This is a genomic window from Variovorax sp. GW822-FHT04E09, from assembly GCF_058800845.1.
Map to the genome: position 1 here is coordinate 55877 of NZ_JBXAMR010000004.1, position 110899 is coordinate 166775.

The 110899-nt window shown below is 69.0% G+C and carries 107 protein-coding genes and 2 tRNA genes (2 of these 109 cut by a window edge); 40 read left to right on the top strand and 69 right to left on the bottom strand.

The window, feature by feature from the left end:
• On the top strand, positions 1–1225 hold the 3' portion of the coding sequence (locus AC1RL8_RS17265) for an amidase (protein WP_492686078.1). 161 nt of this gene lie to the left of the window's left edge; the window shows 1225 of its 1386 coding nt (coding positions 162–1386); the start codon falls outside the window, past its left edge; the stop codon is at positions 1223–1225.
• A 19-nt stretch (positions 1226–1244) separates the two neighbouring features.
• Here the strand turns inward: AC1RL8_RS17265 and AC1RL8_RS17270 are convergent, their stop codons facing one another.
• From AC1RL8_RS17270 to AC1RL8_RS17290, 5 genes are all read right to left on the bottom strand, one after another.
• On the bottom strand, positions 1245–1463 hold the full coding sequence (locus tag AC1RL8_RS17270) for a hypothetical protein (protein WP_062468907.1): 219 nt from the start codon (positions 1461–1463) through the stop codon (positions 1245–1247).
• A gap of 131 nt (positions 1464–1594) precedes the next feature.
• The gene (locus tag AC1RL8_RS17275) at positions 1595–2500 is read right to left on the bottom strand and encodes a ZIP family metal transporter (protein ID WP_139701903.1); all 906 of its coding nucleotides are present in this window, start codon (positions 2498–2500) and stop codon (positions 1595–1597) included.
• Positions 2501–2612: 112 nt separating this feature from the next.
• The gene (locus AC1RL8_RS17280) at positions 2613–3512 is read right to left on the bottom strand and encodes a dienelactone hydrolase family protein (protein ID WP_492686076.1); all 900 of its coding nucleotides are present in this window, start codon (positions 3510–3512) and stop codon (positions 2613–2615) included.
• 127 nt (positions 3513–3639) lie between these two features.
• Positions 3640–4380: an aspartate/glutamate racemase family protein gene (locus AC1RL8_RS17285; protein WP_492686075.1), complete on the bottom strand. Its 741-nt coding sequence runs from the start codon at positions 4378–4380 to the stop codon at positions 3640–3642.
• A gap of 29 nt (positions 4381–4409) precedes the next feature.
• Positions 4410–5300: a transporter substrate-binding domain-containing protein gene (locus AC1RL8_RS17290; RefSeq protein WP_062468917.1), complete on the bottom strand. Its 891-nt coding sequence runs from the start codon at positions 5298–5300 to the stop codon at positions 4410–4412.
• A gap of 201 nt (positions 5301–5501) precedes the next feature.
• Between AC1RL8_RS17290 and AC1RL8_RS17295 the strand changes: the two genes are divergently transcribed.
• Positions 5502–6728: a D-amino acid dehydrogenase gene (locus tag AC1RL8_RS17295; RefSeq protein ID WP_492686073.1), complete on the top strand. Its 1227-nt coding sequence runs from the start codon at positions 5502–5504 to the stop codon at positions 6726–6728.
• Here the strand turns inward: AC1RL8_RS17295 and AC1RL8_RS17300 are convergent.
• The 6 genes from AC1RL8_RS17300 to polA form a co-directional block, all read right to left on the bottom strand.
• Positions 6661–8235 (bottom strand): PepSY domain-containing protein, encoded by a 1575-nt coding sequence (locus AC1RL8_RS17300; RefSeq protein WP_492686071.1) that lies wholly within the window; start codon positions 8233–8235, stop codon positions 6661–6663. The two genes, AC1RL8_RS17295 and AC1RL8_RS17300, sit on opposite strands and share 68 nt — an antisense overlap.
• A 17-nt stretch (positions 8236–8252) precedes the next feature.
• Positions 8253–10418 carry a TonB-dependent receptor gene (locus AC1RL8_RS17305; RefSeq protein WP_492686070.1) on the bottom strand — a complete coding sequence of 722 codons (2166 nt, stop codon included), beginning with the start codon at positions 10416–10418 and terminating at the stop codon, positions 8253–8255.
• A 118-nt stretch (positions 10419–10536) separates the two neighbouring features.
• Positions 10537–10896, bottom strand: coding sequence for a hypothetical protein (locus AC1RL8_RS17310; protein WP_492686068.1), 360 nt, complete (start codon positions 10894–10896; stop codon positions 10537–10539).
• A 41-nt stretch (positions 10897–10937) separates the two neighbouring features.
• Positions 10938–11840, bottom strand: a complete 903-nt coding sequence (locus AC1RL8_RS17315; RefSeq protein ID WP_062468929.1) for a LysR family transcriptional regulator — start codon at positions 11838–11840, stop codon at positions 10938–10940.
• Between the two features lie 22 nt (positions 11841–11862).
• A complete protein-coding gene (locus tag AC1RL8_RS17320; protein WP_492686066.1) occupies positions 11863–13149 on the bottom strand; it encodes a M20/M25/M40 family metallo-hydrolase in 1287 nt (428 codons plus the stop codon).
• A 53-nt stretch (positions 13150–13202) separates the two neighbouring features.
• On the bottom strand, positions 13203–16019 hold the full coding sequence (gene polA, locus AC1RL8_RS17325; RefSeq protein WP_492686064.1) for a DNA polymerase I: 2817 nt from the start codon (positions 16017–16019) through the stop codon (positions 13203–13205).
• A gap of 97 nt (positions 16020–16116) precedes the next feature.
• Here polA and AC1RL8_RS17330 point away from each other — a divergent pair, with 97 nt between their 5' ends.
• The 3 genes from AC1RL8_RS17330 to AC1RL8_RS17340 all read left to right on the top strand — a co-directional run bounded on the left by AC1RL8_RS17330 (position 16117) and on the right by AC1RL8_RS17340 (position 18463).
• A complete protein-coding gene (locus AC1RL8_RS17330; protein ID WP_492686062.1) occupies positions 16117–16491 on the top strand; it encodes a hypothetical protein in 375 nt (124 codons plus the stop codon).
• A 73-nt stretch (positions 16492–16564) separates the two neighbouring features.
• Positions 16565–17614, top strand: coding sequence for a homoserine kinase (locus AC1RL8_RS17335; protein ID WP_492686060.1), 1050 nt, complete (start codon positions 16565–16567; stop codon positions 17612–17614).
• Between the two features lie 18 nt (positions 17615–17632).
• The gene (locus AC1RL8_RS17340; RefSeq protein ID WP_095744262.1) at positions 17633–18463 is read left to right on the top strand and encodes a BPSS1780 family membrane protein; all 831 of its coding nucleotides are present in this window, start codon (positions 17633–17635) and stop codon (positions 18461–18463) included.
• Positions 18464–18509: 46 nt separating this feature from the next.
• Here the strand turns inward: AC1RL8_RS17340 and AC1RL8_RS17345 are convergent, their stop codons facing one another.
• The gene (locus AC1RL8_RS17345) at positions 18510–20960 is read right to left on the bottom strand and encodes a UvrD-helicase domain-containing protein (protein ID WP_492686058.1); all 2451 of its coding nucleotides are present in this window, start codon (positions 20958–20960) and stop codon (positions 18510–18512) included.
• 199 nt (positions 20961–21159) lie between these two features.
• On the opposite strand from AC1RL8_RS17345, the gene AC1RL8_RS17350 reads away from it, so the two are divergent.
• Together AC1RL8_RS17350 and AC1RL8_RS17355 are read left to right on the top strand one after the other, a co-directional pair.
• Complete coding sequence (locus AC1RL8_RS17350; RefSeq protein WP_492686055.1) at positions 21160–21813, top strand: OmpW/AlkL family protein; 654 nt, start codon at positions 21160–21162, stop codon at positions 21811–21813.
• Positions 21814–22033: 220 nt separating this feature from the next.
• Positions 22034–23011 (top strand): GMP reductase, encoded by a 978-nt coding sequence (locus AC1RL8_RS17355; RefSeq protein WP_095744259.1) that lies wholly within the window; start codon positions 22034–22036, stop codon positions 23009–23011.
• Between the two features lie 37 nt (positions 23012–23048).
• Here AC1RL8_RS17355 and AC1RL8_RS17360 read toward each other — a convergent pair whose 3' ends face one another.
• Complete coding sequence (locus AC1RL8_RS17360) at positions 23049–23915, bottom strand: alpha/beta hydrolase (protein ID WP_492686053.1); 867 nt, start codon at positions 23913–23915, stop codon at positions 23049–23051.
• An 88-nt stretch (positions 23916–24003) separates the two neighbouring features.
• Here AC1RL8_RS17360 and AC1RL8_RS17365 point away from each other — a divergent pair.
• Positions 24004–24079, top strand: a tRNA-Ala gene (locus AC1RL8_RS17365).
• A gap of 75 nt (positions 24080–24154) precedes the next feature.
• Here AC1RL8_RS17365 and AC1RL8_RS17370 read toward each other — a convergent pair.
• Positions 24155–24862 (bottom strand): SDR family NAD(P)-dependent oxidoreductase, encoded by a 708-nt coding sequence (locus tag AC1RL8_RS17370; protein ID WP_095946812.1) that lies wholly within the window; start codon positions 24860–24862, stop codon positions 24155–24157.
• Between the two features lie 150 nt (positions 24863–25012).
• Between AC1RL8_RS17370 and AC1RL8_RS17375 the strand changes: the two genes are divergently transcribed.
• Both AC1RL8_RS17375 and AC1RL8_RS17380 read left to right on the top strand, forming a co-directional pair.
• Positions 25013–25088, top strand: a tRNA-Lys gene (locus AC1RL8_RS17375).
• 124 nt (positions 25089–25212) lie between these two features.
• Entirely contained in the window at positions 25213–25497 is a 285-nt protein-coding gene (locus AC1RL8_RS17380; protein ID WP_062468955.1) for a hypothetical protein, read from the top strand.
• A 5-nt stretch (positions 25498–25502) separates the two neighbouring features.
• On the opposite strand, the gene AC1RL8_RS17385 is transcribed toward AC1RL8_RS17380, so the two are convergent.
• A complete protein-coding gene (locus AC1RL8_RS17385; protein ID WP_354347540.1) occupies positions 25503–26504 on the bottom strand; it encodes an alpha/beta hydrolase in 1002 nt (333 codons plus the stop codon).
• A gap of 90 nt (positions 26505–26594) precedes the next feature.
• On the opposite strand from AC1RL8_RS17385, the gene AC1RL8_RS17390 reads away from it, so the two are divergent.
• The gene (locus AC1RL8_RS17390) at positions 26595–27647 is read left to right on the top strand and encodes a DUF2272 domain-containing protein (protein WP_492686050.1); all 1053 of its coding nucleotides are present in this window, start codon (positions 26595–26597) and stop codon (positions 27645–27647) included.
• A gap of 40 nt (positions 27648–27687) precedes the next feature.
• Here AC1RL8_RS17390 and AC1RL8_RS17395 read toward each other — a convergent pair whose 3' ends face one another.
• From AC1RL8_RS17395 to AC1RL8_RS17410, 4 genes are all read right to left on the bottom strand, one after another.
• Positions 27688–27942, bottom strand: coding sequence for a DUF3297 family protein (locus AC1RL8_RS17395; RefSeq protein WP_062468964.1), 255 nt, complete (start codon positions 27940–27942; stop codon positions 27688–27690).
• A 65-nt stretch (positions 27943–28007) separates the two neighbouring features.
• Positions 28008–28472 (bottom strand): ribonuclease HI family protein, encoded by a 465-nt coding sequence (locus AC1RL8_RS17400; protein ID WP_492686049.1) that lies wholly within the window; start codon positions 28470–28472, stop codon positions 28008–28010.
• A gap of 37 nt (positions 28473–28509) precedes the next feature.
• Positions 28510–28980, bottom strand: coding sequence for a DUF4124 domain-containing protein (locus AC1RL8_RS17405; protein WP_492686048.1), 471 nt, complete (start codon positions 28978–28980; stop codon positions 28510–28512).
• A gap of 106 nt (positions 28981–29086) precedes the next feature.
• On the bottom strand, positions 29087–30055 hold the full coding sequence (locus tag AC1RL8_RS17410) for a LysR family transcriptional regulator (RefSeq protein ID WP_159274548.1): 969 nt from the start codon (positions 30053–30055) through the stop codon (positions 29087–29089).
• Positions 30056–30163: 108 nt separating this feature from the next.
• Between AC1RL8_RS17410 and AC1RL8_RS17415 the strand changes: the two genes are divergently transcribed.
• From AC1RL8_RS17415 to AC1RL8_RS17435, 5 genes are all read left to right on the top strand, one after another.
• Positions 30164–31240 carry an aromatic ring-hydroxylating dioxygenase subunit alpha gene (locus AC1RL8_RS17415; protein ID WP_492686047.1) on the top strand — a complete coding sequence of 359 codons (1077 nt, stop codon included), beginning with the start codon at positions 30164–30166 and terminating at the stop codon, positions 31238–31240.
• Positions 31241–31243: 3 nt separating this feature from the next.
• The gene (locus AC1RL8_RS17420) at positions 31244–32194 is read left to right on the top strand and encodes a PDR/VanB family oxidoreductase (protein ID WP_492686046.1); all 951 of its coding nucleotides are present in this window, start codon (positions 31244–31246) and stop codon (positions 32192–32194) included.
• Between the two features lie 47 nt (positions 32195–32241).
• Positions 32242–33213 carry a Bug family tripartite tricarboxylate transporter substrate binding protein gene (locus tag AC1RL8_RS17425; protein ID WP_492686045.1) on the top strand — a complete coding sequence of 324 codons (972 nt, stop codon included), beginning with the start codon at positions 32242–32244 and terminating at the stop codon, positions 33211–33213.
• 180 nt (positions 33214–33393) lie between these two features.
• On the top strand, positions 33394–34344 hold the full coding sequence (locus tag AC1RL8_RS17430; RefSeq protein WP_492686044.1) for a hypothetical protein: 951 nt from the start codon (positions 33394–33396) through the stop codon (positions 34342–34344).
• A 74-nt stretch (positions 34345–34418) separates the two neighbouring features.
• The gene (locus tag AC1RL8_RS17435) at positions 34419–34907 is read left to right on the top strand and encodes a GFA family protein (RefSeq protein ID WP_492686043.1); all 489 of its coding nucleotides are present in this window, start codon (positions 34419–34421) and stop codon (positions 34905–34907) included.
• Positions 34908–35286: 379 nt separating this feature from the next.
• Here the strand turns inward: AC1RL8_RS17435 and AC1RL8_RS17440 are convergent, their stop codons facing one another.
• From AC1RL8_RS17440 to AC1RL8_RS17475, 8 genes are all read right to left on the bottom strand, one after another.
• The gene (locus AC1RL8_RS17440; protein WP_492686042.1) at positions 35287–35706 is read right to left on the bottom strand and encodes a hypothetical protein; all 420 of its coding nucleotides are present in this window, start codon (positions 35704–35706) and stop codon (positions 35287–35289) included.
• 44 nt (positions 35707–35750) lie between these two features.
• Positions 35751–36644 carry a DMT family transporter gene (locus AC1RL8_RS17445; RefSeq protein WP_492686041.1) on the bottom strand — a complete coding sequence of 298 codons (894 nt, stop codon included), beginning with the start codon at positions 36642–36644 and terminating at the stop codon, positions 35751–35753.
• Positions 36645–36755: 111 nt separating this feature from the next.
• Positions 36756–37916: an ABC transporter substrate-binding protein gene (locus AC1RL8_RS17450; RefSeq protein WP_492686040.1), complete on the bottom strand. Its 1161-nt coding sequence runs from the start codon at positions 37914–37916 to the stop codon at positions 36756–36758.
• A 57-nt stretch (positions 37917–37973) separates the two neighbouring features.
• The gene (locus AC1RL8_RS17455) at positions 37974–38510 is read right to left on the bottom strand and encodes an HD domain-containing protein (RefSeq protein ID WP_492686039.1); all 537 of its coding nucleotides are present in this window, start codon (positions 38508–38510) and stop codon (positions 37974–37976) included.
• Positions 38511–38579: 69 nt separating this feature from the next.
• Positions 38580–39158: a dihydrofolate reductase family protein gene (locus AC1RL8_RS17460; protein WP_492686038.1), complete on the bottom strand. Its 579-nt coding sequence runs from the start codon at positions 39156–39158 to the stop codon at positions 38580–38582.
• A gap of 31 nt (positions 39159–39189) precedes the next feature.
• The gene (locus AC1RL8_RS17465; RefSeq protein WP_492686037.1) at positions 39190–39564 is read right to left on the bottom strand and encodes a tetratricopeptide repeat protein; all 375 of its coding nucleotides are present in this window, start codon (positions 39562–39564) and stop codon (positions 39190–39192) included.
• Positions 39565–39627: 63 nt separating this feature from the next.
• Positions 39628–40422, bottom strand: coding sequence for an ornithine carbamoyltransferase (locus AC1RL8_RS17470; protein ID WP_492686036.1), 795 nt, complete (start codon positions 40420–40422; stop codon positions 39628–39630).
• 173 nt (positions 40423–40595) lie between these two features.
• Complete coding sequence (locus AC1RL8_RS17475) at positions 40596–41111, bottom strand: hypothetical protein (protein ID WP_492686035.1); 516 nt, start codon at positions 41109–41111, stop codon at positions 40596–40598.
• A gap of 149 nt (positions 41112–41260) precedes the next feature.
• Here AC1RL8_RS17475 and AC1RL8_RS17480 point away from each other — a divergent pair, with 149 nt between their 5' ends.
• Positions 41261–41548, top strand: a complete 288-nt coding sequence (locus AC1RL8_RS17480; protein WP_369644255.1) for a helix-turn-helix domain-containing protein — start codon at positions 41261–41263, stop codon at positions 41546–41548.
• 4 nt (positions 41549–41552) lie between these two features.
• Here AC1RL8_RS17480 and AC1RL8_RS17485 read toward each other — a convergent pair whose 3' ends face one another.
• Positions 41553–41846 (bottom strand): hypothetical protein, encoded by a 294-nt coding sequence (locus AC1RL8_RS17485; RefSeq protein WP_492686034.1) that lies wholly within the window; start codon positions 41844–41846, stop codon positions 41553–41555.
• A gap of 176 nt (positions 41847–42022) precedes the next feature.
• On the opposite strand from AC1RL8_RS17485, the gene AC1RL8_RS17490 reads away from it, so the two are divergent.
• Together AC1RL8_RS17490 and AC1RL8_RS17495 are read left to right on the top strand one after the other, a co-directional pair.
• Positions 42023–43024, top strand: coding sequence for a LysR family transcriptional regulator (locus tag AC1RL8_RS17490; protein ID WP_492686033.1), 1002 nt, complete (start codon positions 42023–42025; stop codon positions 43022–43024).
• 4 nt (positions 43025–43028) lie between these two features.
• On the top strand, positions 43029–43493 hold the full coding sequence (locus AC1RL8_RS17495; RefSeq protein WP_492686032.1) for a GNAT family N-acetyltransferase: 465 nt from the start codon (positions 43029–43031) through the stop codon (positions 43491–43493).
• 14 nt (positions 43494–43507) lie between these two features.
• Here the strand turns inward: AC1RL8_RS17495 and AC1RL8_RS17500 are convergent, their stop codons facing one another.
• Both AC1RL8_RS17500 and AC1RL8_RS17505 read right to left on the bottom strand, forming a co-directional pair.
• On the bottom strand, positions 43508–43852 hold the full coding sequence (locus tag AC1RL8_RS17500; RefSeq protein WP_070061747.1) for a hypothetical protein: 345 nt from the start codon (positions 43850–43852) through the stop codon (positions 43508–43510).
• A 76-nt stretch (positions 43853–43928) separates the two neighbouring features.
• Complete coding sequence (locus AC1RL8_RS17505; RefSeq protein WP_492686031.1) at positions 43929–44414, bottom strand: DUF2165 family protein; 486 nt, start codon at positions 44412–44414, stop codon at positions 43929–43931.
• Between the two features lie 99 nt (positions 44415–44513).
• Here AC1RL8_RS17505 and AC1RL8_RS17510 point away from each other — a divergent pair, with 99 nt between their 5' ends.
• On the top strand, positions 44514–44867 hold the full coding sequence (locus AC1RL8_RS17510; RefSeq protein WP_492686030.1) for a hypothetical protein: 354 nt from the start codon (positions 44514–44516) through the stop codon (positions 44865–44867).
• A gap of 6 nt (positions 44868–44873) precedes the next feature.
• Here the strand turns inward: AC1RL8_RS17510 and AC1RL8_RS17515 are convergent, their stop codons facing one another.
• The 6 genes from AC1RL8_RS17515 to AC1RL8_RS17540 form a co-directional block, all read right to left on the bottom strand.
• On the bottom strand, positions 44874–45503 hold the full coding sequence (locus tag AC1RL8_RS17515; RefSeq protein WP_492686029.1) for an FABP family protein: 630 nt from the start codon (positions 45501–45503) through the stop codon (positions 44874–44876).
• A gap of 79 nt (positions 45504–45582) precedes the next feature.
• Entirely contained in the window at positions 45583–46008 is a 426-nt protein-coding gene (locus AC1RL8_RS17520) for a hypothetical protein (RefSeq protein WP_095946794.1), read from the bottom strand.
• Between the two features lie 18 nt (positions 46009–46026).
• A complete protein-coding gene (locus AC1RL8_RS17525; protein WP_492686028.1) occupies positions 46027–47355 on the bottom strand; it encodes an adenylosuccinate synthetase in 1329 nt (442 codons plus the stop codon).
• Between the two features lie 10 nt (positions 47356–47365).
• Positions 47366–48337 (bottom strand): VWA domain-containing protein, encoded by a 972-nt coding sequence (locus tag AC1RL8_RS17530; protein WP_492686027.1) that lies wholly within the window; start codon positions 48335–48337, stop codon positions 47366–47368.
• Between the two features lie 40 nt (positions 48338–48377).
• Positions 48378–49319 (bottom strand): protein kinase family protein, encoded by a 942-nt coding sequence (locus AC1RL8_RS17535; protein WP_492686026.1) that lies wholly within the window; start codon positions 49317–49319, stop codon positions 48378–48380.
• A gap of 16 nt (positions 49320–49335) precedes the next feature.
• Positions 49336–50646, bottom strand: a complete 1311-nt coding sequence (locus tag AC1RL8_RS17540) for a hemolysin family protein (RefSeq protein ID WP_492686025.1) — start codon at positions 50644–50646, stop codon at positions 49336–49338.
• 23 nt (positions 50647–50669) lie between these two features.
• Between AC1RL8_RS17540 and AC1RL8_RS17545 the strand changes: the two genes are divergently transcribed.
• The gene (locus tag AC1RL8_RS17545) at positions 50670–51521 is read left to right on the top strand and encodes a symmetrical bis(5'-nucleosyl)-tetraphosphatase (RefSeq protein ID WP_492686024.1); all 852 of its coding nucleotides are present in this window, start codon (positions 50670–50672) and stop codon (positions 51519–51521) included.
• Positions 51522–51545: 24 nt separating this feature from the next.
• On the opposite strand, the gene AC1RL8_RS17550 is transcribed toward AC1RL8_RS17545, so the two are convergent.
• Positions 51546–53099 carry a M20/M25/M40 family metallo-hydrolase gene (locus tag AC1RL8_RS17550; protein WP_492686023.1) on the bottom strand — a complete coding sequence of 518 codons (1554 nt, stop codon included), beginning with the start codon at positions 53097–53099 and terminating at the stop codon, positions 51546–51548.
• Between the two features lie 128 nt (positions 53100–53227).
• On the opposite strand from AC1RL8_RS17550, the gene AC1RL8_RS17555 reads away from it, so the two are divergent.
• Complete coding sequence (locus tag AC1RL8_RS17555) at positions 53228–54172, top strand: LysR family transcriptional regulator (protein ID WP_492686022.1); 945 nt, start codon at positions 53228–53230, stop codon at positions 54170–54172.
• Between the two features lie 2 nt (positions 54173–54174).
• Here the strand turns inward: AC1RL8_RS17555 and AC1RL8_RS17560 are convergent, their stop codons facing one another.
• Entirely contained in the window at positions 54175–54690 is a 516-nt protein-coding gene (locus AC1RL8_RS17560) for a response regulator transcription factor (RefSeq protein WP_492686021.1), read from the bottom strand.
• Between the two features lie 234 nt (positions 54691–54924).
• Here AC1RL8_RS17560 and AC1RL8_RS17565 point away from each other — a divergent pair, with 234 nt between their 5' ends.
• Entirely contained in the window at positions 54925–55962 is a 1038-nt protein-coding gene (locus AC1RL8_RS17565) for an AraC family transcriptional regulator (RefSeq protein ID WP_492686020.1), read from the top strand.
• On the opposite strand, the gene AC1RL8_RS17570 is transcribed toward AC1RL8_RS17565, so the two are convergent.
• The 8 genes from AC1RL8_RS17570 to AC1RL8_RS17605 are packed head-to-tail and all read right to left on the bottom strand — an operon-like array spanning position 55959 to position 63946.
• The gene (locus tag AC1RL8_RS17570; RefSeq protein ID WP_492686019.1) at positions 55959–56921 is read right to left on the bottom strand and encodes an ABC transporter substrate-binding protein; all 963 of its coding nucleotides are present in this window, start codon (positions 56919–56921) and stop codon (positions 55959–55961) included. The two genes, AC1RL8_RS17565 and AC1RL8_RS17570, sit on opposite strands and share 4 nt — an antisense overlap.
• A gap of 34 nt (positions 56922–56955) precedes the next feature.
• Complete coding sequence (locus tag AC1RL8_RS17575; protein ID WP_492686018.1) at positions 56956–58098, bottom strand: c-type cytochrome; 1143 nt, start codon at positions 58096–58098, stop codon at positions 56956–56958.
• Between the two features lies 1 nt (position 58099).
• The gene (locus AC1RL8_RS17580) at positions 58100–58888 is read right to left on the bottom strand and encodes an ABC transporter ATP-binding protein (protein WP_492686017.1); all 789 of its coding nucleotides are present in this window, start codon (positions 58886–58888) and stop codon (positions 58100–58102) included.
• Positions 58882–59946: an ABC transporter permease gene (locus AC1RL8_RS17585; RefSeq protein ID WP_492686016.1), complete on the bottom strand. Its 1065-nt coding sequence runs from the start codon at positions 59944–59946 to the stop codon at positions 58882–58884. Before AC1RL8_RS17585 ends, AC1RL8_RS17580 begins: the two co-directional genes overlap by 7 nt.
• Positions 59943–60944 carry an ABC transporter substrate-binding protein gene (locus AC1RL8_RS17590; protein WP_062482528.1) on the bottom strand — a complete coding sequence of 334 codons (1002 nt, stop codon included), beginning with the start codon at positions 60942–60944 and terminating at the stop codon, positions 59943–59945. Before AC1RL8_RS17590 ends, AC1RL8_RS17585 begins: the two co-directional genes overlap by 4 nt.
• Positions 60945–60976: 32 nt before the next feature.
• Positions 60977–61801, bottom strand: coding sequence for a class II aldolase/adducin family protein (locus AC1RL8_RS17595; RefSeq protein WP_062482531.1), 825 nt, complete (start codon positions 61799–61801; stop codon positions 60977–60979).
• Between the two features lie 3 nt (positions 61802–61804).
• On the bottom strand, positions 61805–62914 hold the full coding sequence (locus tag AC1RL8_RS17600) for an LLM class flavin-dependent oxidoreductase (protein WP_492686015.1): 1110 nt from the start codon (positions 62912–62914) through the stop codon (positions 61805–61807).
• 33 nt (positions 62915–62947) lie between these two features.
• Positions 62948–63946, bottom strand: a complete 999-nt coding sequence (locus AC1RL8_RS17605; RefSeq protein WP_062482537.1) for an ABC transporter substrate-binding protein — start codon at positions 63944–63946, stop codon at positions 62948–62950.
• 147 nt (positions 63947–64093) lie between these two features.
• Here AC1RL8_RS17605 and AC1RL8_RS17610 point away from each other — a divergent pair, with 147 nt between their 5' ends.
• The 4 genes from AC1RL8_RS17610 to AC1RL8_RS17625 are packed head-to-tail and all read left to right on the top strand — an operon-like array spanning position 64094 to position 68524.
• Positions 64094–65326, top strand: coding sequence for an acyl-CoA dehydrogenase family protein (locus tag AC1RL8_RS17610; RefSeq protein ID WP_492686014.1), 1233 nt, complete (start codon positions 64094–64096; stop codon positions 65324–65326).
• Complete coding sequence (locus AC1RL8_RS17615; protein WP_492686013.1) at positions 65323–66294, top strand: ABC transporter substrate-binding protein; 972 nt, start codon at positions 65323–65325, stop codon at positions 66292–66294. The genes AC1RL8_RS17610 and AC1RL8_RS17615 overlap by 4 nt, the downstream gene beginning before the upstream one ends.
• Positions 66291–66890 (top strand): cysteine dioxygenase family protein, encoded by a 600-nt coding sequence (locus AC1RL8_RS17620; RefSeq protein WP_062477560.1) that lies wholly within the window; start codon positions 66291–66293, stop codon positions 66888–66890. Before AC1RL8_RS17615 ends, AC1RL8_RS17620 begins: the two co-directional genes overlap by 4 nt.
• On the top strand, positions 66887–68524 hold the full coding sequence (locus tag AC1RL8_RS17625) for a rhodanese-related sulfurtransferase (RefSeq protein ID WP_492686012.1): 1638 nt from the start codon (positions 66887–66889) through the stop codon (positions 68522–68524). Before AC1RL8_RS17620 ends, AC1RL8_RS17625 begins: the two co-directional genes overlap by 4 nt.
• A 72-nt stretch (positions 68525–68596) precedes the next feature.
• Here the strand turns inward: AC1RL8_RS17625 and AC1RL8_RS17630 are convergent, their stop codons facing one another.
• The 7 genes from AC1RL8_RS17630 to AC1RL8_RS17660 all read right to left on the bottom strand — a co-directional run bounded on the left by AC1RL8_RS17630 (position 68597) and on the right by AC1RL8_RS17660 (position 76370).
• A complete protein-coding gene (locus AC1RL8_RS17630) occupies positions 68597–70066 on the bottom strand; it encodes a DEAD/DEAH box helicase (protein WP_492686011.1) in 1470 nt (489 codons plus the stop codon).
• A gap of 130 nt (positions 70067–70196) precedes the next feature.
• Positions 70197–71084 (bottom strand): KPN_02809 family neutral zinc metallopeptidase, encoded by an 888-nt coding sequence (gene ypfJ / locus AC1RL8_RS17635; protein ID WP_062477550.1) that lies wholly within the window; start codon positions 71082–71084, stop codon positions 70197–70199.
• 112 nt (positions 71085–71196) lie between these two features.
• Complete coding sequence (gene dcd / locus AC1RL8_RS17640; RefSeq protein ID WP_062477547.1) at positions 71197–71763, bottom strand: dCTP deaminase; 567 nt, start codon at positions 71761–71763, stop codon at positions 71197–71199.
• 85 nt (positions 71764–71848) lie between these two features.
• Complete coding sequence (gene guaD, locus AC1RL8_RS17645; RefSeq protein WP_095744216.1) at positions 71849–73135, bottom strand: guanine deaminase; 1287 nt, start codon at positions 73133–73135, stop codon at positions 71849–71851.
• A gap of 102 nt (positions 73136–73237) precedes the next feature.
• Positions 73238–74353, bottom strand: coding sequence for a BMP family ABC transporter substrate-binding protein (locus tag AC1RL8_RS17650; RefSeq protein WP_492686010.1), 1116 nt, complete (start codon positions 74351–74353; stop codon positions 73238–73240).
• A gap of 132 nt (positions 74354–74485) precedes the next feature.
• The gene (locus AC1RL8_RS17655) at positions 74486–75319 is read right to left on the bottom strand and encodes an SDR family NAD(P)-dependent oxidoreductase (protein ID WP_492686009.1); all 834 of its coding nucleotides are present in this window, start codon (positions 75317–75319) and stop codon (positions 74486–74488) included.
• Between the two features lie 103 nt (positions 75320–75422).
• On the bottom strand, positions 75423–76370 hold the full coding sequence (locus AC1RL8_RS17660) for a GlxA family transcriptional regulator (protein WP_492686008.1): 948 nt from the start codon (positions 76368–76370) through the stop codon (positions 75423–75425).
• Positions 76371–76545: 175 nt separating this feature from the next.
• Between AC1RL8_RS17660 and AC1RL8_RS17665 the strand changes: the two genes are divergently transcribed.
• Positions 76546–77805, top strand: coding sequence for an MFS transporter (locus tag AC1RL8_RS17665; protein WP_492686007.1), 1260 nt, complete (start codon positions 76546–76548; stop codon positions 77803–77805).
• Here the strand turns inward: AC1RL8_RS17665 and AC1RL8_RS17670 are convergent.
• The 3 genes from AC1RL8_RS17670 to AC1RL8_RS17680 form a co-directional block, all read right to left on the bottom strand.
• Positions 77795–80326 (bottom strand): penicillin acylase family protein, encoded by a 2532-nt coding sequence (locus tag AC1RL8_RS17670; protein WP_492686006.1) that lies wholly within the window; start codon positions 80324–80326, stop codon positions 77795–77797. The genes AC1RL8_RS17665 and AC1RL8_RS17670 overlap by 11 nt on opposite strands.
• Positions 80327–80442: 116 nt before the next feature.
• The gene (locus tag AC1RL8_RS17675; protein WP_492686005.1) at positions 80443–81252 is read right to left on the bottom strand and encodes a helix-turn-helix domain-containing protein; all 810 of its coding nucleotides are present in this window, start codon (positions 81250–81252) and stop codon (positions 80443–80445) included.
• A gap of 102 nt (positions 81253–81354) precedes the next feature.
• Complete coding sequence (locus AC1RL8_RS17680) at positions 81355–82308, bottom strand: LysR substrate-binding domain-containing protein (protein WP_492686004.1); 954 nt, start codon at positions 82306–82308, stop codon at positions 81355–81357.
• Positions 82309–82415: 107 nt separating this feature from the next.
• Between AC1RL8_RS17680 and AC1RL8_RS17685 the strand changes: the two genes are divergently transcribed.
• Complete coding sequence (locus AC1RL8_RS17685) at positions 82416–83729, top strand: MFS transporter (protein WP_492686003.1); 1314 nt, start codon at positions 82416–82418, stop codon at positions 83727–83729.
• On the opposite strand, the gene AC1RL8_RS17690 is transcribed toward AC1RL8_RS17685, so the two are convergent.
• Positions 83690–84757: an adenosine deaminase gene (locus AC1RL8_RS17690; protein ID WP_139701969.1), complete on the bottom strand. Its 1068-nt coding sequence runs from the start codon at positions 84755–84757 to the stop codon at positions 83690–83692. The two genes, AC1RL8_RS17685 and AC1RL8_RS17690, sit on opposite strands and share 40 nt — an antisense overlap.
• Before the next feature lie 234 nt (positions 84758–84991).
• Here AC1RL8_RS17690 and fabA point away from each other — a divergent pair, with 234 nt between their 5' ends.
• The 3 genes from fabA (at position 84992) to AC1RL8_RS17705 (ending at position 87226) form a co-directional block, all read left to right on the top strand.
• Positions 84992–85507: a 3-hydroxyacyl-[acyl-carrier-protein] dehydratase FabA gene (fabA, locus tag AC1RL8_RS17695; RefSeq protein WP_056574156.1), complete on the top strand. Its 516-nt coding sequence runs from the start codon at positions 84992–84994 to the stop codon at positions 85505–85507.
• Between the two features lie 10 nt (positions 85508–85517).
• Positions 85518–86738: a beta-ketoacyl-ACP synthase I gene (gene fabB, locus AC1RL8_RS17700; protein ID WP_492686002.1), complete on the top strand. Its 1221-nt coding sequence runs from the start codon at positions 85518–85520 to the stop codon at positions 86736–86738.
• A gap of 95 nt (positions 86739–86833) precedes the next feature.
• A complete protein-coding gene (locus AC1RL8_RS17705; protein ID WP_492686001.1) occupies positions 86834–87226 on the top strand; it encodes a nuclear transport factor 2 family protein in 393 nt (130 codons plus the stop codon).
• A 6-nt stretch (positions 87227–87232) separates the two neighbouring features.
• Here the strand turns inward: AC1RL8_RS17705 and AC1RL8_RS17710 are convergent, their stop codons facing one another.
• From AC1RL8_RS17710 to AC1RL8_RS17760, 11 genes are all read right to left on the bottom strand, one after another.
• A complete protein-coding gene (locus AC1RL8_RS17710; protein ID WP_492686000.1) occupies positions 87233–87610 on the bottom strand; it encodes a hypothetical protein in 378 nt (125 codons plus the stop codon).
• Positions 87611–87694: 84 nt separating this feature from the next.
• On the bottom strand, positions 87695–88864 hold the full coding sequence (locus AC1RL8_RS17715; RefSeq protein WP_062477516.1) for a BMP family ABC transporter substrate-binding protein: 1170 nt from the start codon (positions 88862–88864) through the stop codon (positions 87695–87697).
• 52 nt (positions 88865–88916) lie between these two features.
• On the bottom strand, positions 88917–89837 hold the full coding sequence (locus AC1RL8_RS17720) for an ABC transporter permease (protein WP_070061710.1): 921 nt from the start codon (positions 89835–89837) through the stop codon (positions 88917–88919).
• Between the two features lie 3 nt (positions 89838–89840).
• Positions 89841–91004 carry an ABC transporter permease gene (locus tag AC1RL8_RS17725; protein WP_070061709.1) on the bottom strand — a complete coding sequence of 388 codons (1164 nt, stop codon included), beginning with the start codon at positions 91002–91004 and terminating at the stop codon, positions 89841–89843.
• On the bottom strand, positions 90991–92541 hold the full coding sequence (locus AC1RL8_RS17730; protein WP_095946760.1) for an ABC transporter ATP-binding protein: 1551 nt from the start codon (positions 92539–92541) through the stop codon (positions 90991–90993). Before AC1RL8_RS17730 ends, AC1RL8_RS17725 begins: the two co-directional genes overlap by 14 nt.
• A 99-nt stretch (positions 92542–92640) precedes the next feature.
• The gene (locus tag AC1RL8_RS17735; RefSeq protein WP_062477503.1) at positions 92641–94038 is read right to left on the bottom strand and encodes an NCS2 family permease; all 1398 of its coding nucleotides are present in this window, start codon (positions 94036–94038) and stop codon (positions 92641–92643) included.
• 76 nt (positions 94039–94114) lie between these two features.
• Positions 94115–95110: a LysR family transcriptional regulator gene (locus AC1RL8_RS17740; RefSeq protein WP_062477499.1), complete on the bottom strand. Its 996-nt coding sequence runs from the start codon at positions 95108–95110 to the stop codon at positions 94115–94117.
• Positions 95111–95204: 94 nt separating this feature from the next.
• Complete coding sequence (gene xdhB / locus AC1RL8_RS17745; RefSeq protein ID WP_492685999.1) at positions 95205–97664, bottom strand: xanthine dehydrogenase molybdopterin binding subunit; 2460 nt, start codon at positions 97662–97664, stop codon at positions 95205–95207.
• Positions 97665–97666: 2 nt separating this feature from the next.
• Positions 97667–99280 carry a xanthine dehydrogenase small subunit gene (xdhA, locus tag AC1RL8_RS17750; protein WP_492685998.1) on the bottom strand — a complete coding sequence of 538 codons (1614 nt, stop codon included), beginning with the start codon at positions 99278–99280 and terminating at the stop codon, positions 97667–97669.
• A gap of 187 nt (positions 99281–99467) precedes the next feature.
• Positions 99468–100247 carry a TSUP family transporter gene (locus AC1RL8_RS17755; RefSeq protein ID WP_492685997.1) on the bottom strand — a complete coding sequence of 260 codons (780 nt, stop codon included), beginning with the start codon at positions 100245–100247 and terminating at the stop codon, positions 99468–99470.
• A gap of 272 nt (positions 100248–100519) precedes the next feature.
• Positions 100520–101434 (bottom strand): LysR family transcriptional regulator, encoded by a 915-nt coding sequence (locus AC1RL8_RS17760; RefSeq protein WP_492685996.1) that lies wholly within the window; start codon positions 101432–101434, stop codon positions 100520–100522.
• A gap of 87 nt (positions 101435–101521) precedes the next feature.
• Here AC1RL8_RS17760 and AC1RL8_RS17765 point away from each other — a divergent pair, with 87 nt between their 5' ends.
• The 4 genes from AC1RL8_RS17765 to AC1RL8_RS17780 are packed head-to-tail and all read left to right on the top strand — an operon-like array spanning position 101522 to position 106792.
• Complete coding sequence (locus AC1RL8_RS17765; protein ID WP_492685995.1) at positions 101522–103681, top strand: thiamine pyrophosphate-dependent enzyme; 2160 nt, start codon at positions 101522–101524, stop codon at positions 103679–103681.
• 17 nt (positions 103682–103698) lie between these two features.
• Positions 103699–105321, top strand: coding sequence for an indolepyruvate oxidoreductase subunit beta family protein (locus AC1RL8_RS17770; protein WP_492685994.1), 1623 nt, complete (start codon positions 103699–103701; stop codon positions 105319–105321).
• Between the two features lie 14 nt (positions 105322–105335).
• Complete coding sequence (locus AC1RL8_RS17775) at positions 105336–106325, top strand: Bug family tripartite tricarboxylate transporter substrate binding protein (protein WP_492685993.1); 990 nt, start codon at positions 105336–105338, stop codon at positions 106323–106325.
• A 20-nt stretch (positions 106326–106345) separates the two neighbouring features.
• Complete coding sequence (locus AC1RL8_RS17780) at positions 106346–106792, top strand: acyl-CoA thioesterase (protein WP_492685992.1); 447 nt, start codon at positions 106346–106348, stop codon at positions 106790–106792.
• A gap of 18 nt (positions 106793–106810) precedes the next feature.
• Here AC1RL8_RS17780 and AC1RL8_RS17785 read toward each other — a convergent pair whose 3' ends face one another.
• Positions 106811–107287 (bottom strand): low molecular weight protein-tyrosine-phosphatase, encoded by a 477-nt coding sequence (locus AC1RL8_RS17785; protein ID WP_492685991.1) that lies wholly within the window; start codon positions 107285–107287, stop codon positions 106811–106813.
• Between the two features lie 200 nt (positions 107288–107487).
• Here AC1RL8_RS17785 and AC1RL8_RS17790 point away from each other — a divergent pair, with 200 nt between their 5' ends.
• From AC1RL8_RS17790 to mgtA, 4 genes are all read left to right on the top strand, one after another.
• The gene (locus AC1RL8_RS17790) at positions 107488–107766 is read left to right on the top strand and encodes a hypothetical protein (protein ID WP_492685990.1); all 279 of its coding nucleotides are present in this window, start codon (positions 107488–107490) and stop codon (positions 107764–107766) included.
• A 288-nt stretch (positions 107767–108054) separates the two neighbouring features.
• Positions 108055–108270, top strand: coding sequence for a hypothetical protein (locus AC1RL8_RS17795; RefSeq protein ID WP_492685989.1), 216 nt, complete (start codon positions 108055–108057; stop codon positions 108268–108270).
• 219 nt (positions 108271–108489) lie between these two features.
• On the top strand, positions 108490–109233 hold the full coding sequence (locus AC1RL8_RS17800) for a PA4824 family protein (protein ID WP_492685988.1): 744 nt from the start codon (positions 108490–108492) through the stop codon (positions 109231–109233).
• A gap of 24 nt (positions 109234–109257) precedes the next feature.
• Positions 109258–110899, top strand: partial view of a magnesium-translocating P-type ATPase gene (mgtA, locus tag AC1RL8_RS17805; protein ID WP_492685987.1) — the 5' portion only. The gene runs 1124 nt beyond the window's last position; 1642 of the gene's 2766 nt are visible here — the first part of the coding sequence; its start codon is at positions 109258–109260; its stop codon lies off the right edge, out of view.

Below are 110899 nucleotides of genomic sequence, written 5' to 3' on the forward strand. Positions count from 1 at the left end.
GGCCTCGGCGCGCGCCTCCGAGGCGCGCTGGGCCCAGGGCAAGCCGCAGGGCGATCTCGACGGCGTGCCGGTCACGCTGAAAGAGAACATCGCCACGCGCGGCACGCCCACGCCGATCGGCAGCGCGGCCACCGTGCTGGCGCCCGCCGCAGCCGACGCACCCGCCGCCGCGCGCCTGCGCGAAGCCGGCGCGGTGATCGTGACCAAGACGACGATGCCCGACTTCGGCTTCCTCGGCGCGGCGCCCTCGAGCTTCCACGCGCTCACGCGCAACCCGTGGGACCTGGGCCGCAACACCGGCGGCTCGAGCTCGGGCGCCGGCGCCGCCGCTGCCGCGGGCTACGGCCCGCTGCACCTGGGCACCGACATCGGTGGCTCGGTGCGCATTCCGGCCAGCTTCTGCGGCGTGTTCGGCCTCAAGCCCAGCCACGGCCGCATCCCGGTCGACCCACCCGCCGCGGCGCGCGTGATCGGCCCGATGACGCGCACCGTGGCCGACGCCGCGTTGCTCATGCAGGTGGTGACGCGCCCCGACGCGCGCGACTACATGAGCCTGCCGCCGAACGACTTCGCGTGGCAGCGGCTCGAGCGCAACGTGAAGGGCCTGCGCATCGGCCTGTGGACCGAGACCATGGGCGGCTGGCCGATCGATGCGGAAGTCAAAGAGGCGGTGCTGGCCGCGGCGCGCCTGTTCGAGCAGGCCGGCGCCATCGTCGAGCCGCTGGCCGACTGGACCACGCTCGACATGCGCATGGGCATGGCCCACTTCTTCACCATGCGCTGCCGCGTCGACCTGGCCGCGATGCCGCCCGAACGCGCGAAGCTTGCGGCCAGCTACATCCACCAGGCGGCGGAGTTCGCCGCCTCGCTCACGCCCGAAGACACCTTCCGCGCCTTCACGCGCATGCAGGCGCTGCGCGCGGCCACCGTGGCGGCCACGCAGCCCTTCGACTACGTGCTGTCGCCGGTGTCGCCGGTGCTGCCCTTCGCGGCGGACGCCATCAACAGCGGCTCGGAAAACCTGCTGAAAGACTCGCACTTCACGTCGGTGTTCAACCAGTCGGAACAACCGGCCGCGTCGATCAACTGCGGCCATGCGAGAAATGGCCTGCCGATCGGCCTGCAGATCGCGGGACGCCGCTTCGACGACCTGGGCGTGCTGCAGATGGCGCGCTTCTACGAGTCGGTGCGCCCGGCACAGGCGCGCTGGCCTGAACCGGCCTGACCGGGCTGGGTCAGGCGAATCAGTCCGGCGCGTTCATCACGCGGTCGAACTCTTCGTCGGCCGGCACGTTGTCGGCATCGAGCTCGCTGGCATCGGTGAGGTCGATGCCCGTTTCGTCCGACAGGTCGTCGGACGCATCGGCTTCGAGTTCGTCGAAGTCGTCGGCAGGCGTGCTGTCGTCATCGTCGTCTTCGGACGACGAGGCGGAGCGCGCGGTGGCATCGGCTTGGGGCGTCATGATCGAATTCCTCGGCAGATGAGTAAACGGCCCTCTATGGTGCGCCTGTTTTGCCCCTTGCGGTGGATCGACGGGCTGACGTCGGTGTCGGAAAGTTTCCCGTCACCGCAGGCTGCAGGCGCGTGCCGTCGTCAGTCCTTGTGGACGTGGCCGTGCTCGCCGTGTCCTTCGTCGTGGCCGTGCTCATGGCCATGCTCGCCGTGCGCGAGCCGGCTCACGAGCGTGACCAGCAGGATGCCCGCCGCGAGCCACGCGATCTGCGCCGCGGTCTGGCGCGCGGGCAGGCGCTTTTGCAGCTGCGGAATCAGGTCGGCCAGCGCCACGTAGACGAAGCTGCTGCCCGCCAGCACCAGGAAGTACGGCAGCCAGCCATGCAGCTGGTCGACCAGCCACCAGCCCGCGATGCCGCCGAGCATGGTCATCGTGCCCGCAAGCGACACCTTCACCAGCGCCGCGCGCGAATTGGCCGAGCTCTGGCGCAGCACGACGAGGTCGCCGATGTGGTGCGGCACTTCGTGCGCGAGCACGGCCAGCGCGGCCACGAGGCCCAGGCGGATGTCGGCGACGAAGGCCGAGGCGATCAGGATGCCGTCGCCGAAGCAATGCACGCTGTCGCCGGTGAGCACGGCCCAGCCGCCGCCGCCCGTCGGGGGTGCGTGGTGATGATGAGCGTGCGAATGGTCGTGATGATCATGGCCGTGGTGGTCGTGCGCGCCCTCTTTCGCCGGTGCGGCATCGCCATGGTGGTGCTCGTGCCCGTGGTGCCACAGCTCGGCCTTGTCGAGCAAAAAGAAGAACACCAGCCCGAACAGCAGCACCGCGAACAGCAGCGCGGGTTCGATGCGGCTTTCGAAGGCCTCGGGCAGCAGGTGCATGAAGGCCGTGGCCAGCAGCGCGCCGGCCGCCAGGCTCAGCAGGTGCTGCGGGTTCACGCCGCCACCACCGCTGCGCACGCCCACGCGCAGCAGCAGGGCCGCGAGCCAGACGCTTCCGATGCCGGCGACCAGGGTCGCCACGAGAATTACTATCAAATTCATAGCTGCTTGCGCAAGAGGGACGGCCGGTACGGCCTTGTTCCGTTCATAAAAAGAGAAAGGCCGTCACTTCGGACGGCCTTCGGCGGCGGGTGGCTACGGGCGCCGTCTTCGGTCAGGCGACACCATTGGCTTTGAACCAGGCCGTGGCACGCTGCCAGCCGTCTTCCGCGGCGCTCTTGAGGTAGCTGGGGCGGTAGTCGGCGTGGAACGCGTGGCCTGCTTCGGGGTACACGACGAAGCTCGATGCCTTGGCCGCTGCAGTTCCAGTGGCCAGAGCAGCTTTCATCTTATCAACCGTGTCAAGGGGGATGCCCTGGTCTTTTCCGCCGTACAGGCCGAGCACCGGCGCCTGCAGGCTGGCGGCGATGTCGACGGGGTGTTTCGGCTGCAGTTCGCTGGCCTGCCCGACCAGCCGGCCGTACCAGGCCACGCCGGCCTTGACCTTGCCGGTGGCCGCATACAGCCACACGATGCGCCCGCCCCAGCAGAAGCCGGTGATGCCGGCCTTGCTCGTGTCGCCGCCGTTGGCCTTGGCCCAGGCCAGCGCGCCGTCGAGGTCGGCCATGACCTGCGCGTCGGGCACCTTGGTGACGATGTCGGCCTGCAGCTTGGGAATGTCGGTGTAGCCGCGCGGATCGCCCTGGCGCGCATACAGCTCGGGCGCGATGGCCAGGTAGCCCAGCTCGGCGAAGCGGCGGCAGGTGTCGGCGATGTACTCGTGCACGCCGAAGATCTCCTGGATCACCAGCACCACGGGCAGCCCCGTCTTGCCGGCCGGCGCCGCGGCATAGGCAGGCACCCCGAAGCCGTTGACGGTGTACTTGATGGGGCCGGCCTTCAGGCCGTCGGCCGGTGTGGTGATGGCCGTCTGCGCGGCCACCGGCAGCACGGCGGCGGCGTAGCCGACACCGAGGGCGGCCTTGAGCGCGGTGCGGCGCGTGGCCCCCTGCTCGGTGCTGTCGCCGGGGCGCAGCGAATCGAATTCGGAACGGTTGTCGTCGAAGGAGGTCATGCAAGGGCTCCGGTTGAATCGTCTGACAAGGGGGTGTGGCGTAGAAAAACGCACGCCGCAATGTAGGCGAAATCGGGCCGGGCCGTGTGACCGGACCGTAAAGCAGCCGGGTCGCTTCGGGCTGCGACTAGGTGCCGTAGGCCCGCCGTGCCAGCGCCTCGGCCAGCACCTGCGCCGGATCGACGAGGCGCAGCCCCGCCACCGCGGCCGAGCCCTGCAGGCCCAGCGGCACCTCGGTGCAACCCATGATGATCGTGACCGGGCCGGGCCGCTCGGCCAGCCGCAGCGCGACCTCGGAAAAGCAGCGTTCGGCCAGCGGCAGGTTGCCGGCCTTCACGCCGTCGAAGATGCCGCGCATGATCGTCTGGCGCTCGTCGGCCGACGGCACATGGCAGCCCAGGCCGGCCTCGGCCAGCGCCTGCTCGTACAGCCGCACGCGGTAGGTGCCTTCGGTGGCCATCAGCGCCACCTCGCTCGCGCCCTGCGCGGCCAGGTGCTGCGCGGTCTCGCGCGCCATGTGCAGCAGTTCGACCTGCGGAAAGCGCTCCTGCAGGTTGGCGTGCCACGCATGCGCCGTGTTGCAGGCGATGGCCACGGCGCGGCTGCCCAGCGCGGCCAGCCGGCCCAGCGCCTGCAGCATCGGTTCGAGCGGCTGGTGCGCGCCCTGCGCGTCGGAGGCCAGCGCGCCGGTGCGGTCGGGCACCGGCACCTGCGCCAGCCAGTGTTCGGGAAAGGACTGGTCGCGCACCGGCTCGCCGCGCGCACGCATCTGCTGCGCGCAGGCCTGCACGAAGAGCCGGACGAAGTCGGCGCCCGCCGCGGGGCCCATGCCCCCGAGGATGCCGACGACCTGTGTGGCTGCGACCATGTCTTTTCTCTTTCGCTCTCTCTGTGCGATCAGGTCGCTGGTTTGTCGCTGAAAGCTTTCAGGTTTTCCTTCAGCTGGTCGCTCATCGGCAGGTTCAGCGGCACGTTCTTCGGCGGGATCGGCTGCATGAACCACTTGGTGTAGAGCTTCTCGAACTCGCCGCTCTTCATCATGGCGGTGAAGGTGTCGTCCACCAGCTTCTTGAAGGCCGGGTCGTCCTTGGGCAGCATGCAGGCGTAGGGCTCGACCTGCAACGACTCGCCCACCACTTCGTAGTCGGCCGGGTTCTTCGAGTTGGCGATGAGGCCGAACAGCAGGATGTCGTCCATGGCGAAGGCCACGGCGCGGTCGCTCTCGACCAGCAGGAACGCGTCGGCGTGGTCCTTGCCGAGCACGATGTTCATGTCGAGGTTCTTCTCGGTGTTGTACTTGCGCATGACCAGCGCGTTGGTGGTGCCGGTGGTGCTGGCCACGGTCTTCTTGGCCAGGTCGGCGTAGTCCTTGATCTTGGAAGACTTCTTCGTCAGCAGGCGCGTGCCCGTGTAGAAGTGGTTCACCGCAAAGGCCACGTCCTTGCCGCGCGCGGTGTTGTTGGTGGTGGAGCCGCACTCCAGGTCGATGGTGCCGTTGGTGATCAGCGGGATGCGGTTCTGCGAAGTGACCGCCATCAGCGAGACCTGCAGGTTGGGCTTGTTCAACTTCTTCTTCACCGCCTCGACCACGGCGTTGGAGAGTTCCACCGAGAACCCGATCGGCTTGTTGGGGCCGTCCAGGTAGCTGAAGGGCACCGACGACTCGCGGTAGGCGAGCGAGATCTTGCCGGACTCGGCGATCTTGGCGAGCGTGTCGGCAGCCTGCGCGGCCGGTGCAGTGAAGAGGACCGCGGCAGCCAGGGACGCCATCAAAACGGAGAGTTTCATTCGAGCCTTCATCGGTTGGATTGAACAGACAGCCAGTGTAAGAAGGAGTGACACATCGGGACAATTCCAATTAACCCCGGGGTCATGCCCAAAGGTTATGGGCTGGGTTCTTTTGGCATTTCCGGGCCAAGCGAGGGGCCTCTACAGTCGCACGCTGTCTCTTCTGTTCCCTTTCTTCTTCACTTCCGGAAAGTTGCCTCCATGCATGTGTGCGTGCTCGGCGCCGGCATCGTGGGCCTGGCGACCGCCTGGCAACTCGAGCGCCAGGGCCACCAGGTCACGGTGATCGACCGCGCGGCGCCCGGCGCGGGCGCCAGCGGCGGCAACGGCGCGCAGCTGAGCTACTCGTACGTGCAGCCGCTGGCCGATCCGTCGATCTGGACGCAGCTGCCCAAGCTGCTGTTCTCCCCCACCTCGCCGCTGAAGCTGCGCCCGCAGCTCGACCCGCTGCAATGGCGCTGGGGCCTGGCCTTCCTGGCCGCGTGCAACGCCGCGACCTCGCGCGACACCACCGCGCAGTTGCTCGCGCTGGCGGCCGCAAGCCGCACGGGCTTCGAGGCCATGCAGGCCGACATCGCGCCCGACTGCGACTTCTCCGCCACCGGCAAGCTGGTGCTCTATGCGAGCGCGGCGTCACTCGAAGGGGCGAGCGCACAGGTCGAACTGCAGCGCACCCTGGGCAGCGAGCAGCGCATCGTGACGCCCGACGAGTGCGTGGCCATCGAGCCCGCGCTCGCGGACTACCGCGGCCAGATGGCGGGTGCGGTCCACACGCCGAGCGAGTGCGCGGCCGACTGCCTCAAGGTGTGCGCCGAGCTGATGCGCGCACTGAGCGCGCGCGGCGTGCGCTTCATGCTCGGTGCCGACGTGCACGGCTTTGCGCGCAGCGAAGGTCGCTTGGCGGCAGTGCAGACCAGCGAGGGCGACATCGAAGCCGATGCCTTCGTGATGGCGCTGGGCTCGGCCTCGCACAAGCTCGGTCGCGCGCTCGGCGCCTACCTGCCGGTGTATCCGCTCAAGGGATACAGCATCACGGTCGACGTCGACCCCGCGCCCGGCGCGGCACCCCGCGTGAACGTGACCGACAGCGCGCGCAAGGTCGTCTTCGCGCGCATCGGCTCGCGCCTGCGCGTGGCGGGCATGGCCGAGCTCGTGGGGCACGACGCGAGCATTCCGGCCACGCGCATCGAGACGCTGGCCGACGCCACGCGCGCCGTGTTCCCGCGCGCCAGCCGGCTGGCCGAACTGCACCCCTGGACCGGCATGCGCCCCGCCACGCCGAAGGGCCTGCCGATCATCGGGCGGCTGCCGCACGCGCCGTCGAACATGCTGTTCAACACCGGCCACGGCGCGCTGGGCTTCACGCTGGCCTTCGGCTCGGCGCAGCGGATCGCGCAGGCGCTGGACGCGACCCCGTCACACTCTTGAGCTTGCGGCCCAGGCGCCGCCAGCCGATCACCACGCCGGTCAGGCTCAGCAGCGCACCGCCCGCGCTGAGCGCGACCAGCAGCACGTCCCACAGCGGGCGGTGCGCGAGCAGCGGCAGCCAGTCCCAGCTGTGCAGCATCGCGAACAGCCAGCGGCTCCACCGGCGCGCGCTGTCGCTGCGACCGAGCACGGCGCCGGTCTGCGGATCGACGTGGACCCAGGTGGCGTGCGCGTCGGCGAACACCACGCGCCAGACGGGCAACGGCTTCTCGCTGCCGCCGGTCATGGTGTGCGGCTCGCGCGTGTAGTAATGGCTGTCGTAGGCGGTGAGCACATCGATGCGCGCGACCGGGTCGGGCAGCAGCTGCGCGACGGCGGTTCGCAGCGCCGCAGGGTCGATCTGATGCGGCTGCGCGCTGGCCGCGTCGCGCACCAGCGGCCGGCCGCCGGCGGTGTTGGCCAGCACCAGCGTCTGCCCCGCCGCGCGCACCCAGCGCAGTTCGCGGACATCGCCGCGCGTGGAAGCCAGCAATGCAGCGGGCGCCGCATCGCCAGCGCCCACCACGAGCGGCCCGCCCTGCATCGCCGCCATGCGCAATGCCGGCGCGCCGCTGTCGAACACGCGCCAGGGATTCATCGACATCAGCCCGCTGAAGATCCACGTCAGCGTGACGAGCGCGAACAGCAGCCCGCTGATGTGATGCCAGCGCATCATGAAGCCCTGGTACGGCGAGTGCGAGCCGCTCTTGTAGGTGCGCCGGAAGCGCCAGCGCATCACGCCCACCACCGTGCCCGTGAGCGTGACGGCGATGCCGACGATCGACAGCCAGTTGACGATGTCGGCCCAGTAGCGGTCCAGGCCCGTGCCGCGCAGCGGGTACAGCCAGTGAATCCACGCGCCGGCGTAGTTCCACAGCCGCTCGGCGCGCGGCGCGTCGCGCACCACCTCGCCGGTGCGGCCCGAGATGTACAGCCGCGTGGCCTGCGCATCGGCCAGGTCGACCACATGCAGCGGGCGGTGCGCGTCGAGCCCGCGCGAATGGGTGAAGGCGTCTTCGTCGATCGTGCCCCGGTACTGGAGCACCACGGCCTCGCCCCCATAGGCCTGCGCGCTCACGAGTGCGCGGGCGCGGTCGACCTGGCGCAGCACGGCGCCGGTGTGCGCATCGACGACGACCACGCCGCGCCCGGGCGGCGATCGGCGCGCACCGGGTTCGGCCGCGCTCGCCGGCACCGCGAGGTACACCGCCTGCCCGCCGCTGGCCACGGCCAGCCGCAGGTCCTGCAGCGGCCCCGCGATACCGGCCGCATCGAGCGCCTGCCGCGGCCCCAGCAAGGGAGCCGACGCATCGAGCGGCGGCAGGTGCTGCAGGCGCTCGGCCTCGGTGAGCTTGGGGTAGCCCACGTACATCATCACCACGCCCGAAACGAACCACATCGCGAAGAAGGCGCAGACGACCACGCCGAGCCAGCGGTGGACCAGGAACAACCAGCGTTTGGCATGCATGGCAGCGCTCCTTCGGTTCAGAAGCTCACGCGCACCGACACATCGGCCGTGCGCGGCGCGCCGAGGTAGGCGAAGCCGGCGCCGACGTTCGCGGCATACACGCGGTCGGTCGCGTTGCGCACGCGCCCCACCAGCGTGACGTTGCGGTTCACCTGCCAGCTCAGCCCGAGGTCGAGCAGCGTGTAGCCGGGCCAGTGCATCGTGTTGGCCGCATCGGCGTACACCTTGCCCACATGCCGCACGCCCGCCGTGGCCTGCAGGCGCGGCGTGATGGCGTACGACACCCAGAGGTTCGCGACCACCGCCGGCGTGTTGGTCGGCGTGCGGCCCGCGAGCGACACGCCGCCCTGGCGGAACTGCTCGTAGCGCGCATCGACATACGTGAGGTTGCCCTGCAGCGACCACTGCGGCGAGGGCTGCAGCCCGAGCGCCAGCTCCACGCCCTTGGACGACTGCTCGCCAACCAGCACCGTGAGCGCGCTGTTGGCCGGGTCCTGCGTCGCGATGTTGGTGCGGCGGATGCTGTAGGCCGCAAGCGTGGCCGTGCCCTTGCCCTGCCAGAAGTCGAGCTTGGTGCCGACCTCGACCTGCCGGCCGGTGGTGAGCTCGCTGTTGTTGCGCACGTCGGCGAACGAGGCGGTCGAGAGCACGCCCGACGGCGGATCGGCCGCCGTGGCGTACTGCGCGTACAGGTTGGCGCCGGGCGCAAAGTCCCACACCAGGCCGATGCGGCCGGTGGTGGGCCGGTAGCCACGATGGAAGGTGGCCGGGTTCGCCGCGTCCACGGTGCGGCGGTTGACCAGGTCGAGGTCGATGCGCTCGTGGCGCAGCGCCGTCACGAGGTGCAGCGACGGCTGCAGCGCGGTGCGGTTCTCCAGATACAGCGCGGTGGTCCGCACCTTGTTGTCGCGGTCGGGCCGAAAGCCCGGCGTCATGCCCGGCACGTCGAAGAAGCGCTCGGTGGCAAAGACGTACGGGTTCACCGTGCTCACGGTGCCGGGCAGGCTGTTGGGAAAGCGCGTCTGCCGGTTCACGCTGAAGTCCAGCCCGAAGGACCAGTCGCTCTTGAGCCCGCCGAGCTGCCCCTTGTAGAGGCCCTCGACGCGGTTGCCCCACACGTCCTGGTCGTGCCGCTGCAGCAAGGCGCCCGAGCGGATGACGGCCGTGTTGCGCGCGTTGTAGCGGTAGTTCTCGACGTTGCGGTAGTCGCGCAGCGCGTTGTAGGCATAGAAGGTGTTCTTGAACTGCAGCGCGTCGCTGGCCTGCCATTCGGTGACCGAGCGCAGCCACTGCACGCGCTGCGCGTAGAGGCCGTCGGCGCTGTTGTAGTTCTTGAAGCGCGTGCCGCGGTCGATGCGCATCTCGCCGCCCGCGGGGTTCAGCACCGGCGTGCCCCAGTAGGGCCGCGTGACGTCTTCGTCCTGGTATTCGTAGGCCAGCGTGTGCTTCAGGCCGCCGCCGAAGTCCGACAGCAGCGAGGCCGCGAGCTGCGTCGATTGGCTCTTGGTGCCGTCGGTCCAGCCGTGGGCGTCGCGGTGGTTCACGTCGATGCGCGCGTAGTGGCTGCCCGCGCCGCCGTCGCCGGCGATGCGGCGGTTCAGGCCAAAGGAGGCCTCTTTCAGGTTCTGCGTGCCCAGGCGCAGCTGTGCTTCGGCGAAGTCGCTGCGCTCGGGCGCCTTGGTGATGTAGTTGATCGAGCCGCCCAGCGCACCCGAGCCGAACAGGAAGCTCGACGGGCCGCCGATGGCTTCGACGCGGTCGTAGATCCAACTGTCGACCGGGCGTGCCGCGATCGAGTACTGCAGGTTGATGCCGTTGAACAGCTGCGCGATCGAGCCGCTGCCGAAGCCCCGGTAGCTCACGCCGACGTTGCCGGGCGCGTCGTGCGCGGTCACGCCGGGCACGGCGCGCAGCGCCTCCTGCGTGTTCTGCGCGCCGCGCGCATCGAGCACCGCGCGGTTCACCACCGTGACGGAGGCGGGCGTCTCGCGCGGGGTGAGGCCCAGGCGGCTCGCGGTGTCGGCGGGCGTGTCGAGGTCGAGCCGGCCGTTGGGGCGCGGGGCGTCGTCGGCCACTTCGATCAAAGGCAGCGAAGACACGGTGGTCTGGGCTTGGACAGGCGCGCTGACGGCGCCGAACAAGGCGAGCAGCCCCAAAGCGGGGGCACGGGAAAGGGTGGGCATGGCATCTCTCTTGCGACGACGCTGGCGAAAACAAATGGAGCGCAGCGCCGGCCGCACAACGACCGGGAACGCACCGCGCGGCCCGTTCAGGCGGCGTCAGGTGCAGGAACGACGAAGCTCAGGAGAGATGCGTGGGCGGCCCGCGCGCCGGCAGCGGCGAGGCCGTGGCTGCCGCGAGGCGGGCAGCGGGAATCGATTGCAGCGCGCGGCCCAGCGGCAGCGGCGTGGGCAGCGTCACCTGCACGGTGGCGGGCGGCGGCCCGGAGACCATGCACAGCGGGCAGTCCATGGCTGCCATGCCGACTTCGGTGGCGCCGTCGTCGCCCTGCACGATGAGCTTGACGGTGCCCGCGGCGGAACACACGAGTTCCATCGCCTGCGGGCTCACGAGCGGCGATGCGCCCGCGACCAGCAGTGACGCCATGAACCACGCCAGCACCAGGCGGTGCATTGCGCAGAAGGTTCGAAGGGCGTGCATGGGCGCGGATTATGGCGCGAGGCGAATGCCCCGCATCTTTCTCAGGCGGTCTGCTCGATCGCTTCGCGCATGCAGCGCGTGATGCCGCGCACCGCCACCGAATCGGGCCGGCCCGCGAAACGCAGCGCGCGCACCGGCACCGGAATGTGCGGCTCCAGCGTCAGCACGTCGACCTTGGCGCGGTCGGCCGAGCGCGCCGTGCAGCCGTCGACCAGCGCCACGCCCAGCCCGTGGTGCGCCATGGCCAGCGCGGCGTGGTAGGTCTGCACCGTGACCACGGCCTGCTGGAAGCCCACGCCCGCCTGCCGGCAGGCCTGGCTCAGGCTGGTGCCGACCGGGTCGCGGCCGTCGAGGCCGATCACCGGGCGGTCGATGAGGTCGTGCAGCGCCACCGAGCCGTTGCGCACCAGCGCGCGCGGCAGCATGCCCTTGGGCGCGACGCACACCATGCGGCTGTCGGCCAGCGTCTCCTGCGTGAGCGAGGGATGCACCGCGGGGCTGAAGGCGAAGCCCACATCGGCCTCCTGCAGCAGCAGCGCCGACATGATCTGCGGCGAGTGCAGCGACTCGACCGTGATCGCGTAGCCCGGGTGCATCTCGCGGAAGGCCTTGAGCGCGCGCGGCAGGATTTCGTAGCTCAGCGCGAGCACGCTGAGGATGCGCAGCTCGCCCGTGTCGTTGCCCGCGCGCAGGTTCGCCGCCAGCCGCTGCACCTCGTCGAGCTGCGCGAACAGCCGCTCGATGTGCGGGTACAGCGTGAGCGCCTCGGTGGTCGGCGTGAGCCGCCCCTTGGCGCGCTGGAACAGCGGAAAACCCAGCTGCAGCTCGGCATGCTGCAGCGTGCGGCTCACGGCCGGCTGCGTGATGTTGATCAGCCGCGCGGCCGCGCTCACACTGCCCGCGAGCATGATCGCGTTGAAGACCTCGATGTGGCGCAGCCGCATGGCCGACAGCGGTCGGTGGCGGTCAGCGAACGGTGGTCTTGCCGGTGGCGATGTCCATCACCATGCGCACGCCCAGATAGAGACGCGGCTCGATGGAGTCGATCAGCACGTACTCCGCGTCGGCCGTGTGCGCGCCGAAGCCTTGCAAACCGAAGCGCTCGATGACCGGCGCCTTGGTCTTGAGCGAAGCAAACGCCGCGTCGGTGCCACCACCGGCGGCCTTGTCGTCGGCGCCCAGCGGGCGGCCCAGCTCGTCCTTGTAGATGGCCTGCGCGTGCTTGGCCAGCGCGCGCGACGCGTCGGTGGCCTCGAGCGGCGGACGGCGGCGTTCGAACTTCAGCTCGACCTTGGCGTCAGGCACCAGCTGCTTCTTCACGCGCTCGTTCACCTGCTGCTCGATGCGGTCGTAGTCGGCCACCTTGAGCACGCGCACGTCGGCGCCCGCGGTGGCGCTGGCCGGAATCACGTTGCGGTTGGTGCCCGACTTGGAGATGGTCCAGTTCATCTTCAGGCCCGTGGACGGGTCGGACAGGTCGCGCATCTGCAGGATCTGGTGCGACAGCTCGTACAGCGCGTTCACGCCGAGCTCGGGCGCAGAGCCCGCGTGCGAGGCCTTGCCCGCCACGTTCAGCGTGACCGAGGCGATGCCCGCGGTGGCCAGCGAGAGCTTGTCGTCCTTGATGGAGGCGCCCTCGAACGACAGCACGGCGTCGTGCTCGCCGCCCAGCTTGGTGAGCAAGGCGCGCGAACCCGGCGAGCTGATTTCCTCGTCGCCGTTGATCAGCACGGTGAGCGTGCCGTAGTCCTTGAACTTCAGCGCCTGCAGCATCGACACCAGGTGCGTGATGACGGCCACGCCCTGCTTGTCGTCGGCAATGCCCAGGCCGTAGGCCTTGTCGCCGTCGACGCGGAACGGCTGCTTGTTGAGCATGCCCACGGTGTAGACCGTGTCCATGTGCGCGATGAGCATGATCTTCTTCGTGCCCGTGCCCTTGAAGGTGGCGCGCACCACGCGGCCGATTTTTTCGGGCGTGTCTTCCATGCGGTAGGCGTCGGCGCTCGGGTCGATCAGCTCGACCTCGCCGCCCAGCGCCTTGAACTTCGCGGCGATGAGGTCGGAGATTTTCTCGAGGCCTTCGATGTCGCGGCTGCCCGACTCGATGGAGACCAGCTCCTTCAGCGTCTCGAGCAGGGCGGGCTTTTCCTTGGCGGCCAGTGCGGCGATGCGGGCATCAGGGGCAGCGGAAGCGCTGCCGAGGAAGGCCGCGCAGACGGCGGCGAGCAGGAAGGTGCGGGGCTGGAGTTTCATGGGCGTGTTTCTTCTTTCTGTCGTTTGTCTCTTGGGGGTCGTGCGAAGGAGGATCAGTGGGCCTTGTCCCAATTGGGACCGACGCCGATCTCGGCGAGCAGCGGCACCTTGAGCGCCGCCACGCCGGCCATCAGGCGCGGGATTTCGGTGCGCACCCATTCGACCTCGGCCTCGGGCACTTCGAACACCAGTTCGTCGTGCACCTGCATGATCATCTTGGTGGCGCGCTTCTCTTCGTCAAGCACGTTCTGTACCTTGACCATGCTGAGCTTGATGAGGTCGGCCGCCGTGCCCTGCATCGGCGCGTTGATGGCCTGGCGTTCGGCCGCCTTCTTGCGGGGGCCGTTGCCGCCGTTGATCTCGCTCAGGTAGAGGCGCCGGCCGAACACGGTCTCGACATAGCCCTTGTCGCGCGCGAACTCCACGATCTGGTCCATGTAGGTCTTCACGCCCGGGTAGCGCGCAAAGTAGCGATCGATGTACGAGGCCGCGGCCTTGGTCTCGATGCCCAGGTTCTTCGCCAGGCCGAAGCTGCTCATGCCGTAGATGAGCCCGAAGTTGATGACCTTGGCATAGCGGCGCTGCTCGCTCGACACCTGGTCGGGCGTGGTGCCGAACACCTCGGCAGCCGTGGCGCGGTGCACGTCGACACCGTCGGTGAAGGCACGCAGCAGCGATTCGTCGCCGCTGATGTGGGCCATGATGCGCAGCTCGATCTGCGAGTAGTCGGCGCTGGCGATCACGCTGCCCGCCGGTGCCACGAAGGCCTCGCGCACGCGGCGGCCTTCGGGCGTGCGGATCGGGATGTTCTGCAGGTTGGGGTCGTTGCTGCTCAGGCGACCCGTGACGGCCACCGCCTGCGCGTAGTGCGTGTGCACGCGGCCGGTGCGCGGGTTGGCCAGCTGGCCGAGCTTGTCGGTGTAGGTGCCCTTGAGCTTCGAGAGGCCGCGGTGCTCGAGGATCTTGGCGGGCAGCGGATAGTCTTCCGCCAGCTTCTCGAGCACTTCTTCGTCGGTGCTGGGCGCGCCGCTCGGCGTCTTCTTGACCACGGGCAGGCCCAGCTTGGTGAAGAAGATTTCGCCGATCTGCTTGGGCGAACCGAGGTTGAAGGGCTGGCCCGCGATGTCGTAGGCCTCCTGCTCCAGCGCCATGATGCGCGTGCCCAGGTCGTGGCTCTGCGCGGCCAGCGTGGGCGCGTCGATCAGCACGCCGTTGCGCTCGATGCGGTACAGCGCCTCGCTCGAATCCATTTCGAGCTGGTAGATGTAGGCCAGCTTTTCTTCCTTCTGCAGCAGGGGCCACAGCGCGTGGTGCACGTCGAGCGTCTGGTCGCTGTCCTCGCACGAGTACTCGGCGGCCTTGGCGATGTCGACCTGGCTGAACGGGATCTGGTGCGCGCCCTTGCCGCACAGGTCCTCGTAGGAGATGCCGCTGCGTCCCAGGTGGCGCTCGGCCAGGGACGACAGGCCGTGCGGCTTGTTCACTTCGAGCACGTAGCTTTGCAGCATGGTGTCGTGCGCGTAGCCCTGCACCTCGATGCCGTGGTTGGCGAACACGTGGCGGTCGTACTTGATGTGCTGGCCCAGCTTTTTCTTGTCGGCGTTCTCGAGCCAGGGCTTGAGCCTGGCGAGCACCTCGTCGATCGGCAGCTGCGCGGGCGCGTCGGGGTAGTTGTGCGTGAGCGGAATGTAGGCCGCTTCGCCCGGCGTGACGCTGAAGCTGATGCCCACGATCTGCGCGACCATTTCGTCCAGCGAGGTGGTCTCGGTGTCGATGGCCGTGAGTTCGGCGGCCTCGAGCTTGGCGAGCCAGGCGTCGAACTGCGCCCATTCCATGATGGTGTCGTACTTGAGGTTGCTCGCGGGCGCGGCGGCCTCTTGCGCGTCCAGCTCGGAGGGCTCGTCGAACAGGCCGCCCTGGTCGCGGTCGGCCTTGACGGCGGCCTTCTTCTTGGCGCTCTCTTCGATCAGCTCGGGCGGCACTTCCTGCGCTTCGAGCGACTTGACCAGGCTCTTGAAACCGAACTTCTCGTAGAAGGGCTTCAGCTCGGCCGTCTGCGGCGCGCCGACAGGCAGGCCTTCGAGCGAGGGCAGGCCTTCGACAAAGCCGTTCAGGTCGCAGTCGGTGCGGATGGTGACGAGGCGTTTGCTCAGCGGCAGCTTGTCGAGCGCCTGGCGCAGGTTTTCGCCGGCGGCGCCCTTCACTTCGGCAGCGCGTTCAACCAGCGCATCGAGCGAGCCGTATTCGAGCAGCCATTTCGCGGCGGTCTTCGGGCCGACCTTGGGCACGCCGGGCACGTTGTCGACCGTGTCGCCGATGAGCGTCTGGTAGTCGACCATGAGGCTGGGCGGCACGCCGAACTCGGCCGTCACGCCGGCGATGTCGCGCTTCTTGCCGTTCATCGTGTCGATGATGGTGATGTGCTCGTCGACCAGCTGGCTCAGGTCCTTGTCGCCGCTGGACACGATCACCTCGATGCCCTGCGCGGCCGCCACCTTGGCGAGCGTGCCGATCACGTCGTCGGCCTCGACCTCGGGCACGGTGATCACCGGCCAGCCCAGCAGCTTGACCACTTCGTGGATGGGGTCGATCTGGCTGCGCAGGTCGTCGGGCATCGGCGAGCGGTTGGCCTTGTACTCGGGGTACCAGTCGTCGCGGAAGGTCTTGCCGGGGGCGTCGAAGATGCAGGCCGCGTAGTCGGCGCGCACCTCGCGGCGCAGCGCGGTCATCATGTTGATCATGCCCCGGATCGCCCCGGTGGCCGGGCTCTTCGGGTCGCCGGGCACGGCGCGCAGATCGGGCATCGCGTGGAAGGCCCGGTACAGGTAGCTCGAGCCATCGACGAGCAGCAGCGTTTTCTTGTCGGTCATCGGGGCATTTTGCCGTGCCCGGACCGGCGTCCGGAACGACACCAGGGTCGGCTGGCGGCCGACACGCCGCCAGCGGGTGCACGCCTACAATCCGTGCATGCCTAGCTCCCCACTCCTGGTCGCCCGCCGCATCCTGCTGGCGCTGGCTTTCGCCACCCCCGTTGCCGCCCTCGCGCAGGCGCCGGCCGCGCCTGCTGCCAAGCCGACACCGGCGGAACCGCTACAAAATCAGGAGCAAGCTGACGGCCGGCGCAACCAGAAGGTCGAGCACATCCACACGGAAGACAGCGGCGCCTCGGTCGACGAGGTGCGCTACGGCGGCCGCACGCAGAGCATCAACGTCAAGCCCAAGTCGAACATGCCCGGTTACGAAGTACTGCCCAACGACGGCGGCAGCGCCCGCCCCGGCACGACCGGCGACGCGAACAGCGGCGGCAACGGCCCGCGTGTCTGGAACGTGCTGAAGTTCTGACCGTGACGCTGTCGTTCTCCTTCCCGCCCTCCCTCTTTTCTCCCGCAGCCGCCGTCCGGCGCTGAGCATCGCCATGGCAGTTTTTACCGAAGTCCAGTTCGGCGAGGCAGACGCGCTCGTCCAGCGCCTTGGCATGGGCGCCCTGCGCGAGTTGCGCGGCATCGAGGGCGGCATCGAGAACACCAACTACTTCGCCACCACCGAGTCGGGCGAATTCGTGCTGACGCTGTTCGAGCGCCTGAGCGCCGAGCAGCTGCCGTACTACCTTTGCCTCATGAAGCACCTGGCCGGTGCCGGCCTGCCGGTGCCCGCGCCCGTGGCCGACCCAGCCGTGGCGCCGCCGACCGGCCATGCGCTGTCGATCCCCGCGCAGGCGCCCTGCGAGCTGCTGCACCGCGTGGCCGGCAAGCCGGCGGCGCTGGTGCAGAAGCTCTCGGGCCGCAGCGAGCTGGCCCCCACCGCCGCCCACTGCGGCGAACTGGGCGCCATGCTGGCCCGCATGCACCTGGCCGGGCGCGACTACCCGCGCATCCAGCCCAACCTGCGCGGCCTGCCCTGGTGGAACGAAACCGCCCCGGTGGTTCTGCCCTACATGGACGAGGCGCAGGCTGCGCTGCTGCGCGCCGAGCTGGCCTACCAGAACCATGTCGCCGAATCGTCGGCCTACGCGGCACTGCCGCGCGGCCCGGTGCATGCCGACATGTTCCGCGACAACGTGATGTTCGCGACCGACGGCGAGCCCGACGCGCCGCCGCGCCTCACGGGCGTGTTCGACTTCTACTTCGCCGGCACCGACACCTGGCTGTTCGACCTGGCCGTGTGCCTGAACGACTGGGCCATCGACCTGGCCAGCGGCCGGCACGACGCCGCCCGCGCCGACGCCCTGCTCGCCGCGTATGAGAGCGTGCGCAGGCTGAACGCCTCCGAGCGCGCCCTGCTGCCCGCGATGCTGCGGGCCGCCGCGCTGCGCTTCTGGATCTCGCGCCTGTGGGACTTCCACCTGCCGCGCGAGGCCAGCATGCTCAAGCCCCACGACCCGACGCACTTCGAGCGCGTGCTGCGCGAGCGTGCCACCCACCCGCACGCCATCGCCCACGTCTTAGAGCCGGCGCTGGCAGCCTAAAGAAGGTGTGCCCCCCACATGAAACTCCACCTCGTGCCGGCGCGCACCGGCTTCGACTGGGTCCGCCTCGGACTCAAGACCTTCTGGCGCCAGCCGCTGGCCTTCATCTCGCTGTTCTTCCTGCTGATGGCGATGATCTCGACGGTGTCGATGCTGCCGCTGCTCGGCAGCGTGCTCGCCCCGATCCTGCTGCCCTTCATGACGCTCGGCCTGATGGTCGCGACCTCGGTGGCCGCGACCGACAACGCCGACGGCCTGGGCAACGCGGGCGACCTGGGCCGCCCCACGGGCTCGGCCATGTTCATCGCGGTGTTCGACGCCATGCGCACCGAATGGCGCTCGCTGGTGGTGCTGGGCGTGATCTCGGCCGTGTACTTCGTGCTGGCCGTCACGCTGACGGCACTGGTCGACGGCGGCCAGCTCATGCGCGCCTACCTGTTCGACGAGGTGGTGACGCCCGAGGTCATGAAGAGCAGCGAGTTCCTCACGGCGCGCACGCTGCTGATGTGCCTGAACCTGCCGCTGTCGCTGGCCATGTGGCATGCGCCGGCGCTGGTGCACTGGCACCGCGTGGAGCCGGTGAAGAGCGTCTTCTTCAGCATCGTCGCGCTGTTCCGCAACTTCGGCGCCTACGCGCTGTTCGGCCTGGCGTGGTTCGGCGTGTTCATGCTCGCGGGCATCGCCATCGGCCTGCTCGCCACCGTGCTGATCGGCGTCGGCGCCATGGGCTCCGACGGCGCAGCCCTGGCGATCGGCAACATCCTGATGATCGGCACCGCGCTGGTGCTGGCGGCCATGTCGCTGGCCTCGACCTGGTTCACCTTCCGGGACAGCTTCGACGCGAACTGAAGTCGGCATCGCCCGCTGCCCTTTCGGGCAAGCGGGACCGCCGTCCTCAGACCGGCGTGAGCTTCGCCACCGACAGCGCCAGCCACTTCACGCCGTGGCGCGCGAACTTCACCTGCGCCCGCGCATCGTCGCCGGTGCCTTCCAGCGCGGTCACCGTGCCCTCGCCGAACTTGTTGTGGAACACCTGCATGCCTGAACGCAAACCGTGCGACGGCGCGGTCTTCTGCGGCGGCACGGGTGGGCTGGCGAAGGTGTCCTTGCTGGCGCTGCCACCGCCTCCGCCGTAGCGGTTGCCGCCGCCCCCACCACCGTAGCCACCGGCACCGCCGCGCGTGCTGCCGTAGCCGCCGCCATAGCCGAAGGCCGAGGGCGCAAAGCCCTGGTTCTTCGGCGTGAGCCACTTGAGCGCGCCTTCCGGCAGCTCGTCGAAGAAGCGGCTCTTGACGTTGTAGCGCGTCTGGCCGTGCAGCATGCGCGTCTGCGAGTGGCTCAGGTACAGGCGCTTGCGTGCGCGCGTGATGGCCACATACATCAGGCGACGCTCTTCCTCGAGGCTCTCGAAATCGCTCATCGAGTTCTCGTGCGGGAACAGGCCCTCTTCCATGCCGGTGATGAACACGCAGTCGAACTCCAGGCCCTTGGCGGCGTGCACGGTCATGAGCTGCACCGCGTCCTGGCCGGCCTGCGCTTGGTTGTCGCCCGACTCGAGGGCCGCATGCGTCAGGAAGGCCGCGAGCGGGCTCAGCGTTTCGCCGGTTTCGGCATCGGGCGCCAGCGGCTCGTCGAGCACCGGCCGGCTGGGGTCGAGCCCCTGGCTGGCGGGCGACTGGCGCAGCTCGTCGACCGGCAGCGCCACGGCGTCACGGCCGAAGCCTTCCTGCGTGACGAAGCTTTCGGCCGCGTTCACGAGTTCGTCCAAGTTCTCGATGCGGTCGGCGCCTTCGCGGTCGGCCTTGTAGTGTTCGACGAGGCCGCTGTGGTCGAGCACCAGCTCGATGATCTCGCGCAGGCTCACGCCCTGGGTCTGCTCGCGCAGCACGTCGATCTTGGCAACGAAGGCCGTGAGGTTCGAGCCGGCCTTGCCGCCGACCGCGCTCACCGCGTCGTGCAGCGAGCGCCCGGCGGCACGCGCCGCGTCCTGCAGGCTTTCGAGCGTGCGTGCGCCGATGCCGCGCGGCGGGAAGTTGACGACGCGCAGGAAGCTGGTGTCGTCGTCCTTGTTCTCGAGCAGGCGCAGGTAGGCCAGCGCATGCTTGATTTCGGCGCGCTCGAAGAAGCGCAGGCCGCCGTACACGCGGTACGGCACCGAGGCATTGAACAGCGCCGTTTCGATCACCCGGCTCTGCGCATTGCTGCGGTAGAGCACGGCCATTTCCTTGCGGTCGAAGCCGTCGCGCGCCAGCTGGCGCATTTCTTCGACCATCCACTGCGCCTCGGCGAGGTCGGTGGGCGACTCGTACACGCGCACGGGCTCGCCTGGCCCCTGGTCGGTGCGCAGGTTCTTGCCCAGGCGCTTCTTGTTGTGGCTGATGAGCTCGTTGGCCGAATCGAGGATGTTGCTGTAGCTGCGGTAGTTCTGCTCCAGGACGATCTGGCGGCGCACGTCGAACTCGCGCACGAAGTCGGTCATGTTGCCCACGCGCGCGCCGCGGAAGGCGTAGATGCTCTGGTCGTCGTCGCCCACGGCGATCACGCTGTTGTACTCGCCCGGCGTGAAGTGGCCGCCGGCCGCCGTGTGGCCCGAGAGCATCTTTAGCCACGCGTACTGCAGGCGGTTGGTGTCCTGGAACTCGTCGACCATGATGTGACGGAAGCGCCGCTGGTAGTGCTCGCGTACCGGATCGTTGTCGCGCAGCAGCTCGTAGCTGCGCAGCATCAGCTCGCCGAAGTCGACCACGCCTTCGCGCTGGCACTGCTCTTCGTACAGCTGGTAGAGCTCGACCTTCTTGCGGTCGTCGTCGCTGCGGGCCTCGATGTCGCCGGGGCGCAGGCCGTCTTCCTTGGCGCCGGCGATGAACCACTGGGTCTGCTTGGCCGGAAAGCGCTCGTCGTCGACGTTGAACTGCTTCATCAGGCGCTTGATGGCCGAGAGCTGGTCTTGTGTGTCGAGGATCTGGAAGGTCGAGGGCAGGTTGGCCAGCTTCCAGTGCGCGCGCAGCAGGCGGTTGCACAGGCCGTGGAAGGTGCCGATCCACATGCCGCGCACGTTCACCGGCAGCATCGCGGTCAGCCGCGTCATCATTTCCTTGGCGGCCTTGTTGGTGAAGGTGACGGCCAGGATGCCGCCGGCGGACACCTGCCCCGTCTGCAGCAGCCAGGCGATGCGGGTGGTGAGCACCCGCGTCTTGCCGGAGCCGGCACCGGCAAGGATGAGGGCATTGCCCGCGGGCAGCGTGACGGCAGCAAGCTGCTCGGCGTTGAGGTTGTTCAGCAACGGCGAGGCAGGGCCGCCCGTATCGGCTGCGGACGCGCCGGAAAACAGGTCGTGAGGGAGCATGGGTGCCATTGTAGAAAGCTGCCCCGCCCCGGGCCCCGGCGGACGCGCTTGCCCCTGCGGGCATGACCTGGATCAAGGCCGGGCCCGCGGGCATGCGCCAGCCCGCCGCGCTTGCGGCAGATCAAGCGGCACGGCGCTGTCGGACGGGAGACTGCCTTCCAGTTGCCGGCCCTGCGCGCCGGCCGTCACTGGAGAACCCATGCCCAAGAAACTCGCCCCCGCCTGCCTCGCCGCCCTGCTCGGCGCCATGGCCGCCCTGCCGGCCGCCGCGCAGGAAGCACAAGGCAACTGGCTGGTGCGCGCCCGCGCCGTGTACCTGAAGCCGGCGAACCACTCGGCGCCGGTGGCCGACCTGTCGATTCCGGCCGATGCCATCACGGTCAACAGCAAGACCATTCCCGAGCTGGACGTCACCTACTTCTTCACGCCGAACATCGCCGCCGAGCTGGTGCTGACGGTGCCGCAGAAACAGACGGTCACCGTGCAACAGAGCGCGCTGGGCGGCCCGGTGGACATCGGCACCTTCAAACACCTGCCGCCCTCGCTGATGCTGCAGTACCACTTCATGCCCACCGCGAAGATCCGCCCCTACATCGGCGCGGGCCTGAACTACACGCGCCTGAGCAGCGTCAACCTGCAGGTGCCGACGGTCGGCCGCCTGCAGCTGCAGAACGAGAGCTTCGGCTTCGCGCTGGGAGCCGGCGTCGACATCGAAGTGGCGAAGAACACCTACCTCAACATCGACGTGAAGAAGCTGCGCATTCGCAGCGCCGTGAACATGGACGGCGTGCAGCTGTCGACCGTGAAGGTCGACCCGTGGCTGTTCGGCGTGGGCATCGGCTACCGGTTCTGAGGAAGAGGCGCACTGCGGTCGTCGGGTATATGCAGCAACCCATAGGGTCAATACGCCCCGGCGACTTGCGCATCATCGCCATGGCCGTAAAATCAATCACCGGGCCCAAGTTTCTTGCGTCCGGTTTTTTTTGGTCGTCATTTTCATGACGCGACCACGAGAACCGGCCGGACCAAGCGCTCATTCGTTCCACTCAACGATTCCTTTTTGGAGCCTGGTCATGCAAATCTTCGATTACGACAACATCCTTCTGCTGCCGCGCAAATGCCGCGTGGAAAGCCGCTCGGAATGCGACGCCAGCGTCACGCTGGGCGAACGCACCTTCCGCCTGCCGGTGGTGCCTGCCAACATGAAAACGGTGGTCGACGAGTCGATCTGCCTGTGGCTCGCGCAGAACGGCTACTTCTACGTGATGCACCGCTTCGACCTGGACAACATCCAGTTCGTGAAGGACATGCAGGGCAAAGGCGTGTTCGCCTCGATCTCGCTGGGCGTGAAGAAGCCCGACTACGACACCGTCGACCAGATGGTGGCCCAAGGCCTCGTGCCCGAATACATCACCATCGACATCGCGCACGGCCATGCCGACAGCGTGAAGAACATGATCGGCTACCTCAAGGCCAAGCTGCCGAAGTCGTTCGTGATCGCCGGCAACGTCGGCACGCCCGAAGCCGTGATCGACCTGGAGAACTGGGGCGCCGACGCCACCAAGGTCGGCATCGGCCCGGGCAAGGTCTGCATCACCAAGCTCAAGACCGGTTTCGGCACGGGCGGCTGGCAGCTGTCGGCGCTCAAGTGGTGCGCGCGCGTGGCCACCAAGCCGATCATTGCCGACGGCGGCATCCGCGACCACGGCGACATCGCCAAGAGCATCCGCTTCGGCGCGTCGATGGTCATGATCGGCTCGCTGTTCGCGGGCCACGAAGAGTCGCCGGGCAAGACGGTCGACGTCGACGGCACGCTCTTCAAGGAGTACTACGGCTCGGCCAGCGACTTCAACAAGGGCGAATACAAGCACGTCGAAGGCAAGCGCATCCTCGAGCCCATCAAGGGCAAGCTGGCCGACACGCTGGTCGAGATGGAGCAGGACGTGCAAAGCTCGATCAGCTACGCGGGCGGCCGCACGCTGATGGACATCCGCAAGGTCAACTACGTCACGCTGGGCGGCGACAACGCCGGCGAACACCTGCTGATGTGAGCGCGACGGGCGGCCCTCTGCCCGCCCGTCTTTTCTTTCAGGCCTCGAGCAGTTGCACTGCGTAGCGGTGCAGCGCGTGCGCCGGATCGGCCAGCGCATCGACCACGCCGAAGTGGTCGAGCCCCGGCAGCACCTCGCACACCGGCACGGTGTGTCGGCCCCAGGCCTCGCGGATCATCGCGTTGTGGCGCAGGAACTCGGCGCTCTCGTTGCCCCCCACCGCCGCATAGAGCTGGCCGCGCGCCGGCGCAGGCCACAGCGCCGGGCTCGCGCGCCGCGCGTCGGCATCGGTGAGTTTCAGCGTGTGCTCGAGGAAGGGCGTGCGCTGCAGCGGCCGCAGGTCGAACAGGCCCGAGACCGACAGCGCATTGCGCACGAGCTGCGCAGGCAGATCGGGCGCCACCGCCTTCCAGTCGCAGGCCAGCAGCGCCGCCGCCATGTGGCCGCCCGCGGAATGCCCGGCGACGGTGATGCGCGACGGGTCGCCGCCATGCGCCGCCACGTGGCGCCAGGTCCATTCGAGCGCCCGCACCATCTGCAGCAGGATGTCCGGCACCGTCACCGGCTGGTCGACCGGGCCCGGGCACAGCGCGTAGTTGGGTTGCACCACGCAGATGCCACGGTCGTGGAAGGCGGGGCTGATGAACGAATGGTCCTTCTTGTCCATGGCGCGCCAGTAGCCGCCGTGGATGAAGACCAGCACCGGCGCATCGGGCACGGGCGCCGGAAAGACGTCGAGCGTTTCGTTCGGTCCGGTGCCGTAGGGCACGTCGATGCGGCACGGCAGCGTGTCGCGCGCCGCGGCGGAATCGCGGCCCCAGCGCGCGAAGTACGCGGGGTGGTCCTTCACCCGCGCCAGGTTGTTGTACATGCCTTCCAGCCAGGCGGGGTCGTGCGCTTCCATGCGGTGTTTGCTCCTTGTTTTTCCGGGGCGCATCTTGGCACGGCCGCGTGCATGGAAATGCGCGGCTGGATAAAATGTGGCCTGTGTTGGGGGGGTAGCTCAGCTGGGAGAGCGCCGCGTTCGCAATGCGGAGGTCGGGAGTTCGATCCTCCTCCTCTCCACCAACCGACCCAGCAAAAAGGCCTTGGCAATCGCCAAGGCCTTTTTCATTTGCAGCTGTGCGCTGCGGCCGGGAAATATCAGGCGTCGAGCGTCAGGTGCTGGCCGTGCAATGCTGCGGCGCCCGGCGATGCCAGGAAGCCGATGGTCTGCGCCGCAACCGAGGTCGACACCCACTCGGCCGGGTTCGCGTCGGGCATCGCCTGGCGGTTGGCCGGCGTGTCGAGCACGCTGGGCGCCACGCTGTTGATGTTCACGCCGTGCGGCGCGGCCTCGGCCGCCATCGACTCCACGAGGCGCTGCAGCGCGCTCTTCGACGCGATGTACGCCGCCATCGCCGGCAAGCCGCGCGCCGCCACCTTGGCCGTCACCGCGACGATGCGGCCCGCGCGGCGCTCGATCATCGAGGGCAGCACGGCCTGCGTCACGGCGACGAACGACCAGGCGTTGAGGTTCATCATCCGGTCCCAGCTCGCACGCGTGAGTGCGTGCGTCGCCTCGCCCATCTCGAAGCCGCCGGCAATGTGCACCAGCGCATCGACGCGGCCGAAGGCCTGCAGCACCTGGCCGGTGAGCGCCGCCATGTCGGGCGCCGAGGTCACGTCCCCGGCCAGCAGCAGGTGCTGCGAGTTGTCCAGGCCCGGAAAGACTTCGGCCAGGCGACCGGCGTGGTGGTCGACCAGCGCGAGCCGCGCGCCCTGGTCAAGAAAGTGCTGGGCCACGGCCCGGCCCAGCGCGCCCGCGGCGCCGGTGATCAGTACATGGGGCGTGTTGCTTGCATCGCTCATCGAAAACTCCTCGGATAGGGGGTGGGGCGGGGCCCCGACGGTCGCGCATCCTAACGCTCTCGTACAAATGTGCAGAAAATTTTTGAAGTCCCAAAAAGATTGGTATATACTCGTGGTCTTGCCAGAAAACACTAACGGTTTTCAAAGCAAGGGCTCTTAGCTCAGTTGGTAGAGCAGCGGACTCTTAATCCGTAGGTCGAGTGTTCGAGTCACTCAGGGCCCACCAACCAACATCGCGGAAACGCTGGAAAGCCTGCTACCCACAAGGTAGCAGGCTTTTTTCATGGTGCGTTCGCTTGTACGTTTGCCTGCGCCAACGCGACCCTTCGCAAGCCCCTCCCCGACATCCCGTGAAGAAATCCAAACCCGCGCCATCGCCGAAATCCTTCGACCTCAAGCAGCACTGGCATTGGGGCCGCGGCATGCGCCAGTTGCGCATCGCCGACTTCCTGAAAGACGGCCGCCTGCTGGTCCCCGGCGACCTGACGGGCGAAGGCCCGGCCACCGACGACGGCACCGGCGCGCTGCGCACCGTGGGCGGCGTGCAGGTCGGCAGCGCCGACTACGAAACCGGCCTGATGTGGGTCGGCCGCAAGCTGCGCGAAGGCGACCTGCCGAGCAAGCCCCAGGGCTGATGCGGCTACGGCGCCGTGACGCGCCGGAGAAACTGCAGCGAGCGCTCCAGCGCCAGCCGCCCCGGCGCATCGTCGAGGTTGAACTGGTACTCGTGCGGCAACGCCGGCGCCTGGTCGGCGGGGAAGAACAGGCTGTCGACCTGCACGCCTTTGGCGACCAAGGTCTGCGCCATCGACCGCGACTGCCCTTCGAGCGGATCGCCGTTGCCCGCAGTGATGAACGACGGCGGAAAAGCCCCGGTCACATAACGACGCACCGACGCGGTCTCGAAGGCCGGCGCGTTCTGGAAATCCTTGCTGCCGCTGTATGACCAGAACACGGTCCGCAGGAAGCCACCGAACGCACCGTCGAGTTTGGCCTGCGCCGCGTCGTAGGCACCGCAGTGCAGCAGCATGCCGCGCAGCTGCTCGCGCGCGATGACGGGCGTGAGGCCCACGGCTTTCGCATAGCCGGGCACGGCCACCGCGTTCGCGACCTGCGCGACGATGTGCGCGCCCGCCGAGTCGCCGGCCAGCACGAGCCGCGCGGGGTCCACGCCCAGCCGCGCCGCCTCGCGCACCAGATAACCCAGCGCCGTGTTCACCTGCCGCACCGGTACCGGATAGCCCTGGCCCGGCGCGATCGAATAGCCAACTGCCACGACAGTGAAGCCCTGCCCCGCCAGCACGCGCGCGTAGTTCGCCACGTCGCGCCGGTGGCCCGAGACCCAGGCGCCGCCGTGCACCCACACGATGGTGGGCAAGGGCTGCGCGCCCGCCGAGGCCGGGCGGAACACGTCGAGGTAGGCATCCGGGTCGGCCTCGTCGTAGTGCTGATCGAGCACCGCCGAGATGCCAGTCGGCACGTGCTTCTGCAGCGACTGCGACGCGGCGTCCGAGCCCTTGCCGAAGGCGTAGCGGATCATCAGCACCGAAGGCCACGGGCTCCACTGGAACGCGGCATAGCCCGCGATCACGAGGCCGGCGATGACGCCGAGGATCCGCAGCAGGATGGTCTTGAGCTTCACGGTGGAGCGCCTGCACCGGACGGCCCGGCGCTTCAGGGAGCGCCCTGCATTCTGCTTGTCGCGGGCAGTGCCCCGCTATGCTCGCCTCACATGCCGCCACCGCCCGTCATCGCGCCCTCCTCCGCGCTCACACAACCGCTGCGCCACGCAGCGCGCACGCTGTGCACAGCCCTGGCGTTCGCGGCGGCGCCCACCTTCGCATCGGCCGCGTCCGGCTGCCTTGCCACGGCCTCCTACATTCCGCCGCCACCACGCGCCCTCGCGATGGCCGCGCTGGCCCGACAAGAGCACGTTGCCTTCGGCAGCCAGACCATGGACGCCGAAGGCCGACTCACCGAGTCTGGCTATTCGGAAGCAGAAGACACGCGCCATCCGATCGACGCGCTGCCCGCATGGCAACGCGTGCTGCGCTACTGGCGCGCGGTCGATCCGTCGAGCGAGCGGCTGCCCTCGCTCGTTCGCTTCGGCGCCCCGCACGCGGCCGACCGCACGCGATTGACCGACGCGCTGAACCAGGCGAGCGCCGCGCGCCTGCAAGGCCTGGGTGTCGGCCCCGACCAGGGGCTGGGCGCGTCGGACCAGCGCGCCATCGAAGTGGCCCTGCAGCGTGTCGCGGTGATCGACACGCCGTGGTCCGCCGCGTTCATCAGCTGGGTCGCGCGCGAGGCCGGGCTCGGTGCCGACGAGTTCGTCTTCTCCGAGGCCCACGTCGACTACGCCGGCGCCGCCTGGCAGGCCGGCATCGACGAGGCAGCGGGCCGCGCAACACCGCAAGCCCTGCGCGCCTGCGACCTGATGCGCACGCCGCCGCGTCCGGGCGACCTGGTCTGCCATGCACGCGGCGCGCGCGGTGCCGCGCTCGACGGCTTCGGCAAGATCGGCGAGTGGCTCGCCGGGCGCCCCACGGGCGGCGCACCGTTGCCGATGCACTGCGATGTGGTGGTGGGTGTGGACGGTGCGGGCTTCGATGCCGTGGGTGGCAACGTGCTGCAGTCGGTCACCTTGCGGCGCCTGGCCTTTGCGCCCGGCACGCGGCTGCTGGACCCGAGCTACCTGCCCGAAGGCTGCACGGCGGGCGGCAGCGCATGCATCGATCGCCACATGAGCCGCCAGCCGTGGTCGCTGCTGCTGCAGTGGCGCTGAAAGAGAAAACAGGAACGGCGGGGTGTGTGCCCCCGGGCCGTCAGTCGCGGTAGTACACCTCGACAGCGCCCTTGAGCTTGATCAGCAGCGGATAACCCTTGCGGTCCAGCGTGCGGCCGGCGGGCACCTTGATCCAGCCTTCGCTGATGCAGTATTCCTCGACGTCCAGGCGGTCCTTGCCGTTGAAGCGGATGCCGATCGGGTGCTCGAACACGGCGGGAATGTGGTGCGGGCTGCGCGGATCGGTCGAGAGATGGTCGGGCAGCGTGGGCTTGGAGGTGGCTTCTTCGGTCATGGGGAAACGGGTGTCTGAATCGACCCGAATGATAGAACCTGCCGCATGCCCCTTCGCGAGCGCCGCTAGCGCCGCTTCTTCCAGGCCTTGGGCGGCGGTTTCGGCCCGAAGCCCAGCGCGGCCCGCGCGAGCGCGTCGGCCTCGCCGTTGCGGTGGCGCGGAATCCATTGCACGCGCGCCTCGTCGAAGCCCTGCAGCAGCGTGCGCGCCTCGTCGAACAGCGGCGCCATGCGCATGATCGGCCGCACGTCGGCGCCGCCGCTCAACTGTTCGACCAGCGTGCTGTTGTCGCTGAAGGCCTGCACGGTGGTGGCGCCACGCGCCTGCAGCTCGCGCAGCGCGAGCGTCAGCGCCCGCAGCTCGGCCTCATTGTTGCAGCCCGTGGTGTGCGTGGCCTGCGAGAAGGTGTGGCGGGTGCCGTCGGGCTGCGTGATGACGACGCCGACGCCCATGCGCCCGGGGTTCGGCATGGCGCTGCCGTCGCAATGGACGACCCAAGGGGAAAGGCGCTCGGGCGCGGCAACGGTCATGAAGAAGCAGGAAGCAGAGGAAAGAGGACGAACGCGCTCAGCAGTTGCTGCGCTTGATGCCCGCAAGATTGCACGGCCGCTGGCCGGGCGGCGGCCCCGGATCGCGCGGCGGACGCGGCGGCCGGGGGTGATACCCCGGTCGCGGTGGGCCGTAGTACGGATCGCCGCCCCAGATGTAGGTCGGCCCCGGGTCGGCCGCGGGCGCCTCGCCCACCGGGTAACGCGGAATGATGGCCGGCCCCGAGGGTGCGGGCTGCGGTGGCGGGGCGGACGGTGCCGCGTAGTCCGGCCGGCGCGGAGAGTCTTCCTCGTTGGAGGCGCGCGGCGGTGCAGGCGGCGGCTCGTCGATGCGCAGCTGCCGCGACTGCCTGGTCCCCGGCGGGCAGGCGCCGTCGGTGTAAACGATGTGCCCGTCGGCATCGGTGCAGCGCACCACCTCCGCCTGCGCGGCCGGAGCGGCCACGACAAGCCAGAGCAGCGAAACGAAGAAAAAGGTGGGCGAGCGCATGGAGACGCCCTTTGTAACAGTGCGCGGCCGCTCGAACAAGCGTGCACGGAGAAACGGGTGGGGGATGAGGTTCGCAGCAGAGGCAAAGTCGATGCCTACCGGCACGTCAACGCGACTTGGCTCGCGCACTTTTCCTGGCCGGGGGACCGGCCTGCGTGGTGATGCGCGGGTAGTGCTCGAAGGTGTGTTTCATCACATCGCGCAGCCAGACCACGGCAGGGTCGTGATGAAAGCGCGGATGCCAGTGCTGGTTGAGTTGAAACTGGGGCACGGGCACCGGCGGCTCGAACATGCGCACCGTGCCCATGCGGGCGAAGACCTCCGCCAGTTCGCGCGGCACCGTCGCGAGCAGATCGGCGTGCCGGTCCATCAGGAGCGGAACCATCAGGAAGTGGGGCGTCATCACGGCCACGGTGCGGCGGATGCCCTGGTCTTCCAGCACCTTGTCGTAGCTCTCCGCCGAGTGGCCGGTGAGCGAGACCACGATGTGCCGCATCGCCTCGAAGCGCTCGCGCGTGAGGGTGGCGCCGATGTCCTTGTTCCGCGCGCTGGCGATGGTCACGAAGGAGTGCAGGAACAGGCGCTGATGAAACAGCCCCTCGGGCGCCGCACGGATGGACCCCACCGCCAGGTCGGCCTCGCCTGACGCAAGCAGCCCTTCGACCTGCTCGAGCGGCACCTGCAGCGTGCGCAGCGAACAACCGGGCGCCTCCTTCTTGAAGCGCTCGAGCAGCGGCGGCAGGAACACCAGTTCGCCCATGTCGGTCATGCACAGGGTGAAGGTGCGTCGCGCCAGTGCGGGCTCGAACCGTGCGCCCGCCAGGATCTGCTGGCGCACGGTGGTCATCACCTCCACCACCGCAGCGCGCATGCCCTCGGCCTTGCGCGTGGGCTCCATGCGGCTGCCGACCTTGACGAACAAGGGGTCGTCGAAGAAAGCACGCAGCCGGTTGAGCGCATGGCTCATCGCGCTCTGCGTCAGCCCGAGGCCCTGCGCGGCCTTCGTGACACTGGCCTCGCGAAACATCGCGTCGAAGACCGCCAGCAAATTCAGGTCGAGGTTTTCCGCATGCATGCCACGCATTCTAGGAATGACTGAAATGACATTGATACATGGGAACCCTCGTCCTACGCTCTGCCCATGCCGTGACCCGAACGCGGCGAACAACAAAGGAGACGCCCCATGTTCATCAAAAACACCTGGTACGTGGCTGCCTGGGACAACGAGCTCACGCCGCAGGGCCTGTTCGCCCGCACCATCATCGGCGTGCCCGTTCTCATGTACCGCAAGGACGACGGCGAGATCGTCGCCATGGAAGACCGCTGCTGCCACCGCGGCGCGCCCCTGTCGGTGGGACGGCGAGAAGGCGACTGCGTGCGCTGCATGTACCACGGCCTGAAGTTCGACGCCTCGGGCCAGTGCATCGAGGCGCCGGCCCAGAAGCGCATTCCCATCCAGGCCAGGGTGCGCAGCTTCCCGGTGGTGCAACGCCATCGCTGGGTCTGGATCTGGATGGGCGCCCCCGACAAGGCCGACCCGGCGCTGATCCCCGACACGCCATGGCTGGACGACCCGCACTGGCGCAGCCTGGACGGCTACATCCACTACGACGTCAACTACCTGCTGATCTGCGACAACCTGCTGGACTTCTCCCACCTGCCCTTCGTACACCCGACCACGCTGGGAGGCAGTGCGGACTACGCCGCCGCCCAGCCCAAGGTCGAACGCATCGACAACGGCGTGCGCATCACCCGGTGGGCCCTCGACACCGAGCCGCCGCCTTTCGCCCAGGCGGTCAAGGACTGGGGCAGCAGGGTCGATCGATGGAACATCTACAACTTCACCATCCCGGCCGTCCTGCTGATGGACTCCGGCATGGCGCCCACCGGCCAGGGTGCTGCCGAAGGCAACCGCGAGGGTGCGATCGAATTTCGCGGCTGCCAGGCCATCACGCCCGAGACGGAAAACTCCACCCACTACTTCTTCGCGCATCCCCACAACTTCGCCATCGACCAACCCGAAGTCACGCACTCGATCCACCAGGCCGTGGTGGATGCCTTCGACGAAGACCGCGACATCATCACCGCGCAGCAAAAGAGCCTGGCGCTGGCGCCCGACTTCAAGATGATGGCCTTCGGCATCGACGCCGCGCTGAACCAGTTCCGCTGGATGGTCTCGCGTCGGCTGGAAGAAGAAGCGCTCGAAGAAACTGCGGTCCGCCCCGCCGCCACAGCAGCGCCCGAACCCGTCAAGGCCTGAGCCATGAAGCTCCTCGTCACCCGCCTCACGCACGAGGCGCAGGATGTGCTCGGCCTGGAGTTGCGTGCGCAGGACGGCGCCGCGCTGCCGCCCTTCACCGCGGGCGCCCATGTGGACCTGCTGCTGCCCGGCGACATCCGCCGACAGTATTCGCTGGCCAACTCGCCGCTGGAGCGCCATCGCTACCTGCTCGGCGTGGGCCTGGCGCCAGCCTCGCGCGGCGGCTCGGCCTTCGTTCACCAGCGCCTTGCCGTGGGCGATGTGCTCGAGGTGGGCGCGCCGCGCGCCCTGTTCGGCATCGACCCGGCCGCCACCGAGCATGTGTTCGTGGCCGGGGGCATCGGCATCACGCCCATCCTGAGCATGATCCTCTGGTGCGAGGCCCACGCCAGGCCCTGGAAGCTGCTGTACTGCGTGCGCACGCGGGCCCGTGCCGCCTATGCGTGGACGCTGGCGCGCCACCACGACCGCGTGCAACTGCACGTGGACCAGGAAGCGGCGGGCACGCCACCCGACCTGGCGGGCTGGCTGGCGGGTGCGGCCCCAGGCGCCCACCTCTACTGCTGCGGCCCCGAAGGGCTGATGAACGCGGTCGGCGCGGCCGCAGGCGTTGTCGACATCGACAAGGCGGCCACCCATTTCGAACGCTTCGCATCGCCGGAACAAGCCACGCCCGCAGCATCGGCCGGCGCCTTCACCGTGGTGCTGCATCGCAGCGGCCAGAGGATCGAGGTCGCACCGCGGCAGAGCCTGCTCGACGCACTGGAAGGCGCCAACGTCAGCGTTCCCTTCTCGTGCCGCGAAGGCATGTGCCGCAGCTGCGAGGTGCCGCTGCTCGAGGGCGAGGCGGATCACCGCGACTTCGTGCTCAGCGACGAGGAGCGCGACAGCCACGCCTGCATCCTGCCCTGCGTGTCTCGCGCGCGCAGCGCCGTCCTCGTCCTCGATCTCTGACGCCCCCAACAACAAGCAGACAACCCAACCCACCACTGGAGACAACCATGTTCAAGCAAATGACTGCCGCATGCGCAGCGATCACGCTGGCGCTGCCCATCGCCGCGCAGGAGAGCTACCCCTCGCGGCCGATCCGCCTCGTCGTGCCCTACGCCGCCGGCGGCGCGACCGACTTCGTGGCACGCACCCTGGGCGATCGCCTGTCGAAATCGATGGGGCAGCCGGTGGTGGTCGACAACAAGGCGGGTGCGGCGGGTGCCATCGGCGCCGGCGAAGTCGGCCGCTCCAAGCCCGACGGCTACACGCTGCTGATGACCATCACCGATTCGCAGATCAACAACACGGCGCTGTTCAAGACCCTGGCGTACGACCCGCAGAAGGACTTCGTCGGCGTCACGCAGGTGGTGCGCAGCCCGGCGCTGATTTCCACGCACCCCGGCACCGGCATCAAGAGCATCGAAGACCTGAAGGCCAAGGTGGCCAAGGGCGGCGCGAAGCTGAGTTACGGGTCCTGGGGCGTCGGCGGACTGGGCCACCTGGCCGGCGAGAGCCTCAACCGCGGACTGAGTGCCGGCATGGTGCATGTGCCGCAGCGCGGGGAAGGGCCGGTGGTGACCGACCTGCTGTCGGGCACCATCGACGTCGGACTGTCGTCGGTGCCCAGCGCGATGCAGCATGCGCCAACGGGCAAGGTCGTGCCGCTGGCCGTGCTGGGACGACAGCGCTCCACCACGCTCCCGCAGGTTCCGACCATGAACGAACTGGGCTTCAAGGACCCGCTCTACGACACCAACGTCTGGATCGGGCTGCTGGCACCGGCGAAGACGCCACAGCCCATCGTCGACAAGCTGGCCCGTGAAGTGCGCGCCATCGTCGGCTCGCCCGACGTCAGCCAGCTGTTCGTGGGCCGGGGCTTCGAGGTGATGAACAGCACGCCCGAGCAGTTCGCGGCGTCGTACAAGGAGGAGTTCAACGTGATCACCAGGCGGATGCGCGAGCTGGGCGTCGAGGCGCAATGAGGCGGGTGGCCACTCGGACCGTCATGCAAGGACGACCGATGCATCTTCCGTGCGCCGACCGCCAGTGACTGTGTGGCCGGCCGCATCAGGCGTTCCCTAGGCGACAGGCGCGGCGCGGAGACTTTGCCATCATCGCGAACTCGACTGGCGCCCGCCGCCGGCTACACGGAGCCCTCCCCCATGACCTCGCCTTTCACCACCACCGCCCTGGGCCTGTGCGGCCCGCTGCGCCAGCCGCGCCAGATGCTGGCCGACCAGACCTACGACGACCACAAATCGATCCACGACGACGCGACGGCGGAAACCCTGGGCTTGCGCGCCGGGCCGATCGAAGGGCCGACGCACTTCAGCCAGTTCGACCCGCTGCTGTTCCATGTGTTCGGACAGGCCTGGTTCGAGACCGGCTGCATCAGCGCCCACTACCAGAACATGGTGGTCGAGGGCGAGTCGGTGCGCGCCTTTGTCGACCTGCCCGCGCCCGGCGCCACCTTCGTGCGCCTGCGCGCCGAGAAGGCCGACGGCACGCCGGTGCTGACCGGCACCACATCGGTGGGCGATGCCTCGCAGCACCCGCACGAGCTGCCCCAGCGCATCGCGAAGCTGCGCCCGGCCCAAGGCCTGGTCATCAACCGCGACCTGCGCGTGGGCCAGCGCGGCGCGGTCGTCGAGAAGATCCGCATGGGCTTCGACCAGCACATGGGCGACCACTACCCCTTCACGCTCGCCGACAAGCTCAAGGTCATCACCGAGCCCTGCGACTGGTACTCGGCCGAAGGCGGCAAGCGCTCGCCGTGGGGCCGGGCCATCATCCCGACCGAGATGATCAGCGTGCTGCTCGGCTCCACCAGCGCCGAGGCGCAACTGAATGGCCGCAAGCCGGCCGTGGGCCTGTTCGCCGGACAGGAGATTCGCCTCATCAAGGGCCCGCTCTTCGTCGACCAGGACTACGAACTGGAGCGCGAGATCATCGCGCTGAGCGAGAGCGCGCGCACCGAATCCGTGTGGGTGCGCACCCAGGTCTACGAGATGCCGTCGCGCACGCTCGTGGCTGAGATGATCCTCAACGGCGCGACGATGAAGGCGTCGTACCCGAACTACGAAGCCGAGGCCAAGGAGCTGGGGCTGGCCTGAGCGCGCGGTTCGGGCAGCTGCATCGAACGCCGTCGATCGAGGGGGCAGAATCCTCCTCTTTTTCCGGGTGCCGTATGCCAGCTGTACTTGAAGGGGGTTGCCTCTGCGGCAAGGTCCGATTCAGCACGACCCAGCCGCCGCTGCGCACGTTCGCGTGCCATTGCACGTTCTGCCAGCGCATGACCGGCACGTCCTTCTACGCCGAGTCGCTTTTTCCGATCGACGCCGTGCAGTTCAACGAAGGCGAACTGCGGCAGTACGCGCACCGATCGGACGGCAGCCACAAGCAGGTCTTCGTTCATTTCTGCCCCTCGTGCGGCACGACGATGGGCCTGACCTTCGAGCGTTGGCCCGATGTGCGCGCCATCTCACGCGGGTGCTATGACGATCCCAACGCGGTCGAACTCACGAGCCACATCTGGACCCGCTCCGCCCAAAGCGGCGTGGCCTTGCCGGCCGACGTGGCTTGCTTTGCCAAGGCGCGGGCCACGCTCGATGGCCAGCCGGAAGTGGCCTCGCGGCATGAGGCGCCCGTATTGGCTCGACAAGACGGCGGGGCCTGAACTCTCGCTTCAGCCGGCCATCAGCGGCCATTCGCCCGACGACGGCGAAGCACGACCCCCAGGTAGTAGACCGAGGCGCACGTGAAGAGGCCAGCGACCACCGACCAAACGGCGCTCCCGTCGATCAGATTGGCGCCGTCGGGCGTGATGCAGCTGGATGCGGATACTTCAATGCAGTCCCTGTGCCTGTAGTACCGCTCATGGAACGCCCACCAGAAGAACCCCGCCGCCGCGGCGCATGCGACGAAGAGGATGGCGGGCCGGGTGATTGGAAGAGGGTCTGTGGTCATGGGCTTGGGTCGCTAAGCCGCGCAGCCTGGGAGCATCGCGGCGCACGATGCGAATAAGCGGCTATCCAATGCACCTCACGACGGGACGTTCAGCGCGGCCGCGACGCCACACGGAGCGCTTCTTCCCTGATGTACGAAGAGGCCGCCGTGTTCGCCAGATCGTGCAGCGTCTGCAGCAATGAAACGCCGCCGATCTCCGTCGTGCCGGCGTTCAGGATGCGCCCGACCATGGCGATGCCGAGTTCGCTGGGCTTCCGCGCGAGGGAGCGAAGAAGCTCAGGCTGGTAGTTGGGCAAGCTCTCCAATCCGTGAACGATGGTCCACATGACCCCGTAGCCGTCTTCCTCGGGGTAGCGCTCGAAAACGCTCAGCATTTCGGGCATGGCTTGCTCCGGACTGCCCGCCCGCCAGAGTTCATCCAGAAGCGAGTCCAGGTGGCGCCAGCTGCCGTCCTCCGGAGGTTCGAAGTTGGCGATGTCGTGAGCGATCTCGGAAGTGGTTCGAGGCATTGAAAGTCTTGTGCGCGTGGCTGCTTCTGGCCGACTCTAGCGGCTCAGGCGGCCTTCTGCTTTTTCTGCACAGACCTCGGCGCCTCGCTGCGCGCCAGCCACAGTCCGCTCGCGACGATCAACGCCCCGCCGCCCAGCGTCCATGCATCGGGTGCGGCCTGCCAGAACACCCAGTCCATCACGAGCGCCCACGCGAGCGCGCTGTATTCGAAGGGCGCGATGGCCGCGGCCTGGCCGTGGCGGAAGGCCTCGGCGATGGCCAGCTGGCCCAGGAAGCCGCTGAGGGCCAGGCCCGCCAGCGCCCACGCGTGCTCGGCCTGCAGCGGCACCCATTGCGGCGCCGCGAGCAGGCTGCCGCCGACGGCCATGCCCGCAGTGGTCCAGAAGACCAGCGCGGCGCTCGGCTCGGTGCGGCTGATGAGCCGGCCCAGCATGTTCGACAGCGCATAGCAGACGGCGGCCACCAGGATCGCCAGCGCGCCCGTCGAAAGGAAGGCCCCCTGCTCGGGCCGCAGCGCCACCACCACGCCGACAAAGCCCAGCCCGATGGCGATCCAGTGCCGCGGCAGAATCGACTCGCCCAGCAGCGGCACGGCGATGAGCACCATCAGCAGCGGCGCGATGAACGTGAGCGTGTAGGCCTCGGCCAGGCCCAGGGTCTTCAGGCCGTGCACGAAGAGCACCAGCATCGTCATGTTCAGCGCCGTGCGCAGCAGGTGCAGGCGCCAGCGCAGCCGGCGGTTGAAAACGCCGGCCGCCTCGCGCCGCCAGACGATGTACACGCACACCAGCGGCAGCGCCGTGAGACCGCGCAGCGCCATCACCTGCACCGGCGGGTAGTGCCCGGCCAGGGTCTTGAGCAGCGCGTCCATGCAGGCGAAGAAGGCGCAGGCCAACAGCATCGCGACGATGCCGCGCAGGGTTCCGGTCGGGTGCATGGTCAGGCTGTGGTCTCGCGGCAGTGGCCGGGAGGGACGGGGTTTGTTCTTGAACGCCGAGCATAGGCGCTGCGAACGTCGGGGCCTTGGCCAGATGCCGCCGGCCCCTGCCTACCGACACTCGTTCCAGTACCCATCCGGATTCGCCTCCAGCGGCGTGGCGACCCGCTTGAGCGACACACGGCCCTGCGCGTCCTTCGCGACAACGAAGACGTGCCCGTCCTGCACCGGGAAACCGTTGCGCAGAAACTTGAAGCCGCTGCGCACCGACGAAAAGTCGGCCTCGTTGAGCGCGTTGCGCAAGGCACCGCGATCGGCGACGGAGCCCTTGGTCTCCTTCAGCGCGCGGTCGATCAGGAGCGCCGCATCGAAACCTTGCGCCGCGTACTGCGAGGGGATGCGCCCGTGCTTCTTTTCGAAGGCGGCAACGAAAGCCTTGCTCGTCGGGCTCGGCAGATCGGGGCCCCAGACCGCGCCGGCCACCACACCAAGCGCGGCCTCCTTGAGCAGCGGCAGCGTCGTGCCGTCGACCGTGCCCACCGTCAGCAAGGGCACCTTGTTCAGCAGGCCCGATCGGTTCATCTGCTGGATGAAGTTCACGCCCATGTCGCCCGGCAGAAACGCCACCACCGCATCGGGCGCCACGCGCTGGATCTGCGCCAGCGCTGCCGCGTAGTCGGTCTGGTTGGGCTTGACGTTGATTTCGCTCACCACCTCGCCCGAGTAGTAGCGCTTGAAGCCGCGCAGCTGGTCTTTGCCCGCTGCGTTGTCGGGCGCGATGAACAGCGTCTTCCAGTAGCCCTTGTCGACCGCGTAGCGTCCCACGATCCCGGCCTGGTACTCGTCCTGGTACGAGGCGAAGACGAACCGGGTGTTGCACTGCTTGCCGGCAATCGGCGCGGGGCCGGCATTCGAGCCGACGAACAACATGCCCGCTCGGGCCATCGGCTTGGCCATGGCCATCATCACGTCGGAGAAGGTCACGCCGGTGATGAAGCTCACCTTGTCCTTCTCGATCAGGCTCTGCACCAGCTGCGCCCCGCGCTCGGGGTTGTGCTGGTCGTCTTCCTTGAGGACCGCCACGGGAACACCGCCGAGCACGCCTTGGCGCTGCTCGACCGCCAGCATGAAGCCGTCGTACTGCTCCTGCCCGACCGCGGCCCCAGGTCCGGAGAGCGTGCCGATGAAGCCGATTTTGACCTGCGCGGAAACGGTCAGTGCCGCGGCGCCCAAGGTGCAGGCCACGAGGGCCGTGCGGATGCGGTGGATCAATGTGTTCTCTGTGAATGAGTGGGGTAAGTGGTCAGAAGCAACAGGGTTCGACCCTGGTCAGCTTTCGGCCTTGTTCGCGTTCCGTGGCTGCTTCTCATCGCTCATCAGCTCGTCGAGTTCAGACCAGAGCGCATCGCAGAGGCCTGCCCGAAATGCAGCGGCCTTGAACACTTCATGCTCACCACGATAGACGTTCCACAGGTCGCGATGGGCATCGGCCACACAGGCTCGAACGTTCGAGAGGCGGTCAGCCACTTTCACGACCAGCGCCAGTTCCTCCGCCCCTGTCACTCTGGCCAGCTTCGCGTAGGTCTTCGACTTGCGCTCCTTCCTGTTCGCGCCAGGTTCATCCGTGAGGAGTGCGACGCACGCAGCAACCTGATCGCCGAAGCGCAGGCGCACTTCAGCAAGTGTCGCGTCGGTGTCTTCAACCACATCGTGCAGATACCCGATGACCTGAGCCTCCTGACCGTACGGCAGAAGGGTCAGCGCAACGGCATCCAGATGGTGCGAGTACGGGTGCGCTCCGTACATTTGCGCGCCGTGCATGCTGAGTGCATAGGCGCGGGCGGCGGAAAGGCTGGAGGTGTTCATGAGGCGTTTGGACGGGGCAGATGGGTCTGGCGTGACGCCGAATTTCGTTTGTGATGTCGGACTGTTCGACTACCCGGCTTTCAAAGGACCGGCGACTTTGTAGGCACCGAGGAGGATGCCTGATGGCATTGCTTTCGTGGTGACGAGTTCGAAGGCGCGGGGTGGCGTTCCCTGCGCGAAGAAGCGCTTTCCCGCGCCCAGCAGCACCGGATAGACGAGCAGCACGACGTCATCCACCAGGCCGTGCTCGAGCAGCGTCGATGTCAGCGAGGAACTGCCCCAGAGAATCAGGTTCGGGCCCGCCTGCGACTTGATGCGGCGAACGCCCTCGACGACGTCCGGCCCCACGCTTTCGAACGGGCCCCACGAAAGGCTTTCGGGGCGGTGGGTCACGACATGCTTGGTCGCCGCATTCAGGCCGTCCGCCATCGCGCTGCTCGGTGCCTTGGGCCAGTAGTCCGACCACAGGTCGTAGGTGCGACGCCCGAGCAGCAGATCGAAGCGCCCGCCATGCGCGGCGAGCACTTCATCGCGGCCGGCGGGGCTGCGGTACGGCGCGGTCCAGTCCGCGTAGGGAAAACCGTCTTCGCCCGAGGTCTGGATCACGCCATCCAGCGAGATGTGCTCCATGATTTTCAGCGTTCTCATGCGGGTCTCCTTGCTTGGGGTGGGAGGGCGCTCAATGGGCCTGCGCATCAAAGTATGCCGGCCACGACAGCGGCGAAGCCTGGAGCCCTTCGGCCCCACGGAATGCAGACATGGCTTTCGCGCGTGAGCCGAAGTTCATCGTTGCCACGCCGAGGTTGAAGAACGTGTTCCGATCGGTGGAGCCGAGTTCGACTGCACGCTTCAGGACGGATGCAGCCTCTTTGTGCTTGCCTTGATCGGAAAGCACGGCGCCCAAGCACGTCAGGGCAAGGACATTGCCGGGGGATTCAACGAGCACCTTCGAGAGCAACGCTTGCGCAGAGGCAAGGTTCGCTTCCCACATGTCGGGGTTGTTCCATGCGTCCTCGACAAGCGATCGGCTGATGGAGATGAAGTCCTCGCTCATAGGCTGTTCAAGCTTTTCTCGACTCTATTCCGTCCAGCACTCGACTGACTGGCCCCGGTCAATTCAGGTTGCAAGCAGATATTGAAGCACCGCTCTTTGCACCGGCAAGAGGAGCTTCTTCTGCTCGTAGCCGACGAAGTGCGGATAGCGACGAGGGTCCACCGAAAGTTCACCACCGACAGTGAACGGTGGCGTCGGCAACAGCACGGGGTTGCCCATCCGAGTCAGATCTTCGACGGACAGCGGACGGCTCAACTGCTCCGTGCCCCGAGGCCAGCCATCGGTGATGACCACGTCCGCTGCTTCTGGGGAAGCCGATGAAAAGGCGACGTTGGGGATGGTCTCGTGGAAGCTCTCATGGCAGACATGAACCAGCGTAAAGCCCATCACGCTGGCCAGCTCGTGCCACGAACGAAACACGTTGGTCGGCGGTCCCCAAAGGCAGATGCGCGCCCTCTGGATCGGACCCATGGTCGTTTCGATGAAGTAGGCGTCCGTAAGCACTTCGCATGGATGGCCGGCGTTCGACATCGCGTTGACTACGGGTCTGCGAGACGAGGCCGCAAACTCCGCGAGGCGCTCGTGGTTCGACTCCCGGATGACGTAGATGTCATAGAAAGGGTCGAGATAGCCCGCGAGATCGCACACGCGTTCGTTTGTCTTCAGGAGATTCGGCAGCTCGATGACGGACAGGTTCAGTTCGTGGAACACCTTCAGGAACGTCGTGCGCGTGCGAATGCCATTTCCTTCGAACGACCAGGCGGCGGTGCCTTGAACATCCACAGCGGGCGATGCGGACAGGCGCCAGATCGCGTGAACATCCTCGGGGGCAAGTACTGACAGGCTGACTAGGTGCATGGCTGGGGATACGTCAGAGACTTGAGATTGGAGGCTGCGATTGCACGTCCGGTTCTGGTCGACTTTCTGTCGGACGCGCTCACAACGATCGGGCCATAAGCGGTTCCACATTGCGGCCCTGAACGTACTACCTGCTCGAGCTGCACTGCACCTCGACCAGCCAAGTTCCGTCGCTATGAACCGGCTCGCGCGAAACGTGTAATCACAATGATGTCGGTCTGCTGACTGGTACCCGCCGACGGCGGCATGATCTTCGCTAGCTCAGCGGCTGTCTGCTCAACAATCAACTGCAATTTCCCTTGATCAAATTCCACGCGCTTCCTGGAAACCATTCCAAGCTGAATTGCCAGATTCGACTCAATGATGGTCGTTTCGATGGTTTGATCGTCGATCCACCTGTAGGTCCCGGCAGATCGAAAGTTTGGGCCGGTTGAAGACCATGTAGTTGGTCCGAACTCCGCAAAATTTTCTCCGTTGCTGGGCTGCGGTACAAGCCGCGTCCCGTTCACGATCTTCACCAGATCAATGTGACGCCATTTGCCCAAGAGCAATTGCTTCGAGGCGAACGCAGCTTCCCCCTCTCGCAAGTCGGCCGCAACGTTCGCAGACGCGGAAGCCGTCGACGGTTGTTTTGGGACGGAGCACGCAGCACAAAGCGCAAAAACAAGTGGCACAAGAAGATGTCGCATGTCTGACTGTAAAACACAGAGTAGGAACAATCGTGCAGCTCACCGAGAGAACGTCGCCAACAGCCTTTGTGCCGAAGCGCGCCGCGCAGTGCGCCCTCTGCGCGGAAGCCTCTCTACCGACCTTCGCCAGGAGCGGACACAATCACCCCATGGCCCAAGGAAAACGAATTTCTTCCGACATCGGAGACGACGCGATCGAAGCGATCAAGGCGTTCGGTGCTGCTGCCAAGCTGGCGCGCACAACGGCTGGCGAGGGCCAGGCCGCTGCTGCCGCGCGCCTGGGCGTTCACGTCCAGACGATCGCGCGGATCGAATCGGGGGAGCCGGGCGTTGCCATCGGGCACGTGCTCGGCATGCTGGCGCTCTACGGCATCTCGACGACGCTGCAACAGCGACAGCAGCAGCCACCGGCGGAGAACGGCGAGCGCCCCGCCTGAGCAGTCAGCACCGCTGGGCATCGCCCACGGCAGCACGCAGCGACTGCAGCGTGGTCTCCGCCCTTTCGATGCGCCGCTGCAGTTCTTCGTTGACCAGCCGCACTAGCGCGCCGAGTTCGGTGCGCGTCGGGTACACATCGTCGGTGTCGTTCACATGTTGCGGCACGATGAGTTTCTCGATGCACGCATACGCGCGGCGCACCATGTGAAAGCTGTCGAGGTCGTCGCAGGCCTGAAGGGCGAGCGATTCGGCGCAGAGAGTCGCCGAGGATTCGGGTAACGAGGGAGCGAGCGCCATGCGTGGCCTCCGGGAGGTGGGCGCAGAGGTGTTTCGGGAGACCAAGCCCGGCCGCGCCTCCTCAGGCGCAACGGGCGGCAGTATAGCCAGGCACCCCCACCCCTTTCACGGCGCAAAACCGGGATGCCCCTACGACCCGTGCCCCCTCCCCCGATGCTGGAACAATGCGCCGATCTATGGATGGTCTCGATCTCATCAAAACGTTCCGCGAAGTCGCGTTCCGGCGCAGCTTCTCTCGCGCGGCCCTCTCGCTGGGCATGTCCAAGGCCACGGTCAGCCGCTATGTGGCCGAGCTGGAAGCGCGCAGCGGCGTGCGCCTGCTCAACCGCTCGACCCGCTCGCTGAGCCTCACCGACGCAGGCGAGGTGCTGCTGGAGCGCAGCACCGAGCTGGTGACGATGGCCGAGAACACGCTCAACGACCTGCAGGCGCACGGCTCGCACCCGCGCGGGCGCCTGCGCATGAGCGCGCCGCACGGGCTCATCGCGGGCTGGCTTTCGGACGTGATCGCGGAGTTCATCAAGCTCTACCCCGACGTGTACGTGAGCCTGAATTTCACCAACCACGACATCGACCTGATCGAGGAAGGCATCGACATCCACCTCACGGGCGGGCGCATCGACGACATGAACCTGATCGTGCGCCGGCTGGTGCGCTTCGACATGGTGGTGTGCGCGTCGCCCGCCTACTGGGCGCAGCGCGGCATTCCGCAGGTGCCCGAGGACATGGCGCGCCACGACGTGCTGAGCTATTCGCCGATGCCCACCACGCACCTGCCATTCGAAACCGACGGCCAGCCGCACGACGTGGCGGTGCACAGCCGCATGGAGGCCAACGACGCGGTGGCGCTGATCGAGCTGGCGCTGCGCGGCGTGGGCGTGGCCTACGTGCCCGAGCCGCTGGCGCAGTCGCACCTGGAGCGCGGCGCGCTGGTGCCGGTGCTGCGCGACCACATGCCGCACGAGCACTGGCTGTATGCCGCGTACTCGCAACGCCGCCACAACAGCGCGGCGATGCGCGCGATGCTCGACTTTCTCGAGAAGTCGATGGGGCCGGTGCCCGAACCCATGCCCGCGGCGGTGCCGGTGGCGCTGCCGGCCTGTCCTGTCAACGCCGCGACCACCGCCGCTGCCATCGCGGCGCGCAGCACATCCGTGCCCAATGGAAAGGCCCCCTGACCTCATGACCACGCCCACGCTCCTGATCCGCCCGCCCACGCCCGACGACTTCGCCGCATGGAAGCCGCTCTGGGACGGCTACAACGCCTTCTACGGCCGCGAGGGCCCCACGGCCCTGCCCGAGGCGATCACGCAGGTCACCTGGCAGCGCTTCTTCGATCCGTACGAGCCGGTGCATGCGCTGGTGGCCGAGCGCGAGGGACAACTGGTGGGGCTGGTGCACTACCTGTTCCACCGCAGCACGACGCGCATCGAGCCGACCTGCTACCTGCAGGACCTGTTCACGCAGTCGTCCGAACGCGGCCGGGGCGTAGGCCGGCAACTGATCCAGGGCGTGTACGACGCGGTGCGCGGCGCGGGCGGGCAGCGCGTGTACTGGCAGACGCACACGACCAACGCGGCCGGGCGCACGCTCTACGACAAGGTCGCGAAGCACGAGGGCTTCATCGTCTACGCGACGATGGTCTGACCCCGTGCTGAAGATCAGTACTTGATGGTGATGCCGGCCTTCACGCCGGTGTTGGCCTTGCCGTCCGAATGCGCGCCGCCCGAGAAGGAGACGTCGCCGCCGGTCTTGGCACCGACCGAATAGGTGGGCCGCTTGCCCGACGTGTCGGTGCCGGCTTCGAGGGCGCTGCCATCCGGGCGCTGCACGCCGACCGTGGCACCGTTCGTGCGGGCCGAGGTTTCGGTGGAGTTGACGTTGGGCGCGATGTAGGCCGTGCCTTTGTCGTCGCTGTCGACGGGCACTCTCACGGGCTCCGCGATGGCCGCCACGGCGGCGGCGCAGGCAACCCCACCCAGGAACGCAAGAATCACTCTGTTCATGAGGACCGATGGTGGATGCAGCGCGTCGCGCGGGCTGTGGGCGTGGCCTCACCGCGCGCGTAGGACGAAGGCGGCATCAATGCCATGACAGGTTGAACAGGAAGAACGCCGCCAGCACCCACAGGAGCAGCACGAGGTGCGTGAGCTGCAGGCCCTCTTGCCGTATCCAGTAGCCGAACCACAGGCCGCCCAGGTGCATCGAGAACAGGAATGCAGCAAAGCCGGCCAACCCCAGGTTGAGCCATGGCCGGGCGGCGGCCAGGTCGCCGCCGACCACCAGCATCACGCTGCCGGCCCAGAACGCCAGCGCTGCCGCCAACTGCAACGCCAGCACCACGCACAGCGCCGCGCGGTGCAGCGCCACCGAGCGGATGGCGCGCGTGAGCAAGGGCGTGTCGATGGCCGGATCGACGCGCAACGGCGCCATCGACATCGTGCCGCCGACCGCGAACGCGGAGCCCGCGAAGCCGCGCCAGTTGTTGCGCACGGCGATCGACAGCCACAGCGCCATGCCCAGCGCGTGGAGAGACTGGAACAGCCAGACGGAGGTAGGGAGATTCATCGGGGCGCCTGCGTTTTTAAATATCAAAGATTATTCTTTGATATTGACATACCCGCCGGCCGGCACTCAAAGTCCCTCAAGGAAGGTCGAACGAATGCCATGAACACCGCCACCACCCCACCCGGCCCCTCACCGGAAGCACTCGAACGCCTGCTGGCCGCCGGCCGCGACGGCGCCCTGCTGCACATGAGCCTGGCGCTGGCGCACCACCGGCGCGACGACGCGCCCACGGCGCTGATGCATGTCGAGAAGGCGCTCGCCTTCGACCCCGAGTTCACCGCCGCGTGGCGGCTGCAGGGTCTGCTCGCACTGGCGCTCGGCGACGCGGCGAAGGCCGAGGCCTCGTTCGCGCGGGCGCTGGAGGTGGCGCAGCGGCGCGGGGAGCTTCAGCTGGTGAAGGAGCTCACCGTGCGGCTGCGGCGCCTGCGCACGCCGAAGCCGCCCGCAGACTGAACGGCCTCAGCCCATCATCGCGAGCGGATTGAGCCCCGGCTCGCCGACGCGCGTGAGCGTGTTGCGGTCGGTGTGGTGGAAGGGCTCGGCTTGGCCCAGGATCTGCATCACGGTGTCCTGGTCGTACGACCAGGTGCCGTCGGCGTTGATCTTCACCGTGATGTTCCACGCCACCGTGGTGAAGGCGCGCTCCAGGAACGGGTTCGACACGATGCCGTTCACCAGGCTGCCGTGCTCGGCGCTCAGCGTGAACTCGGTGTTGCCGGGCTTCACGTGGCCGCTGGCCATGGCGACCTGCCCGCGCGGAATGGCCAGCGTGAGAAACACGGTGCTGGTGGCCGGCTCCCACAGCCAGTAGCCGACCTGGTCGTGGTACATCTTGGTGAGGCCGGGCTTGTGGATGTAGGTGTGATAGCGCAGGCCGTACAGCAGCTGCGGGCCGTTGGTCTGCGCGTCGATGGGCTCCAGCTCGTAGTGCTCCACGTAGACCTGCGTCTTCGGGCCGTCTTTCTTCGGCTTGACGTCGACGCCCTTCGTACCCTCCCAGATGCCCGCCATCGGCCGCAGCGGACCGAGGTTGGCGAGCGTGTCGGGGTCGGCCGGGGGTTCGGTGTAGATGTCTTCGGGTGTGGTCATGGTGTGTGTCGTGGGGGAAGGAAAACGAAGAGAAGCTTGTCGGTTCTGATTCTGCTTGAGTGCCGCGGCGGCCAGGTCGTCAGAGCGTGTCCCAGACCTGCACGAGCCCGACGAGGTGCACCACGCCGTACACGAAGCACACGAGCGAGCTCCACACCCAGAAAGCGCTGAGACGGCGCCGGTCGAACAGCCACATCGCGACAGCGACAAGGCCGCGCAGCAGGTACACGGCGGTGATGGCAGGCAGCACCAGCGCCTGCAGCGGCAGTGGCTGCAGCACGCCGGCGCCCGCCAGCGCGTAGGCGGCCCACACGCCCAGCATGCCGGCGATGACCAGCGTGACGGCCACGGGGTACAGGTGGCCGGCCTCGGCGCTCGCGGCCATCCGCTCGCCCGCGCCGAAGAAGCGGTACCAGGCCGGGCCGCCAAAGATGACGCAGATGTGCAAGAGCGCGGCAATGGCGCTCAGCACGGCACCGGCGATCAGGAAGAGGTTGGGGGTCACGCGGGCTTTCTCATCAGGTCAGCGCAGCAGGTCGCGCGCGCGGACGGCCTCGCGCACCGGGCCGAACGCGCCGAAGCGCACGGGCAGGCCGCTGAGGGCTTCCACGCGCCGCACCCACTCGGGGGCGTGGGCGACGGATTGCGATTCGTACAAAGGTTGGGCGCCTTCCAGCAGGCGGGTGAGCGCGTGCTGGTGGTCCAGGTCGGTCGCATCGCTCAGGGGCAGCGACGACAGCGTGTGCCCGTCGGCGCTGCGGTAACCGGTGCACCAGCGCAGGTCCGTGTGCGCGAGCGCATCGAGGTGGCTGGCGAGCAGCCCGTCGAGTGGCCCGGCGGCAGCGAGCGCGTAGCGCAGCAGCACCGCGTCGGGGTGGCCACGGCGAAATGCGCCCTGCCAGCCGTCGTCGGCGTTATGCGGCTCGGCCAGCTGCGCATCGAGCGCGCGGTCGTGCGTGGGCAGCGGGCCGGTGCCGTGCCGCGTGAGGTGGCTGCGCAGCACGCCCAGGTGCTGAACGGGCGACGCGATGCCCACGTCGCGCAGCACCGCCTCGACAGCGGCGGTGGAAACAGTGCTCCAGGTGGTGTGCGGATGAAAGCCGCGCCATTCGTCGAGCAGCACGCCCTGCGCGCCCTCGAACAGCACGGTGCCGGCGCGCGCCAGCCGTTCGCCGATGGCGTCGGCGCTCGCGGGCGGCGACTGGCGCAGGCAGGGCTGCACGGCAGCGAGCCAGCGTTGTGCGAGCGAGGCATCGGCGAGCACGGCCAGCTCTTGCGCAGCGTCGGCCGACGAAGGCGGCATGCTCGCGAACTCGCGGTGCAGCGCGAGGCGCAAGGCTTCGAGTTTGTCGAGCGTGCGCGCGGGGTGCGCAAGGTCGCCGTAGTGCAGCGTCGTTTCGGGTGCAGCGAGCGCCTGCCGCACGGTCTCGCCCACGCCGACGCCGCAACTGCCGTGCGCGGCCGTGCTCCGCGCCCATTCGCGCAATCGGCCGGCGGCCTGGTGGAACGGCGTGGTCACGCGGCAGCGCGCATCGACGAACAGGCGCGCGAAGGCGTCGGGCACACCCGCGCGCTGCAGCACCTCGGCCTCGACGCGCAACGCCGTCGGATGCACCACCACCGGGCTCGCAAGCACGGTCGCGACGCCGGCATGGAAGCTGCCCGCGCCGAACTGCGAGAAGGTGTGGTGGCGGCCGTCGGCCAGCACCACGTTGTGGCCGGCCTGTGCGCCGCCGTTGAAGCGCACCACGGTGTGGGCGCCCCAGGCGCCGCACAGGAAGTCGGTGAAGCGGCCCTTGCCGCAGTCGCCGAAACCGAGGCCGAGCAGCGAAACGTAGCGCGTGGAAGTCAACGGCAGGCCGTCAGCCGAAGAGTCGCTTCCACCACGAGCTGCGCGCCCCATTGCCTGCGGCGGGCGTGGCACGGCGCGGTGCGGTCGGATCGAGCAGCGCGGCGTAGCCGTCCAGCGCGTGCAGCACGCCGCCCACGCGTTCCTTGGCCATGCCGGTGGAGCTCATCACGCCGGCCAGCGCGTCGAGGCTGGGCACGGCCTTCTCGGTGAGCGCGACGATGCCGGCGGCCACGGCGCAGGCGTCGTCGGGCGAGTCCATGCAGATCACGTGGTCGCCCAGCAGCTCGCGCCAGCGCGGCTCGCAGCGGCGGCGGCGCTGCGCGTCGGGGATCAGGAAGAACAGGTGCGTGGTCTCGGCCGCGGCGGCGATGACCTCCTCGATCGGAATGTCCTCGTCGAGCTTCTCGCCGATGAGCCCTTCGACCTGGTGGCGCGACACGGCCGGGTACGGCAGCTCGTCGCCGGTGACGAACAGGTAGCCGCGCTTCTTGCGCTTCACCCAGCAGTCCATGTCGGTGTGCTGCGCCATGACGTAGAAGGCCAGCTCGTAGCTTTCTTCGCCGCTGCCCCCACCGCCGCCTTCGAGGTAGCTCCAGGTGAGCCACTGGTCCATGAGGTTGGCGGTCGATTCGAACTGGCCCACCTGCAGCGGCGCCTGGTCGGAGGTGGCGTCGCCGATGGCCATGAACAGCAGCTGGGGGTCGGCCACGCCGCAGTCCGTCAGCAGCTTCATGAAGGTGGGCAGCTCGCGTCGCGCGAGGGTCTGCGGGATGTCGCCCATCGAGCCGGTGACATCGAGCGCGAAGGCGATGCCCAGCGAGTTCGGGTGGTCGGCGTTGTCGCGCGACTCGCGCACCTTGAGCCCCTGCGGGTTCATGAGCGCGTGCGTGGCGGTCTGCGTGAAGACCTCGCTGCCGGACTTGGCGGCGCGGTCGGCCACGATGGCCGCGTGGGCGGCGTGCGAGTAGTTTCCGTAACCCATGGACGTGCTCCTTCGTGAGGAAAAAGTGAAAGGCTGGGGGCTAGCCGGCCGGCGCGGGGTCGAAGTGAACGAAGCGCGGCGGCCCGAAGGCCTCGCGCGAGGCCACCGACAGCGCCTGCTCGATGCCCTGCGCACCCAGGCGCTCGCAGGCCACGGCGTCGTCGCTGCACTCGCGCAGCAAGGCGGCCAGCGGCGCAGAGGTGGCGCTGTCGGACAGCAGCGCGCGCACGCTGCGCGCGGACGCCATCAGGTCGCGCCCGATGGCGCCGCCCGACACGTCCTGCCTGGCCTGCGACCAGCCGATGAGCAGCACGCCGTGGTCGCGCGGATGCACGAGCGCATGCGCGGGCGCGAGCGCGCGGTGCGTCCAGCCGGCGCCGTGCACGAAGGCCAGCACCTCGAGCATGCGCCGCCACAGCCAGACGGCATGGCGCGCATCGATGCCTTGCGGATTGGCCTGCTGCACCTCCTGCAGGCTGCCCCAGAAACCGGTCGGGTGGCGCAGCACCAGCGCCTGCCGTTCGCCGTCGCCCAGGCCTTGCGCCACGCCCAGGCCCAGCGGCTGCGGCAGCCGCCGCGTGAAGTAGGCCGCGCCGGGCACCGACAGGGCTTGCAGCGCCTGCAGCACGGCGGCCTCGCGCGCCAGCACGGCGTTGCCGGCCTCTTCACGCGCGAGCTTGATCGTCACGCGCTCGGGCACGGCGCCGAGCCGTTCGGCCAGCAGCACCTCGCTGTGTTCGCCCTGGCCCAGCGGCGCGAGCACGCGGTAGTGCGCGCCGCGCCATTGCAGCAGCCGGCCGGTGTCCGACAGCTGCGCCGCGTTGGCGCGTCGCCAGGCGGCGCGAAAGCTCTCGCGCTCGACGGTCTCGGTGCCGCGCGTGATGGTGGCGCCGCAGTAGCCGCAATTGACGGTGCGCCAGCGCGCCGCGCGCGGCAGCGGGGCCGAGCATTGGGGGCAACTCAGTGCAAGCAGCGACAGCATGGCCGCGCCCTCCTCTTCAGTCTTCTTGCGGCGCGGCCGGGTCCGGCGAGGCCAGCACGCGGTCGATGCGGCGCCCTTCGAGCGCCACGATCTCGAAGCACCAGCCCGCGCAGTCGATGTGCTCGCCCACGGCGGGCAGGTGGCCCGACACGGACATCAGCAGGCCGGCCACGGTGTTGTAGCGCCCGCGCTCTTCGTCGGGCAGCTCGCGGATGCCCAGGCGCGCGCGCAGCTCCGACACGGGCATGAGGCCGTCGAGCTCCCACATGCCGTCGGCGCGCTGGTGGGCCCAGGCGTCGGCCTGCATGCCGGGCTGCAGCTCGCCGGTGATGGCCTCGAGCAGGTCGCGCGGGGTCATGAGGCCCTGCACCACGCCGTACTCGTCGACCACGAACACCAGCCGGCCGGCGCGCGTGCGGAACTGCTCGAGCAGCTCCATGCCGGTGAGCGTCTCGGGCACAAACACGGCGGGCGTGGCCTCCTGGCCGAGCACGCCCTTGTGGGCGGAACCCAGGCGCAGCAGGTGCGCCACGCTGATCACGCCGACCACGTCGTCCAGCGAGTTGCGGCACACGGGGTACCACGAGTGCACGAGGTTGAGCGCCGCGGCGTCCGCCACCTTCTGCAGCGCCTGCGCCACGGTGTTGGAGGCGTCGAGCCATTCGATGTCGGCGCGCGGGATCATGAGCGACGACAGGCGGCGGTCGTCCAGGTGGAACACATTGCGCACCATCTGGTGCTCGTGCTGCTCGATCACGCCGGCGTCCACGCCTTCTTCAAGGCTGGCCGAGATTTCTTCTTCAGTGACCGAGCGCGCGGCGTTGGCGTCGATGCGCAGCAGCTTCAGCGTGGTGGCGGTGGCGCCGGCCAGCAGCCACACGAAGGGCTTGGCGCCCTTGGCCAGCCCGCGCATGGGACGCGACACGAAGCGCGCCACCGGTTCGGGGTACAGCTGGCCGATGCGCTTGGGCACCAGCTCGCCGAAGATGATGGTGAAGAAGGTGATGCAGGTCACCACCACCGCGGTCGACACGATGCTGGAGGTGCCGGCGCCCATGCCCAGGCCTTCCATCCACACGGCGAGCGGCGCCGCGAAGGCGGCCTCGCCCACGATGCCGCTGAGCATGCCGATGGAGGTGATGCCGATCTGCACGGTCGAGAGGAATTGCGTGGGCGATTCCATCAGCTTCAGCGCGGCCTCCGCCCCGGTGTCCCCCGTTTCGGCCAAGGCCGCGAGGCGTGCGCGGCGGCTGGTGGAAAGGGCCATTTCGGACATTGCGAACACCGCATTGAGGGTGGTCAGCAAGGCCAGCAGGAAGACATCCATGAACGGGGGGAGAGAATGAGGGAATGTCACTTTACTGTATCGGCGACGTCCAGGGCTGCGATGTCCCCCTGGGCCGGCTGCTCGACAAGATCGATTTCTCTCCCAGCCGCGACACGCTCGTGGTGCTCGGCGACCTGGTCAACCGGGGCCCCGATTCGGCCGCGGTGCTGCGCCGCCTGCAGGGCTACGGCACCTCGGCGCGCAGCCTGCTGGGCAACCACGACCTGCACCTGCTGGGCGTGGCGCACGGCGTGCGCAAGGGCGGCCGCAAGGACACCGTGGCCGACCTGCTGGCCGCGCCCGACAGCGAGGCGATGCTCGACTGGCTGCGCCAGCAGCACATGGCGCTGCACATGCAGGTCGGCGGCGGCGACCTGCTCATGGTGCATGCCGGCGTGCTGCCGCAGTGGACGGTGGGCGACACGCTGGCGCTGGCGTCGGAGGTCGAGTCGGTGCTGCGCGGGCCCGCGCTGGGCGACTTCCTGCACGAGATGTACGGCAACACGCCCGACCACTGGGACGACGCGCTCACGGGCCACGCGCGGCTGCGCGTGATCGTCAACGCGCTCACGCGCCTGCGTTACTGCACGCCCGAGGGCGTGATGGAGTTCGAGAGCAAGGACGGCGCCATTCCAGGCCCCGAGGGCTACCTGCCGTGGTTCGACGTGCCGGGCCGCAAGACGGCCGCGGCCACGGTCGCCTTCGGCCACTGGTCGACGCTGGGCTGGCTCTCGCGGCCCGACCTGCTCTCGACCGACACCGGCTGCGTGTGGGGCGGCTGCCTCAGTGCGGTGCGCTTCGGCGCGACGCTGGACCAGCGCGAACTGATCCAGGTGGAATGCGAGCAGGCGCAGAAGCCCGGCAAGGGGGCCTGACGAGCACCCGCCCCGTTCGGGGGCTCAGAACCCGTGCGTCATCAGCGCGTAGACCGTCTGCACGCCGGTCACGTAGTTGCCCATGCGCAGGTTCTCGTTCGCCGCGTGCTGGTTGTTGTCGGCGTTCACCAGCGGAATGATCGCAAAGGGCACCTGCAGCACGCGCACGATTTCCGCCGTCGGCACGGTGCCGCCCATCATGCGGATGCGCACCGGCTCGGGCGTGGTGCCGAAGGTGTCGGTCAGGGCCTTGTAGGCCCACTGGCCGATGGGTGAGTTGATCGGCGAGCCCGCCGCGTCGGCGCCCTCGCTGCGGTAGCTGAAGCTGGCGAGCTTGTCGTAGCGGGCGCGCTCCTCGTCGGTCGGCGCGCCCTTCACAAGGTGGTAGCCCTGCTTGACGATGTGCGCCTCGATCAACTTGCCCAGGTAGGGCGCGTCGGAGTCGGGCGTGGTGCGCAGGTCCATCTCGGCCTCGGCCTTGTCGGGGACGATGTTCGCCACCTTGTCGCCCACGGCCGCCGAGGCCATGCCGCGCACGTTCAGCGAGGGGTACTGCATCGCCTCCTGGTAGTTGGCGCCGACCCGGTCGGTGCGCGCGATGCCCAGGCGGCGCTTGAGCGCGGCCTCGTCGTCGGGCACGGCGGCCATGATCTTGCGCTCGGCCTCGCCGATCTTCACGCGGTCGTAGTAGCCGGGCACGGTCACACGGCCGGTGTCGTCCTTCATCGTGGCCAGCAGGCTGGCCAGGCGCTGCGCCGGGTTGGGCGCGTAGTTGCCGTAGTGCCCACTGTGCAGCGGCACCTTGGCGCCGTACACGGTGAGCCGCGCATCGGCCGCGCCGCGGTTGCCGAACACCAGCGTGGGCCGGTTGGTGGCGTGCATGGGGCCGTCGTGGATCACGATGGCGTCGCTGCGCAGCAGCTCGCGGTGCGCCTGCATGACCTGGCTGATGGACGGCGAACCCTTTTCTTCCTCGCTGTCGAGGATCACCTTCACGTTGACCGCCGGCTGGCCGCCGCCGGCCTTCAGCGCGTCGATGGCCGCCAGCAGCATCATGATCGGGCCCTTGTCGTCGGCCGAGGCCCGGCCGAACACGCGCCACTCGGGGTCCAGCGGGCCGCTGAAGAGCGGGGCCGCATCGATCTCTTCCCACTCGCCCTTGTCGGTCCTGCGCTTGAGCACGGGCGTCCACGGGCTCTTTTGCGCCCACTGTGCGGGAATGACCGGCTGGCCATCGAGGTGCATGTAGAAGAGCACCGTCTTGCGCGCGGGGTCGCTGCCCGGGAACTCGGCGTAGAGCATCGGCTTGCCGCTGTTGGGCAGCTGCTTCGTCGTGAAGCCGCGCTTGCGGAAGGCCTGCTCCAGCCAGTCGACGTTCTTTCGGATGTCTTCCGGCACGGTGGCGTCGTTGGGCAGGGCCAGCAGTTCGAAGTACTCGCGGTAGGTGCCCTGCGCATGGCGCTCGGCCAGGGCCGGCGAGAGTTCGGCCGACTGCGCGAGGCCGTGGCCCAGCAGCAGGACGGCCGTGGGGAGCAGCGCCAACAGGCGGCGGGAAGAACGAGGGGAAAGGTTGGGCATGGATGGCAGCGCAGAAGGGAGCAGGACGGAGAACCGGGGATCTGCGCAGCATAGAAAGCGGGCACCTTTTCAACAATTGCTATTTTCTTGAGCTACCTTTGCATTCCTTGCAAACCTCACGTCACCCCATGCCCAGCCGCCGCCTCCAGGAAACCTCGCTGCGCTACTTCCTCGAAGTGGCCCGCACAGGCTCGCTCACCGAGGCGGCCGCGCGGCTGAACGTCAGCATCTCGGCCATCAGCCGCCAGGTGGCCGCGCTCGAAACGCTGGTGGGCGCGCCGCTGTTCGAGCGCCGCCCACGCGGCATGGTGCCCAGCGCCGCGGGCGAACTGCTGGCGGCGCACGCCCTGCGCGGCGCGCTGGAGGCCGAGCGCGTGCTGTCGGACATCCAGGCGCTGCAGGGGCCGCTGAGCGGGCGGGTGCGCATCGCCTGTTCCTCGGGCTTCGCCAACGAGTTCCTGCCGCGCACCATCGCGGCATTCCGCGAACAGTACCCGGGCGTGCGCTTCCGGCTCGATGCCACCGGCCCGACGCAGGTGAGCGATGCCGTGCTGCTCGGCGAAGCGGACATCGGCCTGACCTACAGCCGCGCGGCGGTGCGCGGCATCCGGGTCGAGCATCGCCAGCCGGCGTCGGTGTTCGCGATCATGCGGCCCGATCATGCGCTGGCGAAGTCGCGCAGCGTGACGTTGGCGCAGATGCACCCCTTCCCCATCGCGCTGGGCAGCCCCGAGAACACGGTGCGCCAGCTGTTCGACGTCGGCTGCAGCAACCGCGGCCTCGTGTTCGAGCCCGTGCTGGTGAGCAACCGTTTCGAGGCGCTCGCCAACTTCGTGCTGCAGGGCGGCGGACTGGCCATCACGGGCGAGATCACGGTGCGCGACCGCGTGCAGCGCGGCGAGCTGGTGGCGGCCGAGATCCGCGAGCCCGGCATGCGCGGGCGCTCGGTCGAGCTGCAGACGCTGGCCGACCGCACGCTGCCCGAGGTGGTGCGCACCTTCCTGGCCTACCTGCGCGAACAGCTGCCGGCGGCCGGCGGCACGCCCAGGCCACGCACGCGCAAGGTCGCCTGAACTCAGCCGCGCGCGGGCCCGGACCCCGGGAAGCTGATCACCCGGCGCTGCGTCGCGCCCGAGGGGCGCAGCAGCCCGCGCCGCGTGGCCTCGTGCACGGCCTGCGTGCGCGAATGGACCGACAGCTTGCGGTAGATGCTCTTGATCTGGCTGGCGACCGTGCTGTCGGAGCGGTGCAGCGCCTCGGCCACGCGCCGGTTGCTCCAGCCCTGGGCCACAAGCTCCAGCACCTTGAGTTCGCGCGGCGAGAGCAAGCCCTCGTCGCCGGCCTCTTCCTGCGCCCTGTCGAGCCCGTGCGCCGCCAGGGCCGCCTCCTCGATGTCGCACAGAATCTGCCGCGCCGTGCGCGCAGCCGCCCACACGTCGCCGCGCTCGACCGCCGCCATCAGGTTGGCCAGCTCCAGCTGGTTGGCCTGGGCAAAGAGCCGCGCCGCGGCATTCGCGGCCACGGCCGGGCTCAGGGGCGGTGCGTCGTCCAGTTCCGAAATGGCACGCAGCTCGGCGCTTCCTTTGGACATGTCAATGCTCGCTCGGTCGATCAACGCTGGGAGAAAAGTAAACCCGGTGTCCCTGTGCAATGAAATTGCCATGCAGGACGCCTGCTGCGAGCCTGAGGGCGCTTTGTAAACAGCCTTGACCATCCGTCTCAGTTCTTGGGAGAATTCCGCGAAATCTGTGATTTTTTAACGCTTAGTTAGTACTATTTGGCGGAAACGGCCCGCCCTGCCACCGGCGCCGCCCCGACCCCGCCCATGACACACAGCGCCGCCACGGCTCCCGAACGCCCCCTCTCTCCCTCGGGCGTGGCGCACAGCCATTTCGACGTGCACGCAGAGCCGCCCGACCGGCAGTTCCTGGCCTGGCGTGCGCGCGTCGGCCATGTGATGGACGCGCTGCCCACGCGCGACGCACTCGAGCGCCCCTTCAGTGCCGCGATCGACCGCTACGACGTGGGCGGCCTGGTCTTCACCGAATGCCGCTCCGACACGCTGGTGCTGGAGCGTTCGTTGGCCCGCGTGTCGACCGACAGCGTGCGCGACTTCGTGTTCCATGTGTTCGAGGAAGGCGGCGTCGACGACCTGCGGGTGCGCGCCACACCCGGTGCACGCCGCAAGGGCGAACCGCCGCCCGCCCCCGCCGGGACGCCCACGATCCTCGCGCTCGACATGAACCAGCCGGTGCGCATGCGGCGCCACGACTGCCGGGTCCACACCTTCTTCGTGCCCGGCACGCTGGTGCAGGAAAGCTTCCCCGACCCCGAGGCCATCCATGGGCGCATGCTCACCTGCACCACGCCGCTGGCGCGGCTGGCGGCGGGGCACGCGATCTCGCTGGCGCGCGACATCGGCGGCATGACGCCAGCGGCCGCCCAGAGCGCGGTGCGCACGGGCGCGCAGCTCGTGGTGTCGGCCTTCGGCAAGCAGGCCGGCTTCGACGGCAACGCGCGCGCGGCGGCACGCGCCGCCATGTTCGACCAGGTGCGCCGCCATGTGCAGACGCACCTGCACCGCGCCGACCTCACGCCCGAGAGCGTGCTGGCCGCGCTGCAGCTGCCGCGCCCCACGCTGTACCGCATGTTCCAGCACGAGGGCGGGCTGGGCAGCTACATCCGCAGCCTGCGGCTGCGCCAGGCGGCAAGCGACCTGGCCCGCTACCCGCATGTGATGGTGACCGACATCGCCTACAGCGCGGGCTTTCGCAGCGCCTCGGATTTCAGCCGCGCCTTTCGCCGTGCCTACGGCATCGCGCCGCAGGACTTCCGCGTGCAGGCGCTCGAGCGACGACCCTAGGCCGTGGCACCGAAGCCCGTGTCGAACGTGCCCTTCACATCAAGCGGCTGCTTGATGAGCCCCACCTGCCGGTAGAAATCGGCCGTGCCCTGCTGGTCGGCGATGACCTGTGCATCGATGGCCACCCACTGCTGCTGGCGGCGTTCGAACTGCAGCTTCGCCGCCTCGGGCGGAATGCCGATGATGCGTGCCAGCGTGGCCGAAAACGCATCGACATTGCGGTACGACCAGCGCTGCGCCTTCACCACGCGCTGCAGAAAGTCCTGCAGCACCGGCCGCTTGGCGGCAATGGCGGCGTCGGTCGCGGCGAGGTAGCTCAGCCCCGGCAGCAGGCCGCGTCCGCTGACCAGCACGCGCGCATGGCGGCTGATCTCGGCCAGCGCGGTGTAGGGCTCCCAGGTGGCCCAGGCATCGACCGAGCCTTGCGTGAGTGCGAGCTTGGCATCGGCCGGTGCAAGAAAACGGATGTTCACGTCCTCGGGCTTCAGGCCCGCCGCCGTGATCGCCTTGAGCGTGACGTAGTGGCCGATGGAGCCGCGGTTGGTGGCGACGCTCTTGCCCTTGAGTTCGGCCGCGCTCTTGAGCGGCGAATCGGGCCGCACCAGCACCGCCGTGCCGTAGGCGTCGGAGCGGTTCGCGCCGATGGCCTTGACGCGCGTGCCGGCCGCAAGCGCGAAGATCAGCGGCGCATCGCCGATCGGGCCCGAATCGACCGCGCCCGCGTTGAGCGCCTCGGCCAGCGGCGCGGCGGCCGGGAACTCCGACCACTGGATGTCGTAGCCCAGGCCTTCGAGCCCGCCCGCCGCTTCGAGCAACGCGCGCAGCCCGCCCTTCTGGTCGCCGGCCTTGAGCACCGGGCGGCCTTGCGCGCGGACGAAGGTGGGCAAGGTGGCGGTCGTGGCAGCGGCAAGGCCGCCGGCAAGCAGCTGGCGGCGCGATCGGTCGAGGTGCGAGGTCATGGGTTCGTTCTCCGTAGAAGCAGTGAAAAAGAAATCAGTGGATGAAGCCGCCCTTGACGAAGCGCACCGGCTCGGCGTCCATGCGGGCGATGAGCGCGCCCAGGCCATCGGGTGGCAGCACGGCGCCTTTCGCCGAGATGGCCGGCGGGCTGTCGCTGCGGCACAGCAGGTCGTCGTCGGACCAGCCGGCCTGCCCCGGCAGGCCGCGCACGCGCAGCCAGCCATCGCGGTCGCCGATGAGCTGCATGCCCGCGAGTTGCTCGGTGCCCGCGATGAGCGCCAGCGCCTCCCACGCGGCCGGTGAATCGGCCACGCAATCGGCAGTGACGCCTGCGGCCCTCGCCCCGGGCGGCAGCAGCTGCACCGTCACCAGGCGCGGGTCTTCGCTGGGCGCGACCGCGCCCGCCACGACGCGCACGCGCTGCCCGCGCCAGTGCGCGAGCGACTGGGGCGCCTGCGCGCCGCAGCGCACCGCCATGTCGGGCAGGCCGACCGGCTGCGGCCAGTGGCCCAGCGCGCGCAGGCTCTGGCCCGCGCCCTGCGCCTTCATGTAGTCGATGAGCGCCCAGGCATCGGCCGCGTCGAGCGCGCCGCCGAAGCCGGGCATGGCGGCGGTGCCATGAAGCACACGCCAGAGCAGGTCGCCATCGGCGCGGCGCCACAGCAGCGGGCCCGTGAGGTTCGGCGGCCACACGGCGAGCGAGGCGGCCAGCGGCCCTTCGCCTTTGCCGTCGGTGCCGTGGCAGCTCACGCAGTGCTGCGCGTAGAGCACGCGGCCTTGCGCGATCGATGTGGCCGTGAAGCCGGTCGGTGACGCGTGGAAGCTCGCCGGCGTCGCAGGCACGAGCACGACGTTCGCGTGGGGCCAGGGCGCAGCGATCAGCAGCATCGGCACCAGCGCGAGCAGGTACCAGCGCGGGCGCCGCCAGAGCAACGCGACCGACAGCAGCAGCAAGGCAACGCCGACACACGCCAGCGTCCACGCGAGGCTGCGCGCCTGCCCCAGGTCGATCAGCAGGTTCTCGCCCGACAGCCGGTGCGCCCACGGCCACGCCGGTTGGCCGTGCACATGGCGCACGAGGCCGAGCGCGTCGAGCATGCGCAGCAGCTGGAGTTGAGCGCCCTGCAGCAGGCCGATCAGCAGGTTGAGCCAATCGGCCTCGGGCTTGCTGCTCATGTCACCAGGTGGCGTCGAGCCCCAAGTGGCGCAGCGCTTCGTGGCGCAGCTCAGCAAGACGCGCGTGCCCGCGATGGCGCGGGTACGGCAAATCGACCACGAGCTCCGCCGCGATGCGCGCCGGCCGGTCGCTCAGCACGATCACGCGGTTGGCGAGGAACAGCGCTTCTTCCACGTCGTGCGTCACCAGCAGCGCCGAGAAGCCCGCGCGCTGCCACAGATTGACCAGCTCGCTCTGCATCGCGATGCGCGTGAGCGAGTCGAGCTTGCCCAGCGGCTCGTCGAGCACCAGCAGCTGCGGGTCGTTGACCAGCGCGCGCGCCAGGGCCACGCGCTGCGCCATGCCGCCCGAGAGCTGGTGCGGAAAGGCCTTGGCGAAGTCGGTGAGGCCGACGAGCTTCAGCGCTTCGTCGACGCGCCCGCGCTGCGCCTTGAGCACGCCGCGCGCCTGCAGGCCGAGCGCCACGTTGTCCCACACGCTGCGCCAAGGGTAGAGCGTCGGGTCCTGGAAGACGACGATGCGCGACGGGTCGGGCCGCGTGATGGGTGCGCCGTCCTGCGTGATGCGACCGGCCGTGGCGGGCTCCAGCCCGGCCACGAGGCGCAGCAGCGTCGACTTGCCGCAGCCGCTCGGCCCGAGCAGCGCGACGAACTCGCCGGGCTTCACCGTGAGGTCGATGTCGTCGAGCACCTGCAGCGGGCCCGCTGGCACGTCGAACCAGTGGCTGACGCCCTGGATGTCGATCTGGGCGCCGGCCTGGCGCACATGGGGTTCAACGGTGGCTACCATTTCACGGTCCCCTTCTGCCACGACAGCACGCGGTCGCGCACCTTGAACAGCAGCGTGATCAGCCCCGAGCACAGCAGCGCCATGACGATCAGCGCCGCGTACATGTTCGAGTACGAGGCCCAGCCCTGCGCCCACGACAGGTAGAAGCCCAGCCCGGCCTTCACGCCCATCATCTCGGCCGTCACCAGCACCGAGAACGCGGCGCCCAGCCCCATGAACAGGCCCACGAACACCTGCGGCAGCGCGGCGGGAATCGCCACGCGCAGCACCAAAAATCGCTCGCTCGCGCCCATGGTGCGCGCCACGTCGTAGTAGTTGCGGTTGACGCCCGCCACGCCCGACCAGGTGAGCACCGCCACCGGAAAGCCCGTGGCCAGCGCGATGAGGAACACGGCCGCCGCGTAGCTCGACGGAAAGAAGAAGAACGCGAGCGGCAGCAGCGCCGAGGCCGGCACCGGCCCCACGAAGCGCAGCACCGGATGCACCCAGTAGCCCGCGATGCGCGACCAGCCGATGGTCACGCCCGTGAGAAAGCCCGCGAGCGCGCCCAGCACGAAGCCGTGGGCGAGCAGCCGCGCCGAATGCGCCAGGCTTTCGCCGAGGCGGCGCCAGTCGTCGATGTAGGTCTCGATGAGGCTCTGCGGCGGCGCGAAGAACGGCGTGGGCAGCAGCGCGAGCTTGGCGGTCGCGATCTCCCAGAGGGCGAACAGCACGGGCAGCGCCACCAGCCACGGCCCGGCCGGGCGCAGCGTGCGCGCCACGCGGCCCGCGCGCGTGCCGAGCAGCGCCACGAGCAGCAGCACCGCACCGATGGCAATCGCCGCAATGCCGAACTCGTCGGTGTAGGCCCAGTCGCTGAAGCCCACGGCCTTGTTGGGCCAGTAGACGGTGAGCAGGCCCAGCGCGACCCAGCCCGCGCTCGCAAGCGCGCCGGTGCGCCAGAAGCCTTCGGCGGGGCGCGCGAACACGGAAGCCGGCGCGGCCTTCTCGATGCCGGGGCGACGCCAACTGCCCGGTGCCGGCGGTGCTTCCAGCACCCGGTCGATGACGGCGCTCATGCCAGCGGATCGAAAGACACGTGCTCCGCGAAGCGCACCGGGTCGGTGGTCTTCTTGAGCACGCCGACGCCGCGGAAGTCGCGCGCGTAGAACTCCACCTCGTCGCGCAGCTTGCGACCCAGCGGGTGGTGGTTGTGCGTGAGCGTGCCCAGCAGCGCGCGCAGGTCTTCGACCGGCACCTTGGGCGAGTACTTGGCGAAGAGCTTGGCCGACTCGTTCGGGTTCTCGGCCACGTAGTCGGAGGCCTGCGCGATGGCGCGCACCAGCGAGGCGACGGTCGCCTTGTCCTTGCGCACCAGCTCGCCGCGCGCGCCGACGATGCAGCAGACCTTGTCCTTGTACTCGCCCGAGAGGTTGCTCGCGAGCTCGACGAAGGTGCCCTGGTTGCGCTTCTCGATCAGGTACACGTTCGGGTCGCCGTCGGCAATGGCGTGGATCTCGCCCTTCTTCACCGCGATGTCGAGCAGGTCGGCCGGGTACTGGCGCCAGGTGACGTCACGGTCGGCATCGATGCCGTTCTTGGCCAGCAGGATCGAGAAGAAGTTCTTGCCCGGGCTCGCGATGTCCGACACGCCGATGATCTTGCCCTTGAGGCTGGCCAAGCTGGTGGCGCCCGCGTCCTTGGCGCCCACGAGGCGCACGCAGCCGCCGTGCGAGCTGCCGACGATTTTCACGTCGAAGCCCGATTCGAGCGGCTTGAGCCAACGGTGGATCATGCCCACGGCCGCGTCGGCCTTCGCCGTAGCGAGCGACTCCAGCAGTTGGTCGGTCGAGCCCGTGTAGTTGATGAGGTCCACCTGCAGGCCGTTGCGCTCGAAGTAGCCGCGCTCCTGCGCCACCACCACGGGCGAGAGGCAGAACGCGGCGGCGTTCCAGGCAAAGGTGAGCTTGCGCGCCTGCTGCGAGAAGGCCTGCGAGGCGATGAGGCCGCCCGAGGCGACCACGGCGGCGGCGGCGCCGGTGCGCAGCACGCTGCGGCGGGAAAGGGATGCGTTCATCGGGGAAAGGCTCCGGGGGTTCGTCGTCATCGTCAAAGCAGAAGTTCGGGCTCGGCCTCGACCAGGCCTTCGTACAGGCTGTCGAAGGAATGGATCGCGCCTTCGGGCCCGCCGATCTGGCCGTGCGTGTGGCGCGCGGTGGCCTCGTCGATCGGCTGCGGCGTGCCTGCCGCCTCGGCCAGCAGTTGCGTGTGGCAGGCGTTGTCCAGCGCGATGTACCACCATGCGGCGGCCTCCACCGTGGGGCCGGCCGTCAGGATGCCGTGGTTCTTGAGGATGGCGCCCTTTTTGTCGCCCAGCGCGCGGGCGATGCGATCGCCCTCGCTGGTGTCGACCACCATGCCGGTGAAGTCGTCGAACAGCGCCACGTCGTCGTGGAACACGCAGGCGTCCTGCGTGAGCGTGTCGAGCTTGCGGCCCAGCGTGGACCAGGCCTTGCCGTAGGTCGAGTGCGTGTGGGCGGCGGCCACAATGTTCGGGTTGTGCTCGTGGATCGCGGCGTGGATGGCGAAGGCCGCCTTGTTGAGCGGCCGGTCGCCGACGACCGTCTCGCCCTTCGAATTGACGAGCAGCAGGTCGGACACCTTGATGCGCGAGAAGTGCACGCCCAGCGGGTTGACCCAGAAATGGTCGGTCAGCTCGGGGTCGCGGGCCGTGATGTGGCCGGCCAGGCCCTGCGCGAAGCCGAAGCGCGCGAACAGGCGGAAGGCGCCCGCCAGGCGCTCCTGCCGGTGGCGGCGCTCGGCCTGCACGGTGGGGCGCGGTGGGATGGGGTCGAACCAGTGCTTCTGCTGCGGGTTCGCGTGCAGCTTCAGCGGTTGGGCCGCGTGGCGGTCGATGGACAGGACGGCGCTCATGGCTCAGGCCGCCTTGCGCTGCGACTGCAGGCGCTGCGCGACGAGTTCGCGCGTGCGCGGAATCAGCGCGCGGCCGTAGTCGGTCGCGTCTTCGAGCGGATCGAAGCCGCGGATCAGGAAGGTGGTCACACCGAGGTCGTAGTAGTCGAGCAGCGCATCGGCCACCTGCTCGGGCGTGCCGACCAGCGCGGTGCTGTTGGAGCGCCCGCCGATCTCCTGCGCGACCGCGGTCCACAGGCGCTTGTCCAGGCGCGAGCCCTTCTCGGCCGCGGCCAGCAGGCGCTTGGCGCCTTCGCTTTGCTGCGGGCCGCCGCGGTTGTAGCCCTGCACCACGCGCAGGCGTTTCGTCTCCGCCAGGATGTTCTCGGCGCGCGCCCAGGCGGCCTCTTCGGTGTCCGCCAGGATCGGGCGGAACGACACCGAGAAGCGCACGCTGCGCCCGTGCTTCGCCGCCTCGGCGCGCACGCGCGTCGTGAGTTCGCGCGCCTGGTCGAGCGACTCGCCCCACAGCGCGTACACGTCGGCGTACTTGCCCGCGACCGGGATCGCCGCCTCCGACGCACCGCCGAAGTACACGGGCACGTGCGGCTTGCCGTGGCGCGTCTGCACCGGCTTCACTTCGGAGAACGCGTTCTGAAAGCGGTAGTGCGCGCCTTCGTGGTCGAAGGGCTTCTCGGCCGTCCACACCTTGTGCAGCACCTCGAGGTATTCGTCGGTGCGGGCATAGCGCTGGTCGTGGTCGAGCCAGTCGCCGTCGCGCTTCTGCTCTTCGTCGGAGCCGCCCGAGATGTAGTGCACGCCGAGCCGGCCGCCGCTGAACTGGTCGAGCGAGGCGAACTGGCGCGCCGCGAGCGTGGGCGCCACGAAGCCCGGGCGGTGCGCGAGCATGAAGTGGATGCGCTCGGTCACCGAGGCCGCGTAGGCCACGGTGAGCGTGGCGTCGGGGCTGGTGGAATGGTGCGGCACCAGCACGCGGTCGAAGCCGGCGTTCTCGTGCGCCTGCGCGAAGGCGCGCACGTAGTCGCGGTCGAGGGCCGGGCCCTTGGCGGCGTGGATCTCCGAGACCTTCTGGCCCTGGATCATGCCGATGAATTCAACGTCGTTCTGGCTCATGGTGTCCTCGTGGATGCGGATGGAATGAAGGGGTCAGGCGGCGGGCAGCCGCAGCAGGTTTTCGAAGCGGCGGTCCCACAGGGGCTTCACGTCGGCCGGCCCATCGAGCACGCCGATCTTCTGGAAGGTGTCGGCCACGTCCTGGTGGCTGCGCACCACGGCGTCGGTGACGGGGCCCAGGCTGTAGTCGCCGCTGCGGCCGTTGAACAGCTCGACCAGGTCGCCCACGGGCACGCGCGTCTCGGCCGACTGCGCGCGGGCGTAGGCCAGGAAGTTGCCGTTGATCCAGGCGAACGCGCGCTGCAGGCGCTGCAGCAGGTCGCCCAGCGCCGCGCGGCGCAGCGTGTCGTCGAGCGCGCGCGGGTTGGCGTAGATGGGGAAGTTGCCCGACAGGTAGCCCACGCCGGTCTTGAGCGTGCGCGCGCCGTACTGGGTGCGCGCGAGCTGGCCGTTGTAGCCGTAGATGGCCCAGGCATCGAGGTCGCCGCGCGCAAAGGCCGAGAGGCCGTCGGCCGGCGTGAGGCTCACGGGCTGGATGTCGGCGAACGACAGACCGGCCTCGGCCAGCTGCTTGGCCAGGTAGTAGTGCGAGGTGGTGGCGCGCACGTAGCCCACGCGCTTGCCCTTGAGGTCGGCGATGCTGCGGATGGCCGAGTCCTTGCGCGCCAGCGTGGCCTGGTTGTTGAGGTCTTCGTGCGTCACGGCCACGAGCCGCACGCTCGACTTCTGCCGCGCCGCGAACACCGGCGGGATCTCGCTGCCCGAGCCCAGGTCGAGCGCGTCGCCGTTGATGGCCTCGATGTGCAGCACGCCGTTGTTGAGTTCGCGCCAGTCGATCTTGTAAGGCGTGTCGGCCTGGCCCGAGGCCGTGAGCAGCGGGCGCCACAGGCCCTTGTAGGTGCCCACGCGCAGCGTCACGCCCGACAGGTCACGCGACGGTGCGGCGGCCTGCGCCACACCTGAAGCAGCCACGCCCCATGCGGCGGCCGCCTGCAGCAGGCGGCGTCGATCCAGCGGGAAATCGGGTGTCATGCCTTGTGTTCTTTCTTCTTCACTCACTCACGAGGAGAAGCGAGACCGTACCGAGACGGGCCCCGAAAACGAACGCAGAAAAACGAATTTGGATATGCGCGATGCATCCTTCGCGCGCTGGCAGCGGGCCTTTACCGTGCGGGCACCATGAGTGCACTCCCCTTGCGCCGCGCGCCGGCCGTTCCCGAAACAGACACCCCGCCCTCCGTCGACCTCAGCGTGCTGGCCCGCCTGTCGGACCAGTTCGCGTCCACGGCCGAAGACCACGACCGCAGCGGCGCCTTTCCGCGCCAGAACTTCGAGGCGCTGCAGGCGCACGGCCTAGTCGGCCTCGTCGCGCCCGTCGCATACGGCGGCGGCGGTGCCACGCTGGCCACGGCGCGCCGCGTGATCGCGGCGGTGGCGCGCGGCGAGCCCGCCACCGCGCTGATCCTCACCATGACCTACCTGCAGCACCAGGCGCTCGCGCGCCGAGAGAGCCGCTGGCCCGCGCACCTGCGCGAGCGCGTGGCACGCGACGCGGTGGCGCACGGCGCGCTCATCAACGCGCTGCGCGTCGAGCCCGCGCTGGGCTCGCCGGCGCGCGGCGGCCTGCCCGGCACCGTGGCGCGGCGCACGCCCGAGGGCTGGCGCATCGACGGCCACAAGCTCTACACGACCGGCATCGAGGGCCTGTCGTGGCTCGCGGTCTGGGCGCGCACCGACGAGCCAGCGCCGCGCACCGGCGTGTTCCTGGTGCCGCGCGACGCGCCAGGCCTGCGCGTGATCGCGAGCTGGGACCACCTGGGCCTGCGCGCCTCGGGCAGCCACGAGGTGGTGTTCGAGGACGTCGCCATTGCCGCCGACCACGCCGTCGACCTGCGCGCGCCCGCCGACTGGGCGCCCGGCGCCGGCAGCCAGACCGACATCGACGCCCATGCGGCGCAGCAGGCCTGGATGGTCGTGCTGCTGGGCAGCCTCTACGACGCCGTGGCGCGCGCCGCGCGCGACTGGCTGGTCGACTTCCTGAACCGGCGCGCGCCCGGCAGCCTGGGCGCGCCGCTGGCCAGCCTGCCGCGCGTGCAGGAGCAAGTCGGCGAGATCGAGGCGCTGCTGCGCACCAACCGCGTGCTGCTCGACGACGCGGCTTCCGCGGTCGACAGCGGCCACACCCCGCACGCGACCGACAGCGGCCTGCTCAAGCACACCGTGACCACGCACGCCATCCGCGTGGTCGAACTGGCGTTGCAACTGAGCGGCAACCACGGCCTCACGCGCCAGAACCCGCTTGAACGCCATTACCGCGACGTGCTGTGCAGCCGCATCCACACGCCGCAGAACGACGCGATCCTGGTCGCGGCGGGGCAGCGTGCGCTGCAGGCATCGGGAGGTGCGGCATGAGCGCGCTGCCAATTTCTCGCCGCGCCTGGCTCGCGCAAGGCGCCGCGCTGTCGCTGGCCGTGGCCGGCCCGTTGCGCGCCCTGGCGCAACCCCAGGCCACGCTGGTGCTCGGCGACCAGGCCGGCGGCCTGCGCTCGCTGTTCGAGGCCTCCAGGGCCCTCGACGACGCGCCCTTCGCCTATCGCTGGGCCAACTTCCAGGGCGCCGCGCCGCTGTTCGAGGCGCAGCGCAGCGCCGCCGTCGACACCGCGATGGCCGGCGACCTGCCCGTGCTCGCGGCGGCCGTCGGCAAGACGCCGCTGAAGATCGTCGCCACGCGCGTGGGCAAGGCCGAGTCGCTGGGCATCGTGGTGCAGCCCGACTCGCCGCTGCGCCGCGTGGCCGACCTGCGCGGCCAGACGGTGGTCGTCTCGTCGGCGCGCGGCAGCATCTCGCAGTACCAGCTCTACGGCGCGCTCGAAGAGGCCGGCGTGCGGCGCGACGAGGTCACGGTGAAGTTCGTGCTGCCCACCGACGCGGCGGCCGCGTTCGCGTCGAAGCAGATCGACGCCTGGGCCATCTTCGACCCCTACTACGCCATCGCGCTGCAGCAGGGCGGGCGCATCCTGCGCGACGGGCGCGGCATCAACACGGCGCTGGGCTTCATCACCGCGAGCGAGCATTCGCTGGCCGACCCGGCCCGGCGCGCGGCCATCGTGCAGTTTCTCGAGCGGCTCGCCCGCGCGGGCGACTGGGCGCTGGCCAACCCCGAGGCCTATGCACAGGCCTACAGCCAGCTCACGCGGCTGCCGATCGCGTCGGCGCGCCTCATCACGGCGCGCGCCTCGGTGGCGGGGCGGCCCGTGAGCGAGGCCGACATCGCCGCGCTACAAACTGTGGCCGACCGCTCGGCGCGTGACGGTATCCTTCCCACACGCGTGGATGTGCGCGCGATCACCGACACCCAACTCTGGAAACGCCCCGCATGATTGCTCCGCTGCGCGATTTCGTCGGCGCCTTCGGCCGGCTGCTCGACAGCCGGCCCGACGAGCCGCGCATCCTGTCCGAAGGCGGCGCGCTGCTGCGCACGCTGGTGGCGCGCGACGACTGGCTGCCCGACGCCTTCGCCGTGGCCGACCCGACCTACTACCAGCAGTTCTTGCTGCATGCCGACAGCACCGAGCGCTTCTCGGTCGTGAGCTTCGTCTGGGGACCGGGCCAGGCCACGCCGATCCACGACCACACGGTGTGGGGCCTCATCGGCATGCTGCGCGGCGCCGAGTACAGCCAGCCCTACGCGCTCGACGCCGACGGCACCGCGCGGCCCCAAGGCGAGCCGGTGCGGCTCGATGCGGGCCATGTCGAGGCCGTGTCGCCCACCGTGGGCGACCTGCACCGCGTGCACAACGCGCACGCCGACCGCGTGTCGATCAGCATCCATGTGTACGGCGCCAACATCGGCGCCGTGCGCCGCCACACCTACCCGGCCGAAGGCGGGCGCAAGCCCTTCGTCTCCGGCTACTCCAACACGCTGCTGCCCAACCTGTGGGACCGCTCCGCCGAACTCCGAAACACTGCCGCATGACGACGACAACGACCGCCTCCTTTCCCCTGCTGCCCTTCGCCGCGCTGCGCGAACGGCTGATCGCGCGCGAGGAGACCGCGCTGCTCGACCTGCGCGAGGAAGACCCGTTCGCGCAGGAGCACCCGCTGTGGGCCGCCAACCTGCCGCTGTCGCGCATCGAGATCGAAGCGTGGCGACGCATTCCGCGGCGCGACACTTTCATCGTGCTGTACGGCGCGCACGACGGTGTCGATCTCGCCCCTCTCGCGGCACGCACCTTCGCCGCGCTCGGCTACACCAACGTGCACCTGCTCGACGGTGGCCTCGAAGGCTGGCGCGCGGCGGGCGGCGAGCTGTTCCGCGACGTGAACGTGCCGAGCAAGTCCTTCGGCGAGCTGGTCGAGCACGAGCGCCACACGCCGTCGCTGTCGGCGCCCGAGGTGAAGGCGCTCATCGACAGCCGCGCCGACGTGGTCGTGCTCGACGCGCGCCGCTTCGACGAATACCAGACCATGAGCATCCCCTCGGCCACCAGCGTGCCCGGCGCGGAGCTGGTGCTGCGCGTGCGCGAACTCGCACCCGACCCGGCCACGCGCGTGATCGTGAACTGCGCGGGCCGCACGCGCAGCATCATCGGCACGCAGTCGCTCGTGAACGCGGGCATCCCGAACCCGGTGGCCGCACTGCGCAACGGCACCATCGGCTGGAAGCTCGCGGGCCAGGTGCTCGACCACGGCGCGGGCCGGCAGGCGCCGGCAGCAGTGTCTGAGGCGAACCGCGCACAGGCGCAGGCCGACGCGCGCCGCGTGGCCGACGCCGCGGGCGTGCGCCGCATCGCCCTCGACGCGCTCGGCACGCTAGAGGCACCGGGCCGCACCGTGTACCGCTTCGACGTGCGCACGCCCGAGGAATACGCCGCCGGCCACCTGCCCGGCTTCGCGAGCGCGCCCGGCGGGCAGCTCGTGCAGGAAACCGACCACCAGGTGCCGGTGCGCGGCGCACGCGTCGTGCTGGCCGACGACGACGGCGTGCGCGCATCGATGAGCGCCTCATGGCTCGCGCAGATGGGCTGGGAGGTGTACGTGCTCGACGCGGTTCCACCGGCCGCTGCGCACAGCGAGACCGGCACGCCGACGTCGGCCTACCCGCCCGTCGCGGCCACGGTCACTGAGATCGCGCCGCAGGCCTTGGCCGAGTTGCTGAAGCAGCAACCCACCACCGCCGTGATCGACGTGACCACGAGCGCCAACTACGTGAAGCGCCACATTCCCGGCGCCTGGTACGTGATCCGCGCGCAGCTCGCCCAGGCGCTCGACCGCCAGGCCCTTCCGTCCGCCCCGCGCTACGTGCTCACATGCGGCAGCAGCCTGCTCGCGCGCTACGCCGCGGCCGACCTGCGCGCCCTGCTCGACGCACGCGGCCAGCGCGACGTGGAGGTGCAGGTGCTCACGGGCGGCAACACCGCCTGGTTCGCCGCCGGGCTGCCGGCCGAAACCGGCGAGACCCGCCTGGCCACCGCCCGCACCGACCGCTACCGCCGGCCCTACGAAGGCACCGACGCACCCGCCGAGGCCATGCAGGCCTATCTAGACTGGGAGTTCGGGCTGGTGGAGCAACTGGGGCGCGACGGCACGCATCACTTCCGCGTGGCCTGAGCGCGCGCAGCGCAGACGTAAAAAAGCCGGGCATGCCCGGCTTTTTTACTTTCGCTGTCGCGCAGCCCCGGCTCAACCCGGCTCGGCCGCCTTGAACAGTGCCGCGACCTTGCGCTTGCTCTTGATGTTGCTCGAGATGCCGCGTGCGGGCGCCGCCTTGGCCGACGCTTCCCAGGCCGGCGCGGCTTCGCGCTCGCCGGACTCGTAGGGCTTGTCGAAGAACGGGTCGCGCGGCGCCGACGGCGCACGGTGCGGGCGGCCGCCACCGCTCATGCTGCGGCGGGTGTCGGCTTCGCGGCGTTCGCGCGGCTGGTCGAGCACGTCGCGTGCGTCGCCGGCTTCGCCTTCTTCACGCCAGTGGCGGCGTCCATCGTTGATGCGGCCGCGCGGGCGGTCTTCTTCGAACTCAACGGGTTCGAGTTCGATCTTCTTCTTGATCAGCTTCTCGATGTCGGCCACCAGGCGGGCATCGTTGCCGCCGCTGGCGAAGCTCACGGCCAGGCCCGATGCACCGGCGCGGCCCGTGCGGCCGATGCGGTGCACGTAGTCTTCGGCGTTGAACGGAATGTCGAAGTTGAAGACAGCGGGCACGTCCTTGATGTCCAGGCCGCGGGCCGCGACGTCGGTGCACACCAAGAGGTCGACTTCGCCGGCCTTGAACGAGGCGAGCGCCTTCAGGCGTTCGTCCTGGCTCTTGTCGCCGTGCAGTGCGGTGGTACGCAGACCGTCGCGCTCCAGCGAGCGTGCGAGGCGCGCGCAGCCGAGCTTGCTGTTGACGAACACGAAGGCCTGCGTAATGCCGCGCTGCTTGACGATCTGCTTGAGCGCACGGCGCTTGTCGTCGTCAGAGACGCTGTAGAAATGCTGTTCGACGGTGGAGGCCGTTTCGTTCGGCCGCGCCACTTCGATGGTGACCGGGTTCTGCAGGTAGCTGCTGGCCAGCCGCTTGATCTCGGACGAGAAGGTGGCCGAGAACAGCAGCGTGGTGCGCTGCTTGGGCAGGTAGCTCAGGATGCGCTGCAGGTCGGGCAGGAAACCGATGTCGAGCATGCGGTCGGCCTCGTCGAGCACGACGTATTCGACCTGGTTGAGCACCGCGTTCTTGGCCTCGATGTGATCGAGCAGCCGGCCCGGCGTGGCCACGAGCACTTCGACGCCCTTCTTCAGCTCCAGCGTCTGGGGCTTCATGTCGATGCCGCCGAACACGACCGTGCTGCGCAGGTTGGTGTACTTGGCGTACAGCTTGACCTGTTGCGCGACCTGGTCGGCCAGCTCGCGCGTGGGCAGCAGCACCAGCGCACGCACCGGATGCCGCGCGGGCGAGGTGGAGGCGTTTTCGTGCTTGAGCATGCGCTGCAGCAAAGGCAGCGAAAACGCTGCCGTCTTGCCGGTGCCGGTCTGCGCGGCGCCCATCACGTCCTGGCCTGAAAGCACGACCGGAATGGCCTGGGCCTGGATGGGCGTCATGGTCTCGTAGCCCATTTCGGCCACGGCGCGGGCCAGCGGTTCTGCCAGCGAAAGATTGGAGAAGGACATTGTCATTGAGCCCTCTATTGTCGCATTGCCGCAAAAAACGGCAGTGACAACGAAACGACAACGTCCGCAAAGCTCGAATTGCTATTTATTCAATAGCAAGGCCCCCAATGAATCCGGGGCTCTCGGGAGACAATCTTTACAGATTGCGCGCGTTGAAGGTGTCGCAGGACTTCATTTCACCCGTCTGGTAGCCCGTGCCGAACCAGCGTTGGCGCTGCGCACTGGAGCCGTGGGTGAAGCTGTCGGGCACCACGGCGCGGCCCGCAGAGCGCTGCAGGGCGTCGTCGCCGATCTTCTGCGCGGCGTTCATGGCGGCCTCGATGTCGCCCGGGTCGAGCCACTTCTTCGACTCCTGCGAATGGTGTGCCCACACGCCCGCGAAGCAGTCGGCCTGCAGCTCGACGCGCACGCTGACGGCGTTGTTCTGCGACTGGCTCAGGCGCCCGCGCATGCCGTCGACCTTGGCGGTGATGCCCAGTTCGTCCTGCACGTGGTGGCCGACCTCGTGCGCGATGACGTATGCCTGCGCGAACTCGCCGGGCGCGCCGAGCTGGTTCTTGAGGGTGTCGTAGAACGCCAGGTCGATGTAGACCTTCTTGTCGCCCGGGCAGTAGAACGGCCCCATGGCCGATTGACCGGTGCCGCAGGCCGTGGGCGTGGCGCCGCGGAACAGCACGAGCCGGGGCGCCTGGTAATTGCCGCCGCTCTTGCGGAAGAGATCGGTCCAGACCACTTCGGTGTTCTTCAGCACGGTGGAGACGAAGGCCGCCTCGCGGTCGCCGGTGGGCGGCTTGGGCGCGGGGCCTTGCTGCTGTTGCTGCACCTGGACCGGGTCGCCGCCGCCGCTGAGCAGGCTCAGCACGGTGAGCGGGTTGATGCCGAAGATCCAGCCGGCGATGAGCGCGACCGCGATGGTGCCGATGCCGATGCCTCGCCCGCCGATGAAGCCGCCGCCTCCGCCGCCACCCCCGCCGTCACGGCGGTCTTCGACGTTGTCGGATTGTTCGTTGCCTTCCCATCTCATCGCAGTCTCCTTGCCGGCTTGCTGAACGGCGTATTTGCCGGAACGTCGCAGGATGGTACTTGGCCCGGCCGCCCGGAACGTAACCGGCGGTCAGGATGCCTGTATCAGGCTGTCAGGTCTTGGGCAGCGTGACGCCGCGCTGGCCCTGGTACTTGCCGCCGCGGTCCTTGTAGCTGGTTTCGCAGACCTCGTCGCTCTCGAAGAACAGCACCTGCGCGCAGCCTTCGCCCGCGTAGATCTTGGCGGGCAGCGGCGTGGTGTTGCTGAACTCCAGCGTCACGTAGCCTTCCCACTCGGGCTCGAACGGGGTCACGTTGACGATGATGCCGCAGCGCGCGTACGTGCTCTTGCCCAGGCAGATGGTCAGCACGTTGCGCGGGATGCGGAAGTACTCCACGGTGCGCGCCAGCGCGAAGCTGTTGGGCGGGATGATGCAGTAGTCGCCGTGCATGTCGACGAAGCTCTTCTCGTCGAAGTTCTTCGGGTCGACCACGGTGCTGTGGATGTTGGTGAAGACCTTGAACTCGGGCGCGCACCGGATGTCGTAGCCGTAGCTCGAGGTGCCGTAGCTGATGATCTTGTGGCCGTCGTTCTCGCGCACCTGGCCCGGTTCGAAGGGATCGATCATTCCTTCGTTCTCGGCCATGCGCCGGATCCATTTGTCGCTCTTGATGCTCATATGCGCTCGCTGATGCTGCTGCGGGGGAAATCGGGGCCGAATTGTGGCATGGGCGCCCTGCGCGCCCTCCCCCCGCAGGCGCCGCTCAGCCCGCCTGCGAAATCACCGTGCGCTCGACCAGCCGGTCGTCGCCCAGCACGATCATCGCGAACAGCAGCTCTTCGAGGTTGTTGGCCAGCGAGGTCTTGCGCGCCAGCAGCGGCGTGGCGGACGGGTTCAGCACCAGGAAGTCGGCCTCGCAGCCCGGCTGCAGGTTGCCGACCACGCCGTCCAGCCCCAGCGAACGCGCCGCGCCGCCGGTGTGGTGCCACCACAGCCGCGAGGGCGCGATGCTCAGGCCGGTCTTGGTCTGGCCCTCGCGGCCCACGTAGTACGCGGCCAGCATGGTGTGGAAGGGGCTGAAGCTGGTGCCGCCGCCCACGTCGCTGGCCAGGCCGTAGGGTTGCTCGAGGCGGTCGGCCGCGCCGAAGTCGAAGAAGCCGCTGCCCAGGAACAGGTTGCTCGTGGGGCTCACGGCGGCGGCCGTCTTCGTCTCGTGCATGAGCGCACGGTCGGTGTCGTCCAGGTAGATGCAGTGGGCGTACACGGCGCGCTCGCGCAGCAGGCCGAAGTCGGCGTACACGTCGAGGTAGGAGCGCGACTTGGGGTACAGCTCGCGCGCCCACTTCACCTCGTCGCGGTTCTCGGCCACGTGCGACTGGATCCAGGTGTCGCCGTATTTGGCGGCCAGCTCGCCGGCGCCGCGCATCTGCGCGTCGGTGCTGGTGGGCGCAAAGCGCGGCGTGATGGCGTAGCCCAGGCGGTCGACGTTGTGCCACTTGCGGATCAGCGCCTCGGTGTCGACCAGGCTCTGCTCGGTGTCGTCGCGCACGCCGTCGGGCGAGTTGCGGTCCTGCAGCACCTTGCCAGTGATCATGCGCAGCTGGCGGCGCTGCGCGCTCTCGAAGAAGGCGTCGACCGAGGCGACGTGCGAGGTCGCGAAGGTCAGCGAGGTGGTCACGCCGTTGCGCAGCAGCTCGTCGAAGAACACGTCGGCCACCACGCGCGAATGAGCGGGGTCGGCGAACTTGCTTTCGGCCGGGAAGGTGTAGTTCTCGAGCCAGGGCAGCAGGCCGGCGGCGGGCGCGCCGATGATGTCGGTCTGCGGGTAATGCACGTGCATGTCCACGAAGCCCGGCGCCAGGATGCGGCCCGGCAGGTGGGTGGTGTGGGCGCCGGCATGGCGCTGCGACACGTCGGCATGGCTGCCGGCGTCGAGCACGCGCTGGCGGCCGGTGCTGTCGGGGGCGACGACCAGCAGGCCGTCCTCGTCGAAGACAGGCAGGCCGGCGGCGTCGAATCGCAGGAGGGAGGCGCGGTAGGCTTTTTTCATCGTGGATTCGGAGGGTAATCCAGCCCCGGACGGCGGGAATTGCCCTGCGCGTATGAGTGCTATACGCGCAACGCTCTCTTCAGGCGGGGCAAAAGGCCGCGCTCAGCGTGTCACCCGCCCCTGCACGCCCTCGGCCAGCCAGTTCATCTGCAGGATCTGCTCGTCGCTCAGCTGCGCGCCCTTGGCGATCGCGACGCGGCCTTCGTTGTCGCGCACATCGGCCGCCACCGCGCGGAACGGCTGCAGCTTGCCCGCCGCGATGTCCTTCTGCCGCGCCTGCACCTCGTCCTGCACGGCCTTGGGCACCTTCGTGCCGAAGTCGCCGACGCGGATCATTCCTTCCTTCACGCCGCCCCAGAGGTTGCCGCTCTTCCAGGTGCCGTCGAGCACGGCCTTCGCGCGTTGCGTGTAGTAACCGCCCCACTGGTGCGTGACCGCGACGATCTGCGCGTCGGGCGCGATCTTGCGCATGTCGGAGTGGTAGGCCACGGCCATCTTGCCGCGCTCCTGCGCGGCGGCCATCACGGCGGTGGAGCCGGTGTGGAAGGTCAGCACGTCGGCGTTCTGGTTGAACAGCGCCATCGCTGCGTCGCGCTCCTTCGGCGGATCGAACCATTCGTTGAGCCACACCACGATCACCTTGGCCTTCGGGTTCACCGAGCGCATGCCGAGCGTGAAGGCGTTGATGCCCTGCAGCACCTCGGGAATCGGAAAGCCCGCCACGTAGCCGGCCACGTTCGTCTTCGTCATGCGCCCGGCCGCGATGCCCGCGAGGTAACGGCCTTCGTAGTAGCGGGCGTTGGCGGTGGCGACGTTGGGCGCGGTCTTGTAGCCGGTGATCGATTCGAACTTCACGCCGGGGAAGTCCTTCGCGACCTTCAGCGTCGGCTCCATGTAGCCGAAGCTGGGCGTGAAGATCAGCTGGCTGCCCTGCTGCGCAAGGTCGCGGATCACGCGCTCGGCGTCGGCGCCCTCGGGCACGTTCTCGACGAAGACGGTGTTCACGCGGGGTCCCAGCGCGGCCTCGACGGCCTTGCGGCCTTCTTCATGCTGGCGCACCCACCCGGCATCGGTGACCGGCGTGACATAGACAAAGCCGATCTTCAGCGCGTCCTTGGCCAGGGGCGGCTTCGGCGGTGCGGTCTGTGAAAAGGCGGGGGATAAAAAACAGGCGGTCACCCACGCCAGAACGGCGCGGCCCGCGAGGTTTTTGTACATGGTGTTCCTCTACATGGCCCCGGAAAAGCAAAACCCCGCAGCAGGCCGGGACGCCCTGCTGCGGGGTGGAGATTTTAAGCGTCGGGGCTCAGCGAGCCCTGCTCGCCGCCCACAGCCACGCAGGCACAGGTGTCATGCCCGCGCCGCCGTATCCGCCCCGTTCACCCGGTAGCGCGCCGCCGGCGCCGTGCTCGACAACCGGCCCGACATCGCACGCCGCGCCGCGTCGAACGCATCCCACTCGGCCAGATCAGGCAACGCCGGAATCGTGACCTGCTCGCCCTGGTCGAGCCCCGCGAGGGCCGCGTCGACCATGTCCTGCGCCGTCATCACGATCTCCTTGGGCAGGTGCGCCATCGGCACGCCCGCGACGCCCCAGAACTCGGTGGCTGTCGCGCCGGGCAGCACCGCCTGCACGCGCACGCCCTTGTCCTTCAGCTCGTGCTGCAGCGACTGGCTCAGCGCCAGCACGAAGGCCTTGGTGCCGCCGTACACGCCGTTGAGCGTCTCGGGCGAGATCGCCACGATGGAGGCGATGTTCACCAGCGTGCCGCCGCCGCGTTCGACGAAACCGGGCACGGCCGCATAGGTGAGCCGCGTGAGCGCGCTCACGTTGAGCTCGATCATGTCCTCCATCTTGTCGATGTCCGAGCCGAGCAGCGGCCCGGCGGCGCCGAAGCCGGCGTTGTTCACCAGCAGGGTGATGTCGCCGCGGGTGCGCAGCACGGCTTCCACGGACGCGATGTCCTTCCGGTCGGACAGGTCGGCCGGAAGAACCTCGACCTTGCGCCCCGTTTCGTCCGAGAGCTTCGCGGCCAGTGCGGCGAGGCGCTCGCGGTTGCGCGCCACCAGGATCAGGTCGAAGCCGCGTCGCGCGAGACGGTCCGCGTACACGGCGCCGATGCCCGACGACGCGCCGGTGATGAGGGCCGTGCCCTTGTTCGGATTTGCTTGGGTTGCAGTCATGGAGTTCCTTCGTCGCCACGGGTGTATGGCCGTGGGGAGAAGTCTCTTCCTGCAAGGCGATGGCGTAAATGTCATATAAGCCACCTTTCAGGACATGCACTGCTCAAGCCGTCGCAGCCTCCCGACGGGCCACGCGGCGCACGCTCTGCGGCGGATGCCCCAGCGTGCGCAGGAAGGCGCGGCGCATGCGCTCGGGGTCGCCGAAGCCCGTTTCGCGCGCGACCACGCCGAGCGCGAGGCTGCCCTCGTCGATCAGCGCGCGTGCCGCCTCCACGCGCAGGTTCTCGACCGCGTGCGCCGGCGACTGCCCGGTCTCGGCCTTGAAGGCGCGGCTGAACTGGCGCGGGCTGAGGTGCGCGACCTCGGCCAGTTCGTCCACCGACAGCGTCTCGCGCAGGTTGGCGCGCGCATGCACCAGCGCCTTCTGGATGCGGTCCGACTTGGGCGCCAGCTCGAGCAGCGCGGAATGCTGCGACTGCCCGCCCGCGCGGCGGTGGTACACGACCAGCTTCCTCGCCGCGAACCGTGCCACCTCCACGCCGAGGTCTTCCTCCACCAGTGCCAGCACGAGGTCGATGCCCGCCGTCATGCCGGCCGAGGTCCACACCGGCCCGTCGTTGATGAAGATGCGGTCGGGCTGCACCTTGACGGCAGGGTGGCGCTTCTGCAGTTCGCCCGCAAAGGACCAGTGCGTGGTCGCCCGGCGTCCGTCGAGCAGGCCCGCATCCGCCAGCCCGAAGGCGCCGGTGCAGATGCTGGTCACGCGGCGCGCGTTGCGCAGCCCCGCGCGCAGGAAGCGGCACATCTTCTCGGACGTGGGCGCGATGAAGAGCGCGCCGCTCATCACCAGCGTGTCGAACTTCCCCGTGCCGAAGCGCTTGCTGTCGGTGACCACGCCCGACGAGCTGGTCACGGGGCCGCCCTCTTCCGACAGCAGCTCGACCTGGTAGACCTGCTTGCCGGCATGGATGTTCGCGAGCTCGAACGCGGCAATGGCAGCGAGGTCGAGGATCTGGAAACCGGGGAAGACGAGCATGCCGATGCGTTTCATGGCCATGTCCTGAAAAGAGGGTTGTTAGAGGTAGCAGACGCAAGGCTAGACCAACCCGTCGCACCGCGCCAGCGGGAGGGATACGGCCTGCGCCCTTCCCGCGCCGCGATGGGTGCCCCCACCAATCGGCAAGCGCCAGCCCGCGCGGGTCGTCCCACAATGGGCGTTCCCCACCATGACCAACCCGACGACAACGACAACAGGCGCCCCCACAGCCGAACCGGGCGCCCACGCACACTGGCAGCGCAACCTCGCCGTCTGCATGTTCGGTTCCTTCACGACCATCATCGCGATGACGCTGCTGCTGCCCTTCCTGCCGCTATACGTCGAGCAGCTTGGCGTGAAGGACCACGCGGCCATCGTGCAGTGGTCGGGCGCGGCCTATGGCGCCACTTTCCTGAGCGCCGCGCTGGTCGCGCCGCTGTGGGGCCGGCTGGCCGACCGCTACGGGCGCAAGCCGATGCTGATCCGCGCGAGCCTCGGCATGGCGGTGGCGATGGCGCTGATCGGCCTCGCGGCCAACGTGTGGCAGCTCGTAGGCCTGCGGCTGCTGGCGGGGCTGCTCGGCGGGTACGCCTCGGGCTCGATGGTACTGGTCGCCACGCAGACGCCCAAGGACCGCACCGGCTGGGCGCTGGGCACGATGTCGTCGGCCATCATGGCGGGCAACCTCGTGGGGCCGCTGGTAGGCGGGGTGCTGCCGCCGCTGGTCGGCATCCGCAACACCTTCTTCGCGGCCGGCGCAATGATCTTCATCGCCTTTCTCGCGACGGCCTTTCTCATCCGTGAAGAGAAGAAGGCACCTTCCGCCGCAAGGCAACGCGGCACGTCCGACGACACCGGTTGGGCCGCCGTGCCCGACAAGCGCCCGCTGGTCGCGATGTTCTTCACCGGCATGCTGCTGATGCTCGCGAACATGTCGATCGAGCCGATCATCACGGTCTACGTCGCCACGCTGCTCGACGACCCGCAGCGCGTGACGATGATGGCCGGCCTCGTGATGTCGGCCGCCGCGCTCGGCAGCATCCTCTCGGCCTCGCGGCTGGGCAAGCTGGCCGACCGCGTGGGGCACTGGAACGTGATCGTCGGCTGTCTTGCAGTGTCGGCGCTGCTGCTGATTCCGCAGGCCTTCGTCACGGCGGGCTGGCAGCTGGTGGTGCTGCGCTTCCTGATGGGGCTGTCGCTCGGCGGGCTGCTGCCGTGCATTGCCAGCGTGATCCGCCACAACGTACCCGAGCGCGTGGCCGGCAACATGCTGGGCTACTCGACGTCGGCGCAGTACGCGGGCCAGGTGGCGGGCCCGCTGCTGGGCGGCTTCGTGGGCGGGCACATCGGCATGCGCGCGGTGTTCCTCGGCACCTGCGTGCTCATGGCCGCAGGCGCCGGGTGGAACTGGCTCGCGCAGCGCGCGGCCGCGTCGTCTGCTATTCGCTGACGACCGCGCTGCGGTAGGCCGCGTCGCCCTTGATCTCCGCTTCGGAGAACGGCACCTTCAGCCACTGCCCCGCGCTGTAGGCCCGGGTGTAGTCGGCGTTGTGCGCCGAGGCCGGGTCGTCCGACAGCGAGAACGTCAGGAAGGTGTGGGCCTCCACGCCGCCTTCAGAGAACCGCACGATCTGCATGTAGCTGTTGCCGTTCGGGTTGCCGTCCATGGTGTAGCCGCCCTTGTCGAGCCGGTTCTCGGAGCAGGCGATGGTGAAGTAGCCCGGGCCGTGGCAGCCGCCGTACAGCGGGATCTTCTGGCCGCCGCGCGTGGCGAACAGGTAGTCGCCACGCTGTGCATCGAGTGCGAAGCCGCTGGCCTCCACGCGCGCGACGGCCGCGCCGAAGGCCTGCTGCAGGGCACTCGCGGCACCGGCCTTCAGGTCGCGCGGCGTGTGGATCGGATCGCTCGCGCTGAACGGCACGTTGTAGAGCGTGGCCGCGGATTGCAGCGACGCGCGGTTCCAGAACTCGTCCCAGATGTGCGCGCCGCGCGCGCCGATCGTGCCCGTGTTGTTCCAGGCCTTGAGCACCGCGCAGGCCGGGCCGGTGTCCACGTCGCGCCCGATGGCGGCGCCGCCTTGCGGATCGGTCGCCACGTTGATCGTCGGCGTCGCGCACACCATGGCCAGCGCCTGGTCCTTGAACAGTTCGGCCGTCAGCACGCGGCTGTTGAGCACCATCTGCTTGACGGTCTCGGGCGTGGCCGCCTTGCCGGCGTAGCTGTCGGTGCCGTCGATGCGCGCCTGCGCCATCAGGTTGCCCAGGCGCGTGCGGAAGCTCACGGCCTCCGTGCCCGCGGGCCCCATGATGGCCGGGTAGCCGGTCATCGGCGCCTTCGGGTTCGCGAGCCAGTAGCTGTCGTTCGAGTTCTCGACGTAGTCGTCGCGCAGCAGGCTCGGCAGCCGGGCCGCGCCGATGGCGCCCTTCTGCGCCGAGTCGGCATCGGTCTGCCAGTCGCATTCGCTCTTCGAGCCGTCGAAGAAGGGCACGCGCGGCAGCGAGGCGCCGGCCGCCGCGCCCAGCGGCGTCGTGCAGCTGGCCACCTGGGCGGGCGACACGTTGGGAACCGCGCCGATGTCCGCATACCAGGCCTTGGCCGCGCCGCGGCCCACGGCCACGGTGTTGACCCACGGAATGGCCGCTTCCTCGCGCTGGATGGCGATGAACTCGTCGAGCGACTTGGCCTGGTTCCAGCGCAGCCAGTTCTTGAAGGTGCGGTAGTTCTCGCCGTTGATGTCGCGGATCGCGAAGGCCGTGGTCTGGCTCCAGGCGAACGGCGCACCGAAGGTCGTGAGGTTGACCATCGGCCCGTACTCCGACTTGTAGAGCGTGCGCGTCACCGGCGCCACGCTGCCGTCGGTCTGCTTCACGTTGACGGTGATGTTGAGCGCCTGCATCTTCACGGGCTTGCCGTCGCGCATGTAGCTGGTCGGGTCGCCCGCCGCGAGCTTCAGTTCGTAGAAGCCGAAGCGGCGCGCGGTCGACACCGTGTGGCTCCACGCGATGTTGTCGTTGAAGCCGATGAGGATCACCGGAATGCCGAGGAACGAGGTGCCGCTGATGTTGAGCTGGCCCGGAATCGTGAGTTGCGCCTGGTAGAAGCGGTCCGGCCCGCGCCAGTACCAGTGCGGGTTGCCGAAGAGCAGCGGGCTGCTGTCACCGGTGGCGGCGGTGCCGAAGCCGATCATGTTGCTGCCCACGCCCTCCTTGCCGCCGACCTGCAGCTCGGGCACGTTGAAGAGCGCCGCCACCTGCAGCGAGGCCTTCTTCGCGCCGCCGCGCGCAGCCATCTTGGTGGGCGCCGCCGGTGCGGGTGCGATCGCATTGGCGATGTTCGCCAGGAAGTTGCTGTAGCCGCCCGCGAGGTTGGCCGCGTACATGCGGCGGTAGATGTCCTCGGCCGTGATGGGCTTCACCCAGGCTTCGTTGCGGCAGGCCTGGTGCGCCGTGCCGCCGGCCTTCACGTCGCGCACGTAGCGGTTGTAGCCAGCGGCGAAGCCCTCGACCAGCTGCTTCAGGTTGTCGGGCTGGGCCGCGATCATCTTCGCGAGCACGTCGGCCGAGATCACCTGCTTGTGGAAGAAGTCGGAGTCGATGTTCTTCGGCCGCGCGATGGTGCTGCTGGCCACGAGCTGCGCATCGCCGCCGAGGTACTGCGAACGCTCGCCGCGGTAGGTGAGGAAGGAGTCGGCCATCGTGCACAGGTCGTCTTCCGCCTGCGCAAAACCGTAGCCGTAGCCCACGCCGGGCCAGTTGTCGGCCTTGATGTGCGGCACGCCCAGGGCGGTGCGGCGGATCTCGGCCTTGTAGCTGCCTTCGGCCGGTGGGTTGGTGGGCGGGTTGCCGCCGATGGGAAAGAACGGGAACCCGTTGCCGCCTCCACCACCGCCACCGCAGGCGGTGAGCGTGGTCGCTGTGACCAACGCGAGCAGGGACAGCGGCATGGCGCCGCGCGAGGATGTCTGTCTCATGGATGTCTCCGGTTGATGCTCTCTTGATGGAGCACCGCCAGCTTAGGCAGGCAGGCCGGCTGCGGCTTGAACGCAGCCGCTGTCCTGCGCCGCGCCTGGAGACCTTCGAAGGCGCCTCAGTGCGCGAGCCCGCGCCCCCACGCGTGCGAGGCCTGCTCGTCGGCCGTCACGCGCACCTGGTTCGACAGGAAGGACGGCGACAGGCCGAAGTAGCGCTGGAAGGTGCGGCTCATGTGCGCCGCGTCGGTGAAGCCGCTGGCCAGCGCCACGTCGGTCAGCGGGCGGCGCGCGGTGAACTGCTGCACCGTGCGGCGCACCTTGGTCCACAGCGCATAGCGCTTGATCGACACGCCCACCTGCTGCGCGAACAGGTGCGTGAGCCGGTCGGGCGAGAGAAAGGCCAGCGCCGACAGCTCGCGCAGCGGGATCTGCCCCGCATGCGTGCGAATGGCTTGCAGCACGCGCTCAATGCGCGGGTCGATGGCGGCTTCGATCTCGGGGCACTCGGTGATCGCGGTGACCAGCCTGGAGCTGAGCAGTTGCAGGCGCCGGTCGGACAGCGCGCCGTGCTGCGCCGGCTCGAAGTCGTCGCGCGCGCGGCCGAAGCGGCGCGCGTCGAGCGGCTGGATGCCGTGGCCGCCCAGGTGCCGAGAGAGCATGCGGTAGGCGCTGGAGGCCGGGTCGAGGTTGAGCGACAGCAGCCCGCAGCCGTCGACGTCCAGGCGGCGCGGCACATGCGGCCCCACCAGCGCGGCCGTGCAGCGCACGCGCGTGCCGTCGACCGCCTCCAGCGTGAAGGGATGGCCGCTCACCGAGGCCAGCAGCGTGGCCGACGAACGCGCCGTGAGCCCCGACTGGATCGCCGGTGTGATGTAGAGGAACCTGTCGTCCCACAGATGCAGGGAGTTGTGCCGCGTAATGGTCATGCCGCCTCGCTTGGGTCTTGTCTCTTGCGCTTGTCTTGTCTCTAGCGGCGGATTCTCACGCATTGCGCCCCCGGCCCCGGCAAGGGCCTGCGCTCGGCGGGGTCAGCGCGGTGACACGGCCTGCAGCTGCGCGTGCTGGCGCACCGCCTCCAGCAGCAGAGTGGCCAGCCGGCTCGCCGGCGCCTCGGCGCGGGCCTGCGCGCGGTACAGCACGAGCGAGATCTGCGGCAGCGCCGGCAGCGAGAGCACCGAGCGATCGAGCGTGCGCACATGCGAGGGCAGCCCGAACGGCGTGCGCACCGTGAGGCCCAGGCCGGCAGACGTCGCGGCCCACAGCGCGGCCAGGCTGGCGCTGCCGAAGGCGCGGCGCCACGGCAGGCCGGCGCGGTCGAGCGCGGTGATGACGATCTCGCGCAGCGGGCACGGGGCGTCGAGCATGATGAGCGGCAGCGGCTCCTTGCTCTTCACGGCGCGAACGCCCGCGCGGTGCTCGCGCTCGGTCCACCAGGGCGCATCGACGCGCTCGGGCACCGTGGGGCCGATCCACAGCAGCGGCAGCCGCGCCACGCGCTCGGCATACGGCGACAGCGGCTGGTCGCCGGCGTCCCAGGCCAGTGCCAGGTCGAGCTGGCCCAGCTCGAGCCGCTCGCGCAACTCGCCGCTGCGCGCCACGCAGGCCTCGATGCGCACCTTGGGGTGGGCGCGCGCGAAGCGGCCGAGCACGGCCGGCAGCAACGTTTCGCCGAAGTCTTCCTGCAGGCCCAGCCGCACCCAGCCCTGCAGGTCGGCACCGCGCAGGGCGGCGCTGGCCTCGTCGTTGAGCTCGAGCATGCGATGCGCGTAGGCCAGCAGCGTCTCGCCAGCGTCGGTGAGCGCCAGGCCGCGGCCCTCCTTGCGGAACAGCACGGTGCCGGCCTGCGACTCCAGCTTCTTGAGCTGCGCGCTCACGGCCGAGGTCGAGCGGCCCAGCTTGTCGGCCGCGCGCGCGTAGCTGCCGAGCGCCATGCCGGTGGAAAAAGTGCGCAGCACGTCGAGATCGAACATCACCTGGGTCATCGCGGGTCCTTGCATGAGGCTTTTTTGATCATCCTGAATTTCAGGACGATCCGCTCATTATTTTCTGATTTTCAAAACCTTTGCAGCGGCGGACACTGCGCTGCAACATGACCCAATCGCCCTCCTCCACCCCGCTGTCGCCCCGCCACCGCTGGAAGGTGCTCGCCGCCGGCGTGGCCGCCAACGCGGCCTTCTCGGTCGCCTTCAGCGGCATTCCCATGACCGCCGTGCTCATGCGCACCGGCTACCAACTGGACAACGCCGCGCTCGGCCTGGTGCTCGGCCTCATGGGCCTGGGCATCGCCGTGAGCGAGCTGCCCTGGGGCCTGCTGACCGACCGCTGGGGCGACCGCCCCGTGCTGCTGGCCGGGTTGGGCAGCACGGCGATCGCGCTGGTCGCGATGGCGCTGTGGGCCGCGCCGGGGCCCGGCCACGTGCCGGGCCTCGGCGTGCTGGGCGCGGGGCTGCTGCTGGTGGGCCTGCTCGGCGGCAGCGTGAACGGTGCCAGCGGGCGCGCGGTGATGACCTGGTTCGACGCCAGCGAGCGCGGCCTGGCCATGAGCATCCGCCAGACCGCCGTGCCGATGGGCGGCGGCATCGGTGCGCTGGTGCTGCCCTTCGTGGCACTGCACTTCGGCTTTGCCGCGCTGTACGGCCTGCTGGCGCTGCTGTGCGCGCTGAGCGCGGCGATGAGCTGGGCCTGGGTGCACGAGCCGCCCGTGGCGCCCCGCCATGCGAACGTGGAAGCGCCGGCGCCGAAGACCGGCCCGCTGCGCGATGTGCGCGTGTGGCGCATCGTGGCCGGCATCGGCATCCTGTGCGCGCCGCAGTTCGCGGTGCTGTCCTTCGGCACGGTGTTCCTGCACGACTTCGGCCACGTGGGCCTGGGTACGATCACCGCCGCCATGGTCTTCGTGCAGGTCGGCGCGATGGCGATGCGCGTGTGGAGCGGCCGCTGGACCGACCGCCGCCGCAACCGCCCGGCCTACCTGCGCGCCTGCAGCGCGCTCAGCGTGCTGCTGTTCGCAGGCTTGGGTGCGCTGGTGATGGCGGCGGGCACCGAGCCGCCGTCCATGTCTCTACGCTTGGCGCTGATCGCGCTGCTGACCGTGAGCGGGGTGTGCGTGTCGGCCTGGCACGGCGTGGCGTACACCGAGCTGGCCACGCTGGCCGGCGCGGCGCGTGCCGGCACCGCGCTGGGCATGGCGAACACCAGCGTGTTCCTCGTGTGCTTCGTCACTCCCTTCTCGATTCCGCACCTGCTGGCGCTGCAGGGCTGGCCGGTCGTGTGGCTGGCGGCCAGTGCCTGTGCGCTGGTGGCGATGCCGCTGCTCGTGCCGCGCCGCAACGCCGGTCCCGGCGCCTGCACGGCAGAGCTCGCTCAGAAGGTCGCGAAGACGGCGTTGAGCCGGTCGACGTAGGCGCGCTTGGCCGCCGCGTCGATGAAGCTGCCCTCGAAGCTGTTGGCCGCGAGCTGCCAGGCCTGCTGCACGCCCAGGCCGGTGGCGGCGAAGGTCTGCGTGAAGTTCTGGTTCATGTAGCCGCCGAAGTAGGCCGGGTCGTCCGAGTTGACGGTGGCGACCAGCCCCGCGTCGAGCAGCGCGCCCAGGTTGTGCTGCGACAGGTCGGGGAACACGCAGAGCTTGAGGTTCGACAGCGGGCACACGGTGAGCGGAATGCGGTCTTGCGCCAGCCGCTTCATCAACGCCGGGTCCTTCGCGCTTTGCACGCCGTGGTCGACGCGCTCGACCTTCAGCACGTCGAGCGCGCTCCACACGTAGGCCGGCGGGCCTTCTTCGCCCGCGTGCGCGACGAGGTGGAAGCCCAGCTCGCGGCAGCGTGCGAACACGCGCGCGAACTTCTCGGGTGGGTGGCCGACCTCGCTCGAATCGAGTCCCACGCCGATGAATTTGTCGCGGTACGGCAGCGCCTGCTCCAGCGTCTCGAAGGCCTCTTCCTCGCTCAGGTGGCGCAGGAAGCACAGGATGAGCGAGGCGCTCACGCCCAGCTTGGGCAGCGCATCGACGCAGGCGCGGTGCAGGCCGTTGACCACCGTTTCCATGGCCACGCCGCGCGCCGTGTGCGTCTGCGGGTCGAAGAACATCTCGGTGTGCACCACGTGGTCGGCGGCGGCGCGCTCCAGGTAGGCCCAGGCCATGTCGTAGAAGTCCTGCTCTTTCAGCAGCACGCTGGCGCCGGCGTAGTAGATGTCGAGAAAGGTCTGCAGGTTGGTGAAGGCGTAGGCCTTGCGCAGGTCTTCCACGCTGGCATACGGGATCGAGACACCGTTTCGCTGCGCGAGCGCGAAGATCAGCTCGGGCTCGAGCGAGCCTTCGATGTGCATGTGCAGCTCGGCCTTGGGCATGGCGCGCAGCAGCTCGGGCAGGCGTTCGGCGGGAATGCGCTGCGCGAAGCTGGGGTCGAAGAGGGGGCGGCTGGAATCGGTCATGGGGCGTGGGAAATCGACGTTGTGATCGCGCACAGCATAAGGGCAGACACCCTGCGCGGCATCCCCGAAAACGTATACGCTGCCAGCCCCATTTCCCCCAAACTGATCTGGGTCAAATCGGGCCATGGCGGATGCGCTAGGCTTGGACCCCGGCAGGCCCGGCATCGGGCGTGTTCCCTCCAATCCGCGCGCAGCGTGCATTCGTGCCCCTGGCGCCGTCCTTGATCGATTCGCATGACCCTACAAAACGCCTTCACCCGCGAAGACCTGCTGCGCTGCAGCCGCGGCGAACTGTTCGGCCCCGGCAACGCACAGCTGCCCGCCCCGAACATGCTGATGGTGGACCGCATCACCCACATCAGCGCCGAGGGCGGTACCTACGGCAAGGGCGAACTCACGGCCGAACTCGACATCACGCCCGACCTGTGGTTTTTCGCCTGCCATTTCGAAGGCGACCCGGTCATGCCGGGCTGCCTGGGCCTGGACGCCATGTGGCAGCTGGTGGGCTTCTTCCTCGGCTGGCAGGGCCTGCCGGGCCGCGGCCGGGCCCTGGGCTCGGGCGAAGTGAAGTTCACGGGCCAGGTCCTGCCGACCGCCAAGCTCGTCACCTACAGCATCCAGATCAAGCGCGTGCTCAAGGGCAAGCTGAACCTGGCCATCGCCGACGGCTCGGTGAGCGTCGACGGCCGCCAGATCTACACCGCCGAAGGCCTGCGAGTCGGCGTGTTCACTTCCACCGACAACTTCTGAGGGTTTCGCCATGCGACGCGTCGTCATCACCGGTCTGGGCATCGTTTCGTGCCTGGGCAACGACAAGGAGACCGTCTCCGCCAACCTGCGTGCCAGCCGCCCCGGCATCCGGTTCCAGCCGGCCTATGCCGAAATGGGCCTGCGCAGCCAGGTGGCCGGCTCCATCGACCTTCCCCTCGAAGACCTCATCGACCGCAAGCTCTACCGCTTCGTCGGCCACGCGGCGGCCTACGCCTACCTGGCCATGAAGGACGCCATTGCCGATGCCGGCCTGACGGAGGAGCAGGTGTCGAACCCGCGCACCGGCCTCATCGCCGGCTCGGGCGGCGCCTCCACGCTGAACCAGATGGAAGCGCTCGACCTGCTGCGCGAAAAGGGCGTCAAGCGCGTCGGCCCCTACCGCGTGACGCGGACCATGAGCAGCACCGTGTCGGCCTGCCTGGCTACGCCGTTCAAGATCAAGGGCCTGAACTACTCCATCGCCTCGGCCTGCGCCACCAGCGCGCACTGCATCGGCAATGCCATGGAGCAGATCCAGATGGGCAAGCAGGACATCGTGTTCGCCGGCGGCGGTGAAGAAGAGCACTGGACACAGTCGTTCCTGTTCGACGCCATGGGCGCGCTGTCCACCAAGTACAACGACAGCCCCGAGAAGGCCTCGCGTGCCTACGACGCCGAGCGCGACGGCTTCGTCATCGCCGGCGGCGGCGGCATGGTCGTGGTCGAGTCGCTCGACCACGCACTGGCGCGTGGCGCAAAAATCTACGCCGAGATCGTCGGTTACGGCGCCACCTCCGACGGCTACGACATGGTCGCGCCCAGCGGCGAAGGCGCCGTGCGCTGCATGCAGATGGCCCTGTCGACCGTCGACACGCCCATCGACTACCTGAACACCCACGGCACCTCCACACCCGTCGGCGACGTCATGGAAATGAAGGGCGTGCGCGAAGTCTTCGGCGACAAGGCGCCCGCGATCAGCTCCACAAAGAGCCTGTCGGGCCACTCGCTGGGCGCCGCGGGCGTGCACGAGGCGATCTACTGCCTGCTGATGATGGAAGGCAGCTTCATGGCCGGCTCGGCCAACATCGAGGCGCTCGACCCGGAAGTGGCCGACATGCCCATCCTCACCGCCACGCGCGAGAACGCCACGGTCGACACCGTGATGAGCAACAGCTTCGGCTTCGGCGGCACCAACGCCACGCTGGTGCTCAAGCGCTGGCAAGGCGAGTAAGAACGCCTGCCGGGCCCCGTCGCGCCCGCGACGACGGGCCCGCAGGCGCTTCGCTAGACTGAGTTTCCCCATCCATCCACCGCGCGAGGAGACCCATGGCGATCGACACCCTTTCCACCTGGCACCGGCTCGTCAAGACACGCGACGTGGCGGGGCTCGATGCCCTGCTGGCCGACGACGCCGTCTTCCTCTCGCCCGTGGTGCACCGGCCTCAGGTCGGCAAGGCGATCACGAAGCAGTACCTGGCCGCGGCCTTCCAGGTCTTCTTCAACGAGAGCTTCCGCTACGTGCGCGAGCTCCAGGGCCCGACCGATGCCGTGCTCGAGTTCGAACTCGAGCTGGACGGCATCGCCATCAACGGCGTGGACATGATGAAGTGGAACGCCGAAGGCAAGATCACCGAGTTCAAGGTGATGCTGCGGCCGTTGAAGGCGGTGAACCTGATCCATCAGAAGATGGCGGCGCAGCTGCAGGCGGCGACGCAGTAAGCCGACTCAGGGGCAGGCCAGTTCCGTCTTGGCCACGGCACACAGCCGTGCCTTCTCGGCCGCGGGCAACGTGAGCCCCGGCATCAACCCGTCCAGCCGCAGCACCGCCGGGTAGAGGCGTGTGTCCTGCGGGTTCTTGCGGTAGGCCCGCAGCACCAGCTGCTGGCCTTCCTTGCCGCAATGCTGGCGCTGCTGGCGCGCCACTTCCTTGTCGTGTGCCGACCCATCGCCGTTGAATTCGCCAGCGAAGTGAAAGCACATTTCCGCGTCCTCCACGGCCTTGCGCAGGCGCTGCTCTTCCTTCGAGAACGTCGGCGGTGCGGCGAACGACATCGACACGGCCAGCAGTGCCGCGCCTGCCGCCATGACCCTCTGCAGCTTCATGGTGTGAATCCTTTTCCTGAATGAAAAAAGGGCCGTCCGCAGACGACCCTTCTCGTGGCAATCGCCGAAGCGATCGATCAATGGTTACTTCTTGTCGCCGCCCGGCACCTTGCCTTCGACGCCCTTGACGTAGAAGTTCACGCCCGACAGGAACTTGTCGTCGGCGACCGCGTCCTTGGCGATCAGCTCCTTGCCGTCCTGGCCGACGATCGGGCCCTTCCAGATCGAGAAGCTGCCGTCCTTCAGGCCCTTCTTGATTTCCTCGACCTTGGCCTTGGCTTCGGCCGGCACGTCTTCGGCGATCGAGACGATGTCGATCGCGCCTTCCTTCACGCCCCACCAGGTCTGGCCGGTGGCCCACTTGCCGTCCAGCGCGTCCTGCGTGGTCTTGATGTAGTACGGCGCCCAATTGATGATGGCCGAGCCCAGGTGGGCCTTCGGGCCGTAGGCGGTCATGTCGGAGTCCCAGCCGAAGGCGCGCTTGCCCTTCTCTTGGGCGGTCTTCAGCACGGCCGGCGAGTCGGTGTTCTGGAACAGCACGTCGGCGCCGCCGTTGATGAGGGCGGTGGCGGCTTCGGTTTCCTTGGGCGGGCTGAACCACTCGTTCACCCACACGACCTTGGTCGTGATCTTCGGGTTGACCGACTGCGCGCCCAGCGTGAAGCTGTTGATGTTGCGCAGCACTTCAGGGATCGGCACCGAGCCGACCACGCCCAGCGTGTTGCTCTTGGTCATCGAACCGGCGATCACGCCGGCCATGTACGCGCCTTCGTAGGTGCGGCTGTCGTAGGTGCGCATGTTCTCGGCGGTCTTGTAGCCGGTGGCATGCTCGAACTTCACGTCCTTGCTGTCGTTGGCGACCTTGAGCATGGGTTCCATGTAGCCGAAGGTGGTGCCGAAGATCAGCTTGTTGCCCTGGCCCACGAAGTCGCGGAACACGCGTTCGGCGTCGGCCGACTCGGGCACGCTTTCGACGAAGGTGGTCTTGATCTTGTCGCCGAATTCCTTCTCGAGCGCCTTGCGGGCGTTGTCGTGCGCGAAGGACCAGCCGCCGTCGCCCACCGGACCGACATAGGCGAATGCGATGTTCAGCGGGGCCGCCGGTGCGGGGGCCGGAGCGGCCGCGGGGGCCGGCGCCGGCGATGCTGCGGGGGCGGCCGCCTCTTCCTTCTTGCCGCAGCCGATGAGGGCCGCCGAAGCCACCGCGGTGAGGGCGGCGAGCTTGAGAAGGGAACGCTTGTTCAGATCATTCATTGTCGAAATCCTCGGAAGAAAAGGACGGGTTGGCAAAAAAACGAGAACGCGATTATGAGCCGGGGTAGAACGGTTTCCCCATCGATGCCGGCATGTTGATGCGGATGAAGGCGGGGTTGCGCGAGATCAGCGCCAGCACCACGATCGGCGCGATGTACTGAGCCATGCTGAGGAACTGCGAGGGCACGTCGACGCCGCTGCTTTGCAGGTGGAAACCCAGCATCGAGACGCCGCCGAACAGGTAGGCGCCGAGCAGCACGCGGATCGGGCGCCAGGTGGCGAAGGTGGTGAGCGCCAGCGCGATCCAGCCGCGGCCGGCAACCATGCCCTCGACCCACAGCGGCGTGTACACGGTCGACAGGTACGCCCCCGCCAGCCCGCACAACGCGCCGCCCGCGATCACCGCCAGGAAGCGGATGCGCCGCACCGGGTAGCCCAGCGCATGCGCCGACTCGGGCGACTCGCCCACCGAGCGCAGCACGAGGCCGGCGCGGGTGCGGTACAAAAACCAGATGAGCCCGATGGTCAGCAGCACGGCCACGTACACCATCGGGTGGTGCCGGAACAGCGCCGGGCCGGCCAGCGGGATGTCGGCCAGCACGGGAATGGCGAAGGGCGTGCTCTCGGGCAGCTTGGCCTGCACGAAGCTGATGCCCGCGAAGGCCGAGAAGCCCACGCCGAACAGGCTCAGCGCGAGCCCCGTCGCGTACTGGTTGGTGTTGAGCCAGATCACGAGCACGCCGAAGAAGGCCGCGAGCAAGGCACCGGCCGCCATGCCGGCCAGGAAGCCGAGCCAGGGGTTGTGCGTGATGACCACCGTCGCGAAGCCCGCGATGGCGGCGCACAGCATCATGCCCTCGGCGCCGAGGTTGACGACGCCGGCCTTCTCGTTGATCAACAGGCCCAGCGCCGCGATGGCGAGTACGGTGCCCGCGCTCAGGGTCGAGCCCAGCAGGAGTGCGTAGCTTTCCATGGTTCAGAGCCCTCCTTCGGTGGCACGCGCGGTCGGCGCAACGGGCGCGGTCGGCGCGGTGATCGGCGTGCTGACCTGCAGCGAGCTTGTGGTCAGCGTCGCGGCCTTGGCGCCGGCCTTGCGGCGGATGCGGTAGGCGATGAGCGTGTCGCAGGCCAGCAGCGTGAACAGCAGCAGGCCCTGGAACACGCCGGTGAGCGACTTGGGCAGGCCCAGGCGCGACTGCGCGAGTTCGCCGCCGATGTAGAACATGCTCATCAGGATCGCCGAGAAGATCATGCCCACCGGATGCAGCCGCCCGACGAAGGCCACGATGATGGCCGCGAAGCCGTAGCCCGCCGGCACGTACGGCGTGAGCTGGCCGATGGGGCCCGCCACTTCGAGCGCGCCCGCCAGGCCGGCCGCGCCGCCCGAGGTGAGCAGCGCGATCCACACGGCGCGGCGTGCCGAGAAGCCCGCATAGCGCGCCGCCGCGGGCGCCAGCCCGCCGACCTGCTGCGCGAAGCCCGCGCGCGTGCGGAACAAAAACACCCACAGCGCGCCCGCGCCGACCAGCGCGATGATCAGACCGATCGACACGCGCGAACCCTTCATGAGCCGCGGGATCTGCGTCACCGCCTCGAAGGTCTTGGTCTGCGGGAAGTTGTAGCCCTGCGGATCTTTCCAGGGGCCGAAGACCAGGTAGCTCAGCATCAGCGTGGCCACGTAGACCAGCATCAGGCTCACGAGGATTTCGTTGGCGTTGAACTTGTCGCGCAGGAACGCGACGATGCCCGCCCACACCATGCCCCCCGCGATGCCCGCCAGCAGGATGGCCACGACGATCCAGCTGCCGGTGCTCTTGTCGGCCAAGAGCGCCACGCCGCCCGCCGCGATGGCGCCGCAGACGAACTGCCCTTCGGCGCCGATGTTCCAGACGTTGGAGCGAAAGCACACGGCCAGGCCGAGCGCAATGATGAGCAGCGGCGTGGCCTTCACCATCAGCTCGCCGATGGCGTAGCCGCTCTTGATCGGCTCGTAGAAGAACACCTGCAGGCCCTTGACCGGGTCCTTGCCCAGCGCGGCGAACAGCGCCACGCCGATGAGCACGGTGATCAAGAGCGCCAGGATCGGCGAGCCATAGCTCCAGAAGCGCGACAGCTCCGGGCGGGGTTCAAGCTTGAGCATGCGCGCCCTCCTTCTTGTTGTTGTTCTGGTGGGGCTGCGCCTGCGGCCACAGGCCGCTCATCCACTCGCCGATCTGCGGCAGCGTGGCCGCCGCGCGGTCGATCGAGGGCGACAGCCGCCCCTTGGCGATCACGTGCAGCCGGTCGCAGATGTTGAACAGCTCGTCCAGCTCCTCGCTGATCACGAGCACGGCGCAGCCGGCATCGCGCAGCGCCAGGATCTCGGCATGGATGAGCGCCGCCGCGCCCACGTCCACGCCCCAGGTGGGCTGCGAGACGATGAAGAGCTTGGGGTTGGCGTCGATCTCGCGACCGACGATGAATTTCTGCAGGTTGCCGCCCGACAGCGAGCGCGCCGCCGCGCCCGGGCCGCCGGCCTTCACCTTGAAGCGATCGATGATGGAACGCGCCTGCTTGTCGAGCTCGGCGGTGCGAATCCAGCCGCCCTTGCCCACCGCATTGCTGCGCGTGAGCAGCAGGTTGTGCGCCAGGCCCAGCGTGGGCACGGCGCCGCGCCCCAGCCGTTCCTCGGGCACGAAATGCAGGCCCAGCGCACGCCGCGCGCGCGGGCGCAGCCGGCCGGCCGGCTGGTCGAACACGCGCACCATGGCGGGCTCGGCGCGCACGTCCTCGCCCGAGAGCGTGTACAGCAGTTCCTTCTGGCCGTTGCCCGAGACGCCGGCGATGCCGACGACCTCGCCCGCGCGCACGTCGAACGAGATGCCGTCCAGGTCGACGCCGAACTGGTCTTCGCGCGCCAGCTTCAGGCCCTGCACGCGCAGCGCCACCGCGCCGGCATGCAGCGGACGGTGCTGCAGCGGCGGCGGCTCGCTGCCGATCATCAGGCGCGAGAGCGATTCGGTGCTCTCGTTGCGCGGGTTGCACACGCCCGTGACCTTGCCGCCGCGCAGCACGGTGCAGGCGGTGCACAGCTCCTGGATCTCGTGCAGCTTGTGGCTGATGTACAGGATGCTGCAGCCTTCCGAGGCCAGCTTGTTCAGCACGCCGAACAGGCGGATCACGGCCTGCGGCGTGAGCACCGAGGTCGGCTCGTCCAGGATGAGCAGCTTGGGGTTGGTGAGCAGCGCGCGGATGATCTCCACCCGCTGCATCTCGCCCACCGACAGCGTGTGCACGGGGCGCGAGGGGTCGATGTCCAGGCCGTACTCGCTCGCCTTGGCCGTGATGCTGCGGGCCACCTCGGCCAGCGCGAGCGACTTGTCCAGGCCCAGCCAGACGTTCTCGGCCACGGTGAGCGTGTCGAACAGGCTGAAGTGCTGGAACACCATGCTGATGCCCAGCGCGCGCGCCTGCTGCGGGTTGCGCAGGTTCACCGCCTGGCCGTCGAAGGTGACTGTGCCTTCGTCGGGCTTGACCGAGCCGTAGATGATCTTCATCAGGGTCGATTTGCCCGCGCCGTTCTCTCCGAGCACGGCATGGATTTCGCCGGGCTGCACGGCCAGGGAGATGTCGCTGTTGGCCACCACCGCGGGGTACCGCTTGGTGATGTGCGCCAGCTGGAGTCTGGGGGTTGTCATGCCGGGTTTCGTGGGTTTGTCTCGTTCAACATCAACAAGCGGGGACAGCTATAAGTTTAATAGCGTCCCCGCGACCATCGGCGCCCGACGGCGCGTCCTTCAGTGTCCGCCGATGTAGGCGAACTTGAACAGGAAGATCGCCGCGATCACCCACACCATCGCATGCACTTCCCGTGCCCGGCCGGTGCACAGCTTGAGCACGGCGTAGGTGATGAAGCCGAAGGCCAGGCCGTTGGCGATCGAGTAGGTGAAAGGCATGGCCAGCGCCGTGACGGCGGCCGGAATCACCTCGGTGGTGTCTTCCCAGTCGAGCTCGACCAGGTCACGCAGCATCAGGCAGCCCACGAACAGCAGCGCCGGTGCGGTGGCGTAGGCCGGCACCGAGCCCGCCAGCGGCGAGATCATCAGGCAGGCCAGGAACAGCACCGCCACCACCACGGCCGTGAGGCCGGTGCGGCCGCCCGCTTGCACGCCGGCCGCGCTTTCCACATACGCCGTGGTGCTCGAGGTGCCCAGCAGCGAGCCCGCGAAGATCGCGCCGCTGTCGGCGAGCAGCGCCTTGTTCATGCGCTCCATCTTGCCCGGCACCAGCAGGCCGGCGCGCTTGGCCACGCCCATCAGCGTGCCGGTGGCATCGAACATCTCGACCAGGAAGAACACCAGCACCACGTTCAGGATGCCGCCCTTGAGCGCGCTCAGGATGTCCAGCTGCATGAAGGTGGGCGCGATGGACGGCGGTGCGTCGAACACGCCGTGGAACTTGTTGCCGCCGAAGAAGAACGACAGCACCGTCACCGTGAGGATGCCGATCAGGATGGCGCCGCGCACCTTGAGCCGGTCGAGCGCCACGATCATGAGGAAGCCGATGGTCGCCAGGATCACGGGAGCCGAGTGCAGGTCGCCCAGCGTGACGAAGGTGGCCGGCGAGGCCGCGACCACGCCCGCGCTCTTGAGCGCGATGAGCGCCAGGAACATGCCGATGCCCACGGTGATCGCCGTTCGCAAGGACTGCGGTATGCCCGCGATGAACAGCTCCCGCAACCCGGTGACCGTCACGATCAGGAACAGGCAGCCCGAGATGAACACCGCGCCCAGCGCGGTCTGCCACGTGTAGCCCATGCCGAGCACGACCACGTAGGCGAAGTAGGCGTTCAGGCCCATGCCCGGCGCCATGGCGATCGGGTAGTTGGCGTACAGGCCCATGATCAGCGTGCCGATGGCCGCGATCAGGCAGGTGGCGACGAAGACCGCGCCCTTGGGCATGCCCGCGTCCCCGAGGATCGAGGGGTTCACGAAGATGATGTAGGCCATCGTCAGGAAGGTGGTCAGCCCTGCGATGACTTCGGTGCGCACGGTGGTGTTGTGCTCGGTCAGCTTGAAAAAGCGTTCCAGCAGACCGGCGTTGGCCGGTGCGGTGGCCGCACGCAACGGCGCCGCCTCGGTGGCCCCGGCGGCCCGGGGAGTGGTGGCCTTGGGCACCTCTTCATACCTGTTCATTTCGCTTGTCTCCAGCTGTTGTATGTGGCGGTTCGTTCATCGTTGCCTCGGTCGCGACGCCGGCGCGACGAAGGGCTCAGGGAGGATCGGAAAGCGGCTCAGCCGGCAGGGTGCGGGCGGTGGCGGCAGGCGCGGCATCGAAGCCGGGCCGCAGCGACGCCGCCACGCCCTTGATGCATTCGCGCAGCCAGCGCGCGGAACTCGACGAATGGGTACGTTCGTGCCAGAGCTGGTAGTACATGAGGCGCGGCAAGGCAGCCGGGCACTCGAGGATCTTCACGGGCAGCCGCGCGGCGAAGCGCTCGCAGTACTGGCGCCCGGTGGTGAGCACCAAAAGGCTCGAGGCCACCATGTCCGGGATGAGGCTGAAGTGCGCGCAGCGCGCCGTGATGTTGCGCTGCCGCCCCAGCTCGTCGAGCATCTGGTCGATGATGCCGCGCCCGCCCGGGTGCATGGGCGTGGGCGCGATGTGCTCGGCCGCCAGCCAGGTCTCCAGGTCCCAGCCGCGGCGCACCGCCGGATGGTCCTGGTTGACCAGCGACACCACCTCGTCGCCAAAGAGGCGCGCCATGTGCAGGTCTTCCGGCGGCTTGAGCCAGTTGCCGATCACCAGGTCGACCTGTCCGAGCGCCAGGTGCCCGTGGTAGTCCGAGTCGGGCGAGAGCGCATGGATCTCGATCTGGCACAGCGGCGCCTCGCGCTTGACCTGCGCCACCAGCATCGGCAGAAACAGCGGGTCCATGTAGTCGCTGGCCGCGATGCGGAACGTGGTGGCCGCCGACTGCGGCTCGAAACCCCGCGCATCCGAGAACAGCATCTCGGCCGCCCGCAGGATGCTGGCCGCGGGCTCGATCATGCGCAGCCCCGCGTCGGTGGGCACCATGCCCGAACCCGAACGCACCAGCAGCGGGTCGCCCGACAGCTCGCGCAGGCGCTTCAGCGCGGCCGAGACGGCCGGCTGGTACATGCCCAGGCGGATGGCGGCGCGCGAGACGCTGCGGTCGGTCAGCACGGTATGAAGCACCCGAATCAGATGAAGGTCGATCTTGTCGAAAAGCGCCTGGTCTCTCATGGCTGTTCACACCTTTCTTGTCTGTGCGAACAGTTATACAGCGCAGCATTTGGAGAACGGAAGGACGCTCGGACCGTGCGAGCACGGCCGGTGCTCATTCGCCAGAGGCTGCCTGCACCGCGGTCAGGGCGCGGAGGATGGATTCGCTCGTGGCCGGCGCCTTCAGCGGCGGATCGACCCGGTGCCCGCCCGCGGCCGACACGGCGTCGCGGATGGCGAAGAACACCGAGAACGGCAGCAACAGCGGCGGTTCGCCCACGGCCTTGCTGCGGTGAATCGAGTCTTCGAAGTTCTGGCCCTCGAACAGGCGCACGTTGAACACCGGCGGGCAGTCGTTGGCCGTCGGAATCTTGTAGGTGCTGGGCGCGTGCGTGGTGAGCTTGCCGCTTTGCGGATGCCACACCAGCTCCTCGGTGGTGAGCCAGCCCATGCCCTGGATGAAGGCGCCCTCGACCTGGCCGATGTCCACGGCCGGGTTCAGCGACTTGCCCGCGTCGTGCAGGATGTCGGCGCGCAGCAGCTTCCATTCGCCGGTGAGCGTGTCGACCACCACTTCGCTCACCGCCGCGCCGTAGGCGTAGTAGTAGAACGGGCGGCCCTGCATCTTGTCCTTGTCCCAGCTCAGGCCGGGCGTGGCGTAGAAGCCGTCGGACCACAGCTGCTTGCGGTCGAGGTAGGCCTCGCCCACCACGGTGCTGAAGGCCAGCGTGCGGCCGTTCACTTCGACCTGGTCGTTGGCAAAGCGCACGTCGGCAGCGTTGCCGCCATGGCGCTCGGCGGCGCAGGCAGCCAGGCGTTCGCGGATCTGGCGGGCAGCGTCCTGCGCGGCCTTGCCGTTCAGGTCGGCGCCGGTCGAGGCCGCCGTGGCCGAGGTGTTGGCCACCTTGGTCGTGTCGGTCGCGGTGACGCGCACGCGCTCGAAGCTCACGCCCAGCTCGTGCGCCACCACCTGCGCCACCTTGGTGTTCAGGCCCTGGCCCATCTCGGTGCCGCCGTGGTTCACGAGGATCGAGCCGTCGGTGTACACATGCACCAGCGCGCCGGCCTGGTTGAAGTGCTTCACGTTGAACGAGATGCCGAACTTCAGCGGCGCCAGCGCCAGGCCGCGCTTGAGCACCGGGCTCTTGGCGTTGAAGGCGGCGATCTCTTCGCGGCGCAGGCGGTAGTCGCTGGTTTCTTCGAGCTCGGCCACGAGTTCGTGGACGATGTTGTCGGTCACGGTCTGGCGGTAGGGCGTGACGTTGTTCTCGCCCTTGCCGTAGAAGTTGACGCGCCGCACATCGAGCGGGTCGCGCTTCAATTCGCGCGCCACCGAGTCCATGATGTTCTCGATGGCGATGGCGCCCTGCGGGCCGCCGAAGCCGCGAAACGCCGTGTTGCTCTGCGTGTTGGTCTTGCCCGAGAAGCCGTGCATGCTCACGTTGGGCAGCCAGTAGGCGTTGTCGAAGTGGCACAGCGCGCGCGTCATCACCGGGCCCGACAGGTCGGCCGAGTGGCCGGCGCGCGAGACCATCGTGATCTCGGCGCCGAGGATGCGGCCCTCGTCGTCGTAGCCCACCTCGTACTCGTACCAGAAGCAGTGGCGACGACCGGTGATCATGAAGTCGTCGTCGCGGTCCAGCCGCAGCTTCACGGGGCGCTGCAGCTGGCGCGCCGCAATGGCCGCCACGCAGGCGAACAGCGCCGACTGCGATTCCTTGCCGCCGAAGCCGCCGCCCATGCGCCGGCATTCCACATGCACCTCGTTCGAGGACAGGTGCAGCGCGTGCGCCACCAGGTGCTGCATCTCGCTGGGGTGCTGCGTCGAGCAGTGGATGTGCAGCGTGCCGCCCTCCTTCGGGATGGCGTAGCTGATCTGGCCTTCGAGGTAGAACTGTTCCTGCCCGCCCACGTCGAGCGTGGCGCTGTGGCGGTGCGGTGCCTTCGCGATGGCGGCGCGCACGGCGGCCTCGTCGCCGCCGTTGGCGGCCCCGCCGCTGCGCACGATGTGCATCGGCGGCACCACGTACTGGCCGCGCGCATGCGCGTCCTGCGGCGTGAGCACGGGCGGCTGCGCCTCGATGGTCAGCGCGTCCTTGGCCTTGGCGGCGGCGCGGCGCGCGGCATCGCGCGTTTCGGCGATCACGGCGAACACGGGCTGGCCGAGGTAGCGAATCTCGCCGCCGTCGTTCACGGGCAGCAGGATCGGGTCGTCATGAATGATCGAGCCGCAGTCGTTGGTGCCGGGGATGTCGTCGGCGGTGATCACCGTGACCACGCCGGGCATGGCGCGGATGGCGTCGAGCGACAGCGCCGTCACGCGGCCGTTGGCGACCGGCGACAGGCCCAGCGCGCAGTGCAGCGTGCCGGCGAGCTCGGGAATGTCGTCGATGTAGGTGGCCTCGCCGGCCACATGCAGGTGCGCCGATTCGTGCGGGCGGCTGATGCCCACGCGCATGCCGCGCCCGTGCGCCAGCGCTTCGGCGCCCACGTCGATGCGGGCGGCGGTGTTCTTCAGGTAGTCGGCAAAGGCCTCGGCGGGCTGCAGCAGGCGGGCGTCGATGGGTTTGTTCATGGTCAGAGTCCTTCCGCCGCCACCTTGGCAACGACATGAGGCATCACGCTCCAGACGCTGGTTTCCTCGAGGGACAGCGCGTCCTGCGTGCGGGTTTCGAGCCACAGGCGCTGGATCAGGTTCTGCGCCACCTGCAGGCGGTAGTCGGCCGAGGCCCGCATGTCCGAGAGCGGCTTGAAATCCTGCGCCAGCGCCAGCTTGGCGGTCGCCACGCTGGCCTGCGTCCAGGGCTTGCCGACGAGCGCGGCTTCGGCGTTGGCGGCGCGCTTGACGGTGGCGGCCATGCCGCCGAAGGCCAGGCGCACGGCCTTCACCGTCTCGCTGCCGGCTTCCAGTTCGATGGCGAAGCCCGCGCACAGCGCCGAGATGTCGCAGTCGAAGCGCTTGCTGATCTTGTAGGCGCGCACCTGGCGGCGCATGGCGGCCAGCGGCACGGCCAGGCCCTGCACGAACTCGCCGGGCTGCAGCTCGTTCTTCATGTAGTCGAGGTAGAACGCGGGCAGCGGCATGCGGCGCACGACGTCGCCGCGGCGCAGCTCGATCTCGGCGTCCAGCGACATCAGCACCGGCGGCGAGTCGCCGATGGGCGAGCCGTTGGCAACGTTGCCACCCATGGTGCCGGCGTGGCGAATCGGCGGCGAGGCAAAGCGCAGCCACACGTCGGCCAGGCTGGGCACGCGCTCGACCAGCGCGCCGAAGGCGGCTTCGAGCGAGGCGCCAGCGCCGATGTAGAGCTCGTCGGCGCGCTCTTCCACGGTCTTCATCTCGGCCACGTCGCCGACATAGATGATGTCGCCGAGGTCGCGGAACTGCTTGTTGACCCACAGGCCGACGTCGGTCGAGCCGGCCAGCAGCTGGGCGCGCGGCTTCTGCACGCGCAGCGCGGCGAGCTGGGCCAGGGTCTTGGGGGCGTGGAAGTGGTCGATGCGGGCGCCGAGCGGGGCCGCGTAGTCCAGGCCGTCGTTCTTCAGCGCGGTGAGCGCGGCCACCACGGGGGCAGTGTCCAGGCGCACGGCCGGCAGGTCGAACATGCGCTGGCCGGCGTCGAGGATCGGGCGGTAGCCGGTGCAGCGGCACAGGTTGCCCGACAGGTCGTCGGCCAATTGCTGGCGCGTGGGCTGCGTGCCCTCGGCTTGGTGGTGTTCGTAGGTGGCCCACAGCGACATCACGAAGCCCGGCGTGCAGAAGCCGCACTGCGAGCCGTGGCAGTCGACCATGGCCTGCTGCACGGGGTGCAGCGGGTGGACGGCGTGCTTGGCCGGGGCTTCCGTCTTGGGCTTGCACTGCGACGCGCACTGGCCCTTGAGGTCTTCAACGGTGAACAGCGCCTTGCCGTGCAGCGTGGGCAAAAACTGGATGCAGGCGTTGACGGTCTGCAGCTGCAGGCCGTCGACCGCGCCGGGTGCGTGGGCGTCGGTGGCGAGTTCGCCGATGACGACGGTGCAGGCGCCGCAGTCGCCTTCGTTGCAGCCTTCCTTGGTGCCGGTGCAACGCGCGTCCTCGCGCAGCCAGTCGAGCACGGAGCGGGTGGGATGGACCCCGCTGACGTCGACGATCTTTCCGCGATGGAAGAAGCGGATCGGTTGAATCGGATTGCTGCTGCTCTCGGTGCTCATGCTTTTTCAGGCTCGTGGGCGGCCCGTCGTGGGCCAGTCATGGACGTTAGCGGCTTGCGTGGGGTCTTGCATACGGGCACGCCCATAACGCGTATGTGAGGGTCGGTATGCCACGTCCGGGGAAACCCTTGGATTGACGTTGCAATTCCCGGGCCACGCCGGAAACCGAGGGTTTCCGGCTGTTTTCTCAGCCGTGCGCGATCGCGCTCCAGGCGGTGGCGAGCAGCGTCACGCCGGCCACAAAAAGCAGCCCGGCGACCAGCCATTGCAAGGTGCGCGGCTGCAGCTTGTTGGGCAGGCGATGGTGCAGCCGCGTCGCGGCGTAGACCACGGGCATGGCGCAGCCGGCCAACAGCGCCGAGTGCCACGAGAAGTGGCCCGTAGGCACCACGATGACCAGCCGCACGAGCGAGTTGAAGGCGAACATCAGCAGCAGCGCGCGGCGCACGAGTTCGCGGTCCAGCGGCTGGCGGTACATGTGGAAGACGATGGGCGGGCCGGAGGCGGAAAACAGCCCGCCCAGCACGCCCGAGAGCCCGCCGATGAGGGCGAAGCTGGTGCGGCCCGACACCGCCGGCAGTGGCTTGCCCTGCAGCATCAGCAGCACGGCGCAGATCAGGATCGACACGCCCAGCAAGCCCCGCAGCCACGACACGGCGCTGCCGCTGAGCCACACGAGCAGCATGAGCCCGACGATGACGCCGACGGTGCTGCCGTTGAGCGCGGGCTTCATCAGCTGCCAGGGCACGGGGCCGGGGCGTGCGCGGAAGTAGGTCCAGGCGTTGATGAGGCTCAGCACGGTCGCGGCATTGGCCGCGTCGTTCACGCTGGCGATGTCGAACACCGACACGAGGCCCAGCAGGATGAGGCTGAACGCAAAGCCCGTGAGGTTCTGCGCGTAGGTGGCCAGGCCCACGCAGGCCATGAAGATCAGGACCGGGACGGCCCCGGAAAGAATCGCTTGCACCGGGAGGCTGTCAGCGCGCGCCGAGGCTGGCAGGACGTTGAAGGAAGGCGGGGGACAGGGGATGCGGGACGGACATGCGGACGGGGATCGGGGGACTTAGGCGCGAGGCGGGAACGTTTGAGAATAACGCGTGTGTCCGGGGTGCGCGCCCAGGCCACCGGGTACTTCCCTCCGCGAATGTCCCCCGGCCTGCGGCCTCCTCCTTGATTTCGCTGCGGGAAGCACCCAGTGCCCTGGTCACGGGGCACGCTGCGGGTGTTCGGCGGTCGCGGTCAGCCGCGCTCCGAGAACAACGCCACGATCACCTGCCGCAACCAGCGGTTGCCCGGGTCGGCCTCGAAGCGCTTGCTCCAGTGCAGCGACACGGTGAAGTCGCGCAGCGGAAACGGCGGCTCGACGATGGCGTAGCCGCCCTCGGCCGCGAAGCCGCGCGCGATGTTGCGCGGCATCACCACCGCCAGGTCGGTGGCGCGCACGATGGCCGGCAGCACCATGAAATGCTCGGTCGTCAGGCGCAGCCGGTCTTCGAGGTTCAGCAGCTGCAGGATGCGCAAGGTGTCGGCGTGGGTGCGCACGGCCACGTAGTCGAGCTCGTGCAGTGCCGCGAGCAGCGCCTGGCCGCTGCGCCGGCGCTTCACGAAGGGGTGGTCGTGGCGCAGCAGCACGATATAGCGGTCTTTCAGCAGCTGGGTGCGCTGGGTGTCCTCCACGTGCGGCAGGAAGCCGAAGGCGAAGTCGACCCTGCCGCTGTCCAGCGCGGTGGCGATCTCGCCCGGCGCGAGCGGCATGGTTTCCACGCGCACGCCCGGTGCCAGCTCGCGCAGCCGCGCCATCAGCGCGGGCAGGAAGCGGCCCTCGCCGATGTCGCTCATGTGGATGCGAAAGAGCTTGCGCGACGCGGCCGGGTCGAAGCGCTCGGGCTCGGCCAGGGCCTGCTGCAGCATCGCCAGCGCCGACTGCACGGGCACCGCCAGCCGCTCGGCGCGCGGCGTGGGCGCCACGCCGCCGAGGCTGCGCGTGAACAGCGCGTCGCCCAAGAGCAGGCGCAGCCGCGTGAGGCCGTGGCTGGCCGCCGGCTGCGTGAGGCCCAGGGCCTCGGCGGCGCGGCTCACGTTGCGGGTGCGGTAGACGGCGTCGAACAACCGCAGCAGGTTGAGGTCGACCGAATCAATATGCACCGTATTCATATTCGATAGCTGGCTCATTGCATTGAAGTATGACGCAGGCCCGCCCACACTCCCGCGTTCTCCCCACGACAAGAAGCACGAGACACGATGGAAGTTTCATTCAGCAAGGAAGTGGAAATGCTGCGCCTGGGCGCGGGCGACACCTTCCACGGCGAGGGCATCCTCGCGATCACCAAGGGCCTGCTGCAATCGGGCGTGGCCTACGTCGGCGGCTACCAGGGCGCGCCGGTGTCGCACCTGCTGGACGTGATGGTGCAGGGCAAGGCCTACATGGACGAGCTGGGCGTGCACGTCGAGGCCTGCTCCAACGAGGCCTCGGCGGCGGCGATGCTCGGTGCGTCCATCCACTACCCGCTGCGCGGCGCGGTCACCTGGAAGTCGATCGTCGGCACCAACGTGGCGGCCGATGCGCTGTCCAACCTGTCGTCGCCCGGCGTGACCGGCGGCGTGCTGATCGTGGTCGGCGAGGACTACGGCGAAGGCGCCAGCGTGATCCAGGAGCGCACGCACGCCTACGCGCTCAAGTCGAGCATGTGCCTGCTCGACCCGCGGCCCGACCTGGGCGTGATGGTGCGCATGGTCGAGCAGGGCTTCCAGCTGTCGGAGGCGTCGAACATGCCCTGCCTGATGGAGCTGCGCATCCGCACCTGCCACGTGCGCGGCAGCTTCGACTGCAAGGACAACATCGCGCCCGCCGTGTCCACGCGCGCGCTGATGGACGAGCCCGCGGGCTTCGACTACATGCGCCTGGCGCACCCCCCCGTCACCTTCCGCCACGAGAAGCTCAAGGGCGACGAGCGCATGCCGGCCGCGCGCCGCCACATCGTGGCGAACGGCCTCAACGAGCTGATGCCCGGCCGGCGCCACCCCGACCTGGGCATCGTGGTGCAGGGCGGCCTGTACAACGCGCTGATCCGCAGCCTGCAGCAGCAGGGCCTGGCCGATGCCTTCGGCGACACCGACATCCCGATCCTGGTGCTCAACGTGACGTATCCGCTGGTGCCCGAGCAGGTGGCCGACTTCTGCATCGGCAAGCGCGCGGTGCTGGTGGTGGAAGAAGGTCAGCCCGAGTACATCGAGCAGGACATCGCCACGCTGCTGCGCCGCCGCGACATCCAGACGCCGCTGCACGGCAAGGACCTGCTGCCGCAGGCCGGCGAGTACGGCGTGGAGGTGCTGTCGGGCGGCCTCGCGGCCTTTGCCGAGCGCTACCTCGGCGCGAGCGAGGCCGCCACGTCAGCGCAGGCCTGGCTGGCCGGCAACCGCGAACGCCGCGAAGCGGTGGCGCGCCGGCTCGATGCGCCGCTGCCCAACCGCCCGCCGAGTTTTTGCGTCGGCTGCCCCGAGCGGCCGGTGTTCTCGGCCCTCAAGCTCGCGCAGCAGGAGACCGGGCCGGTGCACATCGCGGCCGACATCGGCTGCCATGCCTTCGGCACCTTCGAGCCCTTTTCGATGGGCCACTCGATCCTCGGCTACGGCATGAGCCTGGCCAGCCGCGCGGGCGTGGCGCCGATGATGAACCGGCGCACGCTGTCGATCATGGGCGACGGCGGCTTCTGGCACAACGGCCTGCTCACGGGCGTGCAGAGCGCGCTGTTCAACGATGACGACGCGGTGCTGCTGATCTTCAAGAACGGCTACACCTCGGCCACCGGCACGCAGGACATCATCTCCACGCCCGACGACGAGATCAAGGAACGCGCCGTCGACAAGCAGCAGAGCCTGGTCGACAAGAACCAGACCATCGAGGCCACGCTCACGGGCCTGGGCGTGAAGTGGATGCGCACCGTCACCACCTACGACGTGGAGCGCATGCGCAAGACGCTCACCGAGGCGCTCACGAGCGACTTCAACGGCCTGAAGGTGGTGATCGCCGAGGGCGAGTGCCAGCTCGAGCGGCAGCGCCGCATCAAGCCGTGGATCGCCAGCCTGCTCAAGAAGGGCCAGCGCGTGGTGCGCGTGAAGTACGGCGTCGACGAGGACGTGTGCAACGGCGACCACGCCTGCATCCGCCTGTCGGGCTGCCCCACGCTCACGCTCAAGGACAACCCCGATCCGCTGAAGGTCGACCCGGTGGCCGTGGTCATCGACGGCTGCGTGGGCTGCGGCCTGTGCGGCGCCAACGCGCACGCGGCCACGCTGTGCCCGAGCTTCTACCGCGCCGAGGTGGTGCAGAACCCGAAGTGGCACGAACGCCTGCTGCACGGCCTGCGCAGCGCGATCGTCGGCGCCCTGCGCCCGGCATGAGAAGAAAGAACCGAGACATGGAACAGAACCGTCCCACCACCCTCCTCGTCTGCGCCCTCGGCGGCGAAGGCGGCGGCGTGCTCACCGAATGGCTGGTCGACGCCGCGCGGCACGCGGGCTACGCGGCGCAAAGCACGTCGATCCCCGGCGTGGCGCAGCGCACCGGCGCCACCACCTACTACCTCGAAGTGTTCCCGGTGCCGATGGCGCAGCTGGGCGGCCGGCGGCCGGTGTTCAGCCTGGGCCCGGTGCCCGGCGCGCTCGACGCGATCGTCTCGTCGGAGCTGCTGGAGACCACGCGCCAGATCGGCAACGGCATGAGCGCGCCGCTGCGCACGCTGGTCATCAGCTCGTCGGCGCGCGTGCTCACCACGGCCGAACGCATGGTGCCCGGCGACGGCCGCGCCGACGCGCAGCGCCTGCTGGACGTGGTCAAGGCCTTCAGCCGCGAGCACCACGTGCTCGACATGGGCGGCATGGCGCGCGAGGCCGGCACGGTGGTCAGCGCCGTGATGCTGGGCGCGATCGCGGGCAGCGGCCTCTTCCCGTTCCCGCGCGAAGCCTACGAGCGCGCGGTGCGCGGCGGCGACGAAGCCGCGCCCGACAAGCTCGGCAAGATGGCCGCCGCCAGCCTGCGCGGCTTTGCCGCCGCCTTCGAGGCCGTGCGCGCGCCGCGCGCCCAGGCCGCCTTCGTGCAGGGCGTGCTGGCCGGCGACGACACGCGCGACGCGCCCCCGCCGCCGCAGGCCCTGCCCGACGACGTGGCGCGCCGCTTTCCGCCGGCCGTGCACGACATGCTCGTGCTCGGCCATGCGCGGGTGCGCGACTACCAGGACGGCGCCTACGCCGCGCTGTACGCCGATCGCCTCGCGCGGGTGCTCGAGGCCGAGCGCGCCGCCGACCCGTCGGGCGCGCAGGGCTTCGCGGTCACGCGCGAGATGGCGCGCTGGCTGGCGCTGTGGATGGCTTTCGACGACATCGTGCGCGTGGCCGCGCTGAAGGGCCGCGCCAGCCGCGCGCAGCGCGTGCGCCAGGAAGTGCGCGCCGGCGACGACGACCTCGTGAAGGTCTTCGACCACTTCAAGCCCGGCGCGCCCGAGTTCGCGGCGCTGCTGCCGCCGTCGCTCGCGCGCCGCGTGACCGCCTGGGACCGCGCCCGCCAGTCGCGCGGACTCGCGCCGTGGGCGCTGCCGCTGCAGGTGGGCAGCCACTCGGTGCTGGGCATGGCCTCGCTGCGGCTGCTGGCCTCGCTCACCTGGCTGCGCCGACGCGGCAGCCGTTTTGCCGAAGAGCAGGCATTGATCGAACGCTGGCTCGCGGCCGTCGAGACCGGCACGCGCGCGCACTGGGCGCTGGGCCGCGAGCTGGCGCTGTGCGGCCGGCTCATCAAGGGCTACGGCAGCACCAACGAACGCGGCAAGCACAACCTGCTGCACGTGATCGACGAGCTCGCGGGCCGCGCCACGCTGCAGCCCGCCGCGCGCGCCGAGGCGATCGCGGCGGCCCGCGAGGCCGCGCTCGCCGACGAAGGCGGCAAGGCGCTGGACGCCGCGCTCACGCGCCACGGCGCCGCGCCGCGCCCGGTGCAGGCGCAACCCATCCGCTGGATGAAGCGGCCCAAGACAACGACCACGATCTGAGGAGACAAAGAACCATGACCCCATCCACCCCCGCCTCATCGCGCCGCCTGCTGCTGGCGCTCGCCCTGGCCGGCACCGCCTTGTGCGCGCCCGCCGTGCATGCCGACACCTGGCCGTCCAAGCCCATCAAGGTGATCGTCAACTTCCCGGCCGGCGGCGCGGCCGACCAGCTCGCGCGCGCCGTCTCGCAGCCGCTGCAGGAAGCACTGAAGCAGCCCGTGGTGATCGAGAACCGCGGCGGCGCCAACGGCAACGTCGGCGGCGAGGCCGTGGCGCGCGCGGCAGCCGACGGCTACACGCTGCTCATGAGCTCGGGCGGCATGGTGTCGGTGAACCCGCACCTGTATGCACGCATGAGCTTCGACCCCGCCAAGGACCTGGTGCCCGTGGCCGCGGCCGCGCGCGTGCTGGTGTTTTTGGTCACGCGCCCTTCCCTGCCACCGACCGACGTGAAGTCGTTCATGGCCTACCTCAAGGCCAACCCCGGCAAGCTCTCGTACGGCTCGCCGGGCAACGGCAGCTCGCCGCACCTGGCGGGCGAGATGTTCAAGAGCCAGGCCGGCCTGTTCGCGCTGCACGTGCCCTACCGCGGCGCGGCGCCCGCCTTGCAGGACCTGCTGGCCGGCCAGATCGACTACGCCTTCGACCCCGGCATTGCCCTGAACCAGGTGCGCGCCGGCAAGCTCAAGCTGCTGGCCGTGGGCAGCCCGCACCGCTCATCGCAGTTCCCCGACGTGCCCACGCTCGACGAGGCCGGCCTGCGCGGCTTCGACGCCGACACGGTGTTCGGTTTCTACGCACCGGCCGGCACGCCGCCCGAGGTGGTGGCGCAGCTCAACACGCAGGTCAACCGCGCGCTCGCGCTGCCGGCGGTGAAGGAGCGCATCGCGGCCATCGGCGGCGAGCCGGCGCCGGGCACGCCGGCCGATTTCCAGCGTCGCGCCGCGGCAGACTCGCAGCGCTTCGGCGCACTCATCCGCGAGCGCGGCATCAAGGCCGACTGAGCAGCCGGGACAATCGACGGATGAGCAGCACTCCATCTCCCCACGACGCTTCCGGCAAGGAAGTCGTCTACACCGCACGCGTCGAGTTCGGCGACTGCGACCCGGCCGGCATCGTCTGGTTTCCCAACTTCTTCCGCTGGATCGACGCGGCCTCGCGCCACTTCTTCGCCGAGTGCGGCGTGCCGCGCTGGGAGGAAACGGCCCAGACGCTCGGCGTGATCGGCACGCCGCTGGTCGACACGCACACGCGCTTCGTCAAGGCGGCCAGCTACGGCGACACGCTGCACATCGCGGTGCGCATCACCGAATGGCGCGACAAGAGCTTCGTGCAGACCTACCGCGTGACGCGCGGCGACGACCTGATCCTCGAATGCGAAGAGGTGCGGATCTTTGCCGCCAAGCGCGAAGGCGGCGGCATCCGCGCGGTGCCGATTCCGCCGACGATCCGCGCGCTCTGCACGGGCTGAGCCACGAGCTCTGCCCACTCAGGCCGCGTCGCGACGCAGCTGCGCGAGCAGGCCTTCCACACCGAGGTCGATCAGGTCGAAGGCCTCGATGAAGGCCTGGTGGCCGCCGTACCACGGGTCGGGCACGTCGCCGCCGATGGCATCGGCGAACTCCGAGAGCAGGCGCACCTTGCGCGCCGCATCGGCCGGCGCACGCCTGCGCAGCGCGGCGCAGTGCTGCTGCGTCATGCCGATGAGCCAATCGAAGCGTTCGAAGTCGGCCGCGCGCACTTGGCGTGCGCGGTGCGCGGGCATCGCGATGCCGCGCCGCAGGGCCTCGGCCACCGAGCGCGGGTCAGGCGGATTGCCGCGCTCCTCATCGGAGATCGCGGCGCTGTCGACCTCCACCGCGAAGCCCGCGCGCTGCGCCTTGTGGAGCAGCAATGCGTGCGCGGTCGGCGAGCGGCAGATGTTGCCGGTGCAGATGAACAGGATGGCCGGGGTGCTTGATTTCATGCGCGTCGACTATAGGCACAGGGACAGGCATTCGGCATAGGCCACCCTACCCATCGCATCCCCCGGTCGAGGGATGCCACGAGGGAGCGAGGGCGAATCGCACCCTCCCTCACCAATGGACAGCTCCCATATCTTCGGTATCGCCTGACACAACTCCTTGCGCTTCACTACGGCCCTTGGTCAGTGCAAAGGAGGTCACGATGCCCCGACCCAGTCTTCACAGCGCGAGCATCACGCTGAAACTTCCCTTCGACATGAGCGCCGCACAAGAGGTCGAGGCCCTGCGCGCCGCGGGCATTCCGGTGGACGACCTGGGCAATGCCATCTCGGGCTTCCTGTTCGTGCGCTTCAGCAACGGCTGGCGCAGCGACTCGAACATCTTCCGCTGGTTTCCGGCCCCTATCGAACGCAGCGCGAACGAGGTCCAGCTCCACGTCACGCAGCCCCGACGCAGCCTGTTGCTTCATGCCAAGGGTTGACGCTGCCAATGATGCGGTGCAACAATCCGGAAATCATCATTTCGGAGCCCCGTGCGTGGACAGTGCCAGTTGGATCAGTGACAAGACGCGTGCCTCGGCAGGCGTGACACCCCCGGCCCTCTAGCGCAGGCAGCTCCCGCGCTTGCGGCCGCCGTGTCCGCAGCGCGAACCCCTTGCCCCTCGGGCAAGCGGCTCCCCTACCGATTCCCGTTGTTCTTCGTCGCTGACTTTGTCAGTCAGCTTGCGTGCGTCCGTGCGCGAGGCCCTTCAGCGTGAAGGAGCCTTGTCATGCGCCAGTTTCAGATTCGTCCGTTGCATCCGCAGGTGCGACCGTCGCACGGTCGTCCGTCGGCGCATGCCGGTGCGCCGACGCGCGTGAGCCCGGCCCCGCACGTCGACGACGAGCAGGCCCTGGACCGCGCCGCCGCGCTGTGGACCACGCGCCGCATCCGCAGCTTCTTCCTGCTGCTCGAACAGCCCGGCCACGGCACCACGCGCCGCTGAAGCCCGCCCCTGCCACCCCCACAGAACAGGAGGCCCTCATGGACCCGGACCCTTGCTTGCGCCGCTGTGCGCCGCCTTCACTGCCCGATCGATCCCCCATTCACCTCGCAGCCTGCCGCGCTGCGGAGGAGCGCCGCCGGCTGACTGCTGAGTAATTAAGCAAGTCGTCACGGGCGTTTCCTTCCTTCGCGGCGCGCCGCACCCGAAGGAGAAACTCCCATGACCAGCGAACGCCTGCGGCGTGTCGTGCGGACGGCCACGGCCGCCCGTTCCAACGCTCGCCCCCTTGTCTTCCGCCGCCCCGCGCCCCGCCGCGCCTGGCTGGCCACGCTCTGCAGCCTTGCCGCCACGCAGACCCACGCCGCCGGCGGCCACCATTCGGTGGACGACGCTGCCATCCTCGATCCGGGCCAGTGCCAGATCGAGACCTGGGCTGGCCAGCGCCTCGTGCACCTCGGCCCGGCCTGCCGTGTCGGCCCCATCGAGCTGGGCCTGAACCTCGAACGCGAGCGTGGTGCCGACGGCCGCACCGTGCGCGCCGGCCCGCAGATCAAGTGGGCCTTCGCGCTCACCGACACGCTGAGCGCCGGCGTGCTCGCCTCGGCCACGTGGCAACGCAGCGACGCCGGCCACGCCTCGCTGCGCCTGGCCGACAGCAGCGTGGTGATCCCCGTCACCTGGCAGTTCGACGACGCCTGGCGCGCCCACCTGAACCTTGGCCGCGACTTCCATCGTGCGCAGCCGAGCACCAGCCACTCGGGCGCCGCGCTCGAATGGGCCGCCCTGCCCGCGCTGTCGCTCGTGGCCGAGCGCTTCCGCGAAGGCGGGCGCAACGCCTGGCGCGCCGGTCTGCGCTGGACGGCCACGCCGGCCCTGAACGTCGACCTCAGCCACGCACGCGACCTGCGCCACGACGGCCCGCGCGGCTGGACGCTGGGCCTCACCTGGGCGTTCGCTCGCTGAGCGCCCCCACACAGGAGAAGAACAATGAAGAACGTCCTGAAGTCCTTTTTCGAAAGCTTCCTGCGCAGCCGCCACATGCGGCATCACTTCGAGCGCTGGCAGACGCTGCTGAGCGCCAAGCCCAGCAGCCTCGGCTCGGCCGCGATGCCGGCCGAGATCGCCAAGGCGCTGGCCGCCGCCTCGCACACCGACGCGGGCGAAGTGCTGGTGCGCCTGAACAGCTCGTCGCAAGGCCTCACCGAAGCCCACGCGCTGGCGCTGCGCAAGCGGCTGGGCAGCAACGAGGTGCGCCACGAGCAGCCGCTGCCGTGGTGGAACCACCTGTGGCAGTGCTACCGCAACCCCTTCAACCTGCTGCTGACGGTGCTCGCGCTGGTTTCCTACATCACCGAGGACACGAAGGCCACGGTGGTGATCGGCAGCATGGTGCTGCTGTCGACCGTGCTGCGCTTCCTGCAGGAGTCGCGCTCCAACAAGGCCGCCGACCGGCTCAAGGCGATGGTCAGCAACACCTCGACGGTGCTGCGCCCCGCGCCCGGCGAGAAGGCCGGCCGCGCCGGCGACGACGGCTTCGACCTCGCGCACGCGGGCACGCAACGCATCGAAGTGCCGATGCGCGACCTCGTGCCCGGCGATGTGATCGCGCTGTCGGCCGGCGACATGATCCCGGCCGATGCACGCCTGCTCTCGGCGAAAGACCTGTTCATCAGCCAGTCAGCGCTCACCGGCGAATCGATGCCGGTGGAGAAGTTCGCAGCCACCGCCGCCGACCACCAGGCCGGCGTGCTCGAGCGCGACAACCTGCTGTTCATGGGCACCAACGTGATCAGCGGCACCGCCACCGCGGTGATCGTGCACACGGGCGAGCGCACCTTCTTCGGCGCGCTGGCCCAGCGCGTGAGCGCCACCGACCGCGGCACCACCGCCTTCCAGGCCGGCATCAACCGCGTGAGCTGGCTGCTGATCCGCTTCATGCTGGTGATGGCGCCGCTGGTGCTGGTGATCAACGGCGTGACCAAGGGCGACTGGTGGGAGGCGGCGCTGTTCGCGCTGTCGATCGCGGTCGGCCTCACGCCCGAGATGCTGCCGATGATCGTGACGGCCACGCTGGCCAAGGGCGCGGTCGTGATGTCGCGCCAGAAGGTGATCGTGAAGCGGCTCGAGGCCATTCACAACTTCGGCGCGATGGACGTGCTGTGCACCGACAAGACCGGCACGCTGACGCAGGACCGCATCGTGCTCGAACGCCACACCAACGCCTGGGGCGAAGACTCCGACCACGTGCTGCAGCAGGCCTACCTCAACAGCTTTCACCAGACGGGGCTGAAGAACCTGCTCGACAAGGCCGTGCTCAGCCACGCCGAGGTGCAGCTCGACACTCAGCTGCAGACCGGCTGGCGCAAGGTCGACGAAGTGCCCTTCGACTTCTCGCGCCGCCGCATGTCGGTGGTGGTGGCGCACGGCGAGGACGAGCACCTGCTGATCTGCAAGGGCGCGCTCGAAGAGATCCTGTCGGTGTGCACCTCGGTCGAACGCGGCGCCGAAGTGCTCGCGCTCGACGCCGACGTGATGGCGCGCATCCACCGCGTGGCCTCGGAGCTCAACGCCCAGGGCCTGCGCGTGGTGGCCGTGGCCAGCCGCACGCTGCACGCCGATGCACGCAAGC

Coding starts and splice junctions, on each gene's coding strand:
- fabA (WP_056574156.1), top strand. CDS start 84,992: ATGACCCTACAAAACGCCTTCACCCGCGAAGACCTGCTGCGCTGCAGC.
- AC1RL8_RS17540 (WP_492686025.1), bottom strand. CDS start 50,646: ATGGATGTCTTCCTGCTGGCCTTGCTGACCACCCTCAATGCGGTGTTC.
- dcd (WP_062477547.1), bottom strand. CDS start 71,763: ATGAGCATCAAGAGCGACAAATGGATCCGGCGCATGGCCGAGAACGAA.
- AC1RL8_RS17610 (WP_492686014.1), top strand. CDS start 64,094: ATGAGTGCACTCCCCTTGCGCCGCGCGCCGGCCGTTCCCGAAACAGAC.
- AC1RL8_RS17785 (WP_492685991.1), bottom strand. CDS start 107,287: ATGAAATCAAGCACCCCGGCCATCCTGTTCATCTGCACCGGCAACATC.
- AC1RL8_RS17650 (WP_492686010.1), bottom strand. CDS start 74,353: ATGTACAAAAACCTCGCGGGCCGCGCCGTTCTGGCGTGGGTGACCGCC.
- AC1RL8_RS17480 (WP_369644255.1), top strand. CDS start 41,261: ATGGCCCAAGGAAAACGAATTTCTTCCGACATCGGAGACGACGCGATC.
- polA (WP_492686064.1), bottom strand. CDS start 16,019: ATGACCGACAAGAAAACGCTGCTGCTCGTCGATGGCTCGAGCTACCTG.
- AC1RL8_RS17310 (WP_492686068.1), bottom strand. CDS start 10,896: ATGCACGCCCTTCGAACCTTCTGCGCAATGCACCGCCTGGTGCTGGCG.
- AC1RL8_RS17765 (WP_492685995.1), top strand. CDS start 101,522: ATGGAAGTTTCATTCAGCAAGGAAGTGGAAATGCTGCGCCTGGGCGCG.
- AC1RL8_RS17725 (WP_070061709.1), bottom strand. CDS start 91,004: ATGCTCAAGCTTGAACCCCGCCCGGAGCTGTCGCGCTTCTGGAGCTAT.
- AC1RL8_RS17775 (WP_492685993.1), top strand. CDS start 105,336: ATGACCCCATCCACCCCCGCCTCATCGCGCCGCCTGCTGCTGGCGCTC.
- xdhB (WP_492685999.1), bottom strand. CDS start 97,664: ATGAACAAACCCATCGACGCCCGCCTGCTGCAGCCCGCCGAGGCCTTT.
- AC1RL8_RS17305 (WP_492686070.1), bottom strand. CDS start 10,418: ATGCCCACCCTTTCCCGTGCCCCCGCTTTGGGGCTGCTCGCCTTGTTC.
- AC1RL8_RS17575 (WP_492686018.1), bottom strand. CDS start 58,098: ATGAGCAGCAAGCCCGAGGCCGATTGGCTCAACCTGCTGATCGGCCTG.
- AC1RL8_RS17420 (WP_492686046.1), top strand. CDS start 31,244: ATGAAGCTCCTCGTCACCCGCCTCACGCACGAGGCGCAGGATGTGCTC.
- AC1RL8_RS17760 (WP_492685996.1), bottom strand. CDS start 101,434: ATGAATACGGTGCATATTGATTCGGTCGACCTCAACCTGCTGCGGTTG.
- AC1RL8_RS17730 (WP_095946760.1), bottom strand. CDS start 92,541: ATGACAACCCCCAGACTCCAGCTGGCGCACATCACCAAGCGGTACCCC.
- AC1RL8_RS17485 (WP_492686034.1), bottom strand. CDS start 41,846: ATGGCGCTCGCTCCCTCGTTACCCGAATCCTCGGCGACTCTCTGCGCC.
- AC1RL8_RS17680 (WP_492686004.1), bottom strand. CDS start 82,308: ATGACCCAGGTGATGTTCGATCTCGACGTGCTGCGCACTTTTTCCACC.
- AC1RL8_RS17675 (WP_492686005.1), bottom strand. CDS start 81,252: ATGACCATTACGCGGCACAACTCCCTGCATCTGTGGGACGACAGGTTC.
- AC1RL8_RS17295 (WP_492686073.1), top strand. CDS start 5,502: ATGCATGTGTGCGTGCTCGGCGCCGGCATCGTGGGCCTGGCGACCGCC.
- AC1RL8_RS17435 (WP_492686043.1), top strand. CDS start 34,419: ATGCCAGCTGTACTTGAAGGGGGTTGCCTCTGCGGCAAGGTCCGATTC.
- AC1RL8_RS17390 (WP_492686050.1), top strand. CDS start 26,595: ATGCCGCCACCGCCCGTCATCGCGCCCTCCTCCGCGCTCACACAACCG.
- AC1RL8_RS17285 (WP_492686075.1), bottom strand. CDS start 4,380: ATGGTCGCAGCCACACAGGTCGTCGGCATCCTCGGGGGCATGGGCCCC.
- AC1RL8_RS17410 (WP_159274548.1), bottom strand. CDS start 30,055: ATGCATGCGGAAAACCTCGACCTGAATTTGCTGGCGGTCTTCGACGCG.
- AC1RL8_RS17560 (WP_492686021.1), bottom strand. CDS start 54,690: ATGTCCAAAGGAAGCGCCGAGCTGCGTGCCATTTCGGAACTGGACGAC.
- AC1RL8_RS17355 (WP_095744259.1), top strand. CDS start 22,034: ATGCAAATCTTCGATTACGACAACATCCTTCTGCTGCCGCGCAAATGC.
- AC1RL8_RS17315 (WP_062468929.1), bottom strand. CDS start 11,840: ATGCGGCTGCGCCACATCGAGGTCTTCAACGCGATCATGCTCGCGGGC.
- AC1RL8_RS17470 (WP_492686036.1), bottom strand. CDS start 40,422: ATGCACCTAGTCAGCCTGTCAGTACTTGCCCCCGAGGATGTTCACGCG.
- AC1RL8_RS17600 (WP_492686015.1), bottom strand. CDS start 62,914: ATGAGCCAGAACGACGTTGAATTCATCGGCATGATCCAGGGCCAGAAG.
- AC1RL8_RS17430 (WP_492686044.1), top strand. CDS start 33,394: ATGACCTCGCCTTTCACCACCACCGCCCTGGGCCTGTGCGGCCCGCTG.
- AC1RL8_RS17405 (WP_492686048.1), bottom strand. CDS start 28,980: ATGCGCTCGCCCACCTTTTTCTTCGTTTCGCTGCTCTGGCTTGTCGTG.
- AC1RL8_RS17665 (WP_492686007.1), top strand. CDS start 76,546: ATGACCAACCCGACGACAACGACAACAGGCGCCCCCACAGCCGAACCG.
- ypfJ (WP_062477550.1), bottom strand. CDS start 71,084: ATGAGATGGGAAGGCAACGAACAATCCGACAACGTCGAAGACCGCCGT.
- AC1RL8_RS17340 (WP_095744262.1), top strand. CDS start 17,633: ATGAAACTCCACCTCGTGCCGGCGCGCACCGGCTTCGACTGGGTCCGC.
- AC1RL8_RS17580 (WP_492686017.1), bottom strand. CDS start 58,888: ATGGTAGCCACCGTTGAACCCCATGTGCGCCAGGCCGGCGCCCAGATC.
- AC1RL8_RS17460 (WP_492686038.1), bottom strand. CDS start 39,158: ATGAGAACGCTGAAAATCATGGAGCACATCTCGCTGGATGGCGTGATC.
- AC1RL8_RS17490 (WP_492686033.1), top strand. CDS start 42,023: ATGGATGGTCTCGATCTCATCAAAACGTTCCGCGAAGTCGCGTTCCGG.
- AC1RL8_RS17330 (WP_492686062.1), top strand. CDS start 16,117: ATGCCTAGCTCCCCACTCCTGGTCGCCCGCCGCATCCTGCTGGCGCTG.
- AC1RL8_RS17300 (WP_492686071.1), bottom strand. CDS start 8,235: ATGCATGCCAAACGCTGGTTGTTCCTGGTCCACCGCTGGCTCGGCGTG.
- AC1RL8_RS17800 (WP_492685988.1), top strand. CDS start 108,490: ATGACCAGCGAACGCCTGCGGCGTGTCGTGCGGACGGCCACGGCCGCC.
- AC1RL8_RS17515 (WP_492686029.1), bottom strand. CDS start 45,503: ATGACCACACCCGAAGACATCTACACCGAACCCCCGGCCGACCCCGAC.
- AC1RL8_RS17505 (WP_492686031.1), bottom strand. CDS start 44,414: ATGAATCTCCCTACCTCCGTCTGGCTGTTCCAGTCTCTCCACGCGCTG.
- xdhA (WP_492685998.1), bottom strand. CDS start 99,280: ATGAGCACCGAGAGCAGCAGCAATCCGATTCAACCGATCCGCTTCTTC.
- AC1RL8_RS17455 (WP_492686039.1), bottom strand. CDS start 38,510: ATGAACACCTCCAGCCTTTCCGCCGCCCGCGCCTATGCACTCAGCATG.
- AC1RL8_RS17275 (WP_139701903.1), bottom strand. CDS start 2,500: ATGAATTTGATAGTAATTCTCGTGGCGACCCTGGTCGCCGGCATCGGA.
- AC1RL8_RS17395 (WP_062468964.1), bottom strand. CDS start 27,942: ATGACCGAAGAAGCCACCTCCAAGCCCACGCTGCCCGACCATCTCTCG.
- AC1RL8_RS17290 (WP_062468917.1), bottom strand. CDS start 5,300: ATGAAACTCTCCGTTTTGATGGCGTCCCTGGCTGCCGCGGTCCTCTTC.
- AC1RL8_RS17425 (WP_492686045.1), top strand. CDS start 32,242: ATGTTCAAGCAAATGACTGCCGCATGCGCAGCGATCACGCTGGCGCTG.
- AC1RL8_RS17500 (WP_070061747.1), bottom strand. CDS start 43,852: ATGAACAGAGTGATTCTTGCGTTCCTGGGTGGGGTTGCCTGCGCCGCC.
- AC1RL8_RS17690 (WP_139701969.1), bottom strand. CDS start 84,757: ATGACCGATTCCAGCCGCCCCCTCTTCGACCCCAGCTTCGCGCAGCGC.
- AC1RL8_RS17620 (WP_062477560.1), top strand. CDS start 66,291: ATGATTGCTCCGCTGCGCGATTTCGTCGGCGCCTTCGGCCGGCTGCTC.
- AC1RL8_RS17630 (WP_492686011.1), bottom strand. CDS start 70,066: ATGACAATGTCCTTCTCCAATCTTTCGCTGGCAGAACCGCTGGCCCGC.
- AC1RL8_RS17550 (WP_492686023.1), bottom strand. CDS start 53,099: ATGCCCAACCTTTCCCCTCGTTCTTCCCGCCGCCTGTTGGCGCTGCTC.
- AC1RL8_RS17270 (WP_062468907.1), bottom strand. CDS start 1,463: ATGACGCCCCAAGCCGATGCCACCGCGCGCTCCGCCTCGTCGTCCGAA.
- AC1RL8_RS17570 (WP_492686019.1), bottom strand. CDS start 56,921: ATGACCTCGCACCTCGACCGATCGCGCCGCCAGCTGCTTGCCGGCGGC.
- AC1RL8_RS17770 (WP_492685994.1), top strand. CDS start 103,699: ATGGAACAGAACCGTCCCACCACCCTCCTCGTCTGCGCCCTCGGCGGC.
- AC1RL8_RS17475 (WP_492686035.1), bottom strand. CDS start 41,111: ATGCGACATCTTCTTGTGCCACTTGTTTTTGCGCTTTGTGCTGCGTGC.
- AC1RL8_RS17740 (WP_062477499.1), bottom strand. CDS start 95,110: ATGAGAGACCAGGCGCTTTTCGACAAGATCGACCTTCATCTGATTCGG.
- AC1RL8_RS17415 (WP_492686047.1), top strand. CDS start 30,164: ATGTTCATCAAAAACACCTGGTACGTGGCTGCCTGGGACAACGAGCTC.
- AC1RL8_RS17705 (WP_492686001.1), top strand. CDS start 86,834: ATGGCGATCGACACCCTTTCCACCTGGCACCGGCTCGTCAAGACACGC.
- AC1RL8_RS17585 (WP_492686016.1), bottom strand. CDS start 59,946: ATGAGCGCCGTCATCGACCGGGTGCTGGAAGCACCGCCGGCACCGGGC.
- AC1RL8_RS17685 (WP_492686003.1), top strand. CDS start 82,416: ATGACCCAATCGCCCTCCTCCACCCCGCTGTCGCCCCGCCACCGCTGG.
- AC1RL8_RS17615 (WP_492686013.1), top strand. CDS start 65,323: ATGAGCGCGCTGCCAATTTCTCGCCGCGCCTGGCTCGCGCAAGGCGCC.
- AC1RL8_RS17780 (WP_492685992.1), top strand. CDS start 106,346: ATGAGCAGCACTCCATCTCCCCACGACGCTTCCGGCAAGGAAGTCGTC.
- AC1RL8_RS17530 (WP_492686027.1), bottom strand. CDS start 48,337: ATGGGTTACGGAAACTACTCGCACGCCGCCCACGCGGCCATCGTGGCC.
- AC1RL8_RS17795 (WP_492685989.1), top strand. CDS start 108,055: ATGCGCCAGTTTCAGATTCGTCCGTTGCATCCGCAGGTGCGACCGTCG.
- AC1RL8_RS17605 (WP_062482537.1), bottom strand. CDS start 63,946: ATGACACCCGATTTCCCGCTGGATCGACGCCGCCTGCTGCAGGCGGCC.
- AC1RL8_RS17510 (WP_492686030.1), top strand. CDS start 44,514: ATGAACACCGCCACCACCCCACCCGGCCCCTCACCGGAAGCACTCGAA.
- AC1RL8_RS17715 (WP_062477516.1), bottom strand. CDS start 88,864: ATGAATGATCTGAACAAGCGTTCCCTTCTCAAGCTCGCCGCCCTCACC.
- AC1RL8_RS17320 (WP_492686066.1), bottom strand. CDS start 13,149: ATGAAACTCCAGCCCCGCACCTTCCTGCTCGCCGCCGTCTGCGCGGCC.
- AC1RL8_RS17400 (WP_492686049.1), bottom strand. CDS start 28,472: ATGACCGTTGCCGCGCCCGAGCGCCTTTCCCCTTGGGTCGTCCATTGC.
- fabB (WP_492686002.1), top strand. CDS start 85,518: ATGCGACGCGTCGTCATCACCGGTCTGGGCATCGTTTCGTGCCTGGGC.
- AC1RL8_RS17555 (WP_492686022.1), top strand. CDS start 53,228: ATGCCCAGCCGCCGCCTCCAGGAAACCTCGCTGCGCTACTTCCTCGAA.
- AC1RL8_RS17335 (WP_492686060.1), top strand. CDS start 16,565: ATGGCAGTTTTTACCGAAGTCCAGTTCGGCGAGGCAGACGCGCTCGTC.
- AC1RL8_RS17495 (WP_492686032.1), top strand. CDS start 43,029: ATGACCACGCCCACGCTCCTGATCCGCCCGCCCACGCCCGACGACTTC.
- AC1RL8_RS17595 (WP_062482531.1), bottom strand. CDS start 61,801: ATGAGCGCCGTCCTGTCCATCGACCGCCACGCGGCCCAACCGCTGAAG.
- AC1RL8_RS17445 (WP_492686041.1), bottom strand. CDS start 36,644: ATGCACCCGACCGGAACCCTGCGCGGCATCGTCGCGATGCTGTTGGCC.
- guaD (WP_095744216.1), bottom strand. CDS start 73,135: ATGAAAAAAGCCTACCGCGCCTCCCTCCTGCGATTCGACGCCGCCGGC.
- AC1RL8_RS17655 (WP_492686009.1), bottom strand. CDS start 75,319: ATGACTGCAACCCAAGCAAATCCGAACAAGGGCACGGCCCTCATCACC.
- AC1RL8_RS17670 (WP_492686006.1), bottom strand. CDS start 80,326: ATGAGACAGACATCCTCGCGCGGCGCCATGCCGCTGTCCCTGCTCGCG.
- AC1RL8_RS17710 (WP_492686000.1), bottom strand. CDS start 87,610: ATGAAGCTGCAGAGGGTCATGGCGGCAGGCGCGGCACTGCTGGCCGTG.
- AC1RL8_RS17565 (WP_492686020.1), top strand. CDS start 54,925: ATGACACACAGCGCCGCCACGGCTCCCGAACGCCCCCTCTCTCCCTCG.
- AC1RL8_RS17465 (WP_492686037.1), bottom strand. CDS start 39,564: ATGAGCGAGGACTTCATCTCCATCAGCCGATCGCTTGTCGAGGACGCA.
- AC1RL8_RS17280 (WP_492686076.1), bottom strand. CDS start 3,512: ATGACCTCCTTCGACGACAACCGTTCCGAATTCGATTCGCTGCGCCCC.
- AC1RL8_RS17370 (WP_095946812.1), bottom strand. CDS start 24,862: ATGAGCGATGCAAGCAACACGCCCCATGTACTGATCACCGGCGCCGCG.
- AC1RL8_RS17660 (WP_492686008.1), bottom strand. CDS start 76,370: ATGAAACGCATCGGCATGCTCGTCTTCCCCGGTTTCCAGATCCTCGAC.
- AC1RL8_RS17790 (WP_492685990.1), top strand. CDS start 107,488: ATGCCCCGACCCAGTCTTCACAGCGCGAGCATCACGCTGAAACTTCCC.
- AC1RL8_RS17350 (WP_492686055.1), top strand. CDS start 21,160: ATGCCCAAGAAACTCGCCCCCGCCTGCCTCGCCGCCCTGCTCGGCGCC.
- AC1RL8_RS17625 (WP_492686012.1), top strand. CDS start 66,887: ATGACGACGACAACGACCGCCTCCTTTCCCCTGCTGCCCTTCGCCGCG.
- AC1RL8_RS17360 (WP_492686053.1), bottom strand. CDS start 23,915: ATGGAAGCGCACGACCCCGCCTGGCTGGAAGGCATGTACAACAACCTG.
- AC1RL8_RS17535 (WP_492686026.1), bottom strand. CDS start 49,319: ATGCTGTCGCTGCTTGCACTGAGTTGCCCCCAATGCTCGGCCCCGCTG.
- AC1RL8_RS17590 (WP_062482528.1), bottom strand. CDS start 60,944: ATGAACGCATCCCTTTCCCGCCGCAGCGTGCTGCGCACCGGCGCCGCC.
- AC1RL8_RS17720 (WP_070061710.1), bottom strand. CDS start 89,837: ATGGAAAGCTACGCACTCCTGCTGGGCTCGACCCTGAGCGCGGGCACC.
- AC1RL8_RS17440 (WP_492686042.1), bottom strand. CDS start 35,706: ATGCCTCGAACCACTTCCGAGATCGCTCACGACATCGCCAACTTCGAA.
- AC1RL8_RS17345 (WP_492686058.1), bottom strand. CDS start 20,960: ATGCTCCCTCACGACCTGTTTTCCGGCGCGTCCGCAGCCGATACGGGC.
- AC1RL8_RS17735 (WP_062477503.1), bottom strand. CDS start 94,038: ATGAACAGGTATGAAGAGGTGCCCAAGGCCACCACTCCCCGGGCCGCC.
- AC1RL8_RS17545 (WP_492686024.1), top strand. CDS start 50,670: ATGTCACTTTACTGTATCGGCGACGTCCAGGGCTGCGATGTCCCCCTG.